The sequence below is a fragment of the Nitrospirota bacterium genome (genome assembly GCA_040757595.1).
In the GTDB taxonomy this organism is placed as follows: Bacteria; Nitrospirota; Nitrospiria; order Nitrospirales; family Nitrospiraceae; genus JBFLWP01.
Window position 1 is genome coordinate 1 of sequence record JBFLWP010000002.1, and the last position, 114,536, is coordinate 114,536.

110 protein-coding genes, 1 tRNA gene and 1 pseudogene (1 of these 112 running past the window's edge) are annotated in these 114,536 nt (G+C 65.9%); 99 read left to right on the forward strand and 13 right to left on the reverse strand.

Translation table 11 applies throughout. The annotated features are described in order from the left end of the window. The 3 genes from AB1411_01835 to AB1411_01845 all read left to right on the forward strand — a co-directional run. Window positions 1-732: SagB/ThcOx family dehydrogenase (locus AB1411_01835; protein MEW6542331.1), on the forward strand; the 732-nt coding region annotated here is incomplete at its 5' end. 18 nt (window positions 733-750) lie between these two features. Next, entirely contained in the window at window positions 751-1,617 is an 867-nt protein-coding gene (locus AB1411_01840) for a hypothetical protein (GenBank protein MEW6542332.1), read from the forward strand. Window positions 1,618-1,712: 95 nt separating this feature from the next. Next, entirely contained in the window at window positions 1,713-2,096 is a 384-nt protein-coding gene (locus tag AB1411_01845) for a glycine zipper family protein (GenBank protein ID MEW6542333.1), read from the forward strand. A gap of 17 nt (window positions 2,097-2,113) precedes the next feature. Here the strand turns inward: AB1411_01845 and lgt are convergent, their stop codons facing one another. After that, window positions 2,114-2,920 carry a prolipoprotein diacylglyceryl transferase gene (gene lgt, locus AB1411_01850; GenBank protein ID MEW6542334.1) on the reverse strand — a complete coding sequence of 269 codons (807 nt, stop codon included), beginning with the start codon at window positions 2,918-2,920 and terminating at the stop codon, window positions 2,114-2,116. A 456-nt stretch (window positions 2,921-3,376) separates the two neighbouring features. Here lgt and AB1411_01855 point away from each other — a divergent pair, with 456 nt between their 5' ends. Both AB1411_01855 and AB1411_01860 read left to right on the forward strand, forming a co-directional pair. After that, window positions 3,377-3,637, forward strand: a complete 261-nt coding sequence (locus tag AB1411_01855; protein MEW6542335.1) for a YtxH domain-containing protein — start codon at window positions 3,377-3,379, stop codon at window positions 3,635-3,637. Window positions 3,638-3,788: 151 nt separating this feature from the next. Further along, window positions 3,789-3,876, forward strand: a tRNA-Leu gene (locus AB1411_01860). 230 nt (window positions 3,877-4,106) lie between these two features. Here AB1411_01860 and AB1411_01865 read toward each other — a convergent pair. The 4 genes and pseudogenes from AB1411_01865 to AB1411_01880 form a co-directional block, all read right to left on the reverse strand. Then, a pseudogene (locus AB1411_01865) lies at window positions 4,107-4,315 on the reverse strand (type II toxin-antitoxin system HicB family antitoxin). Between the two features lie 91 nt (window positions 4,316-4,406). Further along, window positions 4,407-4,622 carry a hypothetical protein gene (locus AB1411_01870; protein MEW6542336.1) on the reverse strand — a complete coding sequence of 72 codons (216 nt, stop codon included), beginning with the start codon at window positions 4,620-4,622 and terminating at the stop codon, window positions 4,407-4,409. 148 nt (window positions 4,623-4,770) lie between these two features. After that, window positions 4,771-5,475 (reverse strand): GAF domain-containing protein, encoded by a 705-nt coding sequence (locus AB1411_01875; GenBank protein MEW6542337.1) that lies wholly within the window; start codon window positions 5,473-5,475, stop codon window positions 4,771-4,773. Window positions 5,476-5,939: 464 nt separating this feature from the next. After that, the gene (locus AB1411_01880; protein ID MEW6542338.1) at window positions 5,940-8,051 is read right to left on the reverse strand and encodes an ATP-binding protein; all 2,112 of its coding nucleotides are present in this window, start codon (window positions 8,049-8,051) and stop codon (window positions 5,940-5,942) included. A 795-nt stretch (window positions 8,052-8,846) separates the two neighbouring features. Here AB1411_01880 and AB1411_01885 point away from each other — a divergent pair. Then, window positions 8,847-9,392: a thermonuclease family protein gene (locus AB1411_01885; protein ID MEW6542339.1), complete on the forward strand. Its 546-nt coding sequence runs from the start codon at window positions 8,847-8,849 to the stop codon at window positions 9,390-9,392. A gap of 33 nt (window positions 9,393-9,425) precedes the next feature. Next, window positions 9,426-9,680, forward strand: coding sequence for a hypothetical protein (locus tag AB1411_01890; GenBank protein MEW6542340.1), 255 nt, complete (start codon window positions 9,426-9,428; stop codon window positions 9,678-9,680). A gap of 9 nt (window positions 9,681-9,689) precedes the next feature. On the opposite strand, the gene AB1411_01895 is transcribed toward AB1411_01890, so the two are convergent. Together AB1411_01895 and AB1411_01900 are read right to left on the reverse strand one after the other, a co-directional pair. Beyond that, window positions 9,690-9,956: a hypothetical protein gene (locus AB1411_01895; GenBank protein ID MEW6542341.1), complete on the reverse strand. Its 267-nt coding sequence runs from the start codon at window positions 9,954-9,956 to the stop codon at window positions 9,690-9,692. Window positions 9,957-9,969: 13 nt separating this feature from the next. After that, the gene (locus tag AB1411_01900) at window positions 9,970-10,947 is read right to left on the reverse strand and encodes a hypothetical protein (protein MEW6542342.1); all 978 of its coding nucleotides are present in this window, start codon (window positions 10,945-10,947) and stop codon (window positions 9,970-9,972) included. Between the two features lie 178 nt (window positions 10,948-11,125). On the opposite strand from AB1411_01900, the gene AB1411_01905 reads away from it, so the two are divergent. From AB1411_01905 to AB1411_02065, 33 genes are all read left to right on the forward strand, one after another. Continuing rightward, window positions 11,126-12,898: a flagellar hook-length control protein FliK gene (locus AB1411_01905; GenBank protein MEW6542343.1), complete on the forward strand. Its 1,773-nt coding sequence runs from the start codon at window positions 11,126-11,128 to the stop codon at window positions 12,896-12,898. A gap of 27 nt (window positions 12,899-12,925) precedes the next feature. Next, window positions 12,926-13,252 carry an EscU/YscU/HrcU family type III secretion system export apparatus switch protein gene (locus tag AB1411_01910; GenBank protein ID MEW6542344.1) on the forward strand — a complete coding sequence of 109 codons (327 nt, stop codon included), beginning with the start codon at window positions 12,926-12,928 and terminating at the stop codon, window positions 13,250-13,252. Beyond that, window positions 13,252-15,174, forward strand: a complete 1,923-nt coding sequence (locus AB1411_01915) for a CsgG/HfaB family protein (protein ID MEW6542345.1) — start codon at window positions 13,252-13,254, stop codon at window positions 15,172-15,174. Before AB1411_01910 ends, AB1411_01915 begins: the two co-directional genes overlap by 1 nt. A gap of 544 nt (window positions 15,175-15,718) precedes the next feature. Continuing rightward, on the forward strand, window positions 15,719-17,173 hold the full coding sequence (locus AB1411_01920) for a sigma-54 dependent transcriptional regulator (GenBank protein MEW6542346.1): 1,455 nt from the start codon (window positions 15,719-15,721) through the stop codon (window positions 17,171-17,173). Between the two features lie 146 nt (window positions 17,174-17,319). After that, entirely contained in the window at window positions 17,320-19,470 is a 2,151-nt protein-coding gene (locus AB1411_01925) for a tetratricopeptide repeat protein (protein MEW6542347.1), read from the forward strand. A 2-nt stretch (window positions 19,471-19,472) separates the two neighbouring features. Continuing rightward, window positions 19,473-20,681 (forward strand): ATP-binding protein, encoded by a 1,209-nt coding sequence (locus AB1411_01930; protein ID MEW6542348.1) that lies wholly within the window; start codon window positions 19,473-19,475, stop codon window positions 20,679-20,681. A 145-nt stretch (window positions 20,682-20,826) separates the two neighbouring features. Next, window positions 20,827-22,293 (forward strand): sigma-54 dependent transcriptional regulator, encoded by a 1,467-nt coding sequence (locus AB1411_01935; protein ID MEW6542349.1) that lies wholly within the window; start codon window positions 20,827-20,829, stop codon window positions 22,291-22,293. 131 nt (window positions 22,294-22,424) lie between these two features. Next, a complete protein-coding gene (flgB, locus tag AB1411_01940; protein MEW6542350.1) occupies window positions 22,425-22,832 on the forward strand; it encodes a flagellar basal body rod protein FlgB in 408 nt (135 codons plus the stop codon). 37 nt (window positions 22,833-22,869) lie between these two features. After that, a complete protein-coding gene (flgC, locus tag AB1411_01945) occupies window positions 22,870-23,319 on the forward strand; it encodes a flagellar basal body rod protein FlgC (GenBank protein ID MEW6542351.1) in 450 nt (149 codons plus the stop codon). 98 nt (window positions 23,320-23,417) lie between these two features. Next, window positions 23,418-23,717 carry a flagellar hook-basal body complex protein FliE gene (gene fliE / locus AB1411_01950; protein MEW6542352.1) on the forward strand — a complete coding sequence of 100 codons (300 nt, stop codon included), beginning with the start codon at window positions 23,418-23,420 and terminating at the stop codon, window positions 23,715-23,717. An 88-nt stretch (window positions 23,718-23,805) separates the two neighbouring features. Beyond that, window positions 23,806-25,461, forward strand: a complete 1,656-nt coding sequence (gene fliF / locus AB1411_01955) for a flagellar basal-body MS-ring/collar protein FliF (protein ID MEW6542353.1) — start codon at window positions 23,806-23,808, stop codon at window positions 25,459-25,461. After that, window positions 25,461-26,453: a flagellar motor switch protein FliG gene (fliG, locus tag AB1411_01960; protein MEW6542354.1), complete on the forward strand. Its 993-nt coding sequence runs from the start codon at window positions 25,461-25,463 to the stop codon at window positions 26,451-26,453. The genes fliF and fliG overlap by 1 nt, the downstream gene beginning before the upstream one ends. Beyond that, window positions 26,450-27,091 carry a FliH/SctL family protein gene (locus AB1411_01965; protein ID MEW6542355.1) on the forward strand — a complete coding sequence of 214 codons (642 nt, stop codon included), beginning with the start codon at window positions 26,450-26,452 and terminating at the stop codon, window positions 27,089-27,091. The genes fliG and AB1411_01965 overlap by 4 nt, the downstream gene beginning before the upstream one ends. Beyond that, complete coding sequence (locus tag AB1411_01970) at window positions 27,081-28,394, forward strand: FliI/YscN family ATPase (protein ID MEW6542356.1); 1,314 nt, start codon at window positions 27,081-27,083, stop codon at window positions 28,392-28,394. The genes AB1411_01965 and AB1411_01970 overlap by 11 nt, the downstream gene beginning before the upstream one ends. After that, window positions 28,391-28,825, forward strand: coding sequence for a flagellar FliJ family protein (locus AB1411_01975; GenBank protein ID MEW6542357.1), 435 nt, complete (start codon window positions 28,391-28,393; stop codon window positions 28,823-28,825). Before AB1411_01970 ends, AB1411_01975 begins: the two co-directional genes overlap by 4 nt. Before the next feature lie 2 nt (window positions 28,826-28,827). Further along, window positions 28,828-29,421 (forward strand): hypothetical protein, encoded by a 594-nt coding sequence (locus AB1411_01980; GenBank protein ID MEW6542358.1) that lies wholly within the window; start codon window positions 28,828-28,830, stop codon window positions 29,419-29,421. A 175-nt stretch (window positions 29,422-29,596) separates the two neighbouring features. Continuing rightward, window positions 29,597-31,072 (forward strand): flagellar hook-length control protein FliK, encoded by a 1,476-nt coding sequence (locus AB1411_01985; protein MEW6542359.1) that lies wholly within the window; start codon window positions 29,597-29,599, stop codon window positions 31,070-31,072. A 28-nt stretch (window positions 31,073-31,100) separates the two neighbouring features. After that, the gene (locus tag AB1411_01990) at window positions 31,101-31,769 is read left to right on the forward strand and encodes a FlgD immunoglobulin-like domain containing protein (GenBank protein MEW6542360.1); all 669 of its coding nucleotides are present in this window, start codon (window positions 31,101-31,103) and stop codon (window positions 31,767-31,769) included. Then, on the forward strand, window positions 31,769-33,028 hold the full coding sequence (locus AB1411_01995) for a flagellar hook protein FlgE (GenBank protein ID MEW6542361.1): 1,260 nt from the start codon (window positions 31,769-31,771) through the stop codon (window positions 33,026-33,028). The genes AB1411_01990 and AB1411_01995 overlap by 1 nt, the downstream gene beginning before the upstream one ends. A gap of 58 nt (window positions 33,029-33,086) precedes the next feature. Then, on the forward strand, window positions 33,087-34,460 hold the full coding sequence (locus AB1411_02000) for a flagellar hook protein FlgE (protein ID MEW6542362.1): 1,374 nt from the start codon (window positions 33,087-33,089) through the stop codon (window positions 34,458-34,460). 303 nt (window positions 34,461-34,763) lie between these two features. After that, a complete protein-coding gene (locus AB1411_02005; GenBank protein MEW6542363.1) occupies window positions 34,764-35,342 on the forward strand; it encodes a flagellar basal body-associated FliL family protein in 579 nt (192 codons plus the stop codon). An 88-nt stretch (window positions 35,343-35,430) separates the two neighbouring features. Next, window positions 35,431-36,405, forward strand: a complete 975-nt coding sequence (gene fliM, locus AB1411_02010; protein ID MEW6542364.1) for a flagellar motor switch protein FliM — start codon at window positions 35,431-35,433, stop codon at window positions 36,403-36,405. Between the two features lie 56 nt (window positions 36,406-36,461). Further along, window positions 36,462-36,836, forward strand: coding sequence for a flagellar motor switch protein FliN (gene fliN / locus AB1411_02015; protein MEW6542365.1), 375 nt, complete (start codon window positions 36,462-36,464; stop codon window positions 36,834-36,836). A 103-nt stretch (window positions 36,837-36,939) separates the two neighbouring features. After that, window positions 36,940-37,278 (forward strand): flagellar biosynthetic protein FliO, encoded by a 339-nt coding sequence (locus AB1411_02020; GenBank protein ID MEW6542366.1) that lies wholly within the window; start codon window positions 36,940-36,942, stop codon window positions 37,276-37,278. A gap of 35 nt (window positions 37,279-37,313) precedes the next feature. Beyond that, on the forward strand, window positions 37,314-38,036 hold the full coding sequence (gene fliP / locus AB1411_02025; GenBank protein ID MEW6542367.1) for a flagellar type III secretion system pore protein FliP: 723 nt from the start codon (window positions 37,314-37,316) through the stop codon (window positions 38,034-38,036). Window positions 38,037-38,108: 72 nt separating this feature from the next. After that, window positions 38,109-38,378, forward strand: coding sequence for a flagellar biosynthesis protein FliQ (gene fliQ, locus AB1411_02030; protein MEW6542368.1), 270 nt, complete (start codon window positions 38,109-38,111; stop codon window positions 38,376-38,378). A 79-nt stretch (window positions 38,379-38,457) separates the two neighbouring features. Then, the gene (fliR, locus tag AB1411_02035) at window positions 38,458-39,240 is read left to right on the forward strand and encodes a flagellar biosynthetic protein FliR (protein ID MEW6542369.1); all 783 of its coding nucleotides are present in this window, start codon (window positions 38,458-38,460) and stop codon (window positions 39,238-39,240) included. Then, window positions 39,233-40,315, forward strand: a complete 1,083-nt coding sequence (gene flhB / locus AB1411_02040; protein MEW6542370.1) for a flagellar biosynthesis protein FlhB — start codon at window positions 39,233-39,235, stop codon at window positions 40,313-40,315. The genes fliR and flhB overlap by 8 nt, the downstream gene beginning before the upstream one ends. A gap of 130 nt (window positions 40,316-40,445) precedes the next feature. Next, entirely contained in the window at window positions 40,446-42,533 is a 2,088-nt protein-coding gene (gene flhA, locus AB1411_02045; protein MEW6542371.1) for a flagellar biosynthesis protein FlhA, read from the forward strand. A 139-nt stretch (window positions 42,534-42,672) separates the two neighbouring features. Then, on the forward strand, window positions 42,673-44,109 hold the full coding sequence (gene flhF / locus AB1411_02050) for a flagellar biosynthesis protein FlhF (protein MEW6542372.1): 1,437 nt from the start codon (window positions 42,673-42,675) through the stop codon (window positions 44,107-44,109). A 28-nt stretch (window positions 44,110-44,137) separates the two neighbouring features. After that, complete coding sequence (locus tag AB1411_02055) at window positions 44,138-45,028, forward strand: MinD/ParA family protein (protein ID MEW6542373.1); 891 nt, start codon at window positions 44,138-44,140, stop codon at window positions 45,026-45,028. 24 nt (window positions 45,029-45,052) lie between these two features. Further along, window positions 45,053-45,793 (forward strand): FliA/WhiG family RNA polymerase sigma factor, encoded by a 741-nt coding sequence (locus tag AB1411_02060; protein ID MEW6542374.1) that lies wholly within the window; start codon window positions 45,053-45,055, stop codon window positions 45,791-45,793. 389 nt (window positions 45,794-46,182) lie between these two features. Then, window positions 46,183-48,531: an EAL domain-containing protein gene (locus AB1411_02065; protein MEW6542375.1), complete on the forward strand. Its 2,349-nt coding sequence runs from the start codon at window positions 46,183-46,185 to the stop codon at window positions 48,529-48,531. 33 nt (window positions 48,532-48,564) lie between these two features. Here AB1411_02065 and AB1411_02070 read toward each other — a convergent pair whose 3' ends face one another. Continuing rightward, window positions 48,565-50,208: an HD domain-containing phosphohydrolase gene (locus tag AB1411_02070; protein ID MEW6542376.1), complete on the reverse strand. Its 1,644-nt coding sequence runs from the start codon at window positions 50,206-50,208 to the stop codon at window positions 48,565-48,567. A 320-nt stretch (window positions 50,209-50,528) separates the two neighbouring features. Here AB1411_02070 and AB1411_02075 point away from each other — a divergent pair, with 320 nt between their 5' ends. From AB1411_02075 to AB1411_02345, 55 genes are all read left to right on the forward strand, one after another. Then, complete coding sequence (locus AB1411_02075) at window positions 50,529-51,296, forward strand: flagellar hook-basal body protein (protein MEW6542377.1); 768 nt, start codon at window positions 50,529-50,531, stop codon at window positions 51,294-51,296. A 152-nt stretch (window positions 51,297-51,448) separates the two neighbouring features. Further along, window positions 51,449-52,240, forward strand: coding sequence for a flagellar basal-body rod protein FlgG (gene flgG / locus AB1411_02080; GenBank protein MEW6542378.1), 792 nt, complete (start codon window positions 51,449-51,451; stop codon window positions 52,238-52,240). 40 nt (window positions 52,241-52,280) lie between these two features. Beyond that, on the forward strand, window positions 52,281-53,024 hold the full coding sequence (gene flgA / locus AB1411_02085; protein MEW6542379.1) for a flagellar basal body P-ring formation chaperone FlgA: 744 nt from the start codon (window positions 52,281-52,283) through the stop codon (window positions 53,022-53,024). A gap of 169 nt (window positions 53,025-53,193) precedes the next feature. Then, the gene (locus AB1411_02090; GenBank protein ID MEW6542380.1) at window positions 53,194-53,847 is read left to right on the forward strand and encodes a flagellar basal body L-ring protein FlgH; all 654 of its coding nucleotides are present in this window, start codon (window positions 53,194-53,196) and stop codon (window positions 53,845-53,847) included. A gap of 55 nt (window positions 53,848-53,902) precedes the next feature. Next, window positions 53,903-55,042 carry a flagellar basal body P-ring protein FlgI gene (locus AB1411_02095; protein ID MEW6542381.1) on the forward strand — a complete coding sequence of 380 codons (1,140 nt, stop codon included), beginning with the start codon at window positions 53,903-53,905 and terminating at the stop codon, window positions 55,040-55,042. 52 nt (window positions 55,043-55,094) lie between these two features. Further along, window positions 55,095-55,502 (forward strand): rod-binding protein, encoded by a 408-nt coding sequence (locus AB1411_02100; GenBank protein ID MEW6542382.1) that lies wholly within the window; start codon window positions 55,095-55,097, stop codon window positions 55,500-55,502. Between the two features lie 63 nt (window positions 55,503-55,565). Continuing rightward, window positions 55,566-55,868 carry a flagellar biosynthesis anti-sigma factor FlgM gene (flgM, locus tag AB1411_02105; protein ID MEW6542383.1) on the forward strand — a complete coding sequence of 101 codons (303 nt, stop codon included), beginning with the start codon at window positions 55,566-55,568 and terminating at the stop codon, window positions 55,866-55,868. 64 nt (window positions 55,869-55,932) lie between these two features. Next, on the forward strand, window positions 55,933-56,451 hold the full coding sequence (locus AB1411_02110; GenBank protein ID MEW6542384.1) for a flagellar protein FlgN: 519 nt from the start codon (window positions 55,933-55,935) through the stop codon (window positions 56,449-56,451). 17 nt (window positions 56,452-56,468) lie between these two features. Beyond that, the gene (flgK, locus tag AB1411_02115) at window positions 56,469-58,496 is read left to right on the forward strand and encodes a flagellar hook-associated protein FlgK (protein ID MEW6542385.1); all 2,028 of its coding nucleotides are present in this window, start codon (window positions 56,469-56,471) and stop codon (window positions 58,494-58,496) included. 4 nt (window positions 58,497-58,500) lie between these two features. After that, window positions 58,501-60,918 carry a flagellar hook-associated protein FlgL gene (gene flgL / locus AB1411_02120; GenBank protein MEW6542386.1) on the forward strand — a complete coding sequence of 806 codons (2,418 nt, stop codon included), beginning with the start codon at window positions 58,501-58,503 and terminating at the stop codon, window positions 60,916-60,918. A 56-nt stretch (window positions 60,919-60,974) separates the two neighbouring features. Next, window positions 60,975-61,208, forward strand: coding sequence for a carbon storage regulator CsrA (gene csrA, locus AB1411_02125; protein ID MEW6542387.1), 234 nt, complete (start codon window positions 60,975-60,977; stop codon window positions 61,206-61,208). Window positions 61,209-61,217: 9 nt separating this feature from the next. Further along, a complete protein-coding gene (locus tag AB1411_02130) occupies window positions 61,218-61,697 on the forward strand; it encodes a flagellar assembly protein FliW (GenBank protein ID MEW6542388.1) in 480 nt (159 codons plus the stop codon). A gap of 41 nt (window positions 61,698-61,738) precedes the next feature. Next, window positions 61,739-62,977, forward strand: a complete 1,239-nt coding sequence (locus AB1411_02135; GenBank protein ID MEW6542389.1) for an HD-GYP domain-containing protein — start codon at window positions 61,739-61,741, stop codon at window positions 62,975-62,977. Between the two features lie 98 nt (window positions 62,978-63,075). Continuing rightward, a complete protein-coding gene (locus AB1411_02140) occupies window positions 63,076-63,798 on the forward strand; it encodes a flagellar brake protein (GenBank protein MEW6542390.1) in 723 nt (240 codons plus the stop codon). Between the two features lie 237 nt (window positions 63,799-64,035). Further along, the gene (locus AB1411_02145) at window positions 64,036-65,454 is read left to right on the forward strand and encodes a methyltransferase domain-containing protein (protein ID MEW6542391.1); all 1,419 of its coding nucleotides are present in this window, start codon (window positions 64,036-64,038) and stop codon (window positions 65,452-65,454) included. An 18-nt stretch (window positions 65,455-65,472) separates the two neighbouring features. Then, window positions 65,473-66,591, forward strand: a complete 1,119-nt coding sequence (locus AB1411_02150) for a hypothetical protein (protein ID MEW6542392.1) — start codon at window positions 65,473-65,475, stop codon at window positions 66,589-66,591. A gap of 131 nt (window positions 66,592-66,722) precedes the next feature. Beyond that, window positions 66,723-67,832: a Gfo/Idh/MocA family oxidoreductase gene (locus tag AB1411_02155; protein MEW6542393.1), complete on the forward strand. Its 1,110-nt coding sequence runs from the start codon at window positions 66,723-66,725 to the stop codon at window positions 67,830-67,832. Between the two features lie 87 nt (window positions 67,833-67,919). Then, window positions 67,920-68,783, forward strand: coding sequence for a 3-deoxy-7-phosphoheptulonate synthase (aroF, locus tag AB1411_02160; protein MEW6542394.1), 864 nt, complete (start codon window positions 67,920-67,922; stop codon window positions 68,781-68,783). Between the two features lie 173 nt (window positions 68,784-68,956). Beyond that, the gene (locus tag AB1411_02165) at window positions 68,957-70,066 is read left to right on the forward strand and encodes a hypothetical protein (GenBank protein MEW6542395.1); all 1,110 of its coding nucleotides are present in this window, start codon (window positions 68,957-68,959) and stop codon (window positions 70,064-70,066) included. A gap of 10 nt (window positions 70,067-70,076) precedes the next feature. Continuing rightward, window positions 70,077-71,111, forward strand: a complete 1,035-nt coding sequence (locus AB1411_02170) for an N-acetylneuraminate synthase family protein (protein MEW6542396.1) — start codon at window positions 70,077-70,079, stop codon at window positions 71,109-71,111. Window positions 71,112-71,243: 132 nt separating this feature from the next. Further along, window positions 71,244-71,972, forward strand: coding sequence for a glycosyltransferase family A protein (locus tag AB1411_02175; GenBank protein ID MEW6542397.1), 729 nt, complete (start codon window positions 71,244-71,246; stop codon window positions 71,970-71,972). 27 nt (window positions 71,973-71,999) lie between these two features. Beyond that, entirely contained in the window at window positions 72,000-72,740 is a 741-nt protein-coding gene (locus AB1411_02180; GenBank protein MEW6542398.1) for an acylneuraminate cytidylyltransferase family protein, read from the forward strand. Window positions 72,741-72,843: 103 nt separating this feature from the next. Next, on the forward strand, window positions 72,844-73,524 hold the full coding sequence (locus AB1411_02185) for an acylneuraminate cytidylyltransferase family protein (protein ID MEW6542399.1): 681 nt from the start codon (window positions 72,844-72,846) through the stop codon (window positions 73,522-73,524). Then, window positions 73,524-74,495 carry an NAD-dependent epimerase/dehydratase family protein gene (locus AB1411_02190; protein MEW6542400.1) on the forward strand — a complete coding sequence of 324 codons (972 nt, stop codon included), beginning with the start codon at window positions 73,524-73,526 and terminating at the stop codon, window positions 74,493-74,495. The genes AB1411_02185 and AB1411_02190 overlap by 1 nt, the downstream gene beginning before the upstream one ends. A gap of 7 nt (window positions 74,496-74,502) precedes the next feature. Beyond that, window positions 74,503-75,693 (forward strand): DegT/DnrJ/EryC1/StrS family aminotransferase, encoded by a 1,191-nt coding sequence (locus tag AB1411_02195; GenBank protein MEW6542401.1) that lies wholly within the window; start codon window positions 74,503-74,505, stop codon window positions 75,691-75,693. An 83-nt stretch (window positions 75,694-75,776) separates the two neighbouring features. Further along, window positions 75,777-75,935 (forward strand): hypothetical protein, encoded by a 159-nt coding sequence (locus tag AB1411_02200; GenBank protein ID MEW6542402.1) that lies wholly within the window; start codon window positions 75,777-75,779, stop codon window positions 75,933-75,935. 21 nt (window positions 75,936-75,956) lie between these two features. After that, window positions 75,957-77,894, forward strand: coding sequence for an asparagine synthase (glutamine-hydrolyzing) (gene asnB / locus AB1411_02205; protein MEW6542403.1), 1,938 nt, complete (start codon window positions 75,957-75,959; stop codon window positions 77,892-77,894). A gap of 7 nt (window positions 77,895-77,901) precedes the next feature. After that, complete coding sequence (locus AB1411_02210; GenBank protein MEW6542404.1) at window positions 77,902-78,711, forward strand: methionyl-tRNA formyltransferase; 810 nt, start codon at window positions 77,902-77,904, stop codon at window positions 78,709-78,711. Further along, window positions 78,708-79,979 (forward strand): glycosyltransferase, encoded by a 1,272-nt coding sequence (locus tag AB1411_02215; protein MEW6542405.1) that lies wholly within the window; start codon window positions 78,708-78,710, stop codon window positions 79,977-79,979. The genes AB1411_02210 and AB1411_02215 overlap by 4 nt, the downstream gene beginning before the upstream one ends. Further along, the gene (locus tag AB1411_02220; GenBank protein MEW6542406.1) at window positions 79,967-81,421 is read left to right on the forward strand and encodes a class I SAM-dependent methyltransferase; all 1,455 of its coding nucleotides are present in this window, start codon (window positions 79,967-79,969) and stop codon (window positions 81,419-81,421) included. The genes AB1411_02215 and AB1411_02220 overlap by 13 nt, the downstream gene beginning before the upstream one ends. Window positions 81,422-81,442: 21 nt before the next feature. After that, a complete protein-coding gene (locus AB1411_02225; GenBank protein MEW6542407.1) occupies window positions 81,443-85,003 on the forward strand; it encodes a 6-hydroxymethylpterin diphosphokinase MptE-like protein in 3,561 nt (1,186 codons plus the stop codon). After that, window positions 85,000-85,764, forward strand: coding sequence for a class I SAM-dependent methyltransferase (locus AB1411_02230; GenBank protein MEW6542408.1), 765 nt, complete (start codon window positions 85,000-85,002; stop codon window positions 85,762-85,764). The genes AB1411_02225 and AB1411_02230 overlap by 4 nt, the downstream gene beginning before the upstream one ends. Continuing rightward, a complete protein-coding gene (locus AB1411_02235) occupies window positions 85,757-86,515 on the forward strand; it encodes a hypothetical protein (GenBank protein MEW6542409.1) in 759 nt (252 codons plus the stop codon). The genes AB1411_02230 and AB1411_02235 overlap by 8 nt, the downstream gene beginning before the upstream one ends. Window positions 86,516-86,522: 7 nt before the next feature. Further along, a complete protein-coding gene (locus AB1411_02240; GenBank protein MEW6542410.1) occupies window positions 86,523-87,215 on the forward strand; it encodes a hypothetical protein in 693 nt (230 codons plus the stop codon). A gap of 60 nt (window positions 87,216-87,275) precedes the next feature. Further along, complete coding sequence (locus AB1411_02245) at window positions 87,276-87,464, forward strand: hypothetical protein (GenBank protein MEW6542411.1); 189 nt, start codon at window positions 87,276-87,278, stop codon at window positions 87,462-87,464. 199 nt (window positions 87,465-87,663) lie between these two features. Further along, window positions 87,664-89,526 carry a flagellin gene (locus AB1411_02250; protein MEW6542412.1) on the forward strand — a complete coding sequence of 621 codons (1,863 nt, stop codon included), beginning with the start codon at window positions 87,664-87,666 and terminating at the stop codon, window positions 89,524-89,526. 75 nt (window positions 89,527-89,601) lie between these two features. Continuing rightward, window positions 89,602-89,967, forward strand: a complete 366-nt coding sequence (locus tag AB1411_02255; GenBank protein ID MEW6542413.1) for a flagellar protein FlaG — start codon at window positions 89,602-89,604, stop codon at window positions 89,965-89,967. 112 nt (window positions 89,968-90,079) lie between these two features. Beyond that, window positions 90,080-92,389 carry a flagellar filament capping protein FliD gene (gene fliD / locus AB1411_02260; protein MEW6542414.1) on the forward strand — a complete coding sequence of 770 codons (2,310 nt, stop codon included), beginning with the start codon at window positions 90,080-90,082 and terminating at the stop codon, window positions 92,387-92,389. A 54-nt stretch (window positions 92,390-92,443) separates the two neighbouring features. After that, window positions 92,444-92,869: a flagellar export chaperone FliS gene (gene fliS, locus AB1411_02265; protein MEW6542415.1), complete on the forward strand. Its 426-nt coding sequence runs from the start codon at window positions 92,444-92,446 to the stop codon at window positions 92,867-92,869. 100 nt (window positions 92,870-92,969) lie between these two features. Continuing rightward, a complete protein-coding gene (locus AB1411_02270; protein ID MEW6542416.1) occupies window positions 92,970-93,239 on the forward strand; it encodes a hypothetical protein in 270 nt (89 codons plus the stop codon). 9 nt (window positions 93,240-93,248) lie between these two features. Next, window positions 93,249-93,656, forward strand: coding sequence for a hypothetical protein (locus AB1411_02275; GenBank protein MEW6542417.1), 408 nt, complete (start codon window positions 93,249-93,251; stop codon window positions 93,654-93,656). 33 nt (window positions 93,657-93,689) lie between these two features. Then, a complete protein-coding gene (locus AB1411_02280; protein MEW6542418.1) occupies window positions 93,690-93,899 on the forward strand; it encodes a hypothetical protein in 210 nt (69 codons plus the stop codon). 241 nt (window positions 93,900-94,140) lie between these two features. Next, window positions 94,141-95,622 carry a diguanylate cyclase gene (locus tag AB1411_02285; protein MEW6542419.1) on the forward strand — a complete coding sequence of 494 codons (1,482 nt, stop codon included), beginning with the start codon at window positions 94,141-94,143 and terminating at the stop codon, window positions 95,620-95,622. Between the two features lies 1 nt (window position 95,623). Continuing rightward, window positions 95,624-96,256 (forward strand): PilZ domain-containing protein, encoded by a 633-nt coding sequence (locus AB1411_02290; protein ID MEW6542420.1) that lies wholly within the window; start codon window positions 95,624-95,626, stop codon window positions 96,254-96,256. Between the two features lie 69 nt (window positions 96,257-96,325). Further along, the gene (locus tag AB1411_02295; GenBank protein ID MEW6542421.1) at window positions 96,326-96,592 is read left to right on the forward strand and encodes a helix-turn-helix domain-containing protein; all 267 of its coding nucleotides are present in this window, start codon (window positions 96,326-96,328) and stop codon (window positions 96,590-96,592) included. A gap of 94 nt (window positions 96,593-96,686) precedes the next feature. Beyond that, window positions 96,687-97,514: a protein-glutamate O-methyltransferase CheR gene (locus AB1411_02300; protein MEW6542422.1), complete on the forward strand. Its 828-nt coding sequence runs from the start codon at window positions 96,687-96,689 to the stop codon at window positions 97,512-97,514. Between the two features lie 77 nt (window positions 97,515-97,591). Next, window positions 97,592-97,954 (forward strand): chemotaxis response regulator CheY, encoded by a 363-nt coding sequence (locus AB1411_02305; GenBank protein MEW6542423.1) that lies wholly within the window; start codon window positions 97,592-97,594, stop codon window positions 97,952-97,954. A gap of 55 nt (window positions 97,955-98,009) precedes the next feature. Further along, entirely contained in the window at window positions 98,010-98,600 is a 591-nt protein-coding gene (locus AB1411_02310; GenBank protein ID MEW6542424.1) for a protein phosphatase CheZ, read from the forward strand. A 29-nt stretch (window positions 98,601-98,629) separates the two neighbouring features. Next, the gene (locus tag AB1411_02315; protein ID MEW6542425.1) at window positions 98,630-100,504 is read left to right on the forward strand and encodes a chemotaxis protein CheA; all 1,875 of its coding nucleotides are present in this window, start codon (window positions 98,630-98,632) and stop codon (window positions 100,502-100,504) included. A 40-nt stretch (window positions 100,505-100,544) separates the two neighbouring features. Further along, window positions 100,545-101,486, forward strand: a complete 942-nt coding sequence (locus AB1411_02320) for a chemotaxis protein (protein ID MEW6542426.1) — start codon at window positions 100,545-100,547, stop codon at window positions 101,484-101,486. Between the two features lie 21 nt (window positions 101,487-101,507). Further along, complete coding sequence (locus AB1411_02325; GenBank protein ID MEW6542427.1) at window positions 101,508-102,572, forward strand: chemotaxis response regulator protein-glutamate methylesterase; 1,065 nt, start codon at window positions 101,508-101,510, stop codon at window positions 102,570-102,572. An 82-nt stretch (window positions 102,573-102,654) separates the two neighbouring features. After that, window positions 102,655-104,376, forward strand: a complete 1,722-nt coding sequence (locus tag AB1411_02330) for a methyl-accepting chemotaxis protein (protein MEW6542428.1) — start codon at window positions 102,655-102,657, stop codon at window positions 104,374-104,376. Window positions 104,377-104,463: 87 nt separating this feature from the next. Further along, window positions 104,464-105,180, forward strand: a complete 717-nt coding sequence (locus tag AB1411_02335) for a DUF3365 domain-containing protein (protein ID MEW6542429.1) — start codon at window positions 104,464-104,466, stop codon at window positions 105,178-105,180. Window positions 105,181-105,401: 221 nt separating this feature from the next. Continuing rightward, window positions 105,402-106,904 carry a methyl-accepting chemotaxis protein gene (locus tag AB1411_02340; GenBank protein ID MEW6542430.1) on the forward strand — a complete coding sequence of 501 codons (1,503 nt, stop codon included), beginning with the start codon at window positions 105,402-105,404 and terminating at the stop codon, window positions 106,902-106,904. A gap of 4 nt (window positions 106,905-106,908) precedes the next feature. Further along, a complete protein-coding gene (locus AB1411_02345) occupies window positions 106,909-107,424 on the forward strand; it encodes a chemotaxis protein CheW (GenBank protein ID MEW6542431.1) in 516 nt (171 codons plus the stop codon). Window positions 107,425-107,437: 13 nt separating this feature from the next. Here AB1411_02345 and AB1411_02350 read toward each other — a convergent pair whose 3' ends face one another. Then, entirely contained in the window at window positions 107,438-107,665 is a 228-nt protein-coding gene (locus AB1411_02350) for a hypothetical protein (GenBank protein MEW6542432.1), read from the reverse strand. Between the two features lie 158 nt (window positions 107,666-107,823). Between AB1411_02350 and AB1411_02355 the strand changes: the two genes are divergently transcribed. From AB1411_02355 to AB1411_02365, 3 genes are read left to right on the forward strand one after another with little or no spacing between them, the layout of a single operon-like run. After that, window positions 107,824-108,588, forward strand: a complete 765-nt coding sequence (locus AB1411_02355) for a flagellar motor protein (protein ID MEW6542433.1) — start codon at window positions 107,824-107,826, stop codon at window positions 108,586-108,588. Window positions 108,589-108,645: 57 nt separating this feature from the next. Continuing rightward, a complete protein-coding gene (locus tag AB1411_02360; protein ID MEW6542434.1) occupies window positions 108,646-109,362 on the forward strand; it encodes a flagellar motor protein MotB in 717 nt (238 codons plus the stop codon). Window positions 109,363-109,406: 44 nt separating this feature from the next. Beyond that, on the forward strand, window positions 109,407-109,787 hold the full coding sequence (locus AB1411_02365) for a DUF423 domain-containing protein (GenBank protein MEW6542435.1): 381 nt from the start codon (window positions 109,407-109,409) through the stop codon (window positions 109,785-109,787). A gap of 78 nt (window positions 109,788-109,865) precedes the next feature. Here the strand turns inward: AB1411_02365 and AB1411_02370 are convergent, their stop codons facing one another. The 4 genes from AB1411_02370 to AB1411_02385 all read right to left on the reverse strand — a co-directional run bounded on the left by AB1411_02370 (window position 109,866) and on the right by AB1411_02385 (window position 113,845). After that, window positions 109,866-110,750, reverse strand: coding sequence for a hypothetical protein (locus AB1411_02370; GenBank protein MEW6542436.1), 885 nt, complete (start codon window positions 110,748-110,750; stop codon window positions 109,866-109,868). Window positions 110,751-111,166: 416 nt separating this feature from the next. Continuing rightward, window positions 111,167-111,967, reverse strand: coding sequence for a dienelactone hydrolase family protein (locus AB1411_02375; protein MEW6542437.1), 801 nt, complete (start codon window positions 111,965-111,967; stop codon window positions 111,167-111,169). A gap of 118 nt (window positions 111,968-112,085) precedes the next feature. After that, entirely contained in the window at window positions 112,086-112,322 is a 237-nt protein-coding gene (locus AB1411_02380) for an Lrp/AsnC ligand binding domain-containing protein (GenBank protein ID MEW6542438.1), read from the reverse strand. A gap of 77 nt (window positions 112,323-112,399) precedes the next feature. Further along, complete coding sequence (locus AB1411_02385) at window positions 112,400-113,845, reverse strand: kelch repeat-containing protein (GenBank protein MEW6542439.1); 1,446 nt, start codon at window positions 113,843-113,845, stop codon at window positions 112,400-112,402. Window positions 113,846-113,997: 152 nt separating this feature from the next. On the opposite strand from AB1411_02385, the gene AB1411_02390 reads away from it, so the two are divergent. Further along, window positions 113,998-114,536 carry the 5' portion of a magnesium chelatase domain-containing protein gene (locus AB1411_02390; protein ID MEW6542440.1) on the forward strand. 133 nt of this gene lie beyond the right edge of the window, so only the first 539 of its 672 coding nucleotides appear in the window; the start codon lies at window positions 113,998-114,000; its stop codon lies beyond the right edge, outside the window.

The following is a 114,536-nucleotide window of genomic DNA, read 5'->3' on the forward strand; positions in this document are numbered from 1 at the left end:
GGTCACGAGAGCGGGCGCCGCATGGACGCGGCGCCCGCCCTCTCAGCAGGCCAGATCATCCGCCAGCGGCGCAGCGCCTTGGCTTTCGACGCGAAGACCTCGATCTCCTCGTCCAACTTCTTTGACATGCTCGCCCGCGTGATGCCACGCGCCGACTTGCCGGTCCGCCGGCGCCCCATGCCCTGGGATGCGATTCCCTGGGAGCCCGCTTGTCACCTGGCCCTGTTCGTCCACCGGGTGGACGGGCTGAAGCCCGGGCTCTATATGCTCGTGCGGGACAGGGGCCAAACGGAGCGGCTCCGCCGGGCGATGCACGGGGAGTTCGCCTGGACCGTCCCAACTGGCTGTCCGCCCGACTTGCCGCTCTTTCTGTTGCAGGAGGGGGATGCCCGGCGTCTGGCCGCCCAAGCCAGTTGCGGCCAGGAGATTGCCGGAGACGGGGCCTTCTCCCTGGGGATGGTGGCGGAGTTCGAGGAAAGCCTCAGGCGGCACGGAGCCTGGTTTTACCGCCGACTGTTCTGGGAAACCGGCGTGATCGGGCAGGTCCTCTACTTGGAGGCGGAAGCAGCCGGCGTTCGCGCGACCGGAATCGGCTGCTTCTTTGACGATCCGGTGCACCAGGCGTTCGGCTTCAAGGATCTCGCGTTTCAATCGCTGTATCATTTCACGGTCGGCGGGCCGGTGGAGGATCCGCGCCTGACCACGCTGCCTCCTTACGGTCTGGACCATTGAAGGCATCGTAGAGGACCCATGTACAAGATCAAAAAGAAATCGGCTCCTTCCGTCAAACCGCCGGTGCTCTACAACATCGTCGAGGACTACACGGAATTCGACCCGCCGGGGAACGTCGTGGTCTGCGCCACGACCGAGCCAGAGGATCTGGCGGCCCACGCCCGGGTCCTCTCGGAAAGTTACGAGGTGCCGTTGGAGACCATGACGCGCCTCCTGCGCGAGGGCGGCCTGTACGTCTATCCGCAAGCTGGGCTGCTGGTGACGAAGGGGCTCTTCGTTTGCCGGCTCGATTCCTCCGGCACGGTCCCCAAGCAGACCTGGCTCCTGGACGTCGTCCAGTACGCCGAGGCCGAGCAGTTGACGCGTTCCTACGGACTGACCCTGGAGGAGGCCTCGGCCCGCGTGTTCTACCGGACCCTGCCGCCCGAGCTGCAGGAGCGGCTGAAACGCAAGAACCTCGGCCTGGACTCAGCGAAGCCGGGCCGGGCGGGCGCGGCGGGCGGGGCTATCACCTACATCGACTTCCGGAAGGACTGGTCCCCGCACTTCAAACGCCTCTGCATCATGCCGGATGGGAAGCTGGTGGAGACCGGCGGCCTCGCCGAGTTCGCCCGGCTCCAGGGGATCACCGAGGCTCAGGCCAAGACCCTGCTGGAGGAGGGCGGCACGCTGGAGATCGAAGGGGAGGTGCTGGCCTGTCAAATCGTCAACGGCCAGCCGGCGGTGGCCCGGTTCAACCGGCAGCAGTACAATAAAGCGAAGAGCTTGGCGGCGGCCAAGGGTCTCCATCTCATGGATGCGTTGAGTGAAGTGGGGCTGAGCGATCCAGCCATGATGCGGTCCCTGAAGCGGTTGGAACGGAGCCAAGCGAGGCGTGAAACGTGAGGCGTGAAACGGGAGCGTCGTTCGTCGCATGTTCTTATAAGGGGCCTGCCAGACGTTTCACCTTTTACCGTTTACTTCTCGCGTCCGCACTTGCCGTGACCGTGACGGGCTGCTCGGGTCCCAAGCCGATCCTGTATCCGAATGCCCATCTCCAGGCCGTCGGGAAGGAGGCGGCTGAGCAGGACATTGCCGCCTGCCGGAAGCTGGCGGAAGAGGCCGGCGCGGCGCCGAGCAAAGGCAAGGGCGGGCGAGTGGCCGGGAGCACGGCGGTTGGGGCGGGCGTTGGCGCGGCCGCCGGGGCGGTGGGTGGTGCGGTCGTCGGGAGGCCGGGCACCGGTGCGGCCGCTGGCGCGGCGGGCGGGGCCACGGTCGGCTTCCTCCGGGGACTGTTCGGCGGCCGCAAGCCCAGCCAGGCCCACATGAACTTTGTCAATCGCTGTCTCGAAGAGCGGGGCTACGAGCCGGTCGACTGGGAATAACGTCCCGCACTCCTTCGCTATTTCTTCCCGCTCGTTTCCGTCTGCTCCGGCGACCAGTGCTGGTATCCCAGGGCCAGCATGAAGGCGCCGATCAGGACCATGGGCGCGCTGAGCACCTGGCCCATCGTGAAGGGCCCCAGGATGTAGCCCAGGTGAAAGTCCGGCTCCCGGAAGAACTCCACGACCAGCCGGCAGAGGCCGTAGCCCGTGATGAAGCTCCAGAAGAGCGTGCCGGGCGGGGTCGGCCGTCTGCCGATGAGCCAGAGGACCAGGAACAACAGCCCGCCCTCCAATCCCGCCTCGTAGAGTTGTGACGGATGCCGGCATTCCGGACCGGCGCCGGGGAAGGTCATGCACCAGGCCACGTCGGCTGGACGGCCGTAGAGCTCGCCGTTGATGAAGTTCCCGATCCGCCCCAGTCCCAGCCCGATCGGCGTCGCCTGCGCGGCCAGATCTGCGACGGTGTAGACGGGGATTCCGCGCCGCCGGCTGAACAACCAGAGCGCGATGATCGTGCCAAGGAGGCCGCCGTGGAACGACATGCCCCCTTCCCACACGGCGATGATCTTGGCCGGATGCTCCACATAATAGGAGAAATTGTAAAACAGGGTGTAGCCCAGGCGGCCGCCGGCGAACACGCCCACCGCCGCATAGACGATCAGGTCGTAGATCTCCTCGGTCGTGATCGCCAGGTTGCGGGCGGCGACGCGGGCCTTGATCACGAAGTAGGCGGCGGTCAGGCCCAGCAGATACATCAGGCCGTACCAGCGGAGCTGGAGGGGGCCGAGCCGGACCAGCACCGGGTCAAGATTCGGATAGGGAATCATGGGCAGTCGAGCCTCTGTTCAGCCTATTCATCCTTCATCGTTCATACTTCATGCTTTTTAGGTCGAGCCATAGTAGGGGGCCGGGTGCCGGAATGCAAGCGGCTTGGTCGGGCTCCACGTTCGTTCTCCGAATGTTTCCTTCTGGAGCCCCGCGGCTTTGCAGCGGTGGCTTCCTGCGCAGACGGGTGATCGAACTGTTGCCTGCTTGCACGGGGCTGTCCCCTTTGTGGGACGCTTCTCCCGCTTCTGTTGCAGAAACGGCACGGGCGAAGAATGGTTGGAACCAGCGGCGTAGAGATCGTGCTTGTTTTTCGATAGGTTTTGTCTGCCAGCCGGTCTGGCATGGATGATGCTAAAATCTAAAAGTGAGCGCTCAAGCGAAATAGCGTGCCGAGAAACAACGGAACGGGAACAATCTGAGAGTAGGTGTGTCACACCGAAGGAGGGAATCTCATGAGCACGAATGGACAGCAGGTTGCGAAGACGGCGGCATTGATTGCGGGCGGCGCGGTGATCGGCGCGGGGCTGGCGTTGCTCTACGCTCCCCAGTCCGGCGCGGAGACGAGACGGCAGATCCGGCATTATGCGAAGAAGGCGCAGGTGCAGGCGACCCGGCTCAGTCGCAACGTGAAGGAGCAGTTCAACCGGGCGGTCGAAACCGGCAAGTCCCTGATGCCGAAGAAGGACGAGAGGCAGGTCGTTGAGGCGGCCTGACCTTCCCAGGGCCCCGCTTCACCATCCGCAAGCATCACCAGCCAGTTGAACGGTCTGTGGCCACCCCCGGCCCAGGCCGTTCTGCTTTGCGTATCCCCCACCAGTGCATTCCTTGACCCCCCTCAAGGTGGATGCTAGAGTCCCGCCCTGGGCCGGAGTGGCGGAATGGCAGACGCCAGGGACTTAAAATCCCTTGCCCCCACCGGGGCGTCCCGGTTCGAGTCCGGGCTCCGGCACCAAAGTTCAAGTAGTTAGGCGGTTCGGTCGTTTTCCCTTCCTCCTTCAGAGGGGCTTGCTTTGCCCTTTCTCTCCTGGAGGGCGGCCAGTTTCCTGACCCCCTCCGCGAGATCGGCCTCCGACACGATGGCGTACCGCCGAGCGCCTTGCAGAGCGGTCAGATGTCAAAGTCAAGACCTGACCCTATTGCAGGCTCTTTGTTCATCGTTATTGGGTAGGCCCACGCTCAAGCCTAGGCAAAAAGCAAACGCCCCTTGGCCTTAGGGATCGGCTGGCCCAACTCCTTGGCCGTCGCGATCCATTCCTGAATAACCACTTTCACATTTGCGAGAGCTTCCTTGTAGGTTGGTCCGTCTGCGGCACAACCAGGCAGCTCTGGCACTTCGGCGATGAAAGCCTGTCGTCCTCGCTCCAGTAAATAATCACTTCGTACTTAGGCATCGTCCTTTTCTCCCGCGAGTTCCTATTTTACGATGACTTGGCGAACCTTGGCCCTATGGGAAACCAATTTGGCTGGTGGTCCAGTAGTGCCTCAATTTGAATGTCTGCGCCACCGCCAAACAGCCACCCCTGCCCAAATTGCCTCAATGACGCCGAAGGGCCATGCGCCCTGCAGAAAGCCGTAGATCGATGCTAAGGCGCAGGCGCCCGCAAACGCGAGAATGTAACCCGCGTTGCGATCCTCTAACGCGTAGAAGATCAGCATTGCTGTAACGGCAAATAAGCCGAACAGTGTGAGCCCGTCCATTAACGCGAAGCCCGAGGTATTAAGAGTCTCAAGGTTTGAAAATGACCTACTATCCTTTTGGAAGCAAGCAGTTGCGTGTAATACATCGAGCGGATCGCTGTCACGTCCTATTCGCGCTCTCGCACTGACCAACAGGCACAGGATCAGTTCACGAGTTGCCGGGATAGCGGCGGCCGGGATAGAGGGTCCCGTAACAATCGGGGCACACCCCGTGGCTGAATTCGATGTGCAGATGATTGCGGAGATAGACTTCGCCCGGCTGCCACGCGCCGGTCTCGTCTTGGATCTTCTTGCAGGATGAGCAGATCGTGAGGATTCCTTTGGAGAGTTCGGACATACGGGCCCGTTCTTTGAGCTCCAGCGCTTGACGACGATACTCCAAGAAGGCCTCAACCTGCCTTCCAAACGCCTTGAGCGCCTCTCCCTGGGGATGGCTGAGGTCCCGTGGTTGGCGATCCAGAACGCCGAGGACGCCCAGCGCGTAGCCGTCTGGCGAACGGAGCGGGATTCCCGCGTAGAAGCGGATTCGCGGATCGTGACCCAGGAACGGCTCCTGAGCGAACCGGGGATCGGCGCGGCAATCCCGGACGATCAGGAGATCGGCTTGGAGGATCGAGGCGGCGGCGAAACTGCCTTTCCGGACGGTTTCGCGGACCTCGATCCCTACGCTGGATTTGAACCACTGGCGGTTGGTCCCGACGAAGGCGAGAAAGGCCATCGGGGCCATGCAGGCGTGCGCCGCGAGGAGTGTGAGGTCGTCCAACGCCTCCTCGCGCGGCGTGTCGAGCAACTGGTAGCGGCAGAGGGCTCCATATCGCTCAGCCTCGTAGACTGTTTCCTCGGTTGGGTCCACTTGACGCCTATGCCGGAAAAGTATCCGAGGGAGCCGATGAAGACACCTTCGGCATACACTCGAGACTCTGTGGAGGCCCGGTCACGACGGGGCAAAGCAGGACGCAGATGCGTTCCGGTGTCGGTAAAGCGACCACCATACGACAAATCTCCCTGGAGGCGCAACCGCCATCGCTTCAACGGAATTGGCGCAACCGGACGCGTCTCTCCCCATCACGTTGCGCGCAGGGGCCACCCCCTCGCCATTTATCGGCTAGAAGCCTTCTGGACTTGAGTCGGCGGCGTTCCGCCGTGATGTACGGTTATGTTGGCGGGCCGAGCGTGAGAATTTGTGCTGGGCGAGGGGACGTTGCGCGAGGCGACGCGGAGGTCGAAATCCGTTGCGGAACAGGATCACGCTCGCGTGCGGTGAACCCCACAGGGGCTCGCCGGAGTTCACCGGATGGGAACGGCTGCACGCGACGGTCAGGGACGGTTTGCCGCGGTGTCCAAGACTTCCCGGACCTTCCTGGTGAGGAACTCGGGATGCAGGGGCTTGGGCAGAAAGGCCGCGCCGGGCTTGACCTCGCAATGGTGCGCCACCGCGTCGGCCGGATATCCGGACATGTACACGATCCGCATGTTCGGTCGCAGTTGCTGGAGCCGCTGGGCCACGATGTGGCCGTTCATGTGCGGCATCACGACGTCCGTGATCAGCAGGTCTATGGTGCCGCTGTGTTGCCGCCCCACCTGGAGCGCTTCCTTTCCGTTCCGTGCTTCGAGGACGCAATATCCTTGCATCGCGAGCGTGTCGCGTACGATCGCCCGGACGCCGGGCTCGTCCTCGACGACGAGAACCGTCTCGGTGCCGGACAGGGCTTCCGCCTGCTGCGGGGCCGGGCGATCCTCGCTGCTCCGGACCGTGACCCGTGGGAAGTAGATTCGGAAGGCGCTTCCTTGTCCGGGCTCGCTGGACACAAAAATATGGCCGCCGTTCTGCCTCACGATCCCGTAGGCCGTGGCGAGGCCGAGTCCGGTGCCCTTGCCCGGCTCCTTGGTGGTGAAGAACGGCTCGAAGATGCGGGCCCGGGTCGCGCCGTCCATCCCGCACCCCGTGTCGGTCACGGCCAGCCGGACGTACTCGCCGGGGGGGAGGACCGGTCTGTCCGGACAAGGCTCGTCCGCCGTGACGTTTCCGGTTTCGATCGTCAACTTGCCGCCGTTCGGCATGGCGTCCCTGGCGTTCACGGCAAGGTTCAGGAGCACCTGCTCGATTTGTCCCTGATCCGCCCGGACGGGCCCGACCTTCGGATCGAGCAGGGTTGTCAGGTCGATCGGCTCGCCCAGGAGCCGCTGCAGCATCTCACGCATGCCGGCGACGAGTTCGTTCACGCTGAGCACTCTCGGGACCTGCTTCTGCTTCCGGCTGAAAGCGAGGAGCTGCTGGGTCAGCGAGACCGCGCGGGACCCTGCGTGGGCGATCTCGTCGGCAATGCGGCGGAGCGAAGTCGCCGGCGGCACCTGTTTCTGCATGAGCTTGCAGTATCCGGTGATGATGGTCAGCAGGTTGTTGAAGTCGTGCGCGATCCCGCCGGCGAGCTGCCCGATGGCCTCCATTTTCTGCGAATGGCGGAGCTGGGCTTCCAGCGCCGTTTCCCGCTGTTGGCGGCGGTAGCTGTCGTAGAAGACCCCGGCGGATCTCGTCAGGATCTCCAACATGGCCTGTTCAGAGCCCGTGTACCCGCCTGGGCGATTGGCCACGCCGATGAGGCCCACGACTTCGCCGGCCCGGAGGATCGGCACGCCGAGAAAGTGCCGGAGCGGGGGGTGTCCCGGAGGGAGCCCGTTCGAGCGGGGGTCGGAAGCGGGGTCGTTGGCCACGATGGGCCGGCCCGTGGTGATCACGTGCCCGAACAGGTTGTCGAGGTTGGAGAACTCCAGATAACCCACTTCGTTGTAGGTCCGGAGCGCCTGCTCGTAGAAGCTATGGTTGACGGCCCGATCCCAGTCGAGCCCTTCGTAAGCCAGGATGCGAAGGGTCGGTCCCTCCACCACCGGCCCGATGAACCCGTACTCGCTTTGGGTCTGGAGGAGCGCCGTGCGGAGAATCCTGGCACTGGCGGCCCGCCAATCCCCCGACTCGAGAAAAGCCGCGGCGGCATCCGTGATCGCTTCGAGTTGTTCGGCCTGGGATCGCAGGGTCCTTTCGGCATGGAGACGGTCGGTGACGTCGTTCGCAAGCATCAGGATCGCCGGTCGTCCCTGAAAAACGATGGGACTCCACGAAGCCTCAACCCGAAGGAGGCGCCCGTCCACTCGGCGATGGGACCATAGCGCGCCGTTGGAAAACGACGGCACGGCCGCCGCATCGGCTGCCGGCAACCGCCTGATTTGTTCAAGCAGCGCGGGGACTTCGCTCGGAAGGTGAATGTCCCGGAGCGTCATGCGGAGAAACTCGTCGTGAGCGTAGCCGTATTGCCCGATCGCGGCGTCGTTCACGGTGAGGAAGGCCAACGTGGCACGGTCGGCGATCCACGTGGCAATGCGGACACGCTCGCGAGCAGATGGATCCCGATCGCTCTCTGCGATCCTACTCATTCCCGTTCCTTCGTGCGACCCAGCGGGGTCCCACGCCAAGCCCCCGAGTCGCCGCAGCCTGGATGGACTGCGCCCCCAACGATGATGGAGTCATGAAAGCCTGCGTCGGAAAGACGGCGAGGCCACAGCGGCTTATTGCGGGATCGAGTTCCAGGGGCGAGAGATTAGGGGCCATTCTCCGACCAGTGAGTGATGAAGGGGTGTTGCACCGCCGCCATGAGCTCAACAGAGCTTCGGAGGAGAAGCTACCTACTAAATTCACCTGTAGGTGTCAAGGACTAAGTGAAGCAATCGGGTGAGTCTGTGTCCTTCTCACGGCATCGCGGGTCCATGCGAGCGGCGGCGGCAGACCGCCCGGCTGCTCCAGCTTGTGCGATACGGATTCACACCCATAGTGGCTCTCGGCACAAGAATCGCCGTGAGAAACACAATCCGTTGGGTAGTCTGGACGGATGCCTCTCTCTGGACAGTTCTGCCTGCCTCGGTCACAGAGGCTCAATTCCGAGGGCTGGCCGGTCGTCCTGCACAACCCCTGCTCGGCGGAGTTGGGACCGGCCGCGTTGAGCACCGCAGTGACGAACGTTTCCGTGCACCTGGCTCACAGGCAAGTGGCGTTTTCCGTCGAAGTGGTCCATACTCCTGGGTACGCCGCGCGAACCGTTGTCTGGATGGCCGCGGCCGTCGTCATCGCCACGTTCCTGCTCGGCTCCGGTATGCCGTTTCATCTCTTCGGCGATGGAGGGAGGAGATATACGGCAGCGGGGTACACGCGACGTCACGGTCGGGGTATGCCTCATGAACGAGGTGAAAAAGGGACGACTGGCTGTCGTGGCGATGGCCCTGTGGCTGGCCGGGTGCGGAGGGGAACGGTCCCTTCCGCCCGATGTCCCGTTGCCCATCGGGATGGCCAGGGCGAAAGTTGTGAAGGTGCTGGAAGGCGATACCGTGGCCGTCGTCTCCAGGAACGGGGTGGAACAGACGATCCGTCTCCTCTCGGTTGATTGTCCGGAAGCCGATCAGCCGTTCGGACGGGAATCCGCCCAGATGACCGCTGAGTTGACCTTGGGCCGGGACGTCGTCATCACGGAGATGGGACGGGACAGGAGTCAGCGCATCCTGGGAGAAATCAGACTGGCCGATGGAAGGCAATTGAACCGGGAGCTGGTCTCGGCCGGAGCCTGCTGGTGGTCCCGAAAGTATGCGCCGGACGACCGGACGCTCAGGGAACTGGAAGCCTCAGCCAGAAGCAACCGGCGCGGACTGTGGGCGGGGAAGCGCGATCCCATGCCCCCCTGGGAATGGCGAAAACGGTCGTCCCCCGACGCGCGGGTCGGGCCGTGACGCCGCTCCATGGCCGCCTGCGCGAGGTCTGACATGAGGAAAGTCCTGATGGCGCTGGCGCTCGGGCTAGCCGGCTGCGCGTCCGGCACCGTGTGGGAGCATCAGGCCGGCGGTTCAGCCGGCTTGCAACGGGACATCCAGGCTTGTCGTGAAGCGGAGGTGCAGCGCGCCAAAGAGTTCGATCCGAACGCGCAGTTTATCCTCCGCGAACGCATTCCCCTCTGCTTGCAGGAAAAGGGCTACGTGCCGCGCCCGGCTCGGTTCTGGGAGTCGGCCACGGAGTACTGATCGCACGGCCTAGTCGAGCGTGAATTCGCAGAGGCCCAGGAGCCGGCACTTGGCCGTGCCGTTCTCGCTGCTGTCCACGATGCGGCCGGTCTTTCTGTCGAACACCACCCAGTGGGTGTTCGGTCCCTCGCCCCAGAACGCCGTGTAGGTCTGCTTCTCTTCGGTGAGCTTCGTGGGCTTCCCCACGCGAAACACGATTTTCTCGTAGGATTCCTGGTGGACGCAGCCGCTCAGGAGTCCGGTCAGCCCTATCGAGACGAGTAGCACTTTCCACATCAGACTTTTCCTCCTACCGGGGAATCCGTGTGAGCGGGGCGATGATTCCGGCGATCTCGGCCGGGAACCGTTCGGACAGGGGCCCCACGAGCTTGTCCAGGTCGGCACGGGTGTGCACTACGTCGAAGCAGCCGATGTTCACGATGCCCAAGATGGTCCGTGGATTTTGGGCCGACTCGAAGAGGGGGAGCGAGATGGCCCAGGTGACCGACGCCGGAACCTTCTTCGCCTGGTCCGGCTCAAGGATGACGGCCCGCTCGGCCTTGACTTCCTTGCCCTTGCGGATCGTGACCTTGGGCTGACGGGTCTGGAAGGCCACGCCGGTCGAGCCGTAGCCCAGGGGAATTTGCAACGTGTCGGGGATCGGCCCCAGGTTCCAGGCCAGCTTTCCGATCAGGTGGAGCCTCGTGTCGTAGTCCATCAGGTATACATTGGCAAAGAGCTTCCCCCGCTCGACCTTGAGGCGCTCCGCAACCAGATCGATCATGCGCTTCATCGTGCGGATCACCCGCTCTCGATCCTCCTCGCGCAGCCGTTCCTCGACGGCTGCCCTGTAGACCGGGAGGACCCACCCTTCCTCCCCGGCTGGCCCGCTTCCGTCCGTACCCGTGATGTCCACCACTTGCCTGGGAGACAGGCCTCTGACGGCCGGCTCCGAGTTCAGCAGACAGGTGGCGGTGATCCGGAACATCTGCGCCAGCTCGTCGCCACCGATGCCGGCGAGCTTCCGGACCTCCGGCGGGAACGAGTTCCGCAACCCCGGCTCGCCCAGGAACTGGGACTGGTCTAAGACGGTCCGCACCGAGTCCAGAAAATCGTCGAGATGGCTCACCACGCTCGGCGACGGGGGCATGGGACAGGTCCGGTGCTCGACCTCGATTGTTGGCAGGGTCATGTTGAGCTGGAGGTCTGCATGGACCTGTCGGCTCCAGACGCTCACCAGCAGCATGACCAGAACCGGCAGCGTGCAGGGGACAGTCGGACGGAGCATAGAGCCTCCTGGCACGGGCACCGAACCGGGCATGCCCAGTGCGCGCACGGTTGGGATGCCGGGCCGCATGCGACTATACTCCAAAGGAGCGCTCGATTCCAGCGCCTGCGCCGGTTCGTGGCGTCGGATCGGGATGCCTCGGCTCAAGTTTTTCCACTCCTCCGCCGATACGGAGACGGTGTCTATTTTCTCGACGATGCTCCCTCTTGTCCTCGAGAGCGCCCCTTCGCAGCGGCCTCTCGATGCGTCCGCAGCCTTTTCCGCGCCGCTCGTGCCGGGAGAGCTCGTTCAGGCGACCGTATTGGCCGTTTTGGACGAGCGCCGATTACTGGTTCTTGTGAAGGGGGTGCCGCTGTCCGCGATCTCGCTGGTGGAGGGATTGCGGGCCGGGCAGATCCTGTCAGCCAAGGTGGAGGAGTCGGGGGGGCGGGTTCTGCTCCGCCTGGACCGGGGAACTGGCGGCACGCTCGATGTCACCCTTCCCGACCAGCCGGGTCCCGATGGAATCCGCGCCGGACGGGTCACGGAGCTGCTCCGAACTCTTCTTCCGGCCGATGGGTCGCTGTCCGCCGGCTTGGATCGGCTGGTTGCCTCCGTCCGCGCCGCGGTTCGAGACGGGGCGCTTCCCCGTGAGGCCCTGGGCCGCTTGGACGGACTCCGTGAACGGCTGGTCGTCCCTCCTCGGGCGACAGGAAGCCGGATCAGGGAAGCGTTGGTCGCACTGGGGTTGCAGGACGAGCGGACCCTTGCGGCCATGGTTGGGCAAGCTGAATCGGTCTCCGGGGCGGGCCAGACCCTCAAGGGCTGGCTCGTAGAAATGCTGGCGCGGCGGGGCGCCGCTCGGGATGTTCCAGGGACCTCTCTCCCGCGAGGGTTGGCTGGAGCACCGGCTGGGACGGCGGAGCCTCGTCCGTCGGAAGGGGCTTCCATTCCGGGGGAACCAGTCCCAGGCGTCGGGGCTCAGAGCGGCGCCGGACCCATAGAGCCCGAGCCGGGGCGTCCCATCACCGGCCTGCAAACCGGTTCAGTTCAAGGATCAACCGTCCGTCTTCAGGGGCAACAGTCGGCCGGTCCCGATGTCGGCGGCCTGTCCCAGACGGCTCAGGACATCCCTGTCGAGGATCCGGATCTCGACGGTCTGGCCCGCCTGCTGGAAACGACCGTGCGACAGGAGCGTCCGACTTCCGCCGTCGCGTCGCAGTTCGAACTGCTGCAGGGGCGGTTGGCCGCAGCAACTCGCGGCGGAGGCGAGGCAGATGGGTCGTCCGCAGGTCCTGTGCCCGGCTCGCCCGCTGGGGGCAATCCGGCGGAAGCGGCCAGACCTGGACCGGGCACGGAGGGGAAAGCGCCGGGAGGAACCGGAGCAGCGCTTGCGAGGCCGGAGATCGTTGCAGGGGAAAGACTCGCGGCCGCCGGGCAACTCGGCTCCTTGCCGGAATCGGGGTCGGCGCAGGCCGTCCGCTGGGCGGGAGAGCCGGCTTGGACGAGGGAGGCGGAGGGGCTTCTCCGGGTCATCGAACGGGCGCAGGTCTTGAACGTGCTGAGCCAACAGGCGGGGCAACCCCTCCTGTTCGAATTGCCTCTGGGGTGGGACGGCGGTTCGTTCAAATTTTATCTGGAGGAACGGGAGCCGGACCGTGACCGGGGAACCGAGGAGGGCCGCGAGCGTCCCTACAGGGTGGTGACCTTGCTCGAGCTGGACGGGCTCGGAGCCTTGAGGGTCAACGCCTTGCTGACGGGCAAACGTATTGCCGCCAGATTCCTGACGGAGCACCGGGGGGTCGAACAGGCCCTGGCCGGATTCCTCCCGACGCTCCACGAGAACCTGACGGCCCAAGGCTATCAGGTCGAGAGCCTGGCCAGCGCGACGGCGGACGCGGCGACGGTACGTGGCCGTGAACTCCAGCTCCAGACCTTGCCCCGTCACAGTCTCGTGAACGTGAAGGCCTGAGGAGCCCAGACTTCCGGACCCCGACCTATGGAATCCAACCGCGCTCCGTCACGCCACGTCCGGAAGTCCGCCGTCGCGATCGAGTACCAACCGGGCCGGGAGACCCCTCCCTGCGTGACGGCGCAAGGCCGGGGGGTGCTGGCCGAGCGAATCATCCGGGAGGCCAGGAAAGCGGGCGTGCCGGTCAGAGAGGATCGGGACCTGGTCGAGTTGCTCATGCAGCTCGATCTGAACGACTGTATCCCGCCATCCCTCTATCAGGCGGTCGCCGAGATTCTCTTTTTCGTCTACCGTCTGAACGAACGATGGAAAACGGACCACGGTTTCCGGGCGACGACCCGTGGAGGAGACTGATGGGAGCCAAGCGGACCGGCCTGACGTCGAGCCTCGTGCTGTTGAGCCTGGGATTGGCCCTCGGGGCCTGTGCCGGCAAGAAGGTCCCTCCCTCGTCGTCGGCATTGCCCTCCTCCGTCTCCCTCCCCAGGGCGACCTCCAGCCAATCACCGGCTGCCCGGTTCCCCTCCTCGCTGGTGCTCTCGGTCCTCTATTTCGACGATCGGACGAGGACGGCGGATTTGGCATGGTTGCGCAAGGGGTTGCCGGACATGCTCGTGGCGGAGCTCGCCAGGGTTCCCAACGTGATGGTGGTCCAGCGGGAACGGCTGGAGGAAGTCGTGCGGGAGCAGGCGTTCCAGTTGTCCGGCCGGGTGGCCGATGAGTCGGCGGTTCGTATCGGGCGTCTGGCTGGAGCGACCGTGCTCGTGACGGGGAGCGTGACCCTGGCCGAGGGTCTTTTGCGCATGGACGCCCAACTGCTCGGGGTGGAGGAGGGAACGGTCCTGGGGGTCGCCGGCGCGGAAGGCCGTCCGGACGAGGTTTCGACCGTCGCCCGCTCGCTCGTGGGCAAGGTGATCGAGCTCATTCCGGCGGCCGGGGAGCGCCGGACCGTGGCGACGGGCCCGGACCAGAGCTTCGCACCGGCGGCCAAGGCCAATGACGCGGGTGAGACCCTCAGTCGTGAGGGAAAACTGTTTCAGGCGCTGGAGGAATTCGAACGGGCCCTGGCCGTGGACCCGGCCCATCCGGCGGCAAAATCCAATTACGCCAGGACGGTCCGAGGCCTGTCCGGAGCGGAGCTGGTCGGAGCCGACCAAGCCCCAGCCGACGATCGCCGGATCGTCGCCAGGGTGGTGGAGCGCATCCTGGGATCCGGATTGGAGGTCGAGGTCAAACAGGTCCGAACGGAGCGGGCGCGAGACGGGTCGGCGACGGTGGTGGTCCCGGTCCGACTGAGATTGAATCCCTCCACCCTGGATGCGGTCGTGGACTCGGCCAAGACCCTGGGCGGAACCGTCCAGTCCGGGCAGGGCCAGACCGAAACCCTCGATGTGGCCCTGTCTTCTCGGGCCGAGTTGAACAGGGAATTTGCCAGGGCTCTGGAAAGCCCGCGCCGGATCTTTCTACGGCTCATCTCGGCGGAGGGACGGACCATCGGCGTCTTCTCCCGCCTGAAAGACTGGCAACTCTCCAACTGGGTGCTGCCGGTGGAGGACCGGCTGCGGTTCGAGAGAGGGAAAGTGCTGGATACGGAAGCCCCGTTTGCCAGCCTCTCCCTTTCCCAGATGGGGAGTCTGGCCGGGGTCAAGGTCACGGTGGATCCTGTCTCGCGTGAACGGGCCACGTTGCGCCTGGAGGCGTCGGACGTCCGGGATGAAGCCCCCGAACGAAGACGTCCGCTGCTCCTGGGCGAGAGGCCCAGGGGAGAGGTCGCGGAATCCGAGCCGATCCACCCGAGGGGGAGCGGGCCTGACCCCATGGATCTCCAAGAAATTAAAGATTTGCGATCAGTTATGGAGCAGGCCTGGAATCCCCCGATCACCGAGCGTTCCTGGGGCAGAGGGTACCTTCCGAGCAACGAGCGGACGGCTGTCGTCCTCACGACGGTTGGCATTGGTGATCGGCAGGTCAAGGAGGAGCCCCGGCTGCTTCGTCCCTCTGGTGACCAGGGGTTTGACCAGGCGGCCCTTGCCGCGGTCAAATTCGGGCTGCAGCAATGGAAGGAGGCCAGAGTCTCCGGCGTCGGGTCGGCCGGTGCCGCGAGCGTCGGCGATTCACCGGCTCAGGCCGGATCCGGAGTGCCGAATCGGTTGAAACTTCGAATCCAGTTTCGACTCGTCAAGGACGTGCCGGCTCTGAACTTCATCGGGCCGTTGGGCTCGGAAGATCAGAAGGGCTTGTCGCTCGGCCCGGGATCTCCTGGCCGCTTTCCGGATTGATGCGATGGGCCGCGCCAATTCCTTGACGTTCTCCATGTAAAATCTTGACGTGGTCTGTTGACGGCTTGTTGATATCGAGTGGATCGGCAAATTCCATGCCGATCATTCCTTGCCGAGAAATGTGTCTCCGCTCATCTTCTCGGAGAATGCCGACGAGATCGAATCGACTCCATCTCCTCGTCCTGCTTACCGGTTTTCTCGATCGTGAGTGATCGGCCTCGTACAAGATTCCACCAGGCTCAGTCCATGACCGACCTTGGCAAAGACCTTGCTTAATCCCCATGGCCGTGCCAAGTCGTTTTTTTGTAAAAAATTGGGTGGACAGGCTCCGGCATTTTCTATATAAGGAAGCGCGGGTAGTGATCTGCGGGCGCAGTGACTTTTCTCTTTACGGACTTTTCCATGCGCGCAACCGGCCCCCTCTGCCCGGCGCCCACCGTCTTCCCGCCCCCGTTCGCCGAGTCGCACCGCTCCGGATCGGGAACCGATTTGAAGCTGCTGGCGGTTGACCCCGCACAATGACGAGTCCCGTAGAGGATCTTCGATGAGCCAGCCGCACATCGTTGTCGTTGATGACGAGCCAGCCATGCGGGACATCCTCGGCGAATTTCTGCTCGACGAGGGTTACCAGGTCACGGCGGTAGAGGATGGGGAGGCGGCCGTTCAGGCGGTCAAGGACAGTCCCGTCCAAGTCGTGGTCACGGACTTGATGCTGCCGGGCATCGACGGGTTCAACGTCATGGAGCGGGTGCTCCAACTGAACGCCCAGATCGCCTGCATCGTCATGACCGGGTACGGCACGATCGAGAGCGCCGTCAAGGCGATGAAGGCCGGTGCCGTAGACTTCATCACCAAGCCTCTCCAGTTGGACGCCGTGTCGGTGGTCATCAAAAAAGCGTTGGATTTCCAGCAGCTTCGGCAGGAAAACCTGTTGCTGCGCAAGACGGTGCGGGAACGGTACAGTTTGGATCACCTGATCGGGGCGAGCGAGGCCATGGGGGCCGTCCACGAATTCGTTGAAAAGGTGGCGGACAGCGACAGTACGGTGCTGATCCAGGGGGAGAGCGGAACCGGCAAGGAACTGGTCGCCCGGATGCTGCACTTCAACAGCCTCCGCCGCGACCGACCGCTGGTGCCGGTCAACTGCGGAGCCATCCCGGAAAACCTCTTGGAGTCCGAGCTGTTCGGCCACGAGAAGGGCTCGTTCACCGGCGCGCTCACCACCAGGATGGGGCGGTTCGAGCTGGCCCACGGCGGCACCCTCTTCCTGGACGAGGTGGGGGAGATGAGCATGCCGCTCCAGGTCAAGCTCCTGCGAGCCCTCCAGGAGCGGTCGTTCGAGCGGGTCGGCGGCAGCAAGACGATCCGGGTGGACGTTCGGATCATCGCCGCCACCAACCAGGACCTGGAGCAGGCCGTCCACGAGCGCCGCTTCCGCCAGGATCTCTACTATCGCCTGAACGTGATTCCGCTGACGATTCCTCCTCTCCGCGACCGCCGCAGCGACATCCCCCTCCTGGCCGAACACTTCCTGCAGCGATTCAATGAGCTCAAGCGAGCTTCGGTCAAGGGCGTGGATGCGGCCGCCATGGACTGTCTGGTCCACTATTCCTGGCCGGGGAACATCCGCGAGCTGGAAAACTTGGTCGAGCGGCTGGTCATCCTGAAGAAGACCGGGACCGTCACGGTGGCCGACCTGCCGGAGAAGATCACGCAAGGGCGTTCGACCTGGGCGCCCCCAGCCTTCGCCAACGGGCAGGAGCCGGAGCTCTTCAACGGGACCGGCGTGGATCTCGTGAAGGCCATCGAGCTGTACGAGAACCGCCTGATTACGGAAGCCCTGCGGAAATCCAACGGCGTCACCAGCAAGGCGGCGCAGCTCCTGCGCGTGAACCGGACCACGCTGGTGGAAAAGCTCAAACGCAAAGGGCTCGACGCCGGCAAGGTGCAGGGAGAGCTTTTCGGGCGTGATCGCTCGGCTCCGCCGTCAACGATTTGACCCGCCGACCTCCTGCCTTCTTTTCCGTTTGACGCTCTCCGTTGGACTCCTTCCGTTGATCCGTCCCAACTCCGCGTAACTCCGTCGCCGAGTCACGATCGCGGCGGGCCCGGCCAGGGGCATGGAAGTTGCTGCGCCCATCCGTCATGCGCAGCCGAAATTCCCTCGCCTCGGTGCTTCTGCTCGGGATCATGTGGAATCCGCCGCTCGGAGGGCCGATCAAGCAGCCGGCGCCTCCGCCTCACGAAGAGGACGTCCTCGGGTTGAAAGGTCCGATCCAGTCGGCCGAGCCGAGCGCGCGTCTGGGGTTGCCTGAACTGCCGGACGGCGGTCCTCGGTTCGAGACCCCCGTGCAGGGACCGGGAGCGGGGCTGTTCGAGCAAGGGGTCGCGGCCAGCCGGCGGAAGGACTTCCGCTCGGCCGAGCAGGCTTTCCGGGCTCTCCTTCAGCAGCACCCGACCAGCCCCCTGGCCGTGCCGGCGCGGGCCTTCCTGGCCGATCTGCTGGTCGCCGGCAGGGTGACGAATCGGCGCCGCCTGGAAGCGATCGAGACGTACCGGGCGCTGATCCGTGACGTTCCGCACAGCCCCAACGCGGCACGGGCCTACTGGCGCATGGGCGATCTCCTGGCCGACTTGGGGATGCGGGTCGAAGCCCAGGGCACCTATCAACTCGGGATGGATTCGACCAGCGGGGCCGACGCGGACCGGGCTCTCCTGGGGCTGGCCGTCAATTTCAGGGCGTGGGGAAAGTTGAAGGAGGCCGAGCAGGCCTTCCAGCGGCTTCGCCAACAAGCCGGTGATGAGGAGATGCTCAGGTACGCGGTGTTCGGGCTGGCCGACACGCTCCTGGGCCTCCAGCAGCTCGCAGCGGCGGAGGTCGAGTACCGGACCGGGGCTCAGCGCTGGCCCGAGTTTCTCCGACACCGTCCCCTTGCGCTCCTGCGCTTCGCCGATACGGAGGCGGCGCTTGGCCGGGAGCAGGAGGCCCGCCGGCTGTACACCGAGTTCTACAACCACTATCCCCGATCGTTGGAAGCTCCCGCGGTGCTGGTGCGGATCGGGGACGGATTCCGGCGGGCCGGCATGAAGGGCCAGGCCGAGCAATTCTACGCCGACGCCATCGTCCGTCACCCCGGTTCGACCGGCGCCTCCACCGCGCGCATGAGGCTCGCGGAATTGGGGCTGGAGCTGGCGACCGCCGACAAGGAGCACGCGCTGCAGTACCAGGTCCGGGGGCTCTTCCGGATCCGGCCGGCTCCCAGCGTCGATTCCGGCGAGCGACGCAAGGTATTCCGCGCGGTCGCCAGCGCCTACAAGGACCTGCTGCTCGGCAGCGAAGCCCTCTATCACCTGGGGGAGGATTTCGAACTGCTGCAAGACTGGCCGCAGGCAGTCCGCGTCTATCGCGAAGTCGTCGCCCGAGACGGCCGCTTTCCGGACGATCCCTGGCCGCCCCTGGCCGGACACCGCCTCGCCGTGATCCTGGAGCCGCGCATCGTCGAGGCCCTGAACACCGGCGACGATTTCACGGCCGTCGTGCTCTACCATCAACGGGGCGAGTTCGAGAGCCGACCCTTCGTCACGCCCGAGACCCTGCTCCGGCTGGCTGCGGCGCACCAGCGGCTCGGTTTCTCGACCGAGGCGGTCAAGCTCTACCAGACCCTGCTCGTGAACCGTGCCGCGTCGGACTTGCGCGAAGAGGTGCTCGTGGGCTTGGGGCGGAGCTACGTGGACCAGGAGGATTTCACCGCGGCGCGACAGGTTTTCACGCGTTACCGGCTGCAGTATCCGGCGGGACGCTGGCAGGGGGAGGTGCTGCAGTCGCTTGCGCAGATCCACCGGCGGAACGGCGACTGGGAGGGGACCGTGCGCCTGTGCCGCAACTGGCTGAAGCGGTATCCCTCCCATCCGGACCGGCCGACGATGCTGTTGCTCCTGGCCGAGGCGCTGACGGAGAACGGGGAGGACGACGAGGCCCTGCGCGCCTACGGCGAGGCGGACCGGGCGGGATTCCTGTCCGATCCGGCCGCGCTCATCCGCTACGCCGATCTGTTGGCCCAGGCCAAACGCTACGACGAGGCGGTGACTCGGTACCGCATGGCTCTCCGTGACCGGATCGCTCCCGCTCAGGCCGAGTGGGTCCGGCTCCAACTGGCCAGGGTCCGGCGGGCTCAGGCCTACTATGCGGATGCGCGCGCGGTCCTGAAGGAATTGGGGGCGACCGCGGGGGACGAGCTGGTCGCCCGTCTTTCCGCCTCCATGCGGGCCGATTTGTCGCGGAAAGGAGGTTCATAGCCATGACCCGGAACGCCGTAACCGAAGCCGGCAACCTCGACCTCTTGCGACACGCCTTCCACAGCTTCGACCAGGCGGCGCTGACGCTTCAGGAATCCTACCAGGCGTTGACCGAACGGCTGGAACGGCTGGATCTGGAGCTGGCGGCCAGCAACGAGGCGCTGCGCGTCAACCTGAGGGAGAACGAGGAGATGCGCAGCCACCTGTCGGCGATCCTCGAATCGCTGACCACCGGCGTGATCGTCTCGGACGGTCGGGGCGCCGTCGTCCGCTGCAACCGGAGCGCGGAGCTGCTGCTGGGCCTGTCCCGTGGTCGGATGCTCGGGCAGCCGCTGGAGGCGCTGCTGCGCGACGCGGGGCTGGACGGGAGCACCTACCCGTTGCTGGCTCCGAGCGGCACCCCCGTGTCCCTGTCCCGCGCCGCCCTCCGAAACGCGGCGGGGGAGGCGGGCGGCAGCCTCGTGCTTCTGCACGACATCTCGGCGGTTCGCCGGCTCGAGGAGCAACTGCTGCGGCGGGACCGGCTGGCGGCCATGGGCGAGATGGTCGGCCGGATCGCCCACGAGATCCGGAATCCCCTGGGGAGCGTCGAGCTGTTCGCCTCCCTTCTCCGGAAAGACCTCCGGGACGATCCCCGTCGGCGCCAATATGCGGAGCACATTTCCATGGCCGTCCAGGCCATGGACCGGCTGCTCGCCAACCTGCTCGTCTACACGAGGCCGGACCACCCGGCCAAGGACCGTCACGAGCCGGCCGCGCTCGTGAGAGACGCGCTGACCCTGGCCGCTCACGCGACCGCGCGGGGCCACGTGGCGATCGAGGTGCTGGTGACTCCGACGGTCCGGACGATCTGGTGCGACGGGGACCAGTTCAAACAGGTGCTGGTGAATCTCATCCTCAACGCGGTGCAGGCCATGCCCGACGGCGGGACCCTGCGCATTGCCGTCGCTCCCGAGCCGGCCGAGGGGCCGGAGGCTCCGGAAGTCCGGATCGCGGTCTCGGACACCGGGACCGGGATCGCCCCGGACCACCTTCCGCGCCTGTTCGATCCGTTCTTCACCACGCGGGAGGATGGAACCGGCCTGGGGCTGGCGATCGTCCACGCGATCGTGGAAGGGCACGGGGGACGGATCGAGGTCGAGAGCGAAATCGGGCGCGGGACCACCTTCACCGTGCTGCTGCCGGGAGAGGCCGGATCGCGGGCTGAGTGAGATCTCCGTTGCCCGAGGGCGAGCAAGAGAAAATGATGGGCTTCAACCTTATCCGGGCTGGAATCCTGTAGACCTAAGCGATGGGTGAGCGAGCGTCGGTGATGAGATCGCCATTGCCTGTAAACGAGCCAGGGACGGAGGGCCTATGCAGGGACTGTCGTTGAGCGGTGCGGGCGCGCGTGAGGCGCGGTCGGTGCTGGTGGTGGACGATGAGCCGTCCATGAGGATCGCGTTGACCGAGTCGCTGCGCCGGAACGGCTATGGGGTCGCGCAGGCGAGCGACGGGCGGGAGGCGCTGGAGCGGCTCGCCCAGTGCCGGCCCTGGCTGGTCCTGACGGACATGAAGATGGCCCGGCTGAGCGGGCTCGACGTCCTCAAGGAGATCAAAAAGCGCTCCCCGCAGACGGCGGTGGTCGTGATGACGGCCTACGGGACGGTCGAAACCGCGGTCGAAGCCATGAAGCACGGAGCCCGCGACTTCCTCCTGAAGCCCTTTGCGGCCGAGGCGCTCGAACAGGTGCTGGCCAGGCTGGAGGCCGCGGACGTGGACGGGCCCCCGGCTCCGGAGGGGGGCCGGGAGGTCCGGACGATCCTGACCCGGGACCCGGGGATGCGACGACTGCTCGGCATGGCCGAGACGGTCGCCACCAGCCTGGCCACCGTGCTCGTCAGCGGCGAGAGCGGGACGGGCAAAGAGCTGCTGGCCCGGTACATTCACAGCCGGAGTCCCAGGGGGCACCGTCCCTTCATCGCCGTGAACTGCGCGGCCTTGCCGGACGGCCTGCTCGAAAGCGAGCTGTTCGGGCACGAGCGCGGGGCCTTCACGGGCGCGTTGATGCGAAAGCTGGGCAAGTTCGAGATGGCCCATACCGGCACCCTGCTCCTGGACGAGATCAGCGAGATGAATCTGGCCCTGCAGGCCAAGCTGCTGCGGGTGCTTCAGGAGCGGGAGGTGGACCGGGTCGGAGGGCGGGACCCGATCCGGGTGGACATCCGGGTGATCGCCACCACCAACCGCTCGCTCCGGGCGGAGGTGGAGCAGGGGCGGTTCCGGGAGGACCTCTACTACCGTCTGAACGTCTTTCCGCTCGTGCTGCCGCCGTTGCGCGATCGGGTCGCGGACATTCCGCTGCTCGCCCGCCACTTCGTGAGCAGCGCGGCGGCCCGGAACGGGCTGCCGGCCCCGGTCCTCTCGGAGGCCGCGCTGACCGCGCTGGCGGAGCGGCCCTGGAAGGGCAACATCCGGGAACTGGAGAACGTGGTCGAGCGGGCGGTTCTCCTGGCCGGGGGCGGGACCATCGAGCCGGAGCACTTCCGCGTGGACGAGGGCGGGCTTCGAGCGGCCCCGGCCGGACCCGATGTCGTCCGGCCGGCCGGCCAGAGCGGGCCGCCGCACCCGTCCGCTGCCTCCGGTCCATCCGGAAACGGCTCCCTCTGGGAGATGGAACGGGATCTCATTTTCAGGACCCTCGCCGGCGCGAAGGGAAACCGGACGCACGCGGCCAAGATCCTGGGGATCAGCATCAGGACCCTGAGGAACAAGCTCCGCGAATACCGGCAGCTCTCCGGTCAGGAAACATCTTCTCCGGAAGGGGAGGTCGGCAAGGATTGACCGGGCCGGGAAAAAACAACCGCGTGGGCGCCGCGGCCCGTTTTCATCGCTCCGGATCGTGAGCCAGGCCCGCGCGGGAACGGTGGAACACCGCTTGCACAGTTTGGCCAGGCTGAGGCGAGGGGGAGGCCATGAGAATCTTCGACAAGACCATGAACCTGCTGGAGCAGACGCTGGACCTGCGCGCGGCCCGGCACAAGGTGATCGCCACGAACATCGCCAACGAGGAGACCCCCGGATACCGGGCGAAGGAGCTGCACTTCCTGGAGGCCCTCTCGGCCGCCGTCCGCCGCAAGCCCGCCGGGGGGCTCACGGGGACGAATCCCCGCCACTTCGGGGGGCGAGCGGAAGGCGTGCCGAGGGTCGCCGGCCGCGTGGAGGATCTCCCCGCGCCGGAGCTGCCCCTCGACGCGAACAGCGTGAATCTGGAATTCGAGATGGCCAAGCTGGCCGACAACGGCATCAACTACAACACCTCGGCGGCCATCTTGTCGGTTCGCATCAAACAGTTGCTGGACGTCATCCGGGAATCTCGCTGAGAAAATCGTCACGCGTCACTCGTCACGAGGAGGGAATATGGACCTGAACGACAGCATCACGATTTCGGTCTCTGGGCTGGATGCCCAACGGCACCGGCTCAACGTGATCGCGAGCAACCTCGCGAACGCCCAGACCACCCATTCCGCCCAGGGGGGGCCGTACCGGCGGCGGGACGTGGTGTTCCAGCCCGCGCCGGTCGAGCCGAAGTTTCCGCGGGCGCTCAGGCGGGCGGGGTTCGGGATCGGAGAGCAGGCCCTCCAGGGAGTCCGGGTGGCGCAGGTGATCGAGGACCAACGGCCGGGGCGGGCCGTGTACGATCCGCAGCATCCGGACGCCGACGCGCAGGGCTACGTGCTTCTGCCCAACGTGAACGTCATGGAGGAGATGATCAACATGATGTCCGCGTCCCGGGCCTACGAGGCGAACGTCCAGGCCATCAACACGGCGCGGACGATGTGGAACCGGGCGCTGGAAATCGGACGGTAGACCAACGATGAACGCGGAATGCTGAACGTGGAACGGCCTGTCGTCGGTATTCGTCGTTCAGCGTTCATCATTCATCGTTGAGGAGTGAGGAGGCTGCAATGGACGACATCCGCATCAAGCCGACTCTGCCCGTTCCCGTCGGTGAGGCGGCCGGGGCCGCAGCCGGCCCGGCGCAGGCCTCGGGCTTTCTCGGCACGCTCAAGGACGCGATTTCGAAGGCCAACGAAATCCAGCTCGAGGCCAGCCAGTCGGTGGACCAGCTGCTGACCGGCGAAAACCAGAACGTGCACCAAACCATGGTGGCGTTGCAGAAGGCCGACGTGACCTTCCAGTTGATGATGCAGATCCGCAACAAGATCGTCTCCGCCTACGAGGAAATCCAGCGGATGCAGGTCTGATTGGACAGGCTAGGGGCCAGAGGCTAGGGGCACGAGGGGGTTCCCCGCGCCACTTGCCTCGCGCCTCTCGCCATTTCGAGGAATGCTTATGCTGGCCAAATTCACTGAACTCCCCTTGATCCGTCGGCTTGCGATCCTGGTCGCGCTGGGCGGCGCGGTGGCCGGGCTGGCCGCCATCGCCCTCTGGAGTCAGCAACCCGAGATGCAGGTGCTGTTCGCGAACCTCTCTCCGGAAGATGCGGGCGCGATCGTCGAAAAGCTGAAGGAATCCAAGGTGCCGTATGAGATCGGAGCCGGCGGCGGCTCGATCCTGGTTCCCGGCAGCCAAGTTCACGACCTGCGGTTGCAGCTGGCCGGACAGGGGCTCCCGCACGGCGGCGGGGTCGGGTTCGAGCTGTTCGATCGCACGACCGTCGGGATGTCCGAGTTCGTGCAGAAGCTCAATTACCGTCGGGCCCTGCAGGGGGAGCTGGCCAGGACCATCGCCCAGATGCCGGAAGTGGAGCGGGCCCGCGTCCACCTGGCCGTGCCGGAGCGGCGCCTCTTCAGCTCCGAGCAGGACCGGCCGCGCGCGTCGGTCGTCCTGTCCCTGCGCCGGAGCGACGGGCTCAGCAAGTCCCAGATCCAGGGGGTCGTGCACCTGGTGGCCAGCAGCGTCGAGGGCCTTCAGCCGCGCGACGTGACCGTGGTGGACGGGCACGGCCGCCTGCTCTCCGAGACGGCCGACGACGGGCCCGCGCGCCTGTCCGGGTCCCAGCTCGAATACCAGCGGTCGGTCGAAAAGGACATCGAAGCCCGCATCCAGTCGATGTTGGAGCGGATCGTCGGCGTGAACAAGGCCGTGGTCCGGGTTTCCAGCGTCCTGGACTTCCGTCAGGTGGAGTTGACGGAGGAACGGTACGATCCCAACGGCCAGGTGGTGCGGAGCGAGCAGCGGAACCAGGAAAAGTCCAACGGCTCCAACGGGGTGGCCGGCGGCGTCCCGGGCGTCGCCTCGAACGTGCCGGCCGGGCAGACTGCCATTCCCGCCCCCGCGCCGCCCCCTCCTCCGACCCAGACGAGCACCACGAGCAGCCAGACCAAGAACGAGACCATCAACTACGAGATCAGCCGGACGGTGTCCCGAATCGTCGAGCCCACCGGCACGATCAAGAAGCTGTCGGTCGCGGTGCTCGTGGACGGGACCTACGAGGCGGGCAAGCCCGGCGCCGAGCAGGCCGGAACGGGCGCCACCGAGAGCGGAAGGAAGTACGTCCCCCGGTCGGAAGCGGACATGAAGCGGATCGAAGAGATCGTCAAGAAAGCCATGGGGTACTCGGCGGAGCGGGGCGATCAGGTGGAAGTGGTGAACGTGCCCTTCGGCTTCGAGGCGGAGGAAGGGCCTGGCACCTCGGCCGAAGCCTCACCGTCGGCGGCGGCCGCCTGGGCCCCCTACGTCCGCTACGGCGTCGCCCTCGTCCTCTTCGTGCTGGTGTTGTTCTTCGTGGTCCGGCCGATCCTGGGGACCCTGACGGCCAGGCCCGCGGCGGTGTCGGCCCAGGGCGCGATGGCGCTGCCTGGGGCGATCCCGCCGGGCCTGCCCGGCGCATTGCCGATGACCGTGAGCCAGGTTGAGGCCTCGATGGCCGGCACGTTGGGCGGGGCGGCCCGCACGCAGATCGTGGACATGGCGCGGGGCAACCCGCAATCGACGGCGCTCGTGGTCAAGCAGTGGCTGAAGACGAAGCAAGAGGAGGAGCATTGATGGCGTACGGGCTGAACGGGGAGGAGAAGGCCGCCATCCTCCTGCGCGCGATCGGAGAAGACGCGGCGGCCTCGGTCATGAAGTACCTGGACCCCAAGGAGATCCGGAAGCTCGGCGCCCACATGACCGGTCTGTCCAATTACACCCGCTCGCAGGAGGAAGAAGTCATCAAGGAGTTCGAGCAAGCCTCCAACAGCGGGGGGGTCGGCTTCGAGGGCAAGGAGTACATCAAGACCGTTCTGACCAAGGCCCTGGGACCGGACAAGGCGGAACGGATCATGGAGACGCTGACCTCCACGAGCTACCCGGGGCTGGAGTCCCTCAAGTGGCTGGACCCCCGCTCCGTCGCCCAACTCATCAAGGTCGAGCATCCCCAGACGATCGCCGTCATCCTGGCCCATCTGGACCCGGACCAGGGCAGCCAGGTCATCGCCGCGCTGCCGGACAACCTGCGGGCCGACGTGGCGCTGCGGCTCGGCACGATCGAGGACGTGCAGCCGGAGGTCCTCCAGCACCTGAGCGAGGTCCTTCAGGAGGCGTTCAAGCTCGGCTCCAAGACGAGGGGCCAGAGCATCGGCGGAGCCCAGATCGTGGCCGACCTGATGGGGCGGTTGGACAAGAAAGTCGAGGGCAGCATCATGGGAAAGATCTCGGAGCAGGACCCGGAACTCGCCGAGACCATCCGGGCGCTCATGTTCGTCTTCGACGATCTGATCAAAGTGGACGACCGCGGAATCCAGGAAATGCTCAAGGAGATCAGCAAGGAGGAACTCCCGATCGCCCTGCGGGGCGCCAACCCGGAGGTGCGGGACAAGTTCTTCAAGAACATGTCGAGCCGGGCCTCCGAAATGCTCAAGGAGGACATGGAGACGCGCGGACCGGTCAAGGTGAGCGAGGTCGAAAAGGCCCAGCAGAACATCCTCAAGATCGCCCGGAAGCTGGAGGAGGAGGGGCGCCTCGTGATCGCCGGGCAGGGGGAGGCGATGGTGTGAGCGCCCAGGATTTCGCCCTCATCCTCAAGTCGAACGGGCCGGACGCGGGGCCCCAGTACGAGATCAAGGCCCTTGCGGCGCTGTCGGCGGGTGCCGAGGCGCCGGCGGAGCCGGACCGATTCCGGGAGGCCTACGAGCGCGGAGTCGCGGAGGGGCTCAAGCAGGGCCAGGCGGAGACGGCGGCTCTCCTGGAGCGGCAGGGCCAGCTCCTGACCGCCCTCATCCAGGAGTTGCAGGTCATGCGCGACTCGCTGCTCCGGGACGCCGAGGAGCCGGTCGCGGGGCTGGCCCTCGAGATTGCGCGCAAGGTGATCCACGAGCAGGCGCCCGCGCTGCGGGACGCCATCGTGGCGCAGGCCAAAGACGCGATCGCCAAGGTGCGCGAGGGGGGGCCGGTGAAGGTCCTCGTGCATCCGCACGACGCGCCGGTGCTGGAGGAAGCCCGCGAGGCGGTGGCGACCGCATTCGAAGGCAGCGTGACGCTGCAGGTGGAGCCGGACCCGAGGATCTCCCGGGGGGGCTGCCTCGTGGAGACCCCGGTCCGTCTGGTGGACGCCCGGATCGAAGCCCAGTTGGCGCGCATTGCGGAGGCGCTCAAGCAGAAGGGCAGGAAGCCGGAGGGAGCCGATGTACGGTGACGTGCTGGACCGGATCGCGACGGTGGATCCGATCGCGGTGCGCGGCCGGATCGCCCAGGCCGTGGGGCTGGTCATCGAAGGGTACGGGCCGGTGAGCTCGATCGGGGAGCTGTGCGAGATCGTGCCGGAAGACGGCGGGGACCGGGTCCTGGCCGAGGCGGTCGGGTTCCGCGACCAGCGGGTGCTCCTGATGCCGCTCGGCGAGATGCGGGGAATCGGGCCGTCCAGCCAGTTGATCATGCAAGGACGGTCCGCATCCGTCCCGGTGGGACCCGGGCTCCTGGGGCGGGTCCTGGACGGACTGGGCGCGCCGCTGGACGGCAAGGGGGCGGTCGGGGCGGTGGACGACTATCCGCTCTATGCGACGCCGCTCAACCCGCTGCACCGCCGTCGCGTGAGCCAGCCGATTGATCTGGGCCTCCGGGCGATCAACGGGTTTCTCACCTGCGGGCGGGGGCAGAAGGTCGGGATTTTCGCCGGCTCCGGGGTGGGCAAGAGCGTGCTGCTCGGGATGCTGAGCCGGAACACGACCGCCGACGTGAACGTGATCGCCCTGATCGGAGAACGGGGACGCGAGGTCAACGAGTTTCTGGAGCGGGACCTCAAGGCCGACGGGCTCAAGCGGTCGGTCGTGGTCGTGGCCACGTCCGACCAGCCGCCGTTGGTGCGGATCCGGGGGGCCTTTCTGGCGACGGCCATCGCGGAATACTTCCGGGACGCCGGACGCCAGGTCCTGCTCATGATGGACTCCCTCACGCGCGTGGCCCACGCCCAGCGGGAGGTGGGGCTCGCGATCGGCGAGCCGCCGACGAGCAAGGGCTACACCCCGTCGGTGTTCACGATGCTGCCCCGGCTGCTGGAGCGGGCCGGCACCTGCGGCGGAGCCGGCACGATCACGGGCCTGTACACGGTGCTCGTGGAAGGCGACGACCTGGCCGATCCCGTCGCGGACGCCGCCCGATCCGTGCTGGACGGGCACATCGTCCTCTCCCGGGAGCTGGCGGCGCAGAACCACTTCCCGGCGATCGACGTCCTCCAGAGCGTGAGCCGCGTCATGCGCGAGGTGGTCGTCCCGCAGCACTACGCCGCGGCCAGGGCGGCGTTGGAGGCCCTGGCGCTGTACCGGCGGTCCGAGGATCTGATCAACCTCGGCGCGTACAAGCCCGGCGCGAACCAGCGGCTCGACCGGGCCGTGGGCGCCATGCCCGCCATTGCGGCCTACCTCCGGCAGGATGTCGAGGAAAAGGCCGGGTTGGGCGACTCGGTGACCGCGCTGCTCAAGCTGGCGGAGAGCTTCAAATGAACGTCGCGGCCTTGCGAAACTACCGGGCCCAGGTGGCGGATGTGCTGAAGGCCGAACTGGCGGAGCTGGAGTCCAAGCTGCGGGCCGCCGTAGACGGGCTGCGGCTGTTGGACGCCAGGGCCGAGAGCGACGCCCGGCGCTACCTCGCCGACGCCAAGACCGGCCTGACGACCGAGGAGGTCGCGGATCGGTACGCCACGATGGACGCGCTGGCGGACGCGATCCGCAGGACCCAGGCGCTCGTGGCCGAGGCCCGCGCGCAACGTGATCGGAAGCTGGCGGAAGTGCTGGAAGCCTCCCGCGAGAAGCGGAAGCTGGAGCTGATCGAGCAGCGCCAGGCCAAGCGGGCGCGCCTGACTGAAGAGCGGCGGGGTCAGCAGACGCTGGATGAAGCGGCCGGACGCCGGTTCCATCGGGACCGGGAAAGGTAGCCGTGGCGAACGAGAACCGGACACGCCGCCTTTGGGACGGTCTTCTGTGGGGCCTGCTCCTGCTGGTGATGGGAAGCCTGGGACCGACGGCGAGCCCGGTCTGGTCCGAGAGCCAGCCCGCCCGGTCCGATGAGCCGCCCAAGGTGCTTCAGGCCCAGGCGGGACAGGGCCCGGTCGTTCAAGGGCCAGCCGTGGAGACCCCGCGGGAAGTCCTGGCGATGCTCGACCAGCGCAAGCGGGTGCTCGAGAAAAAGGAGGAGGCCTTGCGGGCCCAGGAGGCCCGCCTGGCGACATTGAAGAGTGAGATCGAGCAGATTCTCACCAGGCACGAGCAGGCGGTCAAAGCTGCGGAAAAGGCGCGCCGGTCCACGGACCAGACCGAGTCCGAGGCGCGGAAGGCCGGCCTCGCTCAGTTGGCCAAGATGTACGAGACCATGTCGCCGGAAGAGGCCGCGGCCAGGATCGAGAAGATGCCGGACCAGACGGCTCTGCAACTGCTCCGCGCCCTCAAGGGGAAGACCGCCGGATCGATTCTCGCTCAGGTGAAGCCGGCCAAGGCCGCCAAGCTGACCCAACAGTTGATCGCGAAACCATAGCCGTTTCTTGCCGGGTGGCCCCTGCAGACTTTGCCTAGCCTGATCCGGGCAAGACGACCCTCCTCTCGAACGTCCTGATTTTTCCAACGCTTGGCCCCACCGCCGCCTGGCACACCGTTTGAACCGGAGCCGGGGCCACGATCCCCGCAATTCAACTTAACGAGGGAGCATGACCGTGGAAACCAGCCTTCTGATTCCCGTTTCCGATAGCGGCCTCGGCGGAGAGACCCGGAGCCAGGGCAACGGAGATCCGGCCTCCGACACGACGACCGGAGCCTCGTTCGGTCAGGTTCTCACGAAGATGAACGCGGCGAGCAACGCCGATGGTGAGGAAGCCGACCCCCTGTCCCAATCCCTTCAGCAGGATGAGGATCAGCAGGAACTGGCTCTTGTGCTCGTCCAGGCAGCCCTGGCCGCACAGGTCCTCGCGGTTCCTCTGACCGCCGGCGACTCTCCCCGGCCGACGACGGGGGAGGGGGACCTCGTGCCAGCCGATGGAGCGCCGCACCCTCCCGCCGGCCAAGACGCCGTCGTTGCTCCTTCTCTCCTCGGTTCCCAGGCGGAACCGGCGGCGACCGGGTTGGCTCTCCCTCCGTCGGCTCCCGACGCCCCGGCCGGGTCGGACAAGGGCATCCCGCCTGAAGGCGGCATCCCGCCGGGTGATGGACAGGCGGTGGCCCGGCCGCGCGGGCAGGGTGCGAGGGGGACCGAACAAGTCGCGATCCAGGCCGACGTCCGGCTGGCTGCTGCGGGCAAACAAGGCCAGGCAGGAGGAGAGCAAGCCGGGGCGGCGAGTCCCGATGCGGAACGGGATCAGGCCTGGTTGAACGGGCCGTCCCGCGCCGACGGGTCCGTCCCTCCCCCGGTCCAGCAGGGAGGAGAATCTGCGACACCGAAGCCCGGGAAGGACGCAGCCCGCCCCTCGGACGCGATCGCCCAGGCCGTTGCCGCCCGTTCCACAACGGATGCCGACTCGGATCGTGGAGGGACGAGCCTGACGGCTCAGGACGACGGAGGACAGGGCACGGGCCGGCAGGCCGGCGAGCAGAGGCTGTCCGAACAGGTTCATCAGGCGTCCGCAGGCGGCCTGCGCGAGGGGAAGGACTCGGGCAAGGAGGGGCGCGGGCAGGAAGCGGCCCAGTCGTTCGCCGGAATTGAGCGACAGATCGCGGGCCTCGGACCGAACTCCAACCAGGAGGCGAAATCCACTCCCCCGGTGCCGCCCGCCCATCCCGTTGTTCCGCCTGCCGATGAGCCGGCCTCGCCGCCTGCGTCCCGGTCGGTCAGCCTGGAGGTGCAACCGCCGGAATTGGGCCGGGTCCAGCTTCGCGTGACGGTTGCCGAGCAAACGGTCCACGCCCACGTGACGACCGAGCAGGTGGAGGTCAAGAACTTCCTCGTGGCCAACCAGGCCAGGCTGGAGACGGGGCTGCAGGCCCACGGCATGGACGTCGGTTCGTTCCAGGTGGATGTGGATGCGCACGGCAGACAGCTCGACACCGGCTGGGGAACCGGGTCCGGCCGGGAAGGACAGGCGCTTCCCAGGGGAGAGCAGGGGGCCGGGAGCGGCTCGGACTCGGCGCAGGACCAGCGGACCGACGCCTCCGCCGCCGAGACACGGGAACCCGGGCTGCTGAGTCTCTTCGCATGATGGAGCGGAGCTGACACGAGGGATCGGTATGGCCGACACAACGAGCATCCAGTCAGCCATCTCTTCGGCGGTCAACACGACCGCTTCTTCGTCAACGTCGGCCTCGAAGCAGCTCGGACAGGAGGACTTCCTGAACCTGCTCGTGGCCCAACTCAAGAACCAGAACCCCCTGAAGCCGCTCGAAAACGAAGCGTTCATCGCCCAACTCGCCCAGTTCAGCCAGCTCGAGCAGAGCAGCAAGCTCGTCAAGCTGATGGAGCAGAGCAACAGCGCCCAAGAGGCGGCCATGGAATTCAACCGGGTGGCCTTGATCGGGCGTCAAGTCAAGGTCAACGGAGCCACGATCCCTCTGGGTACGGGACCGGCCTCGGTCAACTATCAGTTGGCCGGCGACGCCGCTTCGGTGAAGGTCAGCATCCTGGACGCCAACGGCCTGGTCGTCAGGACGCTAGAGCTGGGCGCGCAGGGCGCCGGCAATCAGCAAATCACCTGGGACGGGAAGAATCAGAGCGGACAGGCCATGCCTTCCGGCACCTACAGCTTCGCCGTCTCGGCGACCGACAGCCACGGCGCTCAGGTGGGGGCCAGCCCCTTCTCCCTGGTCACCGTGACGGGCGTGCGGATGGACCAGGGTCGTCCCTTGCTCCTGGCGGGGAGCCAGACGGTGGATCCGGCTGACATTCAGGAGATCTATTGATGGGCGGGTTCTCCTCCATCTACACGGGGTTGAGCGGCGTGAGCGCGAACACCGAGTCGCTCTCGGTGATCGGCAACAACATCGCGAACCAGGGCACGGTCGGCTTCAAGTCCAGCCGCACGAGGTTCGCCGACCTGGTCCGTTCCTTCCGCGGGGCCGGCATCGGCGCCGGCGCCGCCCAGGCCGGCTCCGGCGTCGCGATCGAAAGCGTCCAGACCGACTTCGGCCAGGGCCCCGTCGTGCGCTCGTCCAGCGCCATGGACTGGGCGATCGACGGCAACGGCTTCTTCGTCGTGAAGAACTCATCGGGGAACACCTTCTATACCAGGGCCGGCCAGTTCCGGCTGAACGTGGACAAGCAACGGACGCGCATCGTGAACCCGACCGGCGAAGCGCTGCAGGGCTTCCTCGCCGACGAGAGCGGACAAATCGGGAGCGCGGTCGAGGAAATTTCGCTGAGCAACGAGATGGAAGGGAAGGCGACGGCCGCCGTCTCGTTCCTGGCCAACCTGGATTCCTCGAAGGACGCGATCGGCCTCCCGTTCGACGCGGACGACGCCTCGACCTATCACTTCTCGGTCAGCGAAGGGATCTTCAGCGAAGGCGACGACACCGCCCACACGCTGACGGTCTATTTCACCAAGACCGACGTCAACACCTGGGACTTGCACGCGCGGGTGGACGACGGCGCGGCCGTCGCCGGAGCCGCGCCGCTCGTCTTCAACGAGAACGGGGCGCTGGACTCAGGCGGAACGCAGGACTTCACGTTGACCGTACCGGGCTCCCCCGATTCCACCCAGTCCCTGACGATCGACTTCACGGGGACCACCCAGTACGGCCTCCCGTTCGCGTCCCTCTCCCAGTCCCAGGACGGGTATGCGTCCGGTACGTTGGAGACGATCTCGCTGGGGGGCGACGGGATGCTCACCGGGCGGTTCACGAACCAGCGGGAAAAGACGATCGGGCAGGTCGGGCTGGCCGCTTTCGAAGATCCGACGGGCTTGACGCGGTTGAGCTACGAGCTGTTCGCGGAGACGGGAGAGTCGGGCGCCCCGACGGTCCTGAAGCCGGGCGATCCTTGGCAGGAGGGACAGCCGGCCGTCGGACAGATTCAGGCCTACTCGGTGGAACAGTCCAACGTGGACCTGGGGGAGAGCTTCGTCGACCTGATCACGACGCAGTTCGGCATCCAGGCCAGCTCGCGGGCCATCCAATCGTCCGACGATCTCATCCGCGTGACGCTGGACTTGAAACAGTAGCTCCCATCCGTAACCGGCGGTGCGCGGTTCGCGGGGGACACAACGGAGGGAAAGAGACATGGGAATCCTGTCATCCTTGTTCGCGGCAGTCAGCGGTCTGAACGCCACGGGAAACCAGCTCTCGGTGATCGGCAACAACATCGCCAACCAGGGCACGGTCGGCTTCAAGTCCAGCCGCACGACCTTCGCCGACCTGGTCAGCTCCTCGCTGGGCGGCGGCACCGGCACCTTGCAGACCGGGATCGGCGTCGCCCTCACCAGCATCCAGGCCAACTTCACGCAGGGGTCGCTGGTCACCTCCGGCAACGCGCTGGACATGGCGGTGGACGGGAACGGGTTTTTCATCATGACGGATTCGCAGGGGGGCACCTTCTACAGTCGGGCCGGGCAATTCCGGCTCGACTCGCAGAATCGCGTCGTGAACCCGAACGGGCTGTTCCTGCAGGGGTACCAGGCCGACTCCGACGGCCAGATCACCGGTACGATCGACACGATCGCGTTGCCGGCCACGACCGCGTCTCCGAACAAGACGACGTCGGTCACGGTCTCCGTGAACCTGCAGGCCGACGCGACCACGAGCACCTTCTCGCTCAGCGATCCGACCGGCACGTCGAATTTCTCGACCTCGATCACCGCCTACGACTCGCTGGGCAAGAGCCACCTTCTGACCACCTACTTCACGAGGACCGCCGCCAACACCTGGACCTACAACGTGGTCGGCAACTCCAGCGAAGTGACCTCCGGCACGACCTCCGGCACCTACCACACGAGTAACATCAACAGTACGTTGGGAATCGTGAAGCTCATGTCCGGCTCGTTGACCTTCACGACGGCCGGGGCGCTGGATACGGAGAGTGTGGTCACCTATTACGATACGGGCACGGCGGCCGGGACAGCCGGAGCCACCGCCGGGGCCGGCCGGGTCAGTTTCACCGGCGCCACCGCGAACCAGGCCATCACGCTCGATTACGGAACCAGCATCACCACCGACAGCGGCACGACTGGCCTGGACGGGACGACTCAGTTTGGTGCCGCCTCGGCGCTCGTGAACCAGACCCAGGACGGGTACGGGGCCGGCAGTCTCCAGGCTTTCCTCGTGGACTCGGAGGGGACGATCAGCGGCCGCTTCTCCAACGGCCAGATCAGGACTCTGGCCCAGGTGGTCCTGGCCAAGTTCCCGGACCCGGTCGGGCTCGTCCGCTCGGGCAAGAACCTCTACGCCGAGTCGTCCGATTCGGGCCAGCCCTTGCGGGCTGCGCCGGACAGCGCCGGGCTGGGCAAGGTCGCCTCCAACTCGCTCGAGCTGTCCAACGTGGACCTGGGAGAGGAGTTCATCAACATGATCGCGGCCCAGCGCGGGTTCCAGGCGAACTCCCGCATGATCACGACCTCGGACGAGATCCTGCAGGAATTGGTGAATTTGAAGCGGTAGCCTGAATGGGCAAGAGGCGAGGGGCTAGAGGCCAGAGGCCCCTCGTCTCCCGTCCTTTGCCTTTCCCCCTCGCCCCTCGTCTCTCACCTCGTCGTGTCAGGATGCTGACGTCGTCAAGGGACTGGCTCCGCTCGGCCCGTGCTGCTGCGATGCGTCGCGAAACGCGCCGCGTCCGCCCGCCGAAAGGCGGTGAGATTCCAACGATTTCAGAGGCAACACGCGAGGGGAAGCCGGGGCGGGGGTTGGCACATCCGTTGCACAACGTTTGGCGCGATCGGCTACCCACCACAGGAGGGGAGAAACATGGCAGAAGCAGCCGCAGTCGACACCGCCGCCGCGGAAAAAGAGACGAAGAACCCGGCTCCTCCGGCCCCGCGCAGCCTTCCCGTCAAGCTGGTGCTCATGATCGGAGCCGCCGCACTGCTGCTCGGGCTGGGGGGCGCGATCGCGTTCATGAAATTCACGGGAGGCCACGCCGGCGAAGGGGCCCGTCCCGAACAAGCTGCACCGGCCGAATCGCCCGGCGCTGCGGCACCCGGGGAGCGGACGGCACAGGCGGGGCCCCCGGAGAAGGGCGCGCCCGGCACGATGTTCGACATGGATTCCTTCATCGTGAACCTGGCCGACGCCCCGGAAGTCCGCTACCTCAAACTCACCCTGAAGCTCGAGTTGGAGCAGCCGGATGTCGCGGCGGATCTTTCCGCCCGGATGCCCCAGGTGCGTGACGGCATCTTGATTCTGTTGTCGAGCAAGGACTCGTCCGGCCTGCGGACGACGCAGGGCAAGTTCCAGCTGCGGGATGAGATCACCCACCGCGTCAACTCGGCGCTCCCCAAAGCCGGCGTCCGGACCGCGTACTTCACCGAATTCGTCGTGCAGTAGGAAAGGGAAGCGAATCAGCCTTCGGCGTTCAGCGATCGGCCTCCTGGCCGACTGCTAAACGCCGGCCGCTGAGGGCTTTGTCGAAACCATGGCGGAGAAAATTCTCTCACAGGACGAAGTCGACGCGCTGCTTCGCGGCGTGGTCTCCGGGGAGGTGGACACCACACCCAAGGAGGAGCAGCTCTCGGGAGTCAGGGCGTACGACATTCTGAACCAGGAGCGGATCATCCGGGGACGGATGCCGACCCTGGATATGATCAACGACCGGTTCATCCGGCTGATGGCCGTGTCTTGGGGGAACACCCTGCGCAAGCTGATCGACTTCAGCCTGGTCTCCACCCAGATCGTCAAGTTCGGGGAGGTGCTCAAGAAATTTCCCCTTCCGTCCTCTCTGAACATCTTCCACATCGACACGCTCCGCGGGCACGGGCTGTTCGTGATGGACGCCATGCTCGTGTATCTGCTCGTGGACCACTTCTTCGGCGGCAGCGGGCAGACCCACGTCAAGCCCGAGGGCCGGGACTTCACGCTCATCCAGCAGCGGATCATCAAGACCGTCGTGAACCTCGCGTTCACGGACCTCGAGAAGGCCTGGCAGCCGGTGCAGCCGTTCAAGATTTCGCACGTACGGTCGGAAAGCAACCCCCAGTTCGCGATGGTGGTGTCGGTCTCCGAGATCGTGGTGGCGATCCGCTTCCAGGTCCAGATCGAGGAAAACACGAGGGACCTGTTCCTCGTGTACCCCTACTCGATGATCGAGCCGATCAAGGAGAAACTCTATTCGGGATTCATCTCCGACCATCTCGAGCAGGACCTTCCGTGGACCGGACGGTTCAGGGAGCAACTCCAGGAATGCGCCGTCCGTGCGACGATCCTGCTCGGCACCGCCACCGTGCGGGTCCGCGACGTGCTGAACTTCACCCCCGGCGACGTCCTCGTGCTCGACCAGAGCCCCGGCGATACGATGACGGGATTCGTGGAAGGGCAGCCCAAGTTCCAAGGGAACGCCGCGGTGCTCAAGGGGCATCAGGCGCTCCGGGTCACGCGCGTGCTGCGACCGTGACGGCGACGGCCTTCCGCGGTCATCAGGCATTCTGTGCGGAGTAAGGAGGCGTGAACATGGGAAACCTGGAAGCAATCCAACAGAAGGGAGAAGCGCCCCAGGCGGGAACGGTTCCCGAGCCGAAGTCCGCGGCGCCGCCATCTGCGGAAGGAAAGGCCGGAGCGACCGGGAACGGCAACCTGGATCTGGTCCTCGACATCCCGATGCAGGTCTCGGTCCAGTTGGGAACGGCTCGGATGCTGATCCGCGAGCTGCTCCAGCTCGGCCAGGGGTCCGTGATCGAGCTCGAAAAGCTGGCCGGCGAGCCGATGGAAGTGCTGGTCAACAACAAACTGGTGGCGCGCGGCGAAGTCGTCGTCGTCAACGAGAAGTTCGGAATCCGCCTGACCGACGTGGTGAGCCCGTCTGAGCGCATTCAGCAACTCACATGAGCAGGGTGGGGGCGAGGGGCTAGGGGCGATTGGTTCAGGAACGGGAGCCGATGCGTTCCCTCTCGCCTCTTGCCTTTGGCCTTTCTCGCCTTTTGCGTGACGCATGGAGTTCTGGGACAGCTTCATCCGAATGGTTTCGGCCCTGGCCGTGGTGCTGGGGCTCGTGTTGGCGCTGGCCGTGGCCGCCCGCCGGTTCCTTCGCGGGCGGATCGGCTCGCCGGCTGCCACCCCGCTCGTGCAGGTGTTGGGCAGCGGGTACCTGGGCGCGCGCAAGAGCATCGTCCTCGTGTCGGTGGCGGGGGAGTTGCTCGTCGTCGGTTCGACTGCGGACACGCTGGTTCCGCTGGGGCGGATCAGCGACCCGGAGCGGGTTCGACGCGACTTGATCGGCGGCGGGGCCGGTCGGCCGGAGACGGGGACGCCCGCCGAGGTGCTGCCGTGAAGCGCATCACGCGTGACGCGTCACGCGTCGCCCTCGTGGCCTGTTGCCTGCTGTCTCTCGCTTGGGCCGGGCCGGCTTGGGCCGACGGCCCGACCGTGACAATCGACTTGGGCGGCGGAAGCGGCAAGGGGCAGACCTCCGTGGTCATCCAGATTCTGGCCCTGCTGACGGCGCTCTCCCTCGCCCCGGCCTTCTTCATCATGGTGACTTCATTCACCCGGATCGTGATCGTGCTCTCGTTTCTGCGCCAGGCGCTCGGGACCCAGCAGGTGCCCCCGAACCAGATCCTCATCAGCCTGGCCCTGTTCCTCACCGTGTTCGTCATGACGCCGGTCTGGCAGAAGGTCTACCAGGACGCGCTGCAGCCGCTCGTGGCCGAACAGATCACGAACGAAGAAGCCTTCACGCGGGGCATGGCCCCGGTGCGAACCTTCATGCTCCAGCAGGTCCGGGAGAAGGACCTGGAGCTGTTCGTGGATCTGGCGAAGCTGCCCAAGCCGGCCTCGGCCGACGAGCTGCCCACGCACGTGCTCATCCCGTCGTTCATCCTGAGCGAGCTGCGGATCGCGTTCCAGATCGGCTTCCTGATCTATATTCCGTTCCTGATCGTGGACATGGTCGTGGCCAGCGTCCTGATGTCCATGGGCATGATGTTGCTGCCGCCGGTGGTGATCTCGCTGCCGTTCAAGCTGATCCTGTTCGTGCTGGCGGACGGCTGGTACCTGGTGGTCGGGTCGATGGTCAGAAGCTTTCATTAGCCTGGGTTGAAACGCCGTTCCTCGGTCGCTTCACGCTTCACGAGATACGCTTCACGCGGTGTGGAGGAATGTATGACTCCCGATGTCGTGGTGGAAATCGGCCGGCGCGCGATCGAGACCATGCTGCTGGTCTCGGCGCCCATCCTTGGGCTGAGCCTGGCCGTCGGGCTGCTGGTCAGCGTCTTTCAGGCCATGACCCAGATCAACGAGGCCACCCTGTCGTTCGCGCCGAAGATCCTGGCGGTCTTCGTGGCGGCGCTCCTGTTCTTTCCGTGGATGCTGGGCGTGCTCGTGACGTTCATGACCGGGATCATCCAGAGCATCCCGGATTACGCCAGATGAACATGGGCGCGAGATGCGCGGCACGAGGCAAGTGGCCCCTTACCCCGTGCCCCGCGCCTCGTGGCTGGAGCGAAGCGACATGACCAACGTCGTTCATCTTTCGCTTCCACAGTTCCAGAATCTGATCGTGATCCTCGTGAGGGTCGCGGGCATCCTGGCGGTGACGCCGATCCTGGGCAGCCGCTCCGTGCCCGTTCATGTCAAGACCGGCTTGGTCCTGGTCCTGAGCTTCGTGTTGCTGCCCTTCGTCCAGGTTGCCGGCCTGCCAGGCGACCCGCTGCTGCTCGGAGCCGGCCTGTCCGCCGAATTCCTGGTCGGCCTGGTGCTGGGCCTGGGCGTGCGCGCGGTCTTCGTGGGCATCGAGGTGGCGGGGGAGGTGATGGGGCACCAGATGGGGCTGGGGGTCGTCCAGCTCTTCGACCCCACGACGTCCCAGCAGATTCCGCTGGTCGGCCACTTCCAAACCCTGGTGGCGTCCCTGGTGTTCCTCTCGCTCAACGCCCATTTCATCGTCGTGGACGCAATCGCCCACAGCTTCGAGGTGGTCGCGCCCTTCAGCGCCCGCCTGTCCGACGCGATCGTGCAGGACGTCGTCCGAATCTCCCAGGGCATGTTCACGGTCGCGCTGAAGCTGGCGGCGCCGATCATGGTCACGATGCTGCTGATCAACCTGGCCATGGCGGCCCTCGGCCGGACGGTTCCCCAGTTGCACGTGTTCATCTTGAGCTTCCCGCTGACGATCGCCGCCGGCTTGTTGGTCATCGGGGCCGCGCTTCCCTTCACGGTCGGGCTCTATGAAGCCGAGTTCGTCGGCCTCGGCGAGACGGTGTACGGGTTGATGAGGATGCTGGGACATGGCTGAGCGGGACGACACCAGGACCGAGCAAGCGACAGCCAAGCGGAAGGCGGAGAGCCGGAAGAAGGGGCAGGTTCCCGTCAGCCGCGAAGTGCCCACCGCCGCCGTGCTCCTCGGCGGCATCGGCCTGTTGTGGCTCCTCTCGGGCCCGGCCGCCGCCGGGCTCCTCGACGTGATGCGCCGATGGCTGAGCCTGGCCACGGAGCAGGGCGGACGACAGTCCGTCACGGCCGACCTCTTCCAGGACCTGCTGCTCACGTTCGCGGTGGACACCTTGAGCCTGTCGCTCCCCTTCATCGCGTGCGTCACGGCGATCGGGGCCGCGTCCTACGTCGCCCAGACCGGCTTCCTGTGGAACAGCGAGGGGCTGCAGATGGATCCCGGCCGTCTCAATCCGGTCGCCGGGCTGGGGCGGTTCTTTTCCCTGCGCGCGGTCGTCGAGCTGCTCAAATCCATCCTCAAGATCTCGGTCATCGCCTGGGCCGGGTTTGCGGCGGTGCAGGACGACCTCCCGGGGCTGCCCGGCCTGGTGCAGTACGACCTGTGGGGCGCGCTGAGCGTCACGGTCTGGCTCGCGTTCAAGGTGGCGCTGGCCATCGCGCTGACCGTCGCCGTTCTGTCAGCCGCGGACTACGCCTACCAGCGGTTCGAATGGGAGCGCAGCCTGCGGATGAGCAAGCAGGAAATCAAGCAGGAACAGCGGGAGACCGAGGGAGACCCGCTCTTGCGGGCGCGCGTGCGCAGCCTCCAGCGCGAGATGGCGCGCAACCGGATGATGGCCGCCGTGCCCAAGGCCGACGTCGTGATTACGAACCCGACGCACCTGGCGGTCGCCCTGCGCTACGACCAGGCCTCGATGGCGGCGCCGGTGGTCGTAGCCAAGGGTGCGGGCTACGTCGCTCAGCGGATCAAGGACGTGGCGAACGAGCACGGCGTCACGGTGATCGAGAACCAGCTCGTGGCCAGGAGCCTCTACAAGCTCGTCGAGATCGGGCAGGAGATCCCGTCGGACCTCTATCGGGCCGTGGCCGAGATCCTGGCGCTCGTGTACCGGGCCAAGGGCCGAGGCATTGTCGGATAAGGCGCGGGGCTAGGGGCTCGAGGCTAGAGGCAAGCGGAGGCATGAGGGTGTCCGGAACGGTCGTGCATGGACAAAAGGCCGAACCCCTCGCCTCGTACCCCGGGCCTCTTGCCTGCGCAAAGGAGTTGCGATGAGCGCGAACCAGCAGACGATGCCCGGACTAAACCTGGTGAGGCATCCCGACGTGATCATGTCGATCGCGGTCGTGGGGATCCTCGTGATCATGCTGTTGCCGTTGCCGCGGTTCGCCCTCGACCTTCTGCTCTCCTTCAACATCACGCTGGCCATCGTCGTGCTGCTGGTGGGGATGCAGGTGCGGAAACCGCTGGAGTTCTCGGTCTTTCCTTCCGTCCTCCTGATGGTCACGCTGTTCCGGCTCTCGCTCAACATCGCCTCCACGCGCCTCATCCTCCTGCACGGCAACGAGGGGCCCGGCGCGGCCGGCGAGGTCATCCGCGCCTTCGGCAACTTCGTGATGGGGGGCAACTACACGGTCGGCTTGGTCGTGTTCTGCATCCTCGTGGTCATCAATTTCGTGGTCATCACGAAGGGAGCCGGCCGGGTCGCGGAAGTGGCCGCGCGATTCACCCTGGACGCGATGCCGGGCAAGCAGATGAGCATTGACGCCGACCTCAACGCCGGCCTCATCAACGAGACCGAGGCCCGCCGTCGCCGCCGCGAGATCGCCGAGGAGGCGGATTTCTACGGCGCGATGGACGGGGCCAGCAAGTTCGTGCGGGGGGATGCGATCGCCGCCGTCATCATCATCCTGGTGAACATCATCGGCGGCCTCACGATCGGAGTCCTGCAGCAGGGCATGAGCCTGGCCGCCGCGGCCCAGAACTACACGCTCCTCACCGTCGGGGAGGGCCTGGTGGCCCAGGTGCCGGCCCTGATCGTGTCCACCGCCGCGGGCATCGTCGTGACGCGGGCCGCCTCGGAGTCGGCCCTGGGCCAGGAAATCGCGCGGCAGGTGCTGGTCTCTCCGAAGGTCTTCGCGACCGCCTCGGTGATCCTGGTGGGGCTGGGAATGGTCCCGGGGCTTCCGCACGTGGCCTTCCTGCTGCTCGGATCGCTGGTCGGGTGGCTGGCCTACGAGCTCTACAGACAGGAGCGGGAGCGGGCCGTGGTGCCGGCGCCGGCCGCCCCGGCCAAAGGGGCGGAGCCGGTCCCCCAGGTCGCGCCGCTGGATTTGATGGAAGTCCAGGTCGGGTACGGGCTGATCGGGCTGGTGGATGGTGAGCAGGGCGGGCTCCTGCTCGAGCGGATCAAAGGGATCCGCCGGCAAACCGCCTCGGACATGGGCTTTCTGGTTCCGCCGATCCACATCCGGGACAACCTGCAGCTCCGGCCCAACGAGTACGCCATCCTGCTGAAGGGGGTGGAGTTGGTCCGCGGGGAGGTCCTGCCGGGCCACGTACTGGCCATTGATCCCGGCTCGGCCCACAAGGAGGCGGTGCGGGGCATCCCCACGAAGGAGCCGGCGTTCGGCTTGCCCGCGCTCTGGGTGCCAGAATCCGGGCGGGAGCAGGCCCAGATGGCCGGCTTCACGGTCGTGGACGGCAGCTCCGTGATCGCGACGCACCTTTCGGAAGTGATCAAACGGCACGCCCACGAGCTGATCGGCCGGCAGGAGGTCCAGGCCCTGCTGGACGAATTGGCCAAGACGCATCCGAAGCTGGTCGAGGAACTGATCCCCAACCTCCTGTCGCTGGGCGCGATCGTGCGCATCCTCGGGAACCTCCTGCGGGAACGGGTGCCGATCCGGGACCTGCGGACGATCCTGGAAGCCATCGCCGACCACGCCGGAGTGACCAAGGATCCGGAGGTGTTGACCGAGGCCGCGCGACAGGCGGTGGGGCGGGCCATCACGAGGCAGTATCTGGTCGTGGACGGGACGCTGCCGGTCATTACCCTGGACCCCAGGCTGGACCGGCGGTTGGCGGACCAGGCGGCTGCAGGAGGGCAAGGAGGGCTCTGGTCGCTGGAGCCGGGCTTGTCGCAGAAGCTGCTCGGCCTGCTCAAGCAGGCGGCCGAACGGGTCGCCACGAAGGGGCAGCAGCCGGTCATCCTCTGCTCGCCCGGCCTCCGCCGACACCTGCGCCGCGTGACCGAGCGGATTCTGCCGTCGGTGCCGGTTCTGGCCCTCAACGAGATCGACGGAGTCGCCAAGATCAAGGCGGTCGAAACCGTGAAGGTGGGCGAGGAAGCCGCATGAGAGAAGACGTGAGACGCGAGGCTTGGTGAAGAGTGATCGGTGATGGGTGAAGGGTGATGGCAAGCTGACCACGTCCGATGCCCACCGATCATCGATCGAACGACGCTTCACGAGCGACGAACGACGCAACGGGGGAGCCATGAAGATCAAGACCTTCCAGGCGCTGACGATGCACGAGGCGCTCAAAGCGATCAAGGACGAGCTGGGACCGGACGCGGTCATCCTCTCCAGCAAGCAGATCCGGAAGGGAGGCGGGATGTTCGGCCTCTTCGGCCAGCCGATGGTCGAGGTCTCCGCTGCAGTGGACCTCGCCCCCGGCTCCCCCTCACTCCGCCGGGGGTCCGCGGCTCAAGGGCACCCTGCGCATGCGCGGGAGCGATGGGTTCCGACGACTGGCGCGCAACGGGTGGCGGGAGCACGGGACGGATGGCGCCCCCCCTCCCCTGGCAGACAGCCGGCGGGCGGCGGGCGGGGGGCTTTTTCGGCCCCTCGCGACGCGGGCGCGAGGGGGACGGCGTCTCGCCTCACGGCCAAGGAGAAAGGCTTCGGCGAGACCCTTGAGGACTCGATCGCCCGGAGCCTGACGACCGAGCGGCCGGATCGGGGCTCTTCTGAGCGGGCCGCCGCCCAGGAAGGCCGGCTTCAGGACTGGGGGGAACTGCGCGAGGAGCTGCGCGGTCTGCGTCGGCTCGTCGAATCCTCGCTCCTTGGCGGGAAACGGGAGAGCGCTCCGGCGGCGTCGTGGCAGGAGGGGCTGCCCCCGCTGCTGGCCGCCCGCTATCGGGACCTGGTTCGCACGGGACTCGAGCCGGAGACGGCCCGGCGGTACGTGGAAGACGTGGCGCAGCGCCGGCCGGCCTTCGAGTCGGAGGCCGCCCTGCAGCAGGCTCTGGCCCGGTCGCTCGCCCGGGATGTGAAGGCCGGCGGTCCGCTTCTCGGTCTGGGCGAGTGGAAGAAGACGGTCATCTTTACCGGACCCACCGGGGTCGGCAAGACCACCACGATCGCGAAGCTGGCCGCCCATTACAAGCTGAAGGAAAAGCGCAGCGTGGCGCTGATCACGCTGGACACCTACCGCGTGGCGGCGGTGGAGCAACTGCGCATGTACGCCAACGTCATCGGGATTCCGCTGGACGTGGCGCTCACGAAACGGGAGGCGCTGGACTGCATCGGCCGGAGGAGGAAGTCGGAGTTGATCCTGATCGACACGGCCGGCCGCAGTCCGATGGACGAAACGGGCATGGAGGAGCTGCGGCAGCTCGTGAGCCTGGACCATCCGCTGGAGACGCATCTCGTGCTCTCGGCCACCACGCGCGAGCAGGATCTCAAGGAAGGGGTGGCGCGTTTCGCCGGCATCCCGATCACGCACCTGCTGTTCACCAAGCTGGACGAGACGACGGGCTACGGGGGGCTGTTCGAGCTGATGCGGAAGACCGGCCTCCCCCTGTCCTACTTCAGCACCGGCCAAGCCGTGCCGGAAGATTTGGAGGTCGCCCGACCGGACCGGCTGGCGGACCTGTTGCTGGGCGGATTGCTTCGCGGACGATCGAAAACCGCGCTGAACACGGAGGGGTGACGGCGGCCATCACGATGAACATCCAGAGATGAGCATCCAGAAAGGAGAGACGGTGGAGGATCAAACGACGACATTGCGGAGGATGACGGGCGGGCTCCAGGCGACGCTCCCGGCCGGCGCGGTTCAGGTCATGGCCGTGACCAGCGGAAAGGGGGGGGTCGGGAAGACGAACGTCGTGGCCAACCTGGCGATCGCCCTCGCGCGCGAGGGCAGGCGGGTGCTGGTCGTGGACGCGGATCTCGGGCTCGCGAACCTGGACGTGCTCCTGGGGCTCGTCCCCACGTACACGTTGGAGCACGTACTGACCGGCGAGAAGCGCCTGGGCGACATTCTCCTGCCGGGACCGGGCGGGATCACCATCCTGCCGGCCAGCTCCGGCGTGCAGGACCTCACGGCCCTCACCTGCGACCAGCAACTGTTGCTCCAGGACGAATTCGACTCGTTGCCCCTGGAGATTGACACGCTGCTGATCGACACCGGCGCCGGCATCTCCTCCAACGTCCTCTACTTCGCGGTCGCGGCGCAGGAGATCCTGGTCGTGGCGTCCCCGGAGCCCACCTCGATCACCGACGCCTACGCGCTGATGAAGGTCCTTTCGATCCGGTTCAGCGAACGGCGCTTCCGCCTCCTCGTCAACATGGCTCGGAGCCCGCAGGAGGGGATCGAGGTGTACCGGAAGATCGGCCTGGTCGCCGACCGGTACCTCAACATCTCGATCGACTATGTCGGCACGATTCCCCTGGACGACTACGTGCCGATGGCGGTCCGGCAGCAGCGCGCGGTGACGGACTTGTATCCCAAGGCCCCGGCCAGTTGCGAGTTCCGCCGCCTGGCCGGCGCGGTGATGCGATGGAGCGCGTCGGATGCGCCCAAGGGCTCGGTGCAGTTCTTCTGGCAGCGCCTGATCGCGCAAGGATGACGGAGGGGGCACATTATGGGACCGATGGTTGACGCGAAAGGAAGCAAGGCCGGGGCGTTGAACGAGGCTGAACGGGAGCGGGTCATCCGTGAGTTCACCCCGGTGATCAAGGCGATGGCCCATCGCCTGGCGTTCCGGCTTCCGGCCCACCTGGATGCGGAAGATCTCGTGTCCGTCGGCGTGATCGGGTTGATGGACGCCATGAACAAGTATGACCCGACGAGGGAGGCCAAGTTCAAGACCTATGCGGAGTTCCGGATCCGCGGAGCGATGCTCGACGAGATCCGCTCGATGGACTGGATTCCCCGGTCCGTGCACGAGCGCATCGCCCTGCTCCAGAGGACCCAAACCGAGCTGATGAGGAAATATGGACGTCCGCCCACCGACGAGGAGGTGGCCGCCGCCCTGAAGATGTCGCTGGAGGAACTGGACGATTTTCTGGCCCGGTCGCAGGGCGCCGTGCTGCTCAGCATCCAGGACCTCGGAGCCCAGGAGCTGGACGGACACGTGATCCTTCGGGTCCTGATCGACGAGCAGAACCCGGACCCCCTGTCCGCAGCGGTCTCGGAGAACGTGCGCGAAATTCTGGGCAAGGCGATCCAGGAGCTGCCGGAAAAGGAGCGGTTGGTCCTGACGCTCTATTACTATGAGGAGTTGACCATGAAAGAGATCGGCTCCATCCTGAAGGTCACGGAGTCGCGGGTCTGCCAAATCCATGCCAAGGCAATCCTCCGCCTCAAGGCCAAGCTCAAGTCCATCTTGTGACTGTGCCGCCGGTCTGCTGCCGTCGAGGAGGGCGCTGCCCCGCTCTCCCCCGGCTGTCACTTCCTGTCCCCCGTTGCTTCGCGTTCCTCTCTATTGGCGCGTCCGGTTGACAGCCGCCGCGCTCACCGCTTCAGAAGTCTCCGTTTCGTGCCGACAAGGTGGCTGGCATATGCCGCCCGTCCGGTTCCTTCCCGTGGGACTCGGGGCGGCGGCGTGCGCCGGCACGATCGGGGTCCCAAGGTTCGTCCAGAAAGCGGGCAAATTTGGTGAGCGGAATCGGGCGAGCGGTCCGGTCGGCGATTTGCAATCGCCTCGTGCGGATTGTTGGCGGCGGCCGGAGGGTTTCGGATCGTTCGTCTCTGCCCAAGGAGCCGACGCCGGTGCTCCCAATGCAACAGACCAGACAGCCGCCCGAATGGTACGGGATGGCCTTGCCCGCCACGTTCATCCTGTGGTTCCTCGTCTCGCTGGGACTCGGCTCGTTCGCCCTCCTGTCCTTGCGGTCCACCCTCATCCACGAGCGGGGCGCCGAGGTGGCGGAAAAGGCCGCCGAGGTGGCCGATCGGCTCGACCGCATCCTGTACGAGCGGTACGCGGACATCAGGATGCTGGCCGACCTGCCCGTGCTCCGAACCGGCGATGAGGCGGCCCGGTCGGGCGTCTTGCGTCGCTATCAGAGCGTCTCCGGCTACTACGCCCTGCTCGGGGTTGCCGACGCGACCGGGCGAGTGGTCGCCGCAACCGATCCACAGGCGCGCGGGCTCGACGTGAGCCGGGAGGACTGGTTTCTCGGAGTCGCCCAGACCGGACGTGTCCACCTGGGGACGGCGCGGGTGCTGCCGAGCCAGGCGGATTGGCGCGAAGCCGTCGTCTTCTCCGCCCCCGTCCGCGACGACCGCGGGGCGATGCAGGGCGCGGTGGTCAGTCTGATCCCGTTCGATCGCCTGCGAAGCGTGATCGAGGAGAGTCGGCTGCCCGGGGGGGAGGACGGATCTCCTCCCTACGAATGGCTCCTGGTCGATCCGCAGGGGTTCGTGATCAGCGGCATGGAAGAAACGGGGCGGAGAGGGAGCCTGCTCGAGTCGCGGACTCCGTCGGTGATGCAGGCCGCCGTTGCCGAGCCCGGAGCCAGGGGCTTCGTCGAAGAGGAAGATGGGCCGCGCCGCGTCCCGGTGCTGACCGGGTTCGCGCGCATGCCCGGCTACCGGAGCTTTCTGGGGTTCGACTGGATCGTGCTGGTCCGGGCCGACCGGGACCGGATCTATGAGCCGATCAATCGGCTGGTGAGGACGGTTGGCTGGGTGGGCCTCCTGTTGGCGATCCCTCTGATGGGGTTCGGCCTGTGGGCCTCGCGGCGACTGGCCCGGGACGTTGCCGAGCGTCGGCTGGCCGAGCAGCGCCTCGACGACCTGGCCTACTACGATCCGCTCACGGGGCTGCCGAACCGCCGGCTGTTCCTGGATCTGCTCAATCAGGCCCTCGCGCGGGCCCGCCGTACGGACCGGCTGGTCGCGCTCATGTTCCTGGACCTGGACCGGTTCAAGCTGATCAACGATTCGCTGGGGCACGCGATCGGGGACCTGCTGCTGAAGGCGGTTGCGTCACGGTTGACCGCATCGGTCAGGACCAGCGACACCGTAGCCCGGCTGGGCGGGGACGAGTTCACGGTGATTCTGGAAGATCTGACCTCGTCCGAGGACGCGGGACGCATCGCCCAGAAGATCCTCGACGCCGTGGCCATCCCCGTGCTCCTGGAGGGCCACGAGATCTTCATATCGGCCAGCGTGGGCATCGCCCTGTACCCGACCGATGACCGGGAGCGGGACAGCCTGATCAAGAGCGCCGACACGGCGATGTACACGGCCAAGAAGGACGGCGGGACCTTCCAGTTCTATTCGGCGGACATGAACGTCAAGGCGGTGGAACGGTTGACCCTGGAGACCGGTCTGCGTCACGCCCTGAAGCGCGGTGAATTCGTCCTCTTCTACCAGCCCCTGGTGGATTTCCACGAAGGGCGGATGGTCGGGGTGGAAGCGCTGGTGCGCTGGCGCCATCCGGAGCGCGGGCTGCTCTTGCCGAACACGTTCGTCCCGCTGGCGGAAGAGACCGGCCTCATCGTGCCCATCGGCGAGTGGGTGCTGCGAACCGCCTGCGTGCAGACCAGGGCCTGGCAGGAGGGCGGGTTTCCGCTCCTGCGGGTCGCCGTGAACCTCTCGCGCCGCCAGTTCCAACAGAAGAACCTGATCCAGGTCATCCAGCAGGTGCTGAACGAGACGGGCCTCGCCCCCCACTGCCTGGAGCTCGAGCTGACCGAAAGCCTGCTGATCGAGGACTCGGAGGAAACCATCAGCGCGCTTCGGGCGCTGCACGGCATGGGCATCAGGCTGTCCATCGACGATTTCGGCGCGGAGTATTCCTCCTTGGGGTATCTCAAGCGGCTCCCGATCAGCACGCTCAAGATCGACCGGTCCTTCGTGCGGGACATCGCCACGAATCCGGACGACGCCTCGATCACGCAGGCCATCATCACGCTCGCTCACTGTCTCAACCTGAACGTGATTGCCGAGGGGGTGGAGACCGAAGGGCAGGTGGAGTTCCTGCGGGCGCATCGGTGCAACGAGATGCAAGGGTACTACTTCAGCCAACCGCTGACGGCCGGCAAGATGACCGCGTTGATCGCGGACCGCGGGCGCCTCAACGGCTCGGACCAGGAGACCCCGACCCTCGTCACGACCTGACGAACGAACGGATTCCTGCCTGCGGGGCTTCGCTCAGATCTCGGGTGCCGCGCATTCCTCCGCCGACCGGTCCGCCTGCCGGTTGACCGATTCCCGGATGCCGCTCCAGATCGGCTCCGGAACGGACAGAAATGCTTCGATGACGGCGGGATCGAACTGCCGGCCGCTGAACCGTCGGATCTCCTCGCGCGCGTCACGGAACGGCTTGGCCTTCCGGTAGGGGCGGTCGGACGTGATCGCGTCGAGCGCGTCCACCACGGCGAAAACGCGGGCCCCGATCGGGATCGCCTCGCCCTTCAATCCGTGCGGATACCCCGACCCGTCAAAGCGCTCATGGTGCGCGAGGATGATCTTGGATGCACCCTTCAGGAAGTCCACCCGGGAGGCCAGCCGATACCCGAGGAGCGAGTGCTGCTTCATGACCACCCACTCCTCTTCGGTCAGGGCGCCTTGTTTGAGCAGGACCCGGTCGGGGATCCCGATCTTCCCGATGTCATGGAGGTAGACCCCGCGCTCCAGCGTGGTCAAGTCCGTCTGGCTCATGCTCAACGTCCGTCCCAGGGTCAGGGCGTACTGCGCGACCCGCTCGGAATGGGCGTGCGTCTCCACGTCGCGGGTGTCCAGCGCCGCGCCCAGCGCCTTGAGCGTGTCCCGGTACGTGGATTCGAGGTGCCGGATGACCTGCTGCAGCTCGTGCGTTCGGTCCTCGACCTGGCGCTCCAGGATCGACTGGTAAGCCTTGCCGCCCAGGATCAACTGCCGCTTCATGAGTCCCAGCGCGACGCTGTCCCGGAGGTCCTCCGGAGTGAAGGGCTTCACCAGATAATCGTCGGCTCCGCTCCGGATGGCGTGAACGGCCAGCTCCAGATCGCGCGAGCCGGTGATCATGATGACGGTCACGGTCGGATCCGCGGCCCGGATCTCTTTGAGCATCTCCAGCCCGTTGATGCCCGGCAGGTTGATGTCGGCGATCACGATGTCCACCATGCGGCTGCGAAGCTGGCGGAACGCCTCGCCGGCGTCAGGGGCGGCCAGGGTGACGGCCCCGGTCCCGGCCAGGATCTCCTGGACGAGCCTGGTGACGTGGGGATGGTCGTCCACGATGAGGATGACCGCCTCGTCCTGCGCCGGCAGGCTCAAGAGGGACGAGGGGGGGCGATTCACGGATGAAGCCGGGGGTTCGTGCCCGGCCGGAGAAAGTCCGGTTCCAAGCGCGCGCTCGGCCGAACTGAGGAGGTCGCGATCGGCCTGGCTGCGGCCGAAGGCGGTTCCCACGCGGAGCTGCAGTGTGACCGGCAGGCCCCCGCGTTCGTTGGATTTTTGGACGCCGGCTTGGACCCTCGCGACGACCGCCTCGACCTCCGTCGGCGTGGTCTCGGGCAGGAGCAGGGCGATCGTCCCTTCGCCGTACCTGGCCGCCAGGTCCCGGGAGGCGAGCGAGTCTTGGACGACGCGACCCAGCAATTCGACCGCTCGGTCCCGGACGTCCTGGCCGAAGGTCTCGTTGATGGAGTCGAGACGGTCCACGGCCAGCAGCACGACGGCCGTGCCGGCCAGGTCGCACACCGTCCGGAGCCGCGCCGCGAGGGCCTGCTCGAACGTACTCCTGGTGTAGAGTCCGGTGAGCGGGTCGCGCGAGGCCGGCTCCTGATCTGGTCCGGGATGCAAGGCCTCCATGTCACGGCTCCTCTTCGCAGTCGGGTGGGGCAGGGGACGCGACGATCCCCGATCCGCCATGCCTTTATCGGTCATTCCTGATCGGTCTTGAGCCGAGTCCCTCGAAACGCCAGCCCAGCCGTTCCTGCCCGGTCGTCCGACAGGATTTTCCCGGAAGGCAAATTCTTCCCGGTCGTCCGAACCGGCGGGGAAACGGGTTCCTCCGTCGGTCCGACTTTCCCTATTAATGATGCGCGATTGAAGCGGCGGCGACGCCCGTGCCCTGTCCGGACAATGGCACGCAGGTTGCTTTTTCCGGACAGGCAGCTTGGGGAGGGCGCATGAACAGGGGAGTCTATCCCGTCCTGACAGGGTCCCTGGCCCAGGAGCACCGTATCCAGGTGCTCTCCAACAACATGGCCAACGTCAACAGCTACGGCTTCAAGCGGGTGGAGCCGGTCTTCGCTTCCGTTCTGGGGAGCCAGGGGCTCTTCCAGTCCGGCTCGTCCGGCGGCCCGACCTTCCAACCGTTCGTCACGGGGCCCCAGGGCGTGGCCGAGCGGGTGTTCGTCCAGACGATCGAGCTCAACACGAACTTTTCGGGAGGGCAGCTCCGGCAGACCAAGGTTCCCCTTGATCTCGCGATCCAGGGGGACGGGATGTTCGAGATCATGACCCCGCAGGGCCCGCTCTACACCCGCAACGGCTCGTTTCACATGGACGAGCAGAGGCGGCTGCTCAACGCGACCGGCCATCCGGTCATGGGGGACAAGGGAGAGATCAAGCTGAAGCCGGGAGAGGTGCGGGTGGTGAGCGGCGGAACGATCCAAGTGGACGGAGAGGCCGTGGCCCGCATCACGGTGGTGGAATTCCCGAAGGATAAGCCGCTCCAGTCGGTCGGCCAGGGACTCTTCGTGGGCGAGAACGGCAAGCCGGTGAAGGATCCGAACGTCTTGTCCGGGTATCTGGAGGAGTCCAACGTGAACCCGTTCACCGAAATGGTGAACCTGATCGAAGTGATGCGGAGCTACGAGTCAGCCCAGAAGATCATCCAGACGTTCGACCACATGGCCGAGCTGTCGATCGAGGAAGTGGGCCGGGTGGCGTAAGGACGTGAGAGGTGACGCGTCACAGGTGACGAGTGCCGGAGAAGAAAGATTGGTGAATCTTGCCCGTCACGCGTCACTGGTCACCCGTCACGAAGAATGACTGAAGGCTCAACCATGGTCGTCATCGAACCTGAATCGCAAAGAGGTCGGAAATGATCAGAGCCATGTGGACCGCGGCGGCCGGCATGACTGCCCAGCAGTTGAACATTGACACGATCGCCCACAACCTCGCCAACGTCAACACCAACGCGTTCAAGCGCAGCCGGGCGGAGTTCGCCGACCTGATGTACCAGATCCAGCGGATGCCCGGCACCAATTCGTCCAACATCGGGGTCTTTCCCGTCGGCATGCAGGTCGGCGGCGGGGTGCGGCCGGTTACGGTGGCGAAGGAATGGATCCAGGGGAACTTGCGGCAGACCGGCAACGAGCTGGACTTGGCCATTGACGGACCGGGGTTCTTCCAGGTGACCCGGCCGGACGGCACGATCATGTATACCCGCAACGGCTCCTTCAAACGGGACAACGTCGGGAACCTCGTCACCGGCGACGGCGACCAGCTCAATCCCGTGATTACCATCCCCTCCGGCACGCTGAAGGTGGACATCGCGCAGGACGGGACCGTCTCGGTGCTGCTGCCCGGCGTGACCCAGGCCTCGCAGGTGGGACAGATTCAATTGACGCGGTTCGACAATCCCTCCGGCTTGATTGCCCAGGGCAACAATCTGTTCCTCGACAGCTTTTCCTCCGGTCCGCCCATCCAGGGCACCGGCGGGTTCTCGACCGGATTCGGCCTCATCCAGCAGGGATACCTGGAGAGCTCGAACGTGAACCTGGCGGAGGAGATGGTCAACATGATCATCGCGCAGCGGAGCTATGAAGTAAACGCGAAAGCCATCCAGGCCGCGGACGAGATGATGGGGCTGGCGAACAACGTCAGGCGGTAGCGTTGGGACTGATCCGGTGGGGGGACAAGAGATGATACGAATGGCTCTCTGGCTGGCGGTCGTTGCCTGGTTATCGGCTTCGGATCCGGTCCAGGCCAAACCGGACAAGCCCCGTCAGTCCCCGGCTCCGGTTCGCGCGGTGACCCAGTCGGTCAACGTGGAGCAGGTCCGGGCGGTCCTCCTCCAGTATCTGGAGCGGCAGCTCGGGAGCAAGGCGGACGAGGTCGAGGTGCAGGTGCTGAGCCCGCTGGAGCCATTTTCCGTTCCAGCCGGTTCGTTGGACCTGCACGTCATCCCGCGCGGTCAGGATCGGGCGCTTGGGAAGAAACTTTTCGAGGTGGGCGTCGCGGTGGACCGGAAAGAGGTCGAGACCGTCAGGGTGACCGCGGAAGTCACCGCGCGCGCGGACGTCGTGACGCCGGTACGTCCCATCAGGCCGGACGAGACGATCGAGGCCGAGGACCTTGCGGTGACGAGGATCCAGTTGCCGGTGGCCATGCACGATTTCATGAAGGACGTCGAGACGGTCGTCGGCAAGCGCGCGCTCCGTTACCTGCAGCCGGACCAGCCGGTCCGCTTGTCGGCCCTCGCGCTGCCCTACGTGGTCAAGCGGGGGGACCGGGTGACGATCGAGGCCAAGCACGGGGGACTCCTGATCCAGGCCGCGGGTCTGACGAAAGCCGCCGGCTCGGTGGGGCAGTCCATCGCGGTCACGAACCTGGACTCCGGGAAGGAAGTCCGCGCCCGGGTCATCGGTCCTGGTGTCGTGCGGGTGGAATTTTAACTGCGTGACAGGTGACGGGTGACGAGTGGTGAGTGACGGCAGAAAGCATGGTCGGTGGTCAGTGGCCGGTGAAGATTCCGGAGCTCCGCCCTTCGCTGACCACCGACCACCGTCCCCCAACCATGGTCCAACGGCTGTCACGTGTCACGCGTCATGCGCCACGCTACTCTTGCTTCTCCTGTCCGCCGGCTGCGCGAGTCCGCCGCCGGTCAGCTCGCAGATCGCATTTCCGCCCCTTCCACCGCCCAAGACGGTCGGGTCACTCTGGCAGGAAGAGAACGGCCGGGCGTACCTCTACGAGGATCTCCGCGCGAGGCGGATCGGAGACGTGATCACGATCGTGATCGAGGAAAAGCACAAGGGCTCCAAGAGCGCCGACACGACGGCGGAGCGGGAGTCAACGTTGGCGAGCAGCCTCTCGGGAAGCGGCAGCGTCTTCACGGCCGGCATTCCCGCGCTTTTCCTGAACAAGAGCTTGGCGACCAGCCTGGGGGTGGACGGCAGTTCCAAGGGGAAGTTCGGGGGAAAGGGCGAGACGAGCCGGGAAGACACCCTCACCGGCACCATGTCGGCTCACGTGATCGAGGTCCTGCCGAACGGTGATCTGAGGATCGAGGGGCGCCGCGAGGTGACGGTCAACAGCGAGAAGCAGACGATGGTCCTCAGCGGCGTGGTCAGGGTCGTGGACCTCGACACGGCCAACCGGGTGAAATCGTCCCGCATCGCCGACGCCAAGATCGAATATACGGGGCTCGGCGTGGTCAACGACGTTCAGCGGCCTGGGTGGCTCGTGCGGGTGTTGGACTGGATCTATCCGTTCTGAGGAAGACGTGAAACGTGAGACGCGAGCCGTGAAGGATGACGAACGAGGGGACAGGATGAACTGCAAGCGGCTAGCAGGGCTGGTGCTCATCGGGGTGCTTCTCGCCGGGTCCGCCGAAGCGGCCCGGGTCAAGGACATTGCGAGCATCGAGGGAGTACGTGAGAACCAACTGCTGGGCTACGGGCTCGTCGTCGGGTTGGACCGGACCGGCGATCAAGTCATCGGCGGCCAGTTCACGGTGCAGGCCATGATGTCCATGCTCAACAAGATGGGCATCAATCTTGTTATCGATCCCATCCAATTGCTGACCAGAAATATCGCCTCGGTGATGGTGACCGCCAAGCTGCCGCCGTTCGCCAGGCCGGGCCAGACCGTGGACGCCGTGGTCTCCTCCATGGCCAACGCCAAGAGCCTGCAGGGGGGGACTCTGCTGCTCACGCCGCTCAAGGCTCCGAACCAGCAGGTCTATGCGGTTGCACAGGGGCCGATCTCGATCGGGGGATTCCTGGGCGGCAGCGGAGGCGGAAGCGGCAACAGCGGGAGCAGCACGGTGATCAAGAATCACCAGGCGGCCGGCGTCGTTCCGAACGGGGCCATCGTCGAAAAGGACGTGGCGGTGAACATCGAGTCCTGGGATTCGGTCTCGATCGTCCTGCGGCAGCCGGACTTTACGACGGCGATTCGAGTAGCCGACGCCATTGACAACCTGCTGGGGCCCGGCTCCGCCGCCCCGGTCAACGCGGGGCAGGTCCGCGCGGCCGTTCCCGCCAGCTTCCAGGGCCGGGTGGTCCAGTACATCGCGACGATCGAGGGGCTGGAGGTCTCGGTGGACGTGCCGGCCAAGGTCGTGGTGAACGAGCGGACCGGCACGGTGGTGCTCGGTGAATATGTCCGGCTTTCGACCTGCGCGATCGCGCACGGCAACCTGACGATCACGGTCAAGGACACGGTCTCGGTCTCCCAGCCGAGCGCCCCTCTCATCGGGAACGCGGCGGGGAAGACCGAGGTCATCCAGAACCAGGAGACCCAGGTGCAGGAGGATCCGGCCCGGTTGATGGTGGTGGACGAGACCGTGACGCTGGGGGAGGTCGTCCGGGCCTTGAACGCGGTGGGAGTGACCCCTCGCGACCTGGTGGCTATCCTCTCCGCCTTGAAGTCCGCAGGAGCGCTTCAGGCAAATCTAGAAATCATATAGATTTGAACAGCATAGTTAATGTGACGATTTCGATATTTTCCAAGGGGACGCGATGGGCACCGATCTCGGATACTTGCCGCTCCACCCGGTGACGACGCCCGATATCGGCTTCGGGGCCAGAGCCGAAGGGTTGGTCCTGACGCTTGAAGCGGCTAACGATCCGGCCAAGCGGGAGAAGGTCGACCTCCCCAAGGCCGCGAAGGAATTCGAGAGCTACTTCATCGCCTATCTGATGAAAGTCATGAGGGAAACCGTCCCCAAGGGGCTCGTCGAAAACAAGGGGGGGCAGTACTTCTATTACTTTTATGACCAGGAGATCGGCCGGCTTGCTGCAGAGCGGGGCGGGTTGGGGTTCGGGGCCCTCCTGCTGGGGGAGTACGGGCAACAACCGGCATCATCCGGCCAAAAAAACCTCTCAAGTCCTGGGGCGAATCAGCCGATACCAGGAGCGAGCCGGTGAAGCATCTGGCGCGGAAGGGTTCGATGGGCCGAGCCAGTCTTGCCGGTGGCGAGAGGATAACAGATGGAAATCTCGGGTCATGGTCACGCTCACGAATTGGCCAAATTGCTGCTCGGGGTCCAGGACTCGGACCGGTCGACGGGGAAGTCCCAGGCCTGGTCCACACCCAAGCAGGATCAGGTCGACATTTCCGACCAGGCCAAGGAGATCCAGCGGATCAAGTCGCTGGTCAATGAGCCGGACACGGCGCGGGCCGCTCACGTGGAGCGACTGCGGCAGGCCGTGGACAGCGGAACCTATGATGTCAGCGGCCGCAAGGTGGCCGATGCCTTAATCCGACACGTGCTGACCGACGCCGTCCTCTGACCGTCGCGCCTCTCCCGCGAGGCGGCAGGGCCGGCCGGCCCTGCCGTCCGCGAGGAGAGAGCCCATGTCTACCACCTTCTTGACAGCCCCTCTCATCGAGCAGCTCGTCGAGGTCCTGGCCAAAGAGCAGCAGGGCCTGGAAGCCTTTCTGGCCGTCCTGGAGCGGGAGCGGCACGCCATCAAGGCCCTGTCGGCCGACGGAATGGCCGCCGCGACCAGCGCGAAGCTCACGCTGCTCGAGACCCTCGGAGCCATCGAGCGGCAACGGGCAGAGGTGATCGCCCAACTGGCGCGGGAATGGTCGGTCGAGGCGGACCAACTGACGCTCCGTGCGATCGCCGAGCGGGTCGAGGCCAGGGAGGCGGGAGCCCTCCTCCGGATGCGTGACACGCTCAACCGGGCCCTTGCCGAGCTGGGGGATGCCAACGAGTTCAACGGCATGGTCATCGCCCATTCCCTGGCCTGTTTCGAGGGAGGGCTGTCGGCCGGACGGGTCAATCCGGCGACGCCGCTCTATTCCGCCGCCGGCCTGTTGCAAATGGTGCAAGGACCGGGGGAGCCGACGCTGGCCCGCAAGGGCTGAGCGCAGGAGGGCGAGACATGTCGGGAATATCCAATCTGTTCGAGATCGGGCGGTCGGCGCTGTTCGCCAGCCAGCAGGCCCTGTCGGTGACCGGCCACAACGTGGCCAACATCAACACGCCCGGCTACGCCAGGCAGAAGGCGGTCTTTGCCGAAGCGCGCCCCATGGACGGCAGTCCGGGGCAGGCGGGCACAGGAGTCACGGTCACGCAGATCCAGCGGTCCATTGATACCTTCCTTGAAGGCCAGTTGACCACCTCCCACGAGCAGCTCGGCCGTTACGAGGTCTACCGGAGCAGCCTGCTCCGCATCCAGGAGCTGTTCGGGGACGCGAACGACCAGGGGATCGGCGCGAGACTCAACGAATTCTTCAATGCGCTCCAAGACGTCGCCACCAGCCCCTCGGACCTCACGGCCCGGACGGTCCTGCTCTCGAAGGCGACCACGCTCAGCCAGGAGTTCAACCGGGCGCAGACGGACTTGACCGCCAACCGCCAGGCGCTCGACCGCCAGGTCAGCCAGACGATCTCCGAGATCAACGACCGGGCCTCCCAGATCGCGGACCTGAACGCGAAGATCGTGGAGGCGGAGAACAGGGGGCAGAACGCCAACGACCTGCGCGACCAGCGGACCACGCTCCTCAACGAGATCGCCGAACGGATCGAGGTCTCGACCTTCGAGGACTCGTCCGGCAGCCTCTCGGTCTTCGTCGGCCGCGGGCAGGTGTTGATCTCCCAGAGCACGGTCCGCGAACTGGTCGGGGTGGCCTCGGCGGCCAACGACGGCCTCCTGGCGGTGGGCTACGACACCGGCGGCACGAACCAGACGGACATCTCCTCGCTGATCACCAGCGGCCGGCTCAAGGGGTTGCTGGACGCCAGGGACAGCACGATTCCCGGCCTCCTGACCTCGCTGGACAAGCTGGCCGCTTCGCTCGTGAACGAAGTCAACCAGGTTCACCGCCTGGGCTACGGGCTGGACGGGTCCACCGGGAACGACTTCTTCGATCCGCTCTCCGTCACGGCCGAGGCCAAGACGACGAACACCGGCAGCGCGAGCGTCGGGAGCGGGGCGATCACGGCCAACAGCCTCCTGACCTTCCACGACTACACGATCACGTTCACCTCGGCCACCGCCTACGAGATCAAGGACGCCACCGACGGAACCTACATCAAGGGCAACTATGCGGGGACTGCGATCACCGCCCCCTCCGCCGATTCGCCCGCCTACATCATCACCGGGTCCAACGACACCCTGACCGTGAGCGTGGACGGGACCGCCTCGGGCACGATCACGCTCACCGGAGCCGCCTCTCCGGGCCAGGCATACACCAGCGGGTCGGCCCTCGCCACCGAACTGCAGACCAAGATCAACGCGGACGCGACCCTGTCCGCGGCGGGAAAGAGCGTCACGGTGATCTACGACACGACGACGAACCGCTTCGTCATCACCTCGAACTCGACCGCCTCGACGTCGGCCGTGAACGTGACCGGGGGGACCGCCAGGGCCACGCTGGGCCTGTCCAGCGGAACCAGCACGGCCGCCTCTGGCACCTACAGCTCGCCGCAGACGTTCACGCTCGACGGGCTCTCGGTCACGGTCACGGGCACGCCGGCCGCCAGCGACGTGTTCACGGTGAACTCGCGGGAGGACTCGGCCAAAAACATGGCCGTGAGCCTTACGAGCGGCAACAAGGTGGCGGCGGCAACGTCGCTGGCCGGCGTCCCGTCCGACAACGCCACCGTCCTCTCTCTGGTCGCGCTCAAGAGCAAGTCCCTGGACGCCCTGGACGGCACGACCTTCAGCAGCTTCTACGGCGTCACCGCCGCAAACCTCGGGGCCACGGCCCAGAAGGCGGATCGGGACTTCCGGTCCCAGGAGATCGTGCACGGACAACTGGAGACCTTCCGCTCGGAGGTCTCGGGGGTCTCGCTGGACGAGGAGCTGGTGGACCTGATGCAGTTCCAGCGGGCGTTCGAGGCCGCGTCGCGGCTCATCGTGATCACGGACGAAATGCTCCAGACCCTCATTTCGCTCGGCAGGTGACGCCATGCGCGTATCCGAATTTCAGATGTTCCAGCTCTTTCTGAGCAACCTCCAGCGGGCGCGGTACAAGGCCCTGCAGGCCCAGGAACAGCTCTCGTCGGGGAAGCGGATACTCCGGCCCTCCGACGATCCCACCACCTTCGACCGGATCGTCTCGGACAAGGCGGCGCTGGCCGTGGCGGACCAGCGGCTGCGGAACGTCCAGTTCGGCGGGACCAAGCTCAAGACGGCCGACACGACCCTGGGCTCTGTCGCGACCCTCCTGACCCGGATCAAGGAGCTGGCGGTGCAGTTCCGGGACGACACGGTCGGCGCCTCCGAACGGGCGACCGGGGCCAAGGAGGTCCGCCAGATCCTCCTCGAGCTGCAACAGTTGGCCAACACGAAGCTGAACGGGGAGTCGCTCTTCAGCGGCACCAGCACGCACGGCCGGGCGACCGGCCTCGCGATCACCGCACCGGTCACGCTGACCAACGGGAGCACCGATACGCTGGTCGTGTCGGTGGACGGGACAACCTCCGGGACGATCGACTTGACCTCCACGACCGAATCCCTGACCGGCTCTCAACTGGCCTCCCGCCTCCAGAGCAAGATCAACGCGGACGCCACGTTGAGCGCCGCCGGCAAGAGCGTCGCCGTCACGTTCGACACCGACCATCTCGTCGTCGCCTCCAACAGCACGGGCAGCTCTTCGACCGTGGAGGTCACGAGCGGGCTCGCCCTTTCCGCGTTGGGGTTCCACGGAGGAAGCCGGACGACCGGCGAGTCGGCCTTCGCGCTCCAGGCCAAGACCAGCGCCGATGCGGGAAACACGGGCGGAGCCGTCATCGCGCAGGGCCGCGTCATCGAGCCGGCCGCGGTCACGTTCGACGACTACCTCGTCAAGTTCAGCTCGGCCACGGCCTTCAACGTCTACAACGTGTCCCGGCCGGTCACCGTCACCCCCGACGAGGACAACACGGGCGGGGCGGCGGTGAGCAACGCGGGGGTGAACGACCCCTCGCTGGTGCGGGGAGACTCCTACGAGGTGCGGGTCCAGAACACCTACACGGTGACGAGCTCGAACAACGCGCTCCGGTTCACCCCCGGCTCGGGGGCCGCCACCACGATCTCGCTGACCGCCGGCACGTACACGGGCGGCCAGTTGGCCAGCGCGCTCCAGACCGCGATGAACGCGGCCAGCGGGGGGGACACCTACACGGTGTCCTACGAGGCGTCCACGGGCAAGTTCTCGATCCAAAACGACTCTGGCAACGCCGGCGCCCTGACCCTCTCGTTCGACCATTCGGCGACGACCGCCGAGGACCTGCTCGGATTCGCGGCCAGCTCGGTCTCGGTGGCGGTCGGGTCCACCGCCACCGGCAACGACGCCACGGCGACGTCCGGGGCCACCCTCCAGCATTACGTCTACGATTCCACCGTCGGGTCCGCGATCTTCAACGTGACCTCCTCCAACAACACGATCTACCGGGGAGGGAGCGCGATCACGCTCGCCACGGGCAGTTACACCGGGGCCGAGCTGGCCTCGGAGATCCAGAGCAAGCTGGGAAGCGGCTACAGCGTGGCCTACGGGACCGCCAGCACGAAGCCGGCCCGGTCGTTCACGATCACCAACTCGACCGGCGGAGCCGTGACCTTCAACTGGTCGAACTCCGGCGCGACCGCCGCCTCCCTGCTCGGCTTCGACGCCACAGACTCCACCGTGGCCAACGGCGGCACCGACGTGAGCGACTTCGACGCGGGGAACGTGACGTACGAATCCGACGCGAACATCGACTTCGACGGATTGCGGGTCGCGCTCCGCACGGCCGGCGGGGCGCCGCACGACGGGGACGTGTTCGCGGTCGGACACAACGTGGAGACCGTGCTCGCCAACCAGACCTACGCGTCGGGGGGGAGCATCGATTTCAAGGGGCTCCGGATCTCGATCAAGACCAACACGGGCGCCCCGGCCTCGGGCGACATCTTCCGGGTCCAGAGCGGCGTCCAGTACCAGGGCAACGAAGGACTGCAGGCCATCGAGGTGCGGGACAACCAGACCCTGAAGACGAACCTGCCGGGCAATCAAGTGTTCAGCGGGGCGACGATCGATCTGTTCGCGGCGGTCAAGAGCATCACGGCCGCGCTCAACGGCAATTTCGGCGGCGGCATCGGGCAGGGGTTGGACGACCTGGACAGCGCCATCCAGCAGGTGTCGGAGGCCCGCGGGGAGATCGGCGCCTTGACGAACCGGCTGGACACGATCGAAGGCAGCCTCCAGGACATCAAGGAGCTGGTGTCCGGAGCCCTCAAGGAGAACCAGGATGCGGACCTCGTCCAGGTGATCTCCGAGCTCAGCGAACAGCAGTACGCGCTGCAGGCCATCGCCCAGGCGGGGAGCCGGATCTTCGAATCCTCGCTGCTGAATTTTCTGAAGTTGTAACGAGGAACGACCGATAAGAATAAGGCAATATCCACGTCCAGCCAGGGAAGGCGGTCATGCTGGTCCTGACACGGAAGTTGGGGGAAGGCATCACGATCGGAAGCGACATCCGGGTCGTGGTGCTGGAAGTGAAGGCCGGACAGGTGCGGCTGGGAATCCAAGCCCCGCCCACCGTGCAGATCCACCGGGACGAGATCTACGCCAAGATCGTGGAGGAGAACCGGAAGGCGGCGGCGATTCGAGAGGTTCCGGCGGAGGCGCTGAAGCAACTGCGAAGACCGAGTCCCTGAGGAGGAAGCGTGAAGGTTCGCACCAGCCGGTTCGGCGAGATCGAAGTCCGGGAAGAGATGCTGCTGACCTTTCCGTCCGGCCTGATCGGGTTTCCGCGCGCCACCCGGTACGTGATCCTGGACCACGATCGGGAGGCGCCGTTCAAGTGGCTTCAGTCGGTTGACGAGGGAGGGTTGGCCTTCGTGATCATGGTGCCGACCCTGTTCCGGCCGGATTACCGGGCCGTGCTCGCTCCTGAGGACATTGCCGAGCTGGGGCCGGTCGAGACGGAGAACCTGAGTCTCTTCGTGATCCTGACGATCCCGCCCGGCGACCCGCGGCGGATCACCGCGAATCTTCAGGGGCCGGTGGTGGTGAACCAGCGCAGCCGCCTGGCCAAGCAGGTCATCCTGCGTGACGAGTATCCGACCCGGTATCCGCTGTTCCCGGACGAAGCGGTGCGGGATGCGGCGGCTGAGCCTCTGGCCTGTGGAACGCGGCGTCCCTAGGCCCGGAAGGGGGTTCCCAGGATCGACATGAAGAGGGGGAAATGAAGAAGCGGATTCCCGTGAGCCGGCTCAGCGTCGGCATGTACATGGTCGGAGTGGACAAGTCCTGGCTCGAGACGCCATTCCTCCGGCACAAGATGCCGATCACCAAGGCCGACCAGATCGACGCGCTGAAAAGCTGCGGCGTCCACTACGTCGAGATCGACACGGAGAGGGGAGTCGACGTGGACAAGTTCGCCCACGTCGGCCTCGAATCCATCGTGGAGGCCGCGCCGGACGACCCGGTTTTGCCCGCGGTCCCCGTGGACCCCACCGCGCCCACCTCCTTCGATGACGAGCTGCAGGTGGCCAGGAAGACCTACCAGGACGCGAAGAACATCGTCCAGCGGGCCATGTACGACATCCGGATGGGGCGGGACATCAACACCGACGCGGTGGGCAGGGTGGTGGACGCCCTGGCGGACAGCGTGTTGCGGAACTCGGACGCCCTCATCAGCCTCTCGCGCCTCAAGAGCTTCGACGAGTACACCTTTTTCCACTCGGTGAACACGGCGGTTCTGGCGCTGGGGCTGGGCCGCAGCTTGGACATGGACCGCCAGACCCTCCACCTTCTGGGCATGGGCACGCTCCTGCACGATGTCGGCAAGATGAAGATTCCGCTCAACATCCTGAACAAACCGGACCGGCTCCGGAGCTTCGAGTACGAGATCATCAAGCAGCACGCGCTCCGCGGCGCCGAAATCCTCTCGAAGACGACCGGGCTCAGGGAGGAGGCGATCAAGCCGGCCCTGGAGCACCACGAGCGGGTGGACGGCACCGGCTATCCGTACCAGCGGAAGCGGGACGAGTTGAGCCTGTTCGGGCTGATCAGCAGCGTGGTGGACATCTACGACGCGATCACGAGCGACCGCGTCTATCACAAGGCCATGCCGCCGTCGCAGGCGCTCCAGTTCCTCTACCAGTTGGGGCAGCAGGGGCACCTGGACCCGCCGCTGGTCGAGCGGTTCATCAAGTGCGTCGGCGTGTATCCGGTCGGATCCTGCGTCTTGCTCAACACCGGAGAGGTCGGGATCGTGACCCAGATCTATCAGGACCAGCCCCTGACCCCCAAACTTCTGCTGATCCGGGATGGGAACGCCAGACGGGTCATGACGCCCACGGTTCTGGACCTGCTGACTCAGGGCCAGGATTCCCCCAGGACGATCGTCAAGGCGCTGGATCCCCACGAGTTCGGCATCAAGGTCGCGGATTACATGGGCGACGGAAAGCCCGCCGCGTGACCGGGCGGGAGGGAACTCAAGCCGGCTCGGCGACAAGCCGATAGACGGACGGAGAGCCGGGGTGGGCCCGGCTCGGACGACGTGTGACAGGGGATGCCGTGCTGACGACGCCGGACGACGCACCTTCCAGGCTCCTGAGCGTAGGGGTTCTGCTGCAGCTCATGATCCCGAGCAATCGGGAGGAGCTTCAATGCTGCGCGACCCTGTTGGGATGGAAGGAGCCCTCGTTCCTGATCAGCGACCTGCCGTTCCACAACGGCCGGGCGGTGGATTTCCGCAGCGGGACGCCCTGCGTGGTCCGGTATCTCATTTCGGGAAAGGTGGTGGGTTACCGGAGCGAGATCCGCAAAGGCCAGTTCTCGCCGGAGCCGCTGCTCTTTCTGAGCTATCCGACCAGGATCGAGGAGATCCTGCTCCGCAAACATCCGCGCGTGCCCTTCAGCCAGCCCGTCTCCATCACCCGGGCCCGCGAGCATTCGGGATTCACGTCGCCGTTCCCGGAGTCCCCGGTGATCGCGGTGCTGCACGACCTGAGCGTGGCCGGCTGCCGCCTGGCCATCACCGAGCCGGTCGCCGGCCTCGCCCCCGGAACCGCGTTGAAGCTGGAATTCGATCTGCCGGGGATCGGACATATTTCGCATCTGACCGGAGTCGTCAAGAACCTGTCGCCCCGGTCCGGGAAGCTTCTCGTCGGGATCGAGTTCCAGTTCTATCAAACCGAGTACATCGAGTTCCGCGGTTGGGGCGGCACGGTTCAAAAAGCCATCGAACAGTACGTGGCCCAGCGGCACACTCCGGCCTATGCCGGCGACGGGAGCTAGCCCGGCTCCGCCGGCGCTTCGCGCGGGCCCTCCGCTCTCCCAACCGACCTCTTTTCGCACCTCCACCGATCCTCAAGTTCCCCTCGGCCGGTGACGATATAACCTCAGCCGGAAAGGGCCGAGTGTGCCCTTACACGGAACGATGAATGCCGAATGCAGAACGATGAACGCCGAACGTCTCCTTTGCACCTCTTCGTTCATCATTCCGCATTCATCGTTCATCGTTAAGGAGGGTTGATGCAGGCCGGTTGGTGTCTGATCTGCGGGGCGGGGAAGCGGCGGGAGTTGGCCTGTTACGGGTCCGACCCGGTGTTTGCCCGCCTCGCGAACCGGCTTGACGCCACGGTCCGGTTCGTCATCTGCGACCGGTGCGGCCACGTCTACCAGGACCCCATGCCGGACGAGGAGGACCTGGCCCAGCTCGAGACCGGCCTGTGGCGTACCAGGGTTCGCGGGGGAACGGCACGGCAGGCCGGCCGGTGGCAGTTGGCCGAGCGGCTGCAGGAAGCGGTCGAGGCGGGAACCGGCAGCCGAACCGCGCTCGCGATCGGATGGGAAGCCGACGGTTTGCTGGCCTTCGGGGAACAGGGCTGGGATCTTTTGCAGGTGGCGCCTACCGCGCTGACGTGGCGCCGGCCCGGTCAGAGGGCCGGCCTTTCCACCCTTTCATCGGACAGAAAGTTCTCGGTGATCCTCCTCCAGCGCGTGGTCGAGACGCTCCCCGATCCGGTTCCGATCCTGCGGGCCGTCAGGCCCTACCTGGAGGAGGGCGGGATCCTCTTCGTCTCCTCGGTCAACCTGCTCGATCCGCCTCCGGCGGAGCGGCTCCGTCGGGAACTGTTGATCGGGAGCCATGTACGCCTCTACAGCCCCGGCACCCTGCAAACGGTCCTGGCCCGCAGCGGCTTTCGCACGATCCAGACCCAAGGCTACGAGGGGGACATGCAGCAGGGAATCCTCGCGAGACCGGCCGACTGGGTGGGGGACCATTCCCTGGACGATCCCGAGGCCATCCTGCAGATGTACCGGGTCCTGCAATGGCCCGGCTCGACGGACGTGCTCGGCTGGAACCTGGCGGCACTGGCCGAGACCCAGTCCTGGGTGCTGCCTGGGCTTTGCCAGGCGGCGGAGCGGGACGGCTTCGTCGTTCGCCGGAGCGGGCGGTGCCTCGTGGGCATCGAAGGGCGGACGGCTTCCGGTGAGCGGATCGAGGTCGTCCGTTGGGGGGAACAGGACGGCGACAGGAGTCCCTCGCCGGGATCGGCGGGTTCCACCAGCGGCTTCGTGCAACTCGGGCTCGGCTCCGGCGAGTTGGCCACCGCGCTCGCGGAGCGTTTGACCGACGGCCAGCACCTGTTCGTGTGGGAGGCCGATCCCGTGCTGGCGAAACGCACCCTGGAGATCGTCGATCTCAGCCCGCTCTGGCTCTCCAGGCAGGTCAGCCTTCTGGTGGGCCCCAAGCCGGATCTGCCGGCGGCGCTCCGGCAGCGCCTCCAGGCCCCCACGACCCTGTACGTCACCAGATCGGCCCGGTGCTGGCAGCCCTGGGTGTACCGGGAGATCCTCGGGACGTTGAACCTCTCCGGAGGCGCGCAGGCGGAGGCGCCGGTCTGCACCAGTTCGGGGCGGGGCGCGGCCAAGGGACACGGCGGCTAGTGCCCGTGCAGAACCGGCATGTCATCGTTGGAGTCCATCCAGCAGTGCCTGACCAACCGACTGGACCGGCGGAGCCGAGAGGTCCGGTGGCTCACCGGCCTGCTCGGCCAAGAGCCGTCCAGAGACGCGAAGGCCCCGTCGGTCTGGAACCCCGCACTCCGCAGCGTGGGCGTGGACGCCTGGTACCAGCCGTTCGACGTTGCGGCGGCGAACCTGCCCCGGTTTCTTGAGGCAGCCCGTGCCTGTGACCACGTCAAGGGGTTCAACGTCGTCGCCCCCTACAAGGAGACGATCATCCCTCTGCTGGACGAGGTCGAACCTCAAGCCAGCCGGATCGGAGTCGTGGACACGATCGTGCGAACCGAAGGGGGACGCTTGATCGGGTCCAACGCCGAGGGGGCGGGGATCCTGGCCTGCCTGCTCTGCCCTCGGTACAACGAGCCGGCGTCTTTTATCGAAGAGTCCCGGGGTCTCGCGGGCATGAAGGTGCTGCTCCTGGGCGCCGGGTGCACGGCAAGAGCCCTGGCCTGGCCGCTGGCCCAAGCGGTCGGTCCCGGCCATCTGTACCTGGCCAACCGGACCAGGGAGAAGGCCGAGACCCTCGCACGGGCGCTCGCGCCCTCCTGCCTGAACGTCACCTGTCTGGACGAGACGGCTCTCGAGACGGTCGCTCCTCTGGCCGGCCTGATCATCAATGCCACCACCAAGGGGCAAGCGGGGTTCTGGACCCTGCCGGACGGGATGATGACCTGTCTGGAACCCTATTCGGCGCTTGCGCCGGCCAACCCGGTCAGCCTGCCCAGGGACCTGGCCAAGGACTCGGTCCAGTTCTACCAACAGTGGTACCGGGCTTCCTTGCCGGACATCTCCGCCAACCTCGAGCGGTCCTCCCGGCTGATGGGGATGGTCCCCGAGTCAGTCAGATTCGTGGACTGCGTCTCCGCCCCGGCCGAGTCCGTCCTGCTGCGGCAGGCCCACAGGTCCGGGCACCGGACGATGAACGGCAAGGGGATCAGGATCTGCCAGATCGCGGACTGCCTGTTCCACAAGCTGTTCCGTGACGACCTGGAGCGGTCCGGACGGTACGGGCCTGATCTCTACCGTCGGCTCATCGAGCAGATATGGGCAGCCTGGTAGCGCAAGGTTCGTAGGCCGTTCCTGCCCGTCTACCAGGCAGTCTTTGCCGAGACCGGGACTCCCACCCATCCGAACGTCCATAACTCACCGAGTTTCCTGACGGTTCACCTCGCCCAACCCTGGCATGGGGCTTGGAATGGAGCGTCTGCGCCCACAAGAACCTCCATCGAAGGGAGCAGGCCGTCATGAAGATTCTCCAGATCGGATTGGGCGGGTTCGGAAAAAATCACCTGCGGGCCTGGGCCCAGACAGGCCGGGTCCGCGACCTCTTCGTGGCGGATCTGAGCCAGGGTCGGCTCAAGGAGGCGCAGGACCTTTTCGGCATCCCTCCCGAGCGGCTCTCGAGCGACTATCGGCAGTTCCTCCCTCAGGCGGACATCGTGGACATCGTGACGCCCTCCGACAGCCATGCAGAGATTTGCGAGGAGGCGCTGGAGCTCGGCAAGGACGTGTTCGTCGAAAAGCCGATGACCATGACGGTCGCGGAGGCCGACCGGATCGCGGCAGCGGTCGAGCGGAGCCGCAGAATCCTTCAGGTGGGCTACTACTACCGATACCACCCGATCACCAAGTACGTCCGCGAGCAGGTCCGCCTGGGCCAGTTGGGGGCGCTTCGCTACCTCTCCGGACAGTTCATGGGGTTCAAGCGGGCACGGACCGACGTGGGGGTGACCCACACGGACGGCATCCATTTCATCGACCTGTTCAACGACCTGATCGGCGAGACGCCGAGGGAAGCGTACGCGGTGATCCGGGATCATTTCGGGCGGGGGCTGGAGGATTTCTCGATCGTCCTGCTCCGGTACCCCAGCGGCGTCGTCGTCAAGGTGGAGTCCGGCTATGTCCAGCCGGGCAATTGGGTGGACCGCGTGGTCCCCAACGCGATGACGACCAAGGACATCACGCTGGTGGGGGAAAAGCGAACGATCCGCGCCGACTTCGAGATCGACAAGGTCGAGGTCTTCGAGGTTCGTCACGAGCTGCAGAACGGGATCTGGACACCGGTGCACGGCCCATGCACGAGCCCGCGCCTCCGCTCGGTCACGCCGGTCGAGCTCGTGGCGCTGGAACTGGAGTCGTTCCTGGAATCCGTGGCCAAGCGGGAGATCCCCAGTCCGAACGTGACCGACAGCGGCACGGTCCTGGCTCGGATCATGGAAGCCGTGTACCGGTCCGCCGAGTCCGGGCGTCCGGCGACGGTGGAGCCGGTCGGCGAGGCGGTGGGCCTCGCAAAGACGTGACGGGTGAAGCGTGACGCGTGACAGGTGCAGCGCGGTCCTTTCTGACTTGTTCGTCACCCGTCACCTGTCACCCGTCACGAGGATCGTATGAAAGACATCAGCCAGAAGGACCTGGAAACCAACCTCCGCCTGGTCGCCAAGCAGGAGCCGGATCAGCGGACCCTGGTCCGCGTCGGATCGGTCGTGATCGGCGGGGAACAGGTCGCGGTGATGGCGGGGCCCTGCGCGGTGGAGAGCCGGGATCAGGTCGTCGAGATCGCCGCCCGGGTGAAGGCTTCCGGCGCCAGGCTGCTCCGGGGTGGCGCCTTCAAGCCCCTGACCTTTCCGTACCGGAACGAGCGGATGTTCGAGCTGCGGGAACGGGGGTTGGCCTATCTCAAAGAGGCGGGGGAGAAGACGGGCCTGCCGGTGGTCTCCGAGGTCATGGACGTACGGCTCGTCGGGCTGGTGGCCGACCACGTGGACATGATCCAGATCGGCGCCCGCAACATGCAGAACTTTCCGTTGCTGGAAGAGGTGGCCAAGACCGGGAAGCCGGTCCTGCTCAAGCGTCATTACGGGGCCAGCCTGCGGGACTGGCTGGGAGCGGCCGAGTACCTCCTCTACAACGCCAACCGGAACGTGGTCCTCTGCGAACGGGGGATCGCCGCGCCCCACACGCACCAGCCCACCTCCCGGTTCATCGTGGACCTGCAGGTGGTGCCGGCGGTGCGCGATTTCACCCACCTGCCCGTGGTGGTGGACCCCAGTCACGCGACCTTCAAGCGCGACTACGTGCCGCCGATCGCCCGGGCCGCCGTCGCGGCCGGCGCAGACGGCCTGCTGATCGATGTCCATCCGGTTCCGGAGCAGGCGGCGGTGGATCCCCTCCAGGCGCTCGACTACCGCTCGTTCGGCCGGCTCATGGAGCAGGTGTCGGCCATCGCCGGCGTGCTGGGCCGGACAATTTAGAAGGATGAACGCTGAATGCTGAACGATGAGCGATGGACGCTGGATGCTGCACGGCAAGAGCTGAGTAACGGCATGAACATGGTTGGGGGTTGGTGGTCGGTGATGAGAGCACCCCAAAGTCTTCACCAACCACAGACCACTAACCACTGATCGCCTCTACTAGGGAGGAGGAGATGTTAAAGACCCTGACCATCGAAGACTGTCTGTCCAACCGGCTCGACCCGCGCGCGCGCAGGGCCAAACGGTTGGCCGGGATTGTGGGGGAGAATCCCTCGAAATACGCGAAGAGCCCGTCCATCTGGAATCCGGTCCTGGAGGCGATGGGACTCGAGACCTACTACAGTCCCTTCGACGTCGAGGCCGGCCAGCTCGTGGCCTTCGTCGAAGCGGCCCGGCACGAGGAACGGCTGAAGGGATTCAGCGTGACCGTGCCTTACAAGGTCGCGATCATCCCGCTCCTGGATGAGCTGGACCCCAAGGCGCGGGCCATCGGGGCGGTGAACGTCGTGACCCGGACCGACGAGGGCAAGCTGATCGGAGCCAACACGGACGGATCCGGCGCCATCGCCAGCCTGACCACGCCGCTCCCGGGGTCCAGCGCTCCCTTCCTGGCGGACTTGACCGGAAAGGACGTTCTGCTGATCGGGGCCGGCGGGGCCGGCAAGGCGGTCGCCTGGTACCTGGCCGATGCGATCGGGAAGGGCCGGCTTTACCTGGCCACCAGGGACCGGAAGTCGGGCAGCACCCTCTGCGAGGCCCTGTCCACGGTGAACCCCTCAACGGCCTGGATCGAGGAAATGGCGATCCCGGCCGTGGCGCCGACCGTCCAACTCATCATCAACGCGACGACCAAGGGCCAGTCGGGGATTCGCGCCCTGCCGGACGGGAGGGTGAGCTGCCTGGAACCCTACTCGGCGTTGGCGCCGGCCTGCCCCGCGCCCTTGCCCGCCACGCTGGCTGCCGACCAGGCGCGGTTCTACGAGACCTGGTTCCGGTCCTCGCTGGCCGACCTGACGGTCAATCTGGACCGGTCCGCCCGGCTGCTGGTGACGATCCCCCAGGCCGTGGCGTTCATGGACATCATCTACTCGCCGCTGGAATCGGCCATGCTGAGGCAGGCGCGACTGTCCGGCCACAGGACCTTGAACGGCAAGGGCATGAACGTCTGCCAAGCGGCGGACGCCCTGTTCCACTGGGTCTTCCGTCGGGAGTTCGAGGAACAAGGCCTCGACCAACCGGCCGTCTACCGCGGCATCGTCGAACGCATGGGCTCGGTCTGGTGACGTCACGGTGATGGGCACGGTCAAGCGCAACGGCAACGGGCAGGGGAGCTGGCGGCGCTCCTACGTGCTGGCCCGGACCGGCGAGCACCACCTCGGTCAATTGGAAACGGCCAAGCGTCTGGTGGATGCGGCGGTGCAGGCCGGCTGCGACGGGGTTCGGTTCGACAAGCGCTCGGTCGAGCAGGGCTACGTCAAGTCTGTGCTGGATCGTCCGCTGCTCAAGTATCCGGCATTCGGCCGGACCGTCAGGGAAGTCATCAACGGCTTCGACCTGTCCCCCATCGCGCTGCGCGAGCTCAAGGACTACTGCGCGGATCGGATCGAGTTCGTCCTCGCCCCTTTCGACGTTCCCTCGATCCGGATGGCGGACGAAATCGACGCGGACGCGGTCATGATCGACGCGGTGGCGGCCAGCAACTGGCCGCTGGTGCGGGAGGTTGCCCGTCGTCAGAAACGGATCTTCCTCGCCACGGGGCTGCTGACCGAGGGGGAGATCGAGGATCTGGTGGAGCTCTTCAGCGGACACAACCTGACGCTCCTTCACAGCATCTTCCTCCGTCCCTTCGAAGTCAATCTGGCCTATCTCAGCGTGCTCGCCTGGCTGAAACAGTTCGGCCGGCGGGTGGGCTACACGGACAACGAGCCGGGCGTCACGATGGTGATGGCGGCGCTCGGCCTGGGCGCCACCGTCGTCGAAAAGGCCCTGGCCCTGGACCGGGACCTCGACCTGCCCCACGGGAGCGGCCTCAGCCCCGCCGAAATGGGCAGGCTCATCAGGGCGATCCGCGAGACCGACAAGGAGCCGATCTCGATCATCCGCAAGAAGCTCCTGGCCGCCCAGAGCGATCTCTTCGACGACGAGCAGGCGTCGCTCGTGGCGGCGCGGGCCATCCCGGCGGGCACGGTGCTGACCGAGGACCTGCTCGCGCTCAAGGCGCCGTATCGGGGGCTGAGCCCCAGGCTCGCCCCGGAGGTGATCGGAAAACGGATCCTCTACGCCCTGGAGCAGGACGACTTCATCACCTTCGGCATGCTGGAACCGTGAAGCGTAAGACGTGAAACGTGAGACGTGAGAGGAAAGGTTAAGGAGACGGCACATGATGCCCGGTTGTGCGCGCGGTCTTACGTCTTGCGTTTCACGTTTCACGTCTTACGTCTCACGTCTCACGAGTGGGAAATGATTTCCGTCATCGTCCGGACCAAGAACGAGCAGAAGTGGATCGGGCGCTGCCTGGCCGCCGTGTCCCGGCAGGCCGGACCGGACTTCGAAGTCATCGTCGTGGACAACTGCTCCACCGACGCGACGCTGGATCTCATCAAGCGGTTCGACGTGAAGCTGGTGACCATTTCAGACGAAGAGTTCACCTTCGGCCGGTCGCTCAACGTCGGCATCCGGGCGGCCCGCGGGGAGTTCATCGCGATGATCTCCGGCCATTGCGTCCCCGCCACGGACCTGTGGCTGTACCGGCTCTGGCGCAACTTCCAACTCGACCCGGCCGTGGTCGGGGTCTACGGGAAACAGGAGCCGCTTCCGGACACCAACAGCCTGGACAAGCGCGACCTGCTGACCGTCTTCGGCCTGGAGCGGCGGGTGCAGGAGAAAGATTATTTCTTTCACAACGCCAACTCGATGGTCCGCCGCTCCACCTGGGAGCAGATTCCCTTCGACGAGGAGATCGCGGGGGTCGAAGACCGGGATTGGGCCAGACGGGTGCTGGACCAGGGCCACAAGATCGTCTACGAGCCCTACGCGGCGGTCTACCACCATCACGGGATCAACCACTCGGGCGACAGCAAGAGAGCCGATCGCGTGGTGCGCGTGATCGAGCTCATCCACAACGGACGGGGCGACCTGGCCACCACCGGGGCGAAGGCGGCCAGGGTCGCCGTGACGGGTGACACGTGACGGGTGACTCGGTAAGGAGCGAAAACCATGGGAATCCCTGAGCGACCGATCACTCCATCACCCGTCGCGCCGCGCGTGGTGGCCATCATTCCGGCCAGGGGAGGGTCCAAGGGGCTGCCGGGGAAGAACGTCCGGATGCTCGGAGGGAAGCCCCTGCTGGCCTACACGATCGAAGCGGCGACGGCCTGCCCCCTGATCGATCGCGTCCTCGTCACGACGGACGATCCGGTCATCGCCTCGGTCGCCAATCAATATGGGGCCGAAACCCCGTTCCTCCGCCCGCCGGAGCTGGCCAGGGACGACACGCCAACCGAGCCGGTCCTGGCCCACGCCGTCGAGTGGCTGGAGCGGGAGGAGGGCTATCGGACCGACATCGTGGTCTTCTTCCAACCCACCGACATTTTTCGGAAGCGTTGGATGGTGGAGCAGGTCGTGAGCCGGCTGCTGGCGGACGAGAACCTCGACTCGGTCTTCATGGCCTACAAGACCCACAAGAATTTCTGGCGCAGGCAGAACGGGGCCTACGTCCGCCTGGCGCCGGACATCAGCTACGGGCCCAGACAGAAACGCGAGCCCCTGTTCCGGGAGGACACGGGCCTGGCCTGCGCGACCAGGGCGCGCTTCATCAAGGCCGGACGGCGGCTGGGCGACCGGGTGGACCTGGTCGTGACCGACGACGTCTGCAGCGGCGTGGACATCCACGACGAGTTCGACTTCTGGATGGCCGAGCGGATCGTGGACGAGCACAAACGGACGGTCAACGACTGAATGAGCTTATGGCTCATGGCGTATAGTCAGAAAAGCACAAGGGCTTATGGCCGGATTCATTCCTGCCATAAGCTATAAGCCATATGCTCTTGGAGCCCTTTAAATGAACACCATCGCCATCATCCCGATCAGGGGGAACGATCCCCAGGCCCAGCCGGGCTTCACGCTCGGCGGCCGGCCGCTCCTGGCCTACACGGTGGAGGCGGCCCGCGCCTCGCGCCTCATCGAGCGGGTCGTCGTCACGACCGACTCGCCGGAGATCGCTGGTCTGGCCAGGGACTGCGGGGCCGACGCGCCGTTCCTCAGACCGGCGGAGCTGAGCCGTCCCGAAGTCCCGTTGGGGTCGGTCCTGAAGCACTGCGTGGACTGGCTGGAGCGGGAGGAGGCCTGCCGGACCGACATCGTCACGCTCCTGGAAATCACCCATCCGATCAGGGAGGAGGGGCTCATCGACCAGGTCATCCAGGTCCTGCTGGACCAGCACCTGGACTCCGTCTTCGTGGCGGTCGAAGAGCGGCAGTCCTTCTGGCGGATGGACCGTTACGGGGCCCTGATCCGGGTGGGGGACGAGGAAGACCAACCCAGACAGACGAGGGAACCGCTCTACCGGGAGATGGGCGGGATCGTGACCGCCACCCGGGCCGAATGGATCAAGGAAGGCAAGCGTCTCGGCAAGCGCGTGGGCCTGATTCCGCTCCGCTCCTTGAGCGCCAAGGTGGACACCCACGACGAGGTCGGGCTCTTTCTGGCCCGGCACCTGGCCTTGACGATCACGGTGGGTTGATGGACCTGGCCGGCACAAAGCTGCTCGTCATCGGGGGAGCGGGATTCATCGGCTCCCACGTGGTAGACGCGCTCGTCAAGACCGACGCGGCCGAAATCGTCGTGTACGACAACTTCACGAGGGGCAGCCGGGACAACCTGCAAGAGGCCCTGCGCGATCCCCGCGTCCGGGTCTACGAGGCGGGGGGCGACATCCTGCACACCGATGTCCTCGATCGAGCCATGAAAGGCGTGGACGGGGTCTTCCACCTGGCCGCGCTCTGGCTTCTCCACTGCCACGACTATCCGCGGGTCGCGTTCGACGTGAACGTCCGCGGGACCTTCAACGTCCTGGAGGCCTGCGTCGCCAACGGCGTGAAGCGGCTGGTGTACTCCTCCTCCGCCTCCGTCTACGGCGACGCCGCGACGGTCCCCATGACCGAAGACCATCCGTACAACAACCGCACGTTCTACGGCGCGACAAAGATCGCAGGCGAGCACATGTGCCGGGCCTTCCACGCCCGCTACGGGCTCGATTATGCGGCGCTCCGGTACATGAACGTCTACGGCCCGCGCCAGGATCACCGCGGCGCCTACGTCGCCGTCATCATGCGGCATCTGGAGCGGATTGCCCAGGGGTTGCCGCCGATCCTCAGCGGAGATGGCAGCCAGGAATACGACTTCATCCACGTGGGAGACGTGGCCCGCGCCAACCTGCTGGCCATCCAGGCCGACGTGTCCGACCGCTGGTACAACGTCGGGACCGGGAGCGGCACGACGCTGCGAACCCTGACCGGGCTCGTCCTGGAACTCGCCGGCAGCACCTTGCCCGTCCGGTACGAATCGGGAGGTCAGACCTTCGTCACGAAACGGGTCGGCGATCCGTCCAGGGCCGCCAGGGACCTCGGGTTCCGCGCGGCCGTGGACCTGCGGAGCGGGTTGCAAGACGTGATCGGATGGTGGCGGGCGCAACGGCCGGTCGCCGTCGGATAGGGGAGCCGTGAACCGGATTCCGATTGCCAGGCCCGTGTTCGACGAGCAGGATCGCGCCGCCGTCCTCAAGCCCTTGGAGAGCGGCTGGGTCGTGCAGGGCCCGTACGTCAAGCAGTTCGAGGACCGTTTCTCCGCCTTCACCGGCGCGCCGTTCTCGGTTGCGACGAGTTCCTGCACCGCGGCTCTCCACATCGCCGTGGCGGCGCTGGGACTCAAGCCCGGCGACGAGGTGATCGTGCCCGCCTTCACCTGGGTCTCCACCGCCAATGTCGTCGAATACCTCGGGGCTGCCCCCGTCTTCTGCGACGTGGATCTCGCGACGTTCAACATCGATCCGGACCACATCGCCGCGCTGATCACCCCGCGCACGGTCGGCATCATCCCCGTCCATCTGTTCGGCCTCTGCGCGGACATGGCCCCCATCCTGAAGCTTGCCCGGGCGCACGGGCTCTGGGTGGTGGAGGACGCCGCCTGCGGGCTCGGGGCCAGGTACCACGGCCGCCACGCGGGGACGATGGGTGACGCCGGATGTTTCAGCTTCCATCCTCGCAAGGCCATTACCACGGGGGAAGGCGGCATGATCACCACGAATCGGGAAGAGCTCGACGGGCTCGCCCGTTCCTTGCGCGATCACGGCGCGTCCCGATCCGATCGCGCGCGTCACGAGGGACAGGACGCATTTCTCCTGGCCGAGTACGACCGACTGGGCTTCAACTACCGCCTGACCGACCTGCAGGGCGCGCTGGGCTGCGCCCAGATGGACCGGCTCGAGCGGATCCTGACGGAACGGGCGAGTCTGGCGCGGCGGTATGACGAGATTCTGCAAGATGCGGACTGGCTGGAGGCGCCGAAGGCGCCGGACGGGCACGAACACGGATACCAGGCCTACGTCTGCCTCTTTCGCCCGGAGACGCCCACGCTGCGCAACGCGGACAGGCTTCACCGCTGGCGAAACGACGTCATGCGAAAGCTTGAAGCGGCGGGGATCGCCACCCGCCAGGGTACGCACGCCCCCGTTCGGCTCGGCTATTACGCCCGCAAGTACGGGTTGAAGCCGGAGCAGTTCCCTCGCGCGTACCTCGCCGATCGGTTGAGCCTGGCGTTGCCGTTGTTCCCGCGGATGACCGAAGCCGAACAGGTGACGGTCGCCGCTGAACTGCGGCGCGCCTTTTCCACAACAATCGTTGGCAGGCTTTGAGACCGCGCACGGCATCGGACGCCTAAGGAAGACATGATCGCACCGGCCGACGAGTCGACCAACCTGAATTTGTGGAGCCCAAAATGTATTACTTTCTGTCGCGCGTCGTGCATCCGCTCCTCGTGCGTCCCGAGGCGCCGCGATTCGACGCCGCCATCAATTCGATCGCTCGGCGGATTTGTTCGGAGATCCCCGACTACGAAGAACTCGGGCACGTAGCCCTGTGGGTGCTCCGGAAGTAAGGCAGGAGGGGAACACGCTCGATGTGCGGGATCGTGGGAATCGTGAACGTGAACGGTGAGCCGGTCTCCGAGAGACAACTGGGGAGCATGACGAACCGTCTCGCCCACCGCGGACCCGACGACCGCGGCCTGTACACCGAAGGGCCTGTCGGGCTTGGGCACCGCCGACTGGCGGTCATCGATTTATCCCCGACAGCCCATCAACCCATGCTCTCGACCTGCGGCCGGTTCGTCGTGGCATACAACGGCGAGATCTACAACTTCCGGGATCTGCGGGAGGAGCTGGAGCGCAAAGGGTACTGGTTCCGATCGCAGTCCGACACCGAAGTCCTGCTGAACGCCTACGTGGAATGGAGGGAGGACTGCCTGAGCCGGCTCAACGGCATGTTCGCGTTCGCCATCTGGGACCGCCAGCGCAGGCGGTTGATTCTGGCCCGCGACCGGTATGGGGTCAAACCCCTGTACTGGTACGAAAAGGGGGGCCTGTTCCTGGCTGCCTCGGAGATCAAGGCGATCCTCGAACACCCCCGCGTGACCCGCGACGTCAACGGCCCGGCGCTCAACGAATATTTCACGTTCCAGAACATCTTCAGCGACGCGACGCTGTTCGAGGGGATCCGGCTTCTGCCACCCGGCTGCATCCTGACACTAGACCTTCAGGGGCGCGGCGGCGCAGCCCAGAGACGGTACTGGGACTACGAGTTCACCGGAGCGCTCTCGCATCTGTCGGACGAGGAGGCCTCGGACCGCCTGTGCGACCTCTTCAGCCGGGCCGTGACGCGGCAACTGGTCAGCGACGTCACGGTCGGCAGTTACCTGAGCGGCGGAATCGACTCCAGCTCGATCACCGCCGTGGCCGCCAAGCGCTTGCCGCGCCTGACCACCTTCACGGGCGGCTTCGATCTGACCTCGGCATCGGGTCTGGAACTGGGATTCGACGAGCGCCCCGTCGCCGAGGTCCTGGCCAACCAATTCAAGACCGAGCATTACGAGGTGGTGTTGCACGCCGGGGACATGGAAGCGGTGATGCCGGCGCTCATCTGGCACATGGAGGATCTTCGGGTCGGCCAGTCCTATCCGAACTACTATGTAGCCCGCCTCGCCAGCAAATTCCTCAAGGTCGTTCTTTCCGGGACCGGGGGGGACGAGCTCTTCGGCGGATACCCCTGGCGCTACTACCGGGGCCTGCCGAGCCGCAGCCGGGAGGATTACTTCCGGCGCTATTACGAGTTCTGGCAGCGCCTCGTCAGAGACGAGGAGAAGGAGAGACTCTTCACCCCGGGAGTGCGCCGCCAGATCGGCGATCACTCCACCTACGAGACGTTCCGCGGCGTGTTCGCCTCCTGGTCCGGCGCGTTCGCCGAGCCGGATGACTATTTCCACGCCTCCCTCTATTTCGAACTCAAGACCTTCCTGCACGGGCTCTTGGTGGTCGAGGATAAGCTCAGCATGGCTCATTCCTTGGAAACACGCCTGCCTTTCCTGGACAACGACCTCGTGGACTTCGCACTGGCTCTGCCGGCCCGCTACAAGCTGGGCGGTGCGTCTCCGGCGGTTCGAGTCGACGAAAACCGGCCTGCCAAGCGTCGGCTCTACGATCTCGAAACCAGCAACGGCAAGCCTCTGTTACGCCGGACCATGCGCCGCCTGATTCCCGAGGACGTGACCCGACGCGCCAAACAAGGATTCAGCGCCCCGGACGCCAGTTGGTTCCGCGGGGAGAGCATAGATTACATCAACCGGTTGCTGCGGAACCCGCACGCGTTGATCTACGAATTCCTCACCCCCGCCTTGGTCGCGAGGGTGTTGGAAGACCATTGCTCGGGCCGAGTGAACCGGCGGCTGATGATCTGGTCGCTTCTGAGCTTCGAGTGGTGGTGCCGGACGTTCCTGATGCCCAACGGGCGGCCTGACTCCGCTTCCGAGAAGGCCGCCGACACCGTCGTGGTTGGAGGATAACGCACCCGTGCGGATTGTGTTCTTCGGCGCAACCGAAATGGGGTATCGGTGCTGTCGCCAGCTCTTGGAGACGGGGGAGGACATCGTCGGCATCCTCTCCATCCCGCAAGAGTTCCGCATCTCCTACGCGCCCGCGCCGGTCCGGAACGTGACGTTCCGCGATTTCGCCGATCTCGCCGGACGATACGACATCCCGCTCCTGTCTGTGACGGGGAAGATGAGCGACCCGCAGTACGTCACGACGCTCAAGAACTGGCGACCGGACTTCGGCCTTGCGATCGGTTGGTATTACATGATCCCCCGGGCCGTGCGCGAGCTGTTTCCGCTCGGCGTCGCGGGGATCCATGCCTCGCTCCTGCCCAAGTACCGGGGCGGAGCGCCGCTGGTGTGGGCGATGATCAACGGCGAGCGTGAGACCGGCGTGACGCTCTTCCACTTCGACGACGGAGTTGACACCGGCGACGTCATCGCGCAACAGGCGATCGAAATAGAAGCGCACGATACGATCAAGACGCTCTACGAGAAGGCCACCCGTGCGTCGCTCGAAGTCCTGCGCCGACAGATCCCTCTGCTCCGCGAAGGCACGGCCCCGCGGGTGCCCCAGGATCACGAGGCGGCGACCCAATTCCCCCAGCGGCGGCCTGAGGACGGTCTGATCGACTGGAGCAAGAGTCCGGACGAGATCCGCAACTTCATCCGTGCCCAGACAAAACCCTACCCCGGCGCGTACACGCTCATCAACGGAAAGAAAATCATCATTTGGGACGCGGACGTCCTGGACACGCCCGCGGACGCCTTGGCGGGAGGTGCGCGGTGACGGGAGTGCGGTACCGGATTGCCGGCCTGTCCGCCTACAGGGACGAATTGCGGACGATCATGGACCCCCTGCTGGCCGGCGCCGCCAGGCTCGGGCACGAGGCCCGGGCGCTGGCGGCCGGGGAGCCGAGCCGGGTTCTGGCCGCCCTTCGCGCCAAACGGGTTGACTTTTGCCTGCTGACGGGACGCACCGCCTACTACCTTGCGCAGCACGCCCCCGAGCTCCTCCGGGCTTTGCAGGAGGAGCAGGTCCCGTCGGTTGCCCTCTGGTACGACAATCCGCTCCGGTACCTCGACGTGGTTGCGGCCGTCTACGCGGACAACCTCCTTCTGCTGACCACAGCCGACACGAAGTGCGCAGAGGAATTGCGGAGGCTCGGGTTCGCGCGCGCGGCCTACTCGCCGGGCTGCTGCTTCAGCCCAAATTTCCAGCCGGGGTCGCCTACCGAGGACCTTCGCTGCGAGCTCTCGTTCGCCGGCGGCTACATGTCCAGAGACTATTTCGAGACCCGATACCTCCCGCAGCATTTCCGGTCCATGCACGAAATCCTCTTTGGCGACTGCCAAGACGGGACAGGGGAGGCGCTGCGTCGCCTGATCGAGGAGTTCCTGGCTCTCCGGAGAAACACGAGACGGCACGTGGACGTCTACGAGTACCTGCGGGATCGCCTCGCCCCCCTGGAACTCCGGCGCTACTTGCCCGGTTGCTCCCACCTCCTCATGCATTACCAAAAGACCCTGGAGCGTGAACAGCTCTTTGACGCGGTCACGAAAGTGCCCGATGCGACCTTGCACTGTTACGGAGGGGCCGACGTGGTGCTGCGGAAAGGCGACGTCATGGCTTCCCCCTGGAAGCGGGTCGTGTTTCACCCGTCGCTCGATCAGCACACCGATCTGGGCCGGCTCTTCGTCTCGACCGGCATCAATCTGGGGCTCAGTCAGTTCCCCCGCGCGGTCCACCGACGGTACTTCGAAAGCGCGGCCTGCGGAGGGTTCATGATCGGGGAGTACAAGGACGACATCGAGGGATTGTTCGACGTGGGGCGGGAGATCGTCTGCTTCCGCGACTTGGACGAACTCCCCGACCTGATCCGCCACTACCGGAAACGCGACGCGGAACGGGCCAGGATCGGACGTCTGGCCCACGAGCGGAGCGTGAAGCAGCATCAACCCTACCATCGCGTGCAGGCGCTCGTGCCGATCATTGCCCGGGAGCTCGAGCGGTTCCGCGACCTGTACGGCGCCAGGGGAGGCCTATGCACGAAGTGATCTGCTGCCCGGTGTGCCAGGGACGGGCGCGCAAGGAGCTGTTGACGTTTCCCAACGACAAGTACCTGCGTCGCCTGCCCACCAGAGCGGACTATACGGTCCGGTACGCGATCTGCACCGCCTGCGGCTTCGTCTATCAGCCTCAGACCATGGACGAGGCTGAAATGGCCGTTCTGTACGGCGAGAAGTACCGCCTGAGCGAACCGCCGTCAGACTATCTGCGCGGGAATCGCTGCGTCGCCCTGCAGGTCTTTTCCTGGATCGCGGAGCGGACGGGGCTACGGGGGCCAGGTCGGAAGGTGCTGGACATCGGCTGCGCGACCGGCATGTTCCTGCGGCCGTTCACCATGGCTGGCTGGACGGCTATCGGATGCGACGCGGCCTCCTCCTGGATCGAGTACGGGCGGCGCGAGTTCGGCCTGGACCTGCGTGCCGAGTTTTTCACGAAGGACAGCTTTCCGGGGGAGCAGTTCGATCTGATCGTCTTTTCCCACGTGCTGGAGCACGTGCTGGATCCGGCGCCGATCCTCGGCGCCATCCGGGAGAAGCTCGCGGACGGCGGGTTCCTCTTCATCGGCACGCCGAGCATTCTGGCCCCCCGCCGCAAGCTTTATCCGGGTCTGTTCGGGGGAGACCATGTGCGCCTGTTCTCGCCCAGGACGATCAGGGCCTACCTGCGCCGCCACGGGTTCCAGCCCGTCGCGGTCGAGACCCACTCCCCGAGGGGGCTCCGAGCGCTGGCGGTCAAGGCCGAGAGGGCGACGGAACCGGACCTGCGGGACCGGGATGACTGGGGCACGATCATGGCTCTGTACCGCGGACTGTTCAGCCCGTCGGGGGCCTCCTGTCTGGAACGGAACCTGGCCGCGCTCGTTGATCGGCAGGAGCCGGTCCTGGAAGAGGTCTGCCGGCGGTTCGAATCCTGCCCCTACGAGGCCCGATCGGAGGGAACCGAGCCGGACAACGTCCTCATCCGGCGCCGCGACGGAGCGGCGAACTGGCTTTACGGACGGGAAGGGAGCCGACTGCGGGCGAGGCTGTTGCTGGAGCGGGCACGAGACCGGGTCGCCGCGAGCGACGGACCGGTCCTGTTGCGGGGATTCGGCCTCGGACACTTCGCCGAATTGCTGGAAGCCGCCCTCCGTCCCTCGGCAAGCCTTCATATCTGGGAGCCGGATCCGGCCATGCTCCTGACCGCGCTGAGAACCAGGGATCTCACCAACCTTGTGCGGTCGCCCCGGGTGACCCTGCACGTCGGGGCCTCCGTGGATTTTCTGGAGACCCTTGCAAGCGAGAAGGGAGGAGGCCCGCTGAGGAGCCTGTTGGATCCGCAGAGCCCCTCCACTCGCGATCCGTTTCACGAGGAGCTGCCGTTTCTGTTCAAGGACCAGCAGCCGTCCGGGTCGGCCGCGTCACATTCCGCGGTCTGCTCCGCCACATGACAATCGAGAAAGGGCTTCGCGATGAAACAGACACGCTGCTTGATATGCCGCTTCGACGACGCCGAGCTGCTGGGCCAGTTTCCATACGATCCCTACCACCGGCACCTGGACCATCTCAAGGACGTGCCGGCGACCTACGTCGTTTGCAGGAACTGTAGCTTCGTCTATACGAACCCGATGCTGGAGCCGGAGGAGCTGGCGGTCCTCTACGGCGAGAAGCTGCGGCCAAGCCGTCCCGACGAGGCCTACCTCAAGGCGAACCGGAAGGTGTACCAACGGCGGTACCAGTGGATCGCCAACGAACTGGGCCTTCCGAGCCAGGAGCGGCCGACGCCCTCGATTCTGGAAGTGGGCTGCGCCGCCGGGGTCGCCCTCTCGGTCTTTCGCGAATACGGCTGGCGCACGACCGGGATCGAGCCGGCCGACACCTTCGCTGCCCACGCCCGCGAATCGTTCGGGCTGAACGTCCAGACCGGCTTCTACGGACCCGGCTCGTTCGAGGGGCGGCAGTTCGACCTCATCATGTTCTCCCAGGTCCTGGAGCACGTGCCCGATCCCGACTCGCTCCTGACCCAGGCATCACGCAATCTCACGGACGACGGACACATCTTCATCGGGGTCCCGACGCTCATGCGGCCCCTGAGGCCGGTCCACCCGATGACGCTTCAGGCCGTCCACCTGTGGATCTTCTCGCTGCCGACTCTGACCGCGTTGCTCGAGCGGAACGGGCTGGAACCAGTCGCCCATTCCTACGATGCCAAGGGGCTCCTCGTGCTGGCCCGAAAGTCGTCGCTCGTCGCTCGTCATTCGTCCCTCGTCACGGCTTCTGACGCCCATCACCCGTCACCCATCATCGTTTCCGACAGCGCCGAGCGCGTCACCCGGTATTTCCGCTGGTTCACGGAGGAGGACAGCCTGTACGCCCGCAACCTGGCCGCACTGAAGGGAGGGGACCGGCAGAACACGAGATCTCCGGACCTGGATGGAGACCTCTCCACCATCACCGTGGAACAGTCGCCGGAGGGCTGGCTGAACCTCTGCGAACGTCAGGGCGGGAGGGAGCGGCGGCTCTACGCCTCCGATCCCCGGGAGGCGGCCAGAAAGCTGGCCGGACAGTTGGATCCGGGGATCGAGGGGGTCGTGGTCGTGCTCGGGCTGGGATTGGGCTACCTGGCCGCCGAGATTCTGGGCAAGTTGAGCCGGGGCCACGTCCTCATCCTCTGCGAAGCGGACCCCAGGGTCTTCCGCGCCGCCATGTTCCACCAGGACCTCACGTCCCTCTTCAACGATCCCCGCGTCCACGTGATCGTCGGAGACGACCTGGCCCGGCTGGACTACGTCCTCGGGCTCAGCAGCAAGGCCATGTACGTGGCGGACAAGATCCACGTCGTGAAGTGCGGGGCCAGCAAGAAGTGGCAGGAGGACCTCTACGCGCGCATGGCCGAGCGGGTGCAGGAGCGGATGAAGGTCCTGGAGATCAACCGGAACACGATCGGGGGGCTGGGCCTCCGCATGATGGCCAACACGCTGGAGAACGCGCACCTGATCATGGACATGCCGGGGGTGGCCCGGTTCGAAGGGCTCTTCAAAGGGCTGCCGGCCATCGTCGTGTCGGCGGGGCCGTCGCTGGAGAAAAACTTCCATTTGCTCAAGGAGGCCAAGGGTCGGGCGGTGATCATCGCCTGCGACACGGTGCTCCGCATGCTCGTGCCCAACGGGATCGTGCCGGACGTCACGATCACGGCCGATCCGCACGAGGCGACCTACCGGAAGTTCCGGGACCTGCCGATGGACCGGGACTCGATCCTCGTCTGCCATCCGGCCAACTACCCGGACCTCTTCCGGACCTTCAACGGCCGCCGGTTCACGACCGGGCCGCAGCTCGCCATCTACCGGTTCCTGAGCCGGTTCTGGAAACCGAAGGGACGGATTGACCACAAGACTCAGTCCAGCGCGCACCTGGCCTTCAACTTCGCCACGCTGATCGGGGCGGACCCGATCATCTTCATCGGCCAGGACCTCTGCTACTACGACAACAAGAAACACGCAGGGAACCTGACCAAGGGCAGCCCCTTCGAGGCCAAGGGCGGGCTGAGGGAGCATGAGCCGGCGACGGACATCCTGGGGCAGCCGGTGGAGACCACCGTCCTGTTCCAGAGCTTCAAGGTGATCCTGGACGACATGGTCCGGGAGTCCCCGGCGCGGGTGATCAATGCGACCGAAGGAGGGCTCGGGATCAAGGGGGCGGAGGTCATGACGCTCAAGGACGCGATCGCCTCCTGCTGCCCCCCGTCGCCCATCGGGATCGCGGAGCGTTTCGCCTCCGTGTCCGGCGACCAGCCGGACGAGACGGATCGAAGAGGGCTGATGGAGGAAGTCCGCCGCATCCACAGGGAGGCCAGGGAGACCCTCGCCGTCGTGCGGAAGATGCTCACCTACGTCCGCCGGGCCGACCGGGTCATCAAGCGGGGGAAGGAGGACAGCGCCAGGGCCCGCTACCTGTCCGAGCTGGCCGAGAGGCAGAGCCGGGCCATGGAGGGACGGCAGGAATTGATGGCCCTGCTGGTCGAGGGGGCCTACTTCCTCGAGCTCTACATGTCTCGCGAGGAGGTCCTGGCCATTGACGAGATCCCCGATCCCAAGGAGCGGTTCCGGAAACAGATCGGTCGGGCGATGAAATATTACACCGGGCTCCAACAGGTGCTGGAGCCCTTCTGCGACGGAACCGGAGAACTCCTCGAACGGCTGGAAGAGTTGGACCGCCTGAAGGAACTCCCGAGCCGGACCGTCCCGGAACGGCTGGCGATCGCCAACCGGCTCAAGCGCCTGATGGATTACCCCCGGGCCAGAGATCTGTACGAGGAGATTCTCAAGGAGGAGCCGGAGCAAATGGAGGCCCTCTTCCATCTGGGGGACATCCTCTACCGTTGCCACAGGCCCCACGAGGCCCTGCCCTTGCTCAAGCGGGTCGCGGCGAACAATTCCAGCTACATGAACGTGCAGGACGTCATCAGACGATGCCGGGAGAAGGCGGATACCTGGGAAACCAAGACAGGGGAGGCCAAGGCCGTGATGGCTTCCGTGCCGGCTCTCTCCGAGGGGGAGATGGCGCTTCGGCAGGGACAGTTCTATTGGCGCGCGACGAACCGGGAGCGCGCCAAGCAGAAATTCGCGCGGGCGATGGAAGCCGCCCCCGCGCAATCCGACGTCTACCTGGTGCCGGCCCGGCTCTTTGAGGAAGCGGGGCTGGCGGAGGAGGCGCTGGCGGCGCTGGAACGAGCCTTGACCGCCTGTCCGGGCGAAGTCTGGCCATTGAAGGCATTGGGGTTGTTCGCTCTGCGCTACGGCCAGAGGAGCCAGGCGGAATCCTTTCTGCTGGCGGCGGTGCAGATGGATCCGAACGTCGGAGAGGAGGCGGGCGATGCGCTCGTCCAGGCCGGCGCCTTCCTGGCCGCCGGCGAGTGCTATGAGCAGGCCCTGGCCCGGGACCCATCCAACGGGTCCCTGACCGTCAAGGCCGCTTGGGCCTATCAGCGGGCGACCGAGTCGTCCGCCCTCGCCTTGTCCGGGAGGCAGGCATGACGCTGGTGGCGGACCCTCTCAAGCTGAAGCATCGGCCCGACGCGTCCCTGGCTTCGGTCAACGTGGACGGGCTGTACCCGAACATGAGCCCCAGCGTCTTCCGGACTCTCCAGGACAGGATCGCCGGCATTCCCACGCCCAGGATCGTCGAGATCGGCATCGGAATCTCCACCTACCATCTGTGCAAGCAGCTGATGGAAAAGGGGGGCACGTACCTGGGCATCGAGCACAACCGGAACTGGTTCGACATCGTCGAGGCCTGGATCGGCCGGCTCCTGGCCGGCCGCGCCAAGCAAGCGCCGGTCGAGCAGCGGCGGGTCGTCGGTCCGTTGCAGCCCAAACACTATCCGAAACCCCTGCTCTACGTGGACTCGACCTTCCGGGCCGGCCCGCTCACGGTGACGCTGCTCCTGCGCCAGGCCGCGAGCCAGACCGGGGACGGAACAGCCGAGGAGTTCCACGAATACCTGGAGGCAGTCGCCGGTCCGGCCGACGTGATCGTCGTGGACGGGCGCGCCAGAATCCCGGCGTTGAAACGGATCGCCGAAACCTCCGTGCTGGCGCCGGGGGGGATTCTCTTCCTCCACGACGCCAAGGGCTACAAGGACCAGGTGTCCTCCCTGTTTCCCGGAGGGGTCCTGTTGGAGGGCCGTGGCGGGTTCAAGAACGCCCTGAGACCGGAGCAGATCGCGGTGAACGTCGTTCCGGAGGAAGCTTACCTCTGGCAGGCTCCCGCCGAGATCGGAGAACAGGATGGGTGAACAGGCTGCGCTCCAGGACAGGCCAGGCGTGAAGATCCTGTTGAACATCCCGAAGGGGCAGATGGTGGAGTTCTGCCCGTGGATCAGAACAGGGTCCCTGGAAACCCGCCTGCTCGTGACCGACCTGGTCCACACCTTGGGCCGGCAGACTGGGCCGGTGAGCGATAAGTGGCGGCGCCGACTCGCGGTCTGGGCCCGGAAGGAGCGCGTGGTGGACCAGCTCGCCGCCGACGGCACACCGCTGGCCCGCTTCACCAAACGGCTCGAAGAAGGGGAAATCTGGCGTCTATCATTCGGGACGACAGCGGGTTCGACATCCGAATATGGCCTGCTGGTCGTCACCGGGCCCCATGCCCTGTGTCATTTCCAGCTCGTCGGTCCCCGCACCTTCGCGACCTGCCACAGCCGACGGTATCCGCAGATGGCGCCGCGGCTCGCGCATCTGCGGAGCATCCCCGTGCCGAACCATCCGGGTTACCGGCTCTGGCTGTTCCTGATGAACCGCGGGGAGGGCGCCAACGACATCACACTGAGCCGCACGCGGGGGAACGGGCGGGGCGAGGCCACGACCGTCACGCTCCCGCCTTTGGGGTGCCGGCTCGTCTGCCTGCACCGCCTCTTCAAGACCGTCGGCGAAGGGCCGGCCTGCGAGCGGGTGTTCGTAAAATCCGTCTATCCCTACGACCTCTACACGCTGATCGAGAGCGGGTCAGGGCCTGACGGGGCCTTGTCCATCCAGCACATCAAGTGAGGCGGCGATGGCGCAACGGCGGATGCTCTTTGCGACTTTCTGGATGCCGGGCGCGAAACAGTACGTGGAGCTCGTCCACCCTCAATGGCGCTTCGCGCACTGTGGAATCACGGCGCTGCGCACGTCCCTCTACGCGGGGGACGGACGCGAGGTGGCGGTGCGGGATCTGCCGCTGGAGGATCCGGTGATCGCCCTGGATGCGGTCTTTTCAGCCCCCGGTGATACGGCGATGGTCCTCACGGACGTCGCCTACGAGCTGAAGGGAAAGAAACACCCTTACCAGTACGGGTTCCTCTACCAACCGGCTTCCGGGGCGACCCCGATCCACTATCCGCTCGACATCGCCCTCGGCTTGACCGACGCGATCCGCTATTCCCCCAACTTCGGGTACTTCCCCCTGGGTCCCCTGCCGCCCTGGCTGGGCGTCAGGCTCTACTTGGGCAACGTCTCCGAGCACGCGTCAATCGAACCGGAGATCACGTTGGTGGCGGCGAACGGATGCCGCACGATCCCGACCGTTCTGCCCCCCCTGTCCCATCGGATCGTCGAGCTCCCCGTCGGGGACGGAGCCGAGCCGATCGAGTACCTGACCGTTGGAGGGCCGGCGAAGCCCATCTGCTACGTCGCCGGCGTGGATCGCCGGACCGGAGCGCTGACGTTCCTGGAGCACCTGATGCAAACCCACAAGCTGGATGCGTAAAGTGCGAAGCGTCGCTCGTGAAGCGCATCTCGCTTGCGAACGGCGAATGACGAGGGGGCCATGCCGCGCGACATGCTCTGCTACTGCCTGAACCTGAGCTACGACGACGTGCGTCGCCTGTGGGAGGACGGCTATTTCCGGCGCGAGTCCGAGCACCATCCCGGGCTCTATTGCACGAGCTGCCGGGGGGATCTGGCTTGGCTTCTGCGCCGGCTGGAATCGGGATCGCCGGACGATCCTGCGCATTGATGTTCGTTGCTGGCCGATGAGCACGCGAGGGAACGTGACCGGACGGGAGTTCTTAAGTCGTGAGGACGGGCCTCCGATAGAAGGGATGCTCGCAAGGTCTCCGCGGAGGGAGGTGATGGACGCGGGGTGGAGCGGACAGGCCGGCGGGCGCACGGTTCACGCAAGGATGCAACCGACCTAACTTCAAGGAGGATCTGTCATGGCACTCACAGTCAATACCAACCTGGCCAGTATCAACGCCCAGCGCAACGTCGGCGCGAACAGCAACGAGCTGGGCAAGGCTCTGGAGCGGCTCTCATCCGGCCTCCGCATCAACCGGGCGGCCGATGACGCGGCCGGTCTCTCCATCGCGACCAAGTTGCAGGCGCAAGTGCGCGGGCTTCAGCAGGCGGCCCGCAACGCCAACAACGCGATCTCGCTGGTGCAGACGGCGGAAGGCGCGCTCAACACCAGCACCAACATTCTCCAGCGGCTCCGTGAGCTGGCGGTGCAGGCGGCCTCCGACGACAACACGGCCGGCGACCGCAGCACGTTGAACGCGGAAGCCACGCAGTTGGTGGCGGAGTTGACCCGCGTGGCCAACACGGCGGAGTTCAACGGCGCGAACCTCCTGGACGGCTCCTACACCGGCAAGGTGTTCCAGATCGGCTCCGGCTTCGGCCAGACCATCTCGTTCGACATCAGCGACGCCCGGGGCAAGGCCCTCGGCAAGCGCGCGACGTTGACGACCGACCTGACCGACGGGGCCAGCAACGCGCTCAGCACCGGCAACATCACGGCCGGTCAGGTGAAACTCAACGACACCAACATCGTCACCGACAAGTCCGACGACACGGTCTCCGTGTTGGAGATCAAGGGAACGTTCACGACCGGCGGGTCAGTCGCGTCGGTCGCGTGCGGCGTCACCACCGGCAGCGCGTTCCTGATCGTGGGCAACGGCGCGACCACCGCGACGGTGCTGGTCGGGGCCTACAGCGCGACGACCGGCGCGTCCGTGGCGTGTTTGATCACCGGCGTGATCAGCACAGTCAACACGAACCTCGGCCTGGCCAGCGTGGTCGGCGTGAAACTGCGTGGAGCCGGCACGACGACCGCGTCTTCCTACCTGGTCGTCACGGCCACCGGCGGGCGGAACCTGACCCTGTCGGGGACGACAGGCACGTCCGGCATCACCGACATCGGCGTGATCCTCGGCACGGAGTTCTATTCGGCCAGCTACGTGAGCACGACCACGACCGGCATCACCACGTACAACGGCGAGACCTCGGCGATCGCCAAGGCCGCGGCGGTGAACGCGGTGAAGAACAGCACGAGCGTGAGCGGGTCCGCGGAGGCGACGAAAGTGACCGGGAGCAGTGCGATCACGGCCGCGACGCTGAGCGCCGGAGACTTCTACATCAACGGCGTGGACATCGGCGCGGTGACGGTCGTCGCCAGCGACGGCGACGGCGCGCTGGTCTCGGCGATCAACGCCCAGACCACCAACACCGGGGTGTCGGCTTCAATCACGAAGGACGGCAAGCTGGTGCTGGAGGCGAAGGACGGCCGCAACATCGCGGTGGACGGGGCTTCGGCGGTTGCGACCGCGGTCGGGCTCACGTTCAGCAACGCGGCCAACGTGCAGCGCGGCCAGTTGACGCTGAACTCCAAGGACGCGATCGTGATCGACGGCTCCGCGGTGAGCCGTCTGGGTAACGTCAGCGGATCCGCCTTGACCGCCAGGACGGTGACGGTGGACTCCACGAACCGGGTGAGTTCGCTGAACATCTCCACCCAGTCCGGGGCCGCAAACGCGATCCTCTCGATCGACGCGGCCATCGATCAGATCAACGCGACGAGGTCCACGATCGGCGCCGTCCAGAGCCGGGTCCAACTGACGATCCAGACTCTGAACACGGCGGCCGAGAACCTCGCGGCGTCGGAATCCCGGATCAGGGACGCGGACTTCGCGCTGGAGACCGCGAAGTTCACGAGGGCCCAGATCCTGGTCCAGGCCGGCACGGCCATCCTGGCCCAGGCCAATAACTCGCCTCAGATCGCTCTTCAGCTCCTGGGGCGGTAATTGGTTCGGGAGCGGTAACAAGGAGGGGGGGCGCAGGCTCCCCCTCCCCACTCCGATCGTCGAGTGGGGTGAGCCATGAGCAACCAAGTTGAACCAGTAGGAAACGGCGCTCCGGTCATCTCCGGGGTCTCTGCCCCGGCGGCTCCGGCGACCCCGCCTCCGGCCCCTGCGGCCCAGGCAGCCGACCCGGGGCAGGTCGCGGAGCTGACACAGCAGCAGAAGGCGGCGGTGGAAGCGGCCGTGGAGGAGGCGAACCGCGCCCTGGAGTCGGCGGCGCCTTCCATTCGGCTGAGCCTGGACGGGGAGACCAATCAGGTCGTGGTGCGGCTGATCGACCAAAACACCGGCTCCGTCATCCGGCAGATTCCCTCGGAGGAGGACCTGGCCATCGCGGCACGGCTGCGCGATCTCGTCGGGGTCTTTTTCAACCAGCAGATCTAGCTGCGAATGCGGAACGCTGAACGATGAACGTTGAACAGGGGGCCGCTGCGGCTGGCCCGTTCATCATTCTGCATTCGGCATTCGCCATTCGTCTGAGCGCCTAGGAGCAAGCATGGGCATCACCTCTTCGGCGGGGCTGGTTTCGGGAATCAAGTTCGACGACCTGATCGCGAACCTCTTGCAGATCGAGCGACGCCCGATCGCGCTCCTTGAGGAGAAGAAGGCGGATTTCCAGGCGAAAAGCGCCGAGTTGAGCAACCTGAGCATCCAGCTCAGCTCGCTGCGCGGCAAGGCCAGCGCCCTGTCCGCGCTGGCGAACTTCAACAACAACAAGGTCTCGGCAACTAAATCCTCCACCGGCGTCGAATTGTTGACGGCCCAGGTTGACCGCACGGCCGTGCCGGGCCAGTATCAGGTGAAGGTCAACCAGCTCGCGCAGACGCACTCGCTGGCCTCCCAGGGATTTGTGGACCAGAGCACGACCGCCGTGGCGAGCAGCGACGGCACCCTCACGTTCAAGGTCGGCGCCGCCGGCAAGACGACCAGCGTCTCGGTCACCACGTCCACCACGCTCGTGCAGCTCCGCGATCTGATCAACGCCGCCGACGGAGACGCGACGGCCTCCATCATCAGCGACGGTTCCGGGTCGAACCCGTACCGGCTCGTGCTCACGGCCAAGAACGCCGGCGCCGCGAACACGATCACGATCTCCAGCAACCCCACGACCCTGGATTTCACGAACAAACAGGTCGAGGCAGCCTACGCCGCCACCACGAACAGCTTCACCGGGACCGTGTCCTCGAACTCGGGCAACAACTACACGGGCACCACGAACAAGACCTTCCTGGTCAAGATCGTGACGGCCGGCGCCGCTGGCGCCGCCACGTACAAGTACTCGACGGACGGCGGGATCAACTGGCTCGGGGCCAACGGCGCCGCCTACACGGGATCGAACGCGATCACGACTCAGGGGAGCCTGACGAACTACGTGGACGGGGCCGCCTCCTCCAACTCGACGAACGAGGGGGTGCAGATCGCGTTCGGGAGCGGAACCCTGGCGGCCGACGACACGTTCACCGTGGACGTGTTCAATCCCACGCTCCAGTCGGCGCAGGACGCGGTGATTCAGGTCGGGAACCTGACCTTCTCCAAAACCAGCAACACGATCGCGGACGCCATCCAGGGCGTCACGTTGAGCCTTCTGAAAGCCGACAGCAGCGAGACGATCACGGTCGGCGTGACCGCGGACTCCTCCGACATCAAAGCCAGGGTCAAGGAGTTCGTGTCCGCGTACAACGAAGCGCTCAAGTACCTGAACGACCAACTGTCCTACGATCCCAAGAACCCCAAACCCAAGCCGCTCCTGGCCGATAGCACCGCGCTGAGCCTCCAGCGGCGGATGCAAACCCTGATCACCTCCGCGGTGCCGGGGGCCAGCACCGACATCAACAGCCTGAGCAAGGTCGGGATCACGTCCAACAAGAACACGGGACAGTTGACGCTGGACGAAACCAAGTTCGACGCGGCCGTGGCCAAGAGCCTCCGGGACGTCACGCGCCTGTTCATCGGCCTCGGCGTGCCCAGCCACTCCACGATCGAATACGTGAGCAAGACCGGTTCGACTCAGCCCGGCACCTATTCGATCGAGGTGACCACGGTGCCGACGAAGGCCACGATCACCGCCGGCTCCGCCGTGCCGGACGCGGGCATCACGTCCGCCGAGACGATCACGGTGAGCCTCTACTCCAACGCGACCTCGGCCACCGACACCCCGATCGCGACCAGCGTCTCCTTCGCGGCCGGCAGCAAGATCAGCGACATCGTGAACGGCTTGAACAGCGCGTTCGCCACGGACGGCATCGCCGCCAGCGCATCCAACAGCAGCGGCACGCTCAAGATCACCGCCACCAACTACGGAGACGACTACAAGCTCGTCGCGTTTTCCAACGTGGCCGCCGCCAATCAGTCCGGGATCGGCACGACGACCCTGACCTCGACCGGCGTGGACGTAGCCGGACGGATCAACAGCCACCCGGCCACGGGGGTGGGCGAGGTGCTCACGAGCGATTCGGGGTTCGGCGAAAGCGGGTTGAAGATCAAGGCTCCGGTCACCGCGGTCGGGTCCTACGGCACCGTGACGGTATCCTCCGGGATCGCGGACCGGATGGCCGACCTGCTGGAGTCGGCGGTCAAATCCACGGGCACGATCCAGACCCGCGTCAACGGGCTGGGGGAATCCATAGCCCAGATTGACAAGGACATAACCAGGAAAGCAACGGAACTCATCCGCAAGGAGGCGGCGCTGCGGGAGCAGTTTGCACGGCTGGAGACCTTGCTCGGGCAGTACCAGACCCAGAGCCAGAGCCTTACCAGCGCGCTCGCCGGGCTGCAGAACTTGGCGACCATCATCAGCAAGAAGTAGCGAGGAGGCATGCGCTCGGAGCGGCTCGCTGCTTGCCGGAGGAAGGAGACATTCATGCTCGCGACACAGCAGATCCAATCCTACCGCCAAAACCAGGTCCAGCACGCCTCGCCGGTCGAGCTCGTCGTGCTCCTGTACGACAAGGCCATCCTGCTCCTCAAGACGGCCGCGGCCCACCTGCACGACCGCAGGGTCCGGGAGAAGTGCCAGGCCCTCTGCCAGGCGGTGGACATCATCACGGAGTTGCAGGCCGTGCTCGACAAGGACCGGGGCGGCGAAATCGCGGCGAAGCTCAACGCGCTCTACACCTACATGCTCGAGCGGTTGACGAGGGCGAACCAGGAGAACGACGACCGGCTGATCCTGGAGGTCGTTCGGCTCCTGGAGGAGCTGCAGCAGGGCTGGCGCGGCCTGGCCCAATCCTCTCCGTCAGCCGACCGGGGATTGCCGGTGGGCCGATCGCAACCGGTGACGGCGTAGGGATAATTCGATGGAGACCCAAGGGGAAAGCGTGGCCACGGCTGCGGCAACCAAGCCCCCGGCGAATGCGTTGAACGGTCACGCAGACCGGCTCGATCACATGATCCACCTGATCCGGCAGGCTTCCGAGGAGATGGGAAAGCGGAATCACCTGGCGACCGGCATCGCCCTGCATCGGGCGCTGGCGGTGCTGGGGGAGCTCCGTCGCTCTCTCAGCGGAGAGATCGGGTTTGAAGGGCTCTGTGGAACCCTGCAGCACGAGCTGGTGCGGGGTTATCGGGAACGGCGCGTGGACCGGATCGAAGACGTCGAGCGGATTCTGGACGAGCTGCGCAGCAGGGACGCGGCCCGATCCGGGGCGGCGCGGTAGGGACGGGCGATGGAAACGCTGTCCGCCGACATGGCCGATCTGGAAACTCAGTACCGGCACCTCATCGCCCTGCTGGAACGGAGCGCGCTGGCACTGGATCGGCAGGACCTCACGGCCGTCGAGGCGGCGAGCCGGGATTCCGGGCCCCTGCTCGAAACGATCCGCCTGGCCAGCACGCGTCTCGAGCAATCGGCCGGGACGACCGGATCCGACACGGGGTTGGCCATCCGGCTCGTCGAGCTCAACCGGCTGGCGCGCGAGGCGCTCGCAGGCATCACGCGAAACCAGAACCGCCTCGCCCGCTGGTTGGAGCAGACGCAGGGCGAGCTAGGCGTTCTGAGCAGGGAAGTGGCGACCCTGGCCGGATACGCCGGAGCGACCGGCGAGCCAGACGGGTGGCTCAGCACGAGGGCCTGACCCGCCCGGCGCGAGCGGGCAGAGGGAACGGTCATGAGCATCCAGTTCAGCGACATCCACAATCTGGTGCGGACGTATCAGCGGGTGCTGAATCTGGACCAGCCGGACCCGGTGAAGTCCCGTGCGAAAACCGCGGATCCGGAGGACCGGGTCTCCATCTCCCTCGAGGCACGAGGGCTTCAGCATGCCCGCCGTGACGCGGAGGGCCGGGACGACGTCCATGATTCTCCCCCGGTCCGGTAGGCCGCCGAGCGCGTACCCGTCCGGAAACCGGGCAGGATCGGGAAAGGACTAGGCAAAAGTTGCAGGCCCCTGGCCGGGCCTGCGGTCCACTGGACAAGCGGTAGTCCCGGTTCCCCTAATATCCCCTCGGTAAGGCCAGCCATCCCCCGCCATTTTCCGCCCAGCGCGCTGGCACGCTCCTTGCCGGATTTCCTCGCGTCGGGCACAACCTGCCTACGTAAGGAGCGCGGAGGGAGGCACCGTGGGCGACACCGTGGAGCAGCAGGCGCAAGTTCTCGTGGTCGGCAAGTTGGCGTTGACGCGCCAACTGCTCCGCCGGCAGGCTGCCGAGGCCGGCTACGAAGTTCGGACCGCGCGAACGATCGCGCAGGCGCTGGGGCAAGCGGACCGTTGCCCGGCCGAAGCGTTGATCTGTCACGTCCAAGGCACCGGTGCCTCCACCATGCGCCTGCTCGGTCAGTTGCGCGAGCGGCAAACCGACGCCTGTCTGATTCTGGTCGGGCCGGACCATGGGGCGGAGCGGACCGCGGACCTGCTGCGGGCCGGAGCCTTCGATTACTTGACGATCCCGATCCAGACCGACCGGCTCAAGCAATCCTTGCGGCAGGGGCTCGAGACCCGACGCTCCTTCATCCAGGTCCGCGAACTGTCCGAGCAGCTCCGGACCGCCAACCACGATCTCGCACAGGAGCGGGACAGTCTCAGACAGTGGAATCGCAACCTCGTAGCCTTGAACGACCTCATCCAGACCATCGCCGGCACGCTCGATCCGGACGAGATCGTGCGCACGGTGGGAGCCAAACTCCGCCAGGTCCTCGACATCCAACTGCTCGGCATCCTCTGGCTCCAGCCCCAGCGGGTGTGGGTGGAGGCCCCGGCCATCCGGGACCAGCAGGTGGTCGAACAGACGACGGCGTTGCTGCTGGCCGAGGCATCGACGGGGTGCTCCGGCGACCCAACCCCCGGATCCTCCGGCCACGTCCTCGACCTCCCGCTCATGGCCGCGAAGGAACGGGTGGGATTGATGCGCCTCCAGCGGGAGCGGGGGCGGCCTTTCGACGGAGCGCAGGTCGAGTTCATCAAGGCGATCACGACCTCGGTCGCTCTGGCGCTGCGCAACGCCGAGGCGCACTGCCACGTCCAGACCCTGGCCATGACCGACGGGCTCACCAACCTGTTGAACCGGCGCGCCTTTGCCAACATCCTCGCGCGCGAGTTCCGGGAGGCCGAGCGGTACCGCACCCCGCTCTGCCTCATCATGGCGGACGTCGATCATTTCAAGGGGGTCAACGACCAGTTCGGTCACCCGATCGGGGACCGCCTGCTCCGGGAGGTGGCCACAGTGATCGGACAGGCCATCAGGGCCGTGGACGTGCTGACCCGCTTCGGGGGAGAGGAGTTTGCCATCATCCTGCCGCGGACCGACGTGACGCAGGCGGCCATCCTCGCCAACCGCATCAGGGAACGGATCGAACAGTACCGGTTCCTCGTGAACGGCGCCCGTGTCGGCCTCACGGCCAGCATGGGGCTGGCCCAGGTTCCGGATCCGCACATCGCGACCGTCGACGAGTTGGTGTCCACGGCCGACGCCGCGCTGTATCAGGCCAAGGCGCTGGGCCGCAATCGTATCGAAGTGAGCCGGGTGGACGGGGAGGCGGCGGCCCGCACGGCCCTGTACCACGCCGAAAACGCCGGCGTCGGAAACGCCGGAGCGAGGTGTTGACGTGAGAGGGAATCCAACCGCCACGGACTGGAAGGGCCGGAGCCCCGTCAGCAGCGACGACCGGCGAGAGTTGCTGCGCATCGACGATCAGGTGATGCTGGAGTACTGGCTGAACGGGGAGACGGCCAGCGGGCACACGGGCGAGCCGGCCCAGGGCATCCAGGAAGCGATCAAGGCCTTCATCGCGAGGCCCACCTCGGACCTGCTGGCCCGCTCGCAGGGGAACGAGGCCGAAGCCCTCCTGGTCCCCTGGCTGATGAAGATTGATTGGGCGCTGGAGCTGGTGCTCCAGGCCGTGGCGCGTCTCAGCCCGGGGGGACTGGCGATCCCGCACTTGACCGACGTGAACATCAGCGGCGGGGGCATCTGCTTTGAAGCGACGCACCAGCTCAACCCGGGGGAATTGATCGAGCTGCGGATCATCCTCCCGCCCTTCACCCCCATCAGGACCCAGGCCGAGGTGGTGCGGGCCACCCCGAAGGGGACGCGCTGCACGGTGGCGGCCCGCTTCACCACGATTACGTCCGAGGATCGGGAGCGGCTAATCCGCCACATCATCAACCTGCAGGCCGAGCGCCTTCGCGCCAGGAACCGGAACGCCGCCTACCCAGGGATGAGGCCGGGGGACCCGTGAGGCCGGCGACGACCGGAGGACCCGCCCCGCCCTCAAGTTTTCCCCCCTTCAACCGATAACTGGGATGTCATGAACAACACACTACCGACAACAACCGCGGCGATTCACGACGGCCCCCCGCACCAGGAATCCGACATCCTGACGGTCATCGAGGTGGCCCAGTTTCTCCGAGTCCCCAAGTCGACGGTCTACAAGCTGGCCCGGCTGGGCGAGCTGCCTGCGTCCAAGATCGGGAAGCACTGGCGCTTCCTCCGACGGGATATCCAGGAGTGGATGCACGACCGGTCGAGCCAGGGAATCGAGCACCCTCGCGCCGTCGCTTCAGGCGTCCGCTGACCGCCGGCGGCGGCCCGACAGGTGAAACGACGTGAGCGGGCCGGCCCGGCGGCGTCCCCGCACGGCCAGTCCAGCGTCACAGCAGGTGTCATGCATGGGGATGGAGTTGAACACGACGACCTTCAAAGAGATCAGGAACCTGATCTACGAGCAGACCGGCATCTTCTTTCAGGACAACAAACGATATGTCCTGGAGGGACGCCTGCTGGGCCGCCTCAAGGAGCGGAACTGCAGTTCGTACGAGGATTACTACAACCTGCTCCGATTCGACGCCTACAGGGATCGGGAGCTGACGACCCTCTACGACCTGGTCACCACCAACGAGACGTTCTTCTACCGAGACCTGCCCCAGTTGCAGGTCTTCACCGACGTGATCGTGCCGGCCGCCATGACCGCCAACGGGGGGAGCCAGCAATTGCGCATCTGGAGCGCGGCCTGCTCCACCGGCGACGAGCCGTACACGCTCGCGATCATGCTCCTGGAGCAACCGGCCCTCGCCAAGTGGACGATCGAGATTCTGGGCAGCGACATCAGCGAGGCGAACCTGGCCGCCGCGCGCCGTGGGATCTACGGCCGGTACGCCGTGCGCAACGTCCCTCCGGCTCTCCTGAGGAAGTACTTCCGGGAAGAGGGCGGGCAGTACGCGATCGCGGAGCCCGTCAAACGGTTGGTGAAGTTCATCAACCTCAACCTGTACGACGCCGCGCGGATGAAGCTGATCCGCGGCATGGACGTGATCTTCTGCCGGAACTGCCTGATTTACTTCGACGACAAAGCCAGGCGAAAGATCGTCAAGGAGTTTCATGACTGCCTCAGACCGGGCGGGCACCTCGTCATCGGGTTCTCCGAGACGCTGCACCGCGTGTCCGACTGTTTCAAGCTTATCCAGGGGCACCGGTCGGTGGTCTACCAGAGGGTCTGAGAGACCCGCCCGCGATCCGGAGAGCGGGCGGCATATCACGTCAGAAGGAGGGATGGGCAATGCCGGCTGATCTGACCATGAAAGTGATGGTCGTGGACGACATGTCCACGATGCGGCGCATCGTCAAGAACATCCTCAAGCAGCTCGGGTACGCGAACATCGAGGAGGCCGAGAACGGCAAGGAGGCCCTGGACAAGCTCAAAGGCGAATCCTTCGGGCTGGTCGTCTCGGACTGGAACATGCCCGTGATGACCGGGATTGACATGCTCCGCGCGATCCGAGCCGACGAGTCGCTGAAGCACATTCCGGTCCTGATGGTCACCGCCGAAGCGCAGAAAGAAAACATCGTCGAGGCGGTGCAGGCCGGCGTCAGCAACTATATCGTGAAGCCGTTCACCGCCGAGTCGCTCCAGGAGAAGCTGAACAAGATCTTCAACTGATGGGCGTCAGGCGGTTTCCCAAGGAGAACGGGTTGTCGGTTGAAAGGAGGCTGTTGTGAGCGATCTGGACCAGGGGCTTTTCCACCGCATCGTCGAGGTCAGCCGGTACATCGACGAGACGGTTCAGAAGCTTTCCAAACTCGACATGCCCGCCCAGATGTCGGCCGGGCAGTTGCCCCAGGCCTCGAAGCACCTCTCCGACCTGATCCGGATGACCGAGGAGGGCACGCACCGGGTCATGGAGCTGGCCGAGGAGATCCAGGGCACCCACGCCAGCGTCGCGACGGCGCTCGATGCGCTTGGGAGCGCGCTCGCCGGCGCCAAGCGCGGCAAGGGCTACGTCGAGCAGGTCGGAAAGATCAAAGACATGCTCGTACAGGACGACAAGCGGCTCCTCGACATCATGACCGCGCTGTCGTTCCAGGATCTGGCCGGTCAGCGCATCAAGAAGATCATGACGATTCTGGACGACGTCCAACGCCGGCTGCTGGAAATGGTCGTCGTGTTCGGGGGGTATCAAACCGGACCGGGGCAACGGGGGACGACGTCCGCCGACGAAATGCTGCGGCAGCTCGACGCATCCAAGACAAGCGCCCAGAACCAGGATCTCGTGGACCAGATACTCGGTCAATTCGGACGTCACTAGTCTTGAGGCGTCCGGCTGGAGGCACGGCCATGAACGATGAAATGGCGGAAATCCGCAACGACTTCCTGGCGGAAGCCCAGGAGATGATCGAACTGCTCGATCAGCGCTTCATCAGCCTGGAGGCGGATCCGACCAACACCGACTTGCTGAACGAAATCTTCCGGGCGATGCACAGCATGAAGGGGTCGGCCGGCTTCCTCGGGTTCGCCCGGCTCGTGGACGTGACCCATCGGGCCGAGAACATCCTGAACAAGCTGCGTCAGGGCGACATGGCGGTGACGCCAGAAGTGATCACCGTGATCCTCGAGGCGGTCGACGTCGTCAAGCTCCTCATGCAGGACATCCGGGAGTCCGGCACCGACGAGCACACCGAAACCGAGGCCATGTCCCAGAAGCTGGATCAAGTGCTGGCCGGACGGCCGGCGGGCGGCGCCCAGGCGCACGCGCCGGCGGAGCCGGCTCAGCCCGCACCCGCTTCCGAGGCCCCGGCAGAGTCCGAGCCCGTCCCTTCCAAGTTGGGGGAAATTCTCATCAACGAAGGGGCGGTCACCAAGGAGCAGGTCATCGAGGCGCTGGATCGGCAGGAGCGCAAACCGCCCCTGGGGGAGATCCTGGTCCAGTCGGCGGCCATCACCGAGAGAACGCTCGAAGCCGCGCTGCAGAAGCAGGAGAAGCAGGGCAAGCCGGCCAAAGGGGAGGAGGACCAGACCGTCAGGGTGGAGACGCGCCGGTTGGATTCCGTGATGAACCTGGTCGGCGAGCTCGTGCTGGGCCGGAATCGCCTGATGAAGATCGGGACCGGCATCGAGCAGGCCCACGAAAACGATCCGCTCGTCCGGGAGCTGGGCGAAACCCTCGCGCAGCTCAACCTGGTGACGACCGACCTCCAGTTGGCCGTGATGAAGACCCGCATGCTGCCGATCCGGAAAGTGCTGGGAAAATTCCCGCGCATGGTGCGCGACCTGTCGCAGAAACTCGGCAAACAGGTTCGGCTGGAGGTGCAGGGCGAGGACACGGAACTCGACAAGTCGGTCGCGGACGAAATCGGCGATCCGCTCGTCCACCTCGTGCGGAACGCGGTGGACCACGGGATCGAATCGGTGGCCGACCGCCACAAGTCCGGCAAACCGGTGGAAGGCGTCGTGCGCCTGGTGGCCTGTCAGGAAGGCAACAGCATCGTGATCCGGATCGAAGACGACGGACGCGGGCTGCAGATCGAGAAGATCAAGGCCAAGGCCCAGTCCAAGGGACTCGTGTCGCCGGCCGAACTCGCCGTCATGGAGCCCAAGGAGATCATGAACCTGATCTTCTTGCCCGGCTTCAGCACGGCCGACCAGGTCACCGACGTCTCGGGACGGGGCGTCGGCATGGACGTCGTCCGTACCAACATCCGGCGCATCAACGGCACGGTGGAAATCGAGTCGCAACCCGGGAAGGGCAGCGTGATCACGATCAAGCTGCCGCTCACGATCGCGATCATCCAGGCCCTGCTCGTCGAGGTCGAGCGGGCCACGTTCGCGATCCCGCTCGGGTCGGTCATCGAGGCCGTCAAGATCACGAGGTCGGACATCAAGGCGATCAACGGGCGCGAGGTCTTGAACCTGCGCGAGCGCGTGCTGCCGCTGTTCCGCCTGGCCGAGGAGTTCTGCATCCCGTCGGACAATCAGCAGGAAATTTTCTACGTCGTGGTGGCGGGTCTGGGCGACAAGCAGGTGGGCGTGATCGTGGACCGGCTCCGCTCCCAGGAGGAGGTCGTGATCAAGTCGATGGGGGACTACATGGCCGAGATCAAGGGGATCGCCGGCGCGACGATCACCGGGGAAGGCAAGGTAGTTCTGATCCTGGACATCGCGGAGCTGGTGGAGAGCGCCAGAATGGGATGGGCGGCCGGGGCGACCGCATGAGCCGTGAAACGTGACGCGTAAACAGTTAGCGGAGGCCAAGATGTCGACCTTGATCAAGGAAGTGGATGCGCGGACCAGGCTCGCCGGGGCCAACCAGATGGAGTTGCTCCTGTTCCACATCGGGACCGACGAGGTCTTCGGGATCAACGTCTTCAAGGTCCGCGAGGTCATGAAGCTGCCGACGCTGACCCGGGTGCCCGAGGCCGACCCCCGCATCGAAGGGGTGGCCAACATCCGGGGGACGACCGTGCCGGTCGTCGGCCTGAAGCAGATGCTGGGGATCGGGGAGATCGAAGCTTCCCAGGCAGGGGGGAGCGGGAACCTGATCATCACCGAATACAACATGAGCCTGCAGGCGTTCCACGTGGCGGGGGTGGACCGCATCCTGCGCATCTCCTGGTCGCAGGTCAAGCCGCCTCCGGCCCTCGTCCGGGATTCGGCCAAGGGGGGCGCCGTGACCGCCGTCACGATGCTTGACGACGGGCGCATGGTGCTCATTTTGGACGTCGAGAAGGTTCTGGCGGACATCTCCCCCAGGTCCGACGACGAAGTGTTCGCGGGAGTCCAGGTCGAGACCGGATTGAAAACCAAGCGCGTGCTCTTCGCGGACGATTCGCTGGTCGCGCGGACCCAGATCCGCAAGACGCTCGAGCGATTGGGCATGGACTACCTCCAGGCCACCACCGGGCGCGAGGCGTGGGAGCAGCTCCAGGCGCTGGCGGAGAAGGCCTCGATGGAGGGCCGGGCGATCCGGGACGAAGTCCAGTTGGTGTTGAGCGACATCGAGATGCCCGACATGGACGGATTCACCCTCACGAGACAGATCCGGTCGGACCCGAGGTTTGCCAACGTTCCCGTCGTCCTCCATTCGTCCCTCACGGGCACCTGCAACGTCCAGAAGGGGAAGGGAGTCGGCGCGACCGACTACGTGACCAAGTTCGACCCCAAGGTCCTGCGGGAGACGATCCTGCGCTACTGTTGAGCGACGGAAGGAGCCGCCATCGTGGGTACGGCAGCACCGATCAGAGTCCTGGTCGTGGACGACTCGGCGTTCATGCGGAAGGCCATCTGCAGCATGCTGGCCAGCGACCCGCGGCTCGCCGTCGTCGAAACGGCGCGCAACGGAGAGGAGGCCATCCAAAAGGTGGCCGAGCTCCATCCCGACGTCATGACGCTCGACGTGGAGATGCCGGGCATGAACGGGCTGGAAGCGCTCCGGAAGATCATGGAGATCCGGCCGCTCCCCGTCATCATGGTCAGCTCTCTGACCGAGGAGGGGGCACAGGAGACGCTCACCGCGCTCGATCTGGGGGCCGTGGACTACATCTCGAAGCAACTGGACGGAGTCTCGACGAACATCACCGCAATCCAGCAGGAATTGATCGGGAAAGTGATTGCGGCCGCCGGAACGGCGGGAAAGATCAGTCGGCCCCGGAACGGCGTCCTGCGCAGCGTCCCGCCGCTCGCGCTCAGCGCGGCGACCGTGAATGCCACGCGGGGCTCCAAAGTCGTGGCGATCGGATGCTCCACCGGAGGACCCAAAGCGCTCCAGGAGCTCCTGCCCCGGTTTCCCAAGGACTTTCCCGCCGGGGTCCTGATCGTGCAGCACATGCCGAAATACTTCACGAAGCCTTTTGCAGAGCGGATGAACCAGCTCTGCCAGGTCGAGGTGCGGGAGGCGGCGGACGGCGACTTGGTCACGAGCGGCGTGGCCCTGGTCGCACCGGGCGGGCTGCAGATGCGCGTGGCGCGGAAAGGGGCGCTCGAGGTGGAAGTGAAGCTCTCCCCCAACGTCGAAGGATTGCTCCACACCCCCTCGGTGGACATCTTGATGCAATCGGTGGCCGAGGTCTATCCCGGTCGCGGAATCGGGGTGATCCTGACCGGCATGGGCCACGACGGCCTGGAGGGGATGAAGGCCATCAAGCGGGCCAACGGGAGGACGGTGGCCCAGGACGAGGCGAGTTGCGTGGTCTACGGAATGCCCAAGGCGGTCGTGGACGGCGGGTACGCCGACAAGGTCGTCCCGCTGCCCCACATCGCCGGCGAAATCGTGAACATGATCTGAGCCAACGTCAACGCGCATTCAACCAGGCAAGGGTGCCGGCGGGACACGCGCCGAGCCTGTTTTACTCACGGAGGAGGAGCGTATGTGGTCTCAGTTGAACAAGATGCGAATCGGGCCCAAGTTTCTGCTGATGGTCGTCGCCAGCGCGGCGATCGTGACCGGGGCCGGGCTGTACTTCGTGTACCAGCAGGAACAGGGCAAGATCATGATGATGCTCGAAGGCCGGGCCAAGGTCATCCAGGCCCAGGTCGAGGTCACCCGGGCCTACATCGCGAAGAACTACGTGGCGAAGATCAAAGGCTCGAAAGTCGGCGCCGACATCGTCGTCACCAAGGATCACCTGGAGAACGCCCAGGCCATTCCGCTCCCGGCCACGGCCACGAGAGAGATCAGCGAGGAACTGGGGCAGAAGGGGATCTTCGTCGCGCGGCTGGTCAGCGCCACGCCGCTGAACCCCGCCAACTTGCCGAAAGACGCCTTCGAAGCCGACGCCGTCAAGGCGATCATGGGCGGGGCCGATTCCTACGAGAGGACCGAGGAGTCCGGCGACAAGCTGACGTTCCGCCGGGCGACCGCGGACAAGGCGACGATCGCGGCCTGCATCGGCTGCCACCAGGGCAAGCAACTCGGCGACGTGCTGGGCGTGCTGTCGATTTCGCTGCCCGTGAACGACATCAAGGCCGCCTCCAACGCGTCCATGCAGCGGACGAGCCTGACGATCGTGGCTGTGGTCCTGGCCACGCTCCTCACCATTTACGTGCTGCTCAGGATCCTGATCATCAGACCGCTGGCGGCCATGACCTCGATCTCCCGCGACATCGCCGAAGGGGAGGGCGACCTGACCAAGCGGGTGCCGGTGAACGGACGGGACGAGATCGCGGAGCTCGGCGGCTGGTTCAACGTCTTCATCGAAAAGCTGCAGGCGATGATCGGGAAGGTGGCGCACGTGACCGACAAGGTGGCCTCGGCGTCGGTGGAGCTCTCCGCGACGGCGGAGCAGATGGCCAAGGGCGCCGACAGCCTGACCTCCCGGACCGCCCAGACCGCGACCGCGGTCGAGGAGATGAACGCGACGGTGGGGGAGGTGGCGCAGAACTCCGGCAAGGCGGCCACGATGGCGCAGGAGACCGTGCAGACGGCCAAGACGGGCCGCGAGGTGGTCGGCGAGACCATTTCGGGCATGCAGCAGATCTCCGAGGCGGTGACGCAGTCGGCCTCCATCATCTCGGCGCTCGGGAAGTCCTCGGACCAGATCGGCGAGATCGTGCGGGTGATCGAGGACATCGCGGACCAGACCAACCTGCTGGCCCTGAACGCCGCGATCGAGGCGGCCCGGGCCGGGGAGCAGGGCCGCGGGTTCGCGGTGGTGGCCGACGAGGTCCGCAAGCTGGCCGAGCGGACGACGAAGGCGACCAAGGAAATCGGGGACATGATCCGCCAGATCCAGCAGGACACGAAGGGGGCGGTGGCCTCGATGGAGGAGGGGACGCAGAAGGTGGTGGGCGGCGTCTCGTTGGTGAACAAGACCGGCGAGGCGCTGGCGACGATTGCGGAGCGGGTGACGCAGACTGCGGACATGATCCGGCAGATCGCGGTGGCGGCGGAGGAGCAGTCGGTGGCGACCCAGCAGATCTCCGGTGACCTGGAGACGGTGGCGAAGGTCTCGAAGGAATCCGCGAGCGGGGCGGCGGAGTCGGCCAAGGCCAGCCACGACCTGAGCCTGCTCGCCACCGAGTTGCAAAACATCGTGGGCGGGTTCAAGATTGCTTCCGCCGAAAGGAAAGGCGGGGGCCCGAGATACTAAGCTTCTATCAGGGCCTCAACACGCGCGTTGCAGGGCAGGAGGGGCGCAACGGGAATCGGCTCGATTCCCACAACCAGGGAGGGTGCCATGAAGACTGTGCGAGTGGTGCATTACGTGATCGGCCTCGTCGCGGGAGGGCTGCTGTCGTTCGCACTGCCGGCCTATGCGGGGGACGAAGCCAAGACCGCCGAGATGCTCGTCAAGGTGCTGAAGGCCGGACGCGCGGTCGTCTCGGACCACCAGCAAACGATCAACGACGCCGGCAAGGGCGACAAGGGCTTCACGCCCGACTACTTCGAGAAGAAGTGGGCGGAGAAGTACAAGGAGATGAACAAGAGCGACATGCCGAAGTCTCCGGCCGTGGCCGCCCTCGTGGATGCCGGCAAGCAGGTCGTCGGGGAGTCGCAGGCGCTCATCAACAAGCAGGGCATGGGCTTCAAGGGATTCCTCCCGGCCCTCTGGGGCCGAAAGGCAGGGGAGAAGTTCGGGCAGAAAACCGGGATCCGGCTGAAGCAGACCGCCACCCAGTACCGGTTCGCCGGCAACAAGCCGGACGACTTTGAGGCCGAGGTCCTGAAACAGTTCTCCGATCCCGGCTATCCCAAGGGCAAGGAGGTCGTCAAGACCGCCTCGGTCGGCGGGCAACAGGCGCTCCGATACATGGCGCCGGAGTACGCGGCCAAGTCCTGCCTCGCCTGCCACGGCGAGCCGAAGGGCGACAAGGACATCACCGGCATGAAGAAGGAAGGGTACAAGGAAGGAGACCTCGCCGGAGCCATCAGCGTGGTCGTGCCGATCAAATAAAGGCCGGCACGAGGCGGAGGCGCTGGGCAGGCGCGGGGTCATAGACGCCGAGGTTTTGGGGAAGAGCGCGGCTCTTCCCCAAAGCTCCGCGCAGGGAGGGACCAGTCATGGAAGACATCGAGGGACACTCAACCATTCTCAAGAGGGTTGGGTTGAGGGCCAAGATCCTGCTCGGTCTGGGCCTCGCACTCTGCCCTATCGTCGGGATACTCGTTTTCAACATGGTTTCGGCCCAGGAGGCGGTGCGGGCTTCCCAGGCCGCCCAGGACGCCGCCGCGCTCCGCCTGGAAGTCAACCTGATCCGGTTGGGGCTACGGGAGTACAGCCTGATCCAGCAGGTCGCGGCGCTCGACGCGGTGAAACGGCATCAGGCCCAATACCAGGAGCAGTCGCAAAGGATCGCCGAGCACTATGCGGGCGCCCCGGAGGTGAAGGCCAAGCTGGCGGCCGTGGATGGCGCGATGGCCGCGTTCGCGGACCACGGGCTCAAGATGGCCGACGCCTACATCCAGTTCGATAGAGTGGTGGGCAATACCTTCGTGGAGGAGTTCCTGAAGCAGGACGAGGCGTTGGTCGCCGCGCTGAAGGATTTGGAGGACGGGTTCGTCAAGGAGGCGCAGCAGCGGCTGGGCGCACTGGGGCTCGCCGCGAAGCTGGCCATGGCGCTCGTCGTGGCCAGCACGATCGGCTTTTCGCTGATCCTCGCCTGGCGGCTCCTGATTCCGATCAGGCGGATGGTGGCCGGCATGGACCGCCTTTCTCAGGGGGATCTGACGGTCCAGGTGGACGTCACGAGCGAGGATGAACTGGGGCAGCTCGGCAAGCACTTCAACGCGGTCGTGCCGAAGCTGCAGGCGATGATCGGGAAGGTGGCGCACGTGACCGACAAGGTGGCCTCGGCGTCGGTGGAGCTCTCCGCGACGGCGGAGCAGATGGCCAAGGGCGCCGACAGCCTGACCTCCCGGACCGCCCAGACCGCGACCGCGGTCGAGGAGATGAACGCGACGGTGGGGGAGGTGGCGCAGAACTCCGGCAAGGCGGCCACGATGGCGCAGGAGACCGTGCAGACGGCCAAGACGGGCCGCGAGGTGGTCGGCGAGACCATTTCGGGCATGCAGCAGATCTCCGAGGCGGTGACGCAGTCGGCCTCCATCATCTCGGCGCTCGGGAAGTCCTCGGACCAGATCGGCGAGATCGTGCGGGTGATCGAGGACATCGCGGACCAGACCAACCTGCTGGCCCTGAACGCCGCGATCGAGGCGGCCCGGGCCGGGGAGCAGGGCCGCGGGTTCGCGGTGGTGGCCGACGAGGTCCGCAAGCTGGCCGAGCGGACGACGAAGGCGACCAAGGAAATCGGGGACATGATCCGCCAGATCCAGCAGGACACGAAGGGGGCGGTGGCCTCGATGGAGGAGGGGACGCAGAAGGTGGTGGGCGGCGTCTCGTTGGTGAACAAGACCGGCGAGGCGCTGGCGACGATTGCGGAGCGGGTGACGCAGACTGCGGACATGATCCGGCAGATCGCGGTGGCGGCGGAGGAGCAGTCGGTGGCGACCCAGCAGATCTCCGGTGACCTGGAGACGGTGGCGAAGGTCTCGAAGGAATCCGCGAGCGGGGCGGCGGAGTCGGCCAAGGCCAGCCACGACCTGAGCCTGCTCGCCACCGAGTTGCAAAACATCGTGGGCGGGTTCAAGATCTCGGCGGACAAGCGGCGTGGAGGATGACGCGATGATCGCCCAGCAAGCTGAACAGTCGAAATCGGGCGCCCCCGCGGCGGCGGAAAAGGATGTCAACGGCGTGACGGAGGATTTCTGTCAGCTCGTCACCTGCCGGGTGGGACGCGAAGAGTTCGCCGTCGACATTTTAAGCGTGCAGGAAATCAACCGGATGGTGGAGATCACCAAGGTGCCGAAGGCTCCCTCGTTCGTCGAGGGCGTGATCAACCTGCGGGGGCGGATCATTCCGGTGCTGGACCTGCGGCGGCGCCTCGGGATTCCGGAAGCGGGGCGCACGGCCCAGTCCCGCATCGTGGTCGTCAACGTGGGCGGCAGGGTGATTGGGTTGGTCGTGGACGCGGTCTCGGAGGTGTTGCGCATCCCTCGTTCCACGATTGAGCCGCCCCCGTCCACCGGCGCCTCGGCCGGCGCCGAGTTCATCCAAGGGGTCGGGAAGATCAACGATCGGCTCCTGACCCTGCTGGATTTGAAGCGGCTGCTGACGCCGGAAGAGCAGGCGGCGGCGTAGCCTTCCGGCGCGATCAGGGCGAGGGGGAAGGGCGGGACTCGGGCTTTCTTCGCTCCGAGAGGAGCCGTTCGAGCACGCCCAGGGAGTGGTTCAAGAGATCGGAGGCGCAGGAGAGCGTCACCTGGAACTGTTGCATGGCCTCCTGCCACCGTCCTTCCTGTTGAAGCGCCTGGAAGCGGCGGTGTTGCTCTTCGAGAATGGCCTGCTTGGCGTCGAGGATCAGGCTTTCCGCTGGCGTCATGGGACCTCCATCGCGCGTTCTGGAGGCCTACCCTATCAGGGCGAAAACCGGAGCGCAAGGGGGAAGGAAGGGCCCTCGTCGGTTGACCGCCGTTCTTGCCGGTTGACGCCCACAGGTGCCGGTTAGCGACGAGGTCCTGAGGCGGAGCGAGCACGGACATGGACATTACGACCTTAGCCGGCGTCATCCTCGCGATCGGAGCCATCCTCGGGGGCCAGATCCTCGAGGGCGGACACCCCGGCTCCATCATGCAGCTGACCGCCTTCATCATCGTGATCGGCGGCACGGTCGGCGCGATCCTCGTACAGTCTCCCCTGGCGGTCTTCAAGAAGGGCCTCGGGTTGCTGTCGCTGGGCCTGTTCGACCCCAAGGTCGACTTGAAGGGAACCGTGACGCAGATCATCGATCTCGCCAACCTGTCCCGGAAGCAGGGCTTGCTGGCGCTCGAGGGGAAGATGAAGGAGATCCGCGATCCCTTCTTCCGAAAGGGCGTCCAGTTGATCGTGGACGGGACCGACGCCAAGCTGATCCAGGGGATCCTCCAGACCGAGGTGGACCATCACGAGGAGGAGGGCCTGGCGGCGGCGAAGATCTGGGAAGCGGCCGGAGGCTACGCGCCGACCGTCGGCATCCTCGGCGCCGTGCTGGGCCTGATCCACGTCATGGAGAATCTGTCCGACCCGTCCAAGCTGGGGAGCGGCATCGCGGTCGCGTTCGTGGCGACGGTGTACGGCGTCGGCTCGGCCAACCTGCTCTTCCTCCCGCTCGGCAACAAGATCAAGCAGAAGCTCAAGGTGGAGACGACGGCGCGCGTCATGCTGATCGACGGGCTCGTCGGGCTCGCACAAGGGGAGAATCCGCGCATGTTGCAGGAGCGGCTCGAGAGCTACCTTCCCCACGAGGAAAAAGCCAAGAAGACGTGATGCGTATCTCGTCCGACGCTTCACGCGCGACGAGGTGCGAGCAACGTTCTGTGGTCTATGGCCGGCCGGCACAAACACGAAGAGCACGAGAACCACGAGCGGTGGCTGGTCTCCTACGCGGACTTCATCACGCTCCTGTTCGCCTTCTTCGTCGTCATGTACTCGGTGTCGGCCCTGAACGAGGGCAAGTTCAAGGTCGTCGCCCAGTCGATCCAGGAAGCGTTGAAGCCGATCATCAAGAAGGAGAGCGCCAACCTTCGCTACGACGTCGGCCAGTCGCAGTCGGCCATCGTCCCGGCCATCAGTCCCAAGGTCCAATTCCTGAAGAAGGCCCACGCGGTGCTCAACCCGTTCGCCCACGACGCGAAGTTTCAGAACCAGATCATGGTGACCGAAACCGAGCACGGCATCCTGGTGACGCTCGCCGAGAGCCTGATGTTCCAGAGCGGGCAGGCCGACATCAAGCAGGCGGCGCTGCCCGTGCTCGAAGCTCTGGCCGAGGTCCTGACGGATCCGGATCAACAGATCAAGGAGGTCCGGATCGAAGGACACACGGACGACGTGCCGATCCGCACCCCGCAGTTTTCCTCCAACTGGGAGCTCTCCGCCATGCGCGCCGTCATGGTCCTGCGGGTCATGACGGAGTTGTACAAGGTCGAGCCCGGCGTGGTGTCCGCCACCGGGTACGCGGAGTTCAAGCCCGTGACCGACAACCTCACCCCCGAGCACCGAGCCCAGAATCGCCGCGTCGAGCTCAACGTCATCATGGACTGACGTCCGTTGATCCTCCATATCGAAACCTGGTAAATACGCCGATCATGACGCGGGCGTTTCTCCCGGCCGGAGCGGTCATGGCCGGCCTTTCGGTCGCAGCCGGCGCGTTCGGCGCCCATTCCCTGAAGGCGGTCCTGTCGCCCGAGCAGATGACCGTCTTCGAGACGGCTGCCCGCTACCAGATGTATCACGCGCTGGGGCTGGTGGCGGTCGGGGTGCTGGGCCAGGCCGGATGCGGGGGCGACCGCTTGATCCGGGCGGCCGGATGGTTGTTCTTTCTGGGAATCCTGCTCTTTTCCGGAAGCCTCTACCTCGTGACCTTGACCGGAATCCGGTGGCTGGGAGCCGTGACGCCCTTAGGCGGCGCAGCCTTTCTGGCCGGGTGGGGGACGTTGGCTTGGGCAGCGATCAAAAGCAAAGTATGAAGTAGGAAGGCGGAAGGATGAAGTTGAAACTGCTGGGCCTCCTTGCTCATCCTCTCCTAACTTCCTACTTCGTCCTTCCTACTTCATCCTTTCTTTTTGGCAGGGGGCGGTCCTTTTCCCCGTAATGGAGCCCCAGGCGCCGGCCGAGTTGACGAACGTGCCTTCCAGCCGCTGCCCCCCGCTCCCAAACAGCAGACTGTCCTCCTGAACTCCGCCCTGAAACTCCCAGCGGAGGTAGACCGTATCCCCAAGAATCACGACCTTGGACGGGCGAGGGCCGGCCGCCTCGGTTGCACCGGGCGGCGGAAAGGACAGCATCATCTTGTGGTCCTGATGGTTCTGGTGATTGTGCACGGTCCACTGCCAGGTTCCGCAGAGCCGAGCCAACCCCTTCACTTCTTGGAGCCGGTCCTTCCAGCGATGGAGCAGGGTCCAAGCCCCCGTGACCGCCAGTTCTGCGTCGGCCTCGGCCCTGAGGGCGAGCGCGACCATGTGGGCCGTCACGACCGGGCGCAGGCGGGCCGAGAAATAACGGGAGGCAAAGGTCTCCCGATCGCTTCCGGACAGCGACCCGGCCGCCTCCGATTCCAGGAGGCGACGGCGGATGCCGGTCGCTCCCTCACGTTCAGCGACGGAAAGCCAAGAGTCCTCCGTTTCCACAAGGCGGGCATAGGCCCGGTCCATCCGGGCCGCATACTCGCCGTAGGAGGAGGGGACGTCTGTGCCCGCCTCCGGCGCCGGGGGGATCGCCACGAGGACATCGCTCAACCGCCAGGCCCGGCGGAGGCTTGAACGGGCTCCCCGCGCAAACAGCCAGGGCTCTTGCCGGTCGGCCTGCTGGACGGCGACACGCAAGGGTTCCGCCTCGCCGGCCTCCGCCGCACCGACCATGACCCTGGCCAACCGCCACGAAGCCAAGTCGGCCGTGAGCTGCAGCGCCGCCCCCTTGATCTCTTCAACCACCTCTTCACTGATCCCTGAGCCGCTCCTAGCAATGGGGGAGCGGGCGCCTTGAGAGGGAGCGACGACGGCACCGCTTTCCTTGAGAGCCAGTGGAGGGGCCAGGGTCGTGGAAAAGAATGTGAGGGCCTCCGTCTCGGAGGTGATGGAGGCCAAGCGAGCCCCCTCGGTTCGCAGAATCGCCTGAAAGTCGGGGACGGCGCTCTCCGAGGACATCGGCCCGGCAACCGCCGCGGTCGAAAAGAAAAACGGACCGGCGATCACCAACGACAACCAAGCCCCGGCAACCCTTCTGCGGCTCATGAAAACAGTTTGAGATATCTGGAAGGAAATCGCAATGCACCCAAGGAAGGACGAAGAGCGGATGCAGGAAGAAACCCCTTAGGCACTGAAGGATAATACTCAGTTAATACAATGGCTTATTTTGCATCTTTAAAGCATTCCGAGAGGAACTCGACGGTGGCTTCCCACGCCCGGTTGGCTGCGTCGGATCGGTACGTGTCCGGACGCATTTCGTTGCAAAAACCCAGGGGGCTCCCCTCATAGGTCCGCACGTCGATCCGCTTGCCGTATTCCCTGGCAACCCTGGTCAGTTCCTCCACCTGCTCCGCCGTCACTCCCTGGTCCAACGCGGCCCGGTGATACTGGATGGGGCAGGCCTGGTCCTTGAGCAGGCTCAGCGGAGTGATCAGCCGGCCGTAGAAGGACACCGAGGTCCGCAGGCGCCGCCGATAGCAGGCAAACCTCATGGCCAGCCATCCGCCCATGCCGAACCCGATCGCGCCGTGGATGTTCCGCTTGACATAGTCGCGCGTGTTCAGAAACTCGCAGCAGGCGTTCAAGTCCTGCATCATGTCGGCTTCCTTGACCCGCTCCATCAGCGCGGCGGCGACCTCGGCATTGGCGGTGACCATTCCTCCCTGCCTGGCGTAGAGGTTCGGCACCAACGTCACGTACCCTTCGCAGGCGAGGCGGGCCGCCAGGTCCTTGATCTGGACGTTCAGGCCCCAGGCCTCGTGCAGCACGATCAGGGCCGGATAGGTTCCCTTGGCCTGCGGCCAGAACATCAGCCCCTCCACCTGGGCCGCTTTGGACTGACGTGTTTTGAAGTAGGGATCGACCGAGAGGTCCGAGATCGACGGGATCGGCTCACCGCTGGGGAAACGGACGGTGCCGGTACCGATCTGCTCTTTTGTAAATGGGGCGACTCGTTCAACCATGCAAGCAGCTTCAACCGTGCATCAAACGGGGGCACTATAACGAACGATGCCGGCAAAAAGCAATCAGTCGCCAGCTATCGGCAAAGCTGACGGCTGATCGCTGATAGCTTTTGTCTGCTCAGGTTTCCGCGACGATGTGCGTGTCCGTTTCTTCCACTCCCTCGATGGTGTGGATCTTCGTGATGACGACGTCGGACAGGGCCTTCTCGTCCCCCACGTTCACGAAGCTGAAGATGTCCGGTTGGCCGAAGCAAGGATGAGCCTGTTCGACGCCCGTGATCTTCTTCAGGGCCTTGAGCACGTCCTTGGTCTTGCCGGCCTTGACCTTGATCAGCACATAGGCTTTGGTCGCCATACATCCTCCTCTGTTATGTGACGAGTAGGGGATCCGGACGCGCAATTCTACACCGATCACGCATCACGCGTCACGCGTTACGGCGTGGCTTCCGCGCCAGGCATCTCGAGCCGGCGGGCGGCATAGAGCCGGTGCAGGTCCTGGCCCCGTTCCGTCAGGCGCTGGCGCGCGTCGAGAAAGACCCTGGCGAGCAACTCGAAGTCCCGACGGCCCACGTTGTACGAGCCGAAGCCTTCCTCCAGCCCTGGCCTGGCCCAGGCCGCCTCGTCACCCAGGTACTGGATGAGAGCTTCCAGGGATTGCGACGTCCAGCCGCTGGCCCGAAACGTTTCGACTGCAGCCGGCGCGTCGCCTCCCACCTTGGCGGAAAGGGCTTCCTCCAGCACCTGCCTGACCGCCTGGTTGTCGCTCTTCATGAGGGCGGCTTGAAACTGGATCAACGCCCGAATCAGGCGGTTCGCCTCCGGACTGGATTCCGGCGGCAGGACGTCGGCCGCCTCGAAGGTGGCGAGCAGGGCCATGACGGTCCCCACCTGCTGGGGCGTGGCCCGGGAGCCGCTCCGGGGGAGATCCGGCGGGAGAAACATCTCGTTCGCATGACTATAGGACCCGCCGGGCTTCGGGCCGCCGCACAGGACGTACAGCCGTTCGTTGACCACGGCGGAGCCCAGCCCGTGGCGCCCGGTCGGCATCGGCGCCATGGACTGCCAGCGATCCTGTCCCGGCACGTAGGCGTCGTTATCGCGGAAGGTCCCCTCCGGCGCCTCGCCGCCCAGCGCATAGATGGTTCCTCTGAGAACCGACGCCGTCAGGCCGCTGCGCGGAACGGGGAGGTCCGCCGCCTTCGACCAGCGGTCGGCTTGGGGATCGTAGACCTCCACGACCGCCACGTTCCGGCCATAGTTCTGATTCAGACGTCCCCCGATCGCGTAGATCCTTCCTCCCGCCGACGCGGCGGCCAAGTGGTCCCTGGGGGTCGGGAGGGGAGCCCGTGCTTTCCAAGTCCGGCCGGCTGGGTCATATTCCTCGACCGCGGCGACGTTCGCCGTTCCGTCGTACCCGCCGATCGCATAGAGCTTCCCGTCCCATACAGCCACCGCCAGCGCACCCCTGGCCGTCGGCATGGCGGGCCCCTCGGTCCACCGGTCGGCGGCCGGATCGTACATATAGAGGCTCGCCACCGGGCTCCAGACGGAGAGCCACGACCTGGTATAGCCCCCGACCAAGTAGAGACGGTCTCCGAGCGAAACAAGGCCGACGTGGTGCAGCCCGACCGGCAGCGGCGCCTTGGTCGTCCAACGATCGGTCGCTGGATCATACTCCTCCACGGTGCGGCTGATCGTGGGGCTGGGCAGGTTCCCGAGGCTCGGCTCATCGAACCCGCCGACGACGTAGATCTTGCCTCCGATGGCCGCTGCGGCCACCTCGGTCCGCTTCGTCGGAGCGGGGGAGAGGACCTGCCAGACACCCGGAGAGGGGCCGGTCTGGCCGGCGGCGGCCGCGTGGCTTACGACGGGGAGCAAGAGAAGGGAACAAAGGAAGAGCCGGCTTACAGGGCGGCGGAACCAAAGCGTACGCATGGGGCGGTATTATAGCAAACCAATCCCCCTGTTATTGCAAACCTCCGGAGGGCTGCCTATAATCCCGCCGGACTCAGCCTCAGTCCTGGTGTTCCATGCTGGCCAAGGTCATGAGCGCCGCCCTCGTCGGTCTCGACGCGCACCCCATCGAGGTCGAGGTGGACATCGGCGGGGGACTGCCGCAGTTCTCGGTCGTGGGCCTCCCGGACGCCACGGTGAAGGAGAGCCGCGACCGGGTCCGCGCCGCGCTCAAGAATACGGGGTTCTCCTTCCCGGTGAAAAAGATCACGGTCAACCTGGCCCCGGCCGGGTTGAAGAAGGAAGGCTCGGGATTGGATCTGCCCATCGCCGTCGGCATCCTAGTCGCGGAAGAGGTGCTCCCGGCCGAGTCGGTGATGGGGCGGACGCTGGTCGGGGAGCTGTCGCTGGACGGAAGGGTGAAGCCGATTGCCGGCGCCCTGTCCATCAGCTTGGCCTGCGCGCGGAACGGGGCGCTTCTGCTGCCGGCCGACAATGCGGCAGAAGCAGCGGTGGTGGACGGAGTGACGGCCTACCCGGTGCGGACCCTGCCGGAAGCGGTCGAGTTTCTAGGGGGGCGGTGCGCGATTCCGCCGGCTTCCGTGGACCGGCAGGT

Excerpts from the sequence above, each read along its gene's own strand:
- fliE (MEW6542352.1), top strand. The coding sequence starts at position 23,418 with ATGGACGACATCCGCATCAAGCCGACTCTGCCCGTTCCCGTCGGTGAG.
- AB1411_02020 (MEW6542366.1), top strand. The coding sequence starts at position 36,940 with ATGGAGTTCTGGGACAGCTTCATCCGAATGGTTTCGGCCCTGGCCGTG.
- flhF (MEW6542372.1), top strand. The coding sequence starts at position 42,673 with ATGAAGATCAAGACCTTCCAGGCGCTGACGATGCACGAGGCGCTCAAA.
- AB1411_02300 (MEW6542422.1), top strand. The coding sequence starts at position 96,687 with ATGGGGATGGAGTTGAACACGACGACCTTCAAAGAGATCAGGAACCTG.
- AB1411_02295 (MEW6542421.1), top strand. The coding sequence starts at position 96,326 with ATGAACAACACACTACCGACAACAACCGCGGCGATTCACGACGGCCCC.
- AB1411_02175 (MEW6542397.1), top strand. The coding sequence starts at position 71,244 with ATGATTTCCGTCATCGTCCGGACCAAGAACGAGCAGAAGTGGATCGGG.
- AB1411_02335 (MEW6542429.1), top strand. The coding sequence starts at position 104,464 with ATGAAGACTGTGCGAGTGGTGCATTACGTGATCGGCCTCGTCGCGGGA.
- AB1411_02280 (MEW6542418.1), top strand. The coding sequence starts at position 93,690 with ATGAGCATCCAGTTCAGCGACATCCACAATCTGGTGCGGACGTATCAG.
- flgB (MEW6542350.1), top strand. The coding sequence starts at position 22,425 with ATGAGAATCTTCGACAAGACCATGAACCTGCTGGAGCAGACGCTGGAC.
- fliF (MEW6542353.1), top strand. The coding sequence starts at position 23,806 with ATGCTGGCCAAATTCACTGAACTCCCCTTGATCCGTCGGCTTGCGATC.
- fliM (MEW6542364.1), top strand. The coding sequence starts at position 35,431 with ATGGCGGAGAAAATTCTCTCACAGGACGAAGTCGACGCGCTGCTTCGC.
- AB1411_02360 (MEW6542434.1), top strand. The coding sequence starts at position 108,646 with ATGGCCGGCCGGCACAAACACGAAGAGCACGAGAACCACGAGCGGTGG.
- AB1411_02255 (MEW6542413.1), top strand. The coding sequence starts at position 89,602 with ATGAGCAACCAAGTTGAACCAGTAGGAAACGGCGCTCCGGTCATCTCC.
- AB1411_01880 (MEW6542338.1), bottom strand. The coding sequence starts at position 8,051 with ATGAGTAGGATCGCAGAGAGCGATCGGGATCCATCTGCTCGCGAGCGT.
- AB1411_02340 (MEW6542430.1), top strand. The coding sequence starts at position 105,402 with ATGGTTTCGGCCCAGGAGGCGGTGCGGGCTTCCCAGGCCGCCCAGGAC.
- AB1411_02200 (MEW6542402.1), top strand. The coding sequence starts at position 75,777 with ATGTATTACTTTCTGTCGCGCGTCGTGCATCCGCTCCTCGTGCGTCCC.
- AB1411_02005 (MEW6542363.1), top strand. The coding sequence starts at position 34,764 with ATGGCAGAAGCAGCCGCAGTCGACACCGCCGCCGCGGAAAAAGAGACG.
- AB1411_02380 (MEW6542438.1), bottom strand. The coding sequence starts at position 112,322 with ATGGCGACCAAAGCCTATGTGCTGATCAAGGTCAAGGCCGGCAAGACC.
- AB1411_02070 (MEW6542376.1), bottom strand. The coding sequence starts at position 50,208 with ATGGAGGCCTTGCATCCCGGACCAGATCAGGAGCCGGCCTCGCGCGAC.
- AB1411_01870 (MEW6542336.1), bottom strand. The coding sequence starts at position 4,622 with ATGGACGGGCTCACACTGTTCGGCTTATTTGCCGTTACAGCAATGCTG.
- AB1411_02185 (MEW6542399.1), top strand. The coding sequence starts at position 72,844 with ATGAACACCATCGCCATCATCCCGATCAGGGGGAACGATCCCCAGGCC.
- AB1411_02305 (MEW6542423.1), top strand. The coding sequence starts at position 97,592 with ATGAAAGTGATGGTCGTGGACGACATGTCCACGATGCGGCGCATCGTC.
- AB1411_01910 (MEW6542344.1), top strand. The coding sequence starts at position 12,926 with ATGGAATCCAACCGCGCTCCGTCACGCCACGTCCGGAAGTCCGCCGTC.
- AB1411_01990 (MEW6542360.1), top strand. The coding sequence starts at position 31,101 with ATGGCCGACACAACGAGCATCCAGTCAGCCATCTCTTCGGCGGTCAAC.
- AB1411_02170 (MEW6542396.1), top strand. The coding sequence starts at position 70,077 with ATGGGCACGGTCAAGCGCAACGGCAACGGGCAGGGGAGCTGGCGGCGC.
- AB1411_02345 (MEW6542431.1), top strand. The coding sequence starts at position 106,909 with ATGATCGCCCAGCAAGCTGAACAGTCGAAATCGGGCGCCCCCGCGGCG.
- AB1411_02365 (MEW6542435.1), top strand. The coding sequence starts at position 109,407 with ATGACGCGGGCGTTTCTCCCGGCCGGAGCGGTCATGGCCGGCCTTTCG.
- AB1411_02230 (MEW6542408.1), top strand. The coding sequence starts at position 85,000 with ATGACGCTGGTGGCGGACCCTCTCAAGCTGAAGCATCGGCCCGACGCG.
- AB1411_02330 (MEW6542428.1), top strand. The coding sequence starts at position 102,655 with ATGTGGTCTCAGTTGAACAAGATGCGAATCGGGCCCAAGTTTCTGCTG.
- AB1411_02355 (MEW6542433.1), top strand. The coding sequence starts at position 107,824 with ATGGACATTACGACCTTAGCCGGCGTCATCCTCGCGATCGGAGCCATC.
- fliN (MEW6542365.1), top strand. The coding sequence starts at position 36,462 with ATGGGAAACCTGGAAGCAATCCAACAGAAGGGAGAAGCGCCCCAGGCG.
- AB1411_01935 (MEW6542349.1), top strand. The coding sequence starts at position 20,827 with ATGCAGGGACTGTCGTTGAGCGGTGCGGGCGCGCGTGAGGCGCGGTCG.
- AB1411_01895 (MEW6542341.1), bottom strand. The coding sequence starts at position 9,956 with ATGTGGAAAGTGCTACTCGTCTCGATAGGGCTGACCGGACTCCTGAGC.
- AB1411_02095 (MEW6542381.1), top strand. The coding sequence starts at position 53,903 with ATGAACTGCAAGCGGCTAGCAGGGCTGGTGCTCATCGGGGTGCTTCTC.
- AB1411_01890 (MEW6542340.1), top strand. The coding sequence starts at position 9,426 with ATGAGGAAAGTCCTGATGGCGCTGGCGCTCGGGCTAGCCGGCTGCGCG.
- flgC (MEW6542351.1), top strand. The coding sequence starts at position 22,870 with ATGGACCTGAACGACAGCATCACGATTTCGGTCTCTGGGCTGGATGCC.
- fliG (MEW6542354.1), top strand. The coding sequence starts at position 25,461 with ATGGCGTACGGGCTGAACGGGGAGGAGAAGGCCGCCATCCTCCTGCGC.
- AB1411_01970 (MEW6542356.1), top strand. The coding sequence starts at position 27,081 with ATGTACGGTGACGTGCTGGACCGGATCGCGACGGTGGATCCGATCGCG.
- AB1411_02250 (MEW6542412.1), top strand. The coding sequence starts at position 87,664 with ATGGCACTCACAGTCAATACCAACCTGGCCAGTATCAACGCCCAGCGC.
- flgM (MEW6542383.1), top strand. The coding sequence starts at position 55,566 with ATGGAAATCTCGGGTCATGGTCACGCTCACGAATTGGCCAAATTGCTG.
- AB1411_01925 (MEW6542347.1), top strand. The coding sequence starts at position 17,320 with ATGCGCAGCCGAAATTCCCTCGCCTCGGTGCTTCTGCTCGGGATCATG.
- AB1411_01855 (MEW6542335.1), top strand. The coding sequence starts at position 3,377 with ATGAGCACGAATGGACAGCAGGTTGCGAAGACGGCGGCATTGATTGCG.
- AB1411_02180 (MEW6542398.1), top strand. The coding sequence starts at position 72,000 with ATGGGAATCCCTGAGCGACCGATCACTCCATCACCCGTCGCGCCGCGC.
- AB1411_01930 (MEW6542348.1), top strand. The coding sequence starts at position 19,473 with ATGACCCGGAACGCCGTAACCGAAGCCGGCAACCTCGACCTCTTGCGA.
- AB1411_02000 (MEW6542362.1), top strand. The coding sequence starts at position 33,087 with ATGGGAATCCTGTCATCCTTGTTCGCGGCAGTCAGCGGTCTGAACGCC.
- AB1411_02375 (MEW6542437.1), bottom strand. The coding sequence starts at position 111,967 with ATGGTTGAACGAGTCGCCCCATTTACAAAAGAGCAGATCGGTACCGGC.
- AB1411_02145 (MEW6542391.1), top strand. The coding sequence starts at position 64,036 with ATGCAGGCCGGTTGGTGTCTGATCTGCGGGGCGGGGAAGCGGCGGGAG.
- fliS (MEW6542415.1), top strand. The coding sequence starts at position 92,444 with ATGCTCGCGACACAGCAGATCCAATCCTACCGCCAAAACCAGGTCCAG.
- AB1411_01920 (MEW6542346.1), top strand. The coding sequence starts at position 15,719 with ATGAGCCAGCCGCACATCGTTGTCGTTGATGACGAGCCAGCCATGCGG.
- AB1411_02320 (MEW6542426.1), top strand. The coding sequence starts at position 100,545 with ATGTCGACCTTGATCAAGGAAGTGGATGCGCGGACCAGGCTCGCCGGG.
- fliQ (MEW6542368.1), top strand. The coding sequence starts at position 38,109 with ATGACTCCCGATGTCGTGGTGGAAATCGGCCGGCGCGCGATCGAGACC.
- AB1411_02135 (MEW6542389.1), top strand. The coding sequence starts at position 61,739 with ATGAAGAAGCGGATTCCCGTGAGCCGGCTCAGCGTCGGCATGTACATG.
- AB1411_01975 (MEW6542357.1), top strand. The coding sequence starts at position 28,391 with ATGAACGTCGCGGCCTTGCGAAACTACCGGGCCCAGGTGGCGGATGTG.
- flgG (MEW6542378.1), top strand. The coding sequence starts at position 51,449 with ATGATCAGAGCCATGTGGACCGCGGCGGCCGGCATGACTGCCCAGCAG.
- AB1411_02245 (MEW6542411.1), top strand. The coding sequence starts at position 87,276 with ATGCCGCGCGACATGCTCTGCTACTGCCTGAACCTGAGCTACGACGAC.
- AB1411_02060 (MEW6542374.1), top strand. The coding sequence starts at position 45,053 with ATGGTTGACGCGAAAGGAAGCAAGGCCGGGGCGTTGAACGAGGCTGAA.
- flhB (MEW6542370.1), top strand. The coding sequence starts at position 39,233 with ATGGCTGAGCGGGACGACACCAGGACCGAGCAAGCGACAGCCAAGCGG.
- AB1411_02075 (MEW6542377.1), top strand. The coding sequence starts at position 50,529 with ATGAACAGGGGAGTCTATCCCGTCCTGACAGGGTCCCTGGCCCAGGAG.
- AB1411_02225 (MEW6542407.1), top strand. The coding sequence starts at position 81,443 with ATGAAACAGACACGCTGCTTGATATGCCGCTTCGACGACGCCGAGCTG.
- AB1411_02065 (MEW6542375.1), top strand. The coding sequence starts at position 46,183 with ATGCAACAGACCAGACAGCCGCCCGAATGGTACGGGATGGCCTTGCCC.
- AB1411_02165 (MEW6542395.1), top strand. The coding sequence starts at position 68,957 with ATGTTAAAGACCCTGACCATCGAAGACTGTCTGTCCAACCGGCTCGAC.
- flgA (MEW6542379.1), top strand. The coding sequence starts at position 52,281 with ATGGCTCTCTGGCTGGCGGTCGTTGCCTGGTTATCGGCTTCGGATCCG.
- aroF (MEW6542394.1), top strand. The coding sequence starts at position 67,920 with ATGAAAGACATCAGCCAGAAGGACCTGGAAACCAACCTCCGCCTGGTC.
- fliD (MEW6542414.1), top strand. The coding sequence starts at position 90,080 with ATGGGCATCACCTCTTCGGCGGGGCTGGTTTCGGGAATCAAGTTCGAC.
- AB1411_02350 (MEW6542432.1), bottom strand. The coding sequence starts at position 107,665 with ATGACGCCAGCGGAAAGCCTGATCCTCGACGCCAAGCAGGCCATTCTC.
- flhA (MEW6542371.1), top strand. The coding sequence starts at position 40,446 with ATGAGCGCGAACCAGCAGACGATGCCCGGACTAAACCTGGTGAGGCAT.
- AB1411_02055 (MEW6542373.1), top strand. The coding sequence starts at position 44,138 with ATGAGCATCCAGAAAGGAGAGACGGTGGAGGATCAAACGACGACATTG.
- AB1411_02110 (MEW6542384.1), top strand. The coding sequence starts at position 55,933 with ATGTCTACCACCTTCTTGACAGCCCCTCTCATCGAGCAGCTCGTCGAG.
- AB1411_01995 (MEW6542361.1), top strand. The coding sequence starts at position 31,769 with ATGGGCGGGTTCTCCTCCATCTACACGGGGTTGAGCGGCGTGAGCGCG.
- AB1411_02190 (MEW6542400.1), top strand. The coding sequence starts at position 73,524 with ATGGACCTGGCCGGCACAAAGCTGCTCGTCATCGGGGGAGCGGGATTC.
- AB1411_02275 (MEW6542417.1), top strand. The coding sequence starts at position 93,249 with ATGGAAACGCTGTCCGCCGACATGGCCGATCTGGAAACTCAGTACCGG.
- AB1411_02315 (MEW6542425.1), top strand. The coding sequence starts at position 98,630 with ATGAACGATGAAATGGCGGAAATCCGCAACGACTTCCTGGCGGAAGCC.
- flgK (MEW6542385.1), top strand. The coding sequence starts at position 56,469 with ATGTCGGGAATATCCAATCTGTTCGAGATCGGGCGGTCGGCGCTGTTC.
- AB1411_02240 (MEW6542410.1), top strand. The coding sequence starts at position 86,523 with ATGGCGCAACGGCGGATGCTCTTTGCGACTTTCTGGATGCCGGGCGCG.
- AB1411_02220 (MEW6542406.1), top strand. The coding sequence starts at position 79,967 with ATGCACGAAGTGATCTGCTGCCCGGTGTGCCAGGGACGGGCGCGCAAG.
- AB1411_02270 (MEW6542416.1), top strand. The coding sequence starts at position 92,970 with ATGATCCACCTGATCCGGCAGGCTTCCGAGGAGATGGGAAAGCGGAAT.
- AB1411_01915 (MEW6542345.1), top strand. The coding sequence starts at position 13,252 with ATGGGAGCCAAGCGGACCGGCCTGACGTCGAGCCTCGTGCTGTTGAGC.
- AB1411_01840 (MEW6542332.1), top strand. The coding sequence starts at position 751 with ATGTACAAGATCAAAAAGAAATCGGCTCCTTCCGTCAAACCGCCGGTG.
- csrA (MEW6542387.1), top strand. The coding sequence starts at position 60,975 with ATGCTGGTCCTGACACGGAAGTTGGGGGAAGGCATCACGATCGGAAGC.
- asnB (MEW6542403.1), top strand. The coding sequence starts at position 75,957 with ATGTGCGGGATCGTGGGAATCGTGAACGTGAACGGTGAGCCGGTCTCC.
- AB1411_02100 (MEW6542382.1), top strand. The coding sequence starts at position 55,095 with ATGGGCACCGATCTCGGATACTTGCCGCTCCACCCGGTGACGACGCCC.
- fliR (MEW6542369.1), top strand. The coding sequence starts at position 38,458 with ATGACCAACGTCGTTCATCTTTCGCTTCCACAGTTCCAGAATCTGATC.
- AB1411_01900 (MEW6542342.1), bottom strand. The coding sequence starts at position 10,947 with ATGCTCCGTCCGACTGTCCCCTGCACGCTGCCGGTTCTGGTCATGCTG.
- AB1411_02150 (MEW6542392.1), top strand. The coding sequence starts at position 65,473 with ATGTCATCGTTGGAGTCCATCCAGCAGTGCCTGACCAACCGACTGGAC.
- AB1411_02235 (MEW6542409.1), top strand. The coding sequence starts at position 85,757 with ATGGGTGAACAGGCTGCGCTCCAGGACAGGCCAGGCGTGAAGATCCTG.
- flgL (MEW6542386.1), top strand. The coding sequence starts at position 58,501 with ATGCGCGTATCCGAATTTCAGATGTTCCAGCTCTTTCTGAGCAACCTC.
- AB1411_01885 (MEW6542339.1), top strand. The coding sequence starts at position 8,847 with ATGAACGAGGTGAAAAAGGGACGACTGGCTGTCGTGGCGATGGCCCTG.